This is a genomic window from Sphingobacterium sp. UBA5789, from assembly GCF_002418355.1.
In the GTDB taxonomy this organism is placed as follows: Bacteria; Bacteroidota; Bacteroidia; order Sphingobacteriales; family Sphingobacteriaceae; genus Sphingobacterium.
This window is the reverse complement of record NZ_DIDX01000001.1, coordinates 346,030-461,372: the sequence shown is the minus strand read 5'-3', so window position 1 is coordinate 461,372 and position 115,343 is coordinate 346,030. Positions and strand designations below refer to the sequence as shown.

Annotated in this window: 93 protein-coding genes (2 of these 93 only partly in view); 24 read left to right on the top strand and 69 right to left on the bottom strand. The window is 38.1% G+C overall.

The genetic code is table 11. From position 1 onward, the window contains the following. Positions 1 to 457, top strand: the final stretch of a protein-coding gene (gene hemW, locus B4B65_RS01965) for a radical SAM family heme chaperone HemW (protein ID WP_293912899.1). 677 nt of this gene lie to the left of the window's left edge; only the last 457 of its 1,134 coding nucleotides appear in the window; its start codon lies beyond the left edge, outside the window; the stop codon is at positions 455 to 457. Positions 458 to 495: 38 nt separating this feature from the next. Here hemW and B4B65_RS01960 read toward each other — a convergent pair whose 3' ends face one another. From B4B65_RS01960 to B4B65_RS01940, 5 genes are all read right to left on the bottom strand, one after another. Continuing rightward, entirely contained in the window at positions 496 to 1,815 is a 1,320-nt protein-coding gene (locus tag B4B65_RS01960) for a sensor histidine kinase (protein ID WP_293912897.1), read from the bottom strand. A 2-nt stretch (positions 1,816 to 1,817) separates the two neighbouring features. After that, on the bottom strand, positions 1,818 to 3,170 hold the full coding sequence (locus tag B4B65_RS01955) for a sigma-54-dependent transcriptional regulator (protein ID WP_293912895.1): 1,353 nt from the start codon (positions 3,168 to 3,170) through the stop codon (positions 1,818 to 1,820). Positions 3,171 to 3,235: 65 nt separating this feature from the next. After that, positions 3,236 to 4,552, bottom strand: a complete 1,317-nt coding sequence (locus tag B4B65_RS01950; RefSeq protein ID WP_293912893.1) for a TolC family protein — start codon at positions 4,550 to 4,552, stop codon at positions 3,236 to 3,238. Positions 4,553 to 4,728: 176 nt separating this feature from the next. Next, entirely contained in the window at positions 4,729 to 5,232 is a 504-nt protein-coding gene (locus tag B4B65_RS01945; RefSeq protein ID WP_293912891.1) for a GNAT family N-acetyltransferase, read from the bottom strand. Positions 5,233 to 5,237: 5 nt separating this feature from the next. Then, the gene (locus B4B65_RS01940; RefSeq protein WP_293912889.1) at positions 5,238 to 5,561 is read right to left on the bottom strand and encodes a MerR family transcriptional regulator; all 324 of its coding nucleotides are present in this window, start codon (positions 5,559 to 5,561) and stop codon (positions 5,238 to 5,240) included. A 295-nt stretch (positions 5,562 to 5,856) separates the two neighbouring features. Here B4B65_RS01940 and B4B65_RS01935 point away from each other — a divergent pair, with 295 nt between their 5' ends. The 6 genes from B4B65_RS01935 (at position 5,857) to B4B65_RS01910 (ending at position 16,751) form a co-directional block, all read left to right on the top strand. Next, positions 5,857 to 7,110 (top strand): efflux RND transporter periplasmic adaptor subunit, encoded by a 1,254-nt coding sequence (locus B4B65_RS01935; RefSeq protein ID WP_293912887.1) that lies wholly within the window; start codon positions 5,857 to 5,859, stop codon positions 7,108 to 7,110. 23 nt (positions 7,111 to 7,133) lie between these two features. Continuing rightward, positions 7,134 to 7,808, top strand: coding sequence for an ABC transporter ATP-binding protein (locus B4B65_RS01930; protein ID WP_201681294.1), 675 nt, complete (start codon positions 7,134 to 7,136; stop codon positions 7,806 to 7,808). Between the two features lie 5 nt (positions 7,809 to 7,813). Beyond that, positions 7,814 to 10,213, top strand: a complete 2,400-nt coding sequence (locus B4B65_RS01925) for an ABC transporter permease (protein ID WP_293912885.1) — start codon at positions 7,814 to 7,816, stop codon at positions 10,211 to 10,213. Between the two features lie 31 nt (positions 10,214 to 10,244). Beyond that, positions 10,245 to 12,602 carry an ABC transporter permease gene (locus B4B65_RS01920; protein WP_293912883.1) on the top strand — a complete coding sequence of 786 codons (2,358 nt, stop codon included), beginning with the start codon at positions 10,245 to 10,247 and terminating at the stop codon, positions 12,600 to 12,602. 24 nt (positions 12,603 to 12,626) lie between these two features. Then, a complete protein-coding gene (locus tag B4B65_RS01915) occupies positions 12,627 to 15,041 on the top strand; it encodes an ABC transporter permease (RefSeq protein ID WP_293912881.1) in 2,415 nt (804 codons plus the stop codon). A gap of 261 nt (positions 15,042 to 15,302) precedes the next feature. Beyond that, positions 15,303 to 16,751: a glyceraldehyde-3-phosphate dehydrogenase gene (locus tag B4B65_RS01910; RefSeq protein ID WP_293912879.1), complete on the top strand. Its 1,449-nt coding sequence runs from the start codon at positions 15,303 to 15,305 to the stop codon at positions 16,749 to 16,751. A gap of 69 nt (positions 16,752 to 16,820) precedes the next feature. Here the strand turns inward: B4B65_RS01910 and B4B65_RS01905 are convergent, their stop codons facing one another. After that, positions 16,821 to 18,062 carry a 3-deoxy-D-manno-octulosonic acid transferase gene (locus B4B65_RS01905; protein WP_293912877.1) on the bottom strand — a complete coding sequence of 414 codons (1,242 nt, stop codon included), beginning with the start codon at positions 18,060 to 18,062 and terminating at the stop codon, positions 16,821 to 16,823. A 63-nt stretch (positions 18,063 to 18,125) separates the two neighbouring features. Between B4B65_RS01905 and B4B65_RS01900 the strand changes: the two genes are divergently transcribed. Both B4B65_RS01900 and galE read left to right on the top strand, forming a co-directional pair. Further along, on the top strand, positions 18,126 to 19,118 hold the full coding sequence (locus B4B65_RS01900; protein ID WP_293912875.1) for a UDP-glucuronic acid decarboxylase family protein: 993 nt from the start codon (positions 18,126 to 18,128) through the stop codon (positions 19,116 to 19,118). Continuing rightward, positions 19,118 to 20,146: a UDP-glucose 4-epimerase GalE gene (gene galE / locus B4B65_RS01895; protein WP_201681287.1), complete on the top strand. Its 1,029-nt coding sequence runs from the start codon at positions 19,118 to 19,120 to the stop codon at positions 20,144 to 20,146. The genes B4B65_RS01900 and galE overlap by 1 nt, the downstream gene beginning before the upstream one ends. A 40-nt stretch (positions 20,147 to 20,186) precedes the next feature. On the opposite strand, the gene B4B65_RS01890 is transcribed toward galE, so the two are convergent. Both B4B65_RS01890 and B4B65_RS01885 read right to left on the bottom strand, forming a co-directional pair. Next, entirely contained in the window at positions 20,187 to 21,218 is a 1,032-nt protein-coding gene (locus tag B4B65_RS01890; RefSeq protein WP_293912873.1) for an endonuclease/exonuclease/phosphatase family protein, read from the bottom strand. Positions 21,219 to 21,313: 95 nt separating this feature from the next. Further along, positions 21,314 to 23,074 carry a tetratricopeptide repeat protein gene (locus tag B4B65_RS01885; RefSeq protein WP_293912871.1) on the bottom strand — a complete coding sequence of 587 codons (1,761 nt, stop codon included), beginning with the start codon at positions 23,072 to 23,074 and terminating at the stop codon, positions 21,314 to 21,316. A gap of 195 nt (positions 23,075 to 23,269) precedes the next feature. Here B4B65_RS01885 and B4B65_RS01880 point away from each other — a divergent pair, with 195 nt between their 5' ends. Together B4B65_RS01880 and mfd are read left to right on the top strand one after the other, a co-directional pair. Next, positions 23,270 to 23,851, top strand: a complete 582-nt coding sequence (locus B4B65_RS01880; protein ID WP_293912869.1) for a hypothetical protein — start codon at positions 23,270 to 23,272, stop codon at positions 23,849 to 23,851. A gap of 155 nt (positions 23,852 to 24,006) precedes the next feature. Beyond that, positions 24,007 to 27,345, top strand: a complete 3,339-nt coding sequence (mfd, locus tag B4B65_RS01875) for a transcription-repair coupling factor (RefSeq protein ID WP_293912867.1) — start codon at positions 24,007 to 24,009, stop codon at positions 27,343 to 27,345. A gap of 116 nt (positions 27,346 to 27,461) precedes the next feature. On the opposite strand, the gene B4B65_RS01870 is transcribed toward mfd, so the two are convergent. The 6 genes from B4B65_RS01870 to B4B65_RS01845 all read right to left on the bottom strand — a co-directional run bounded on the left by B4B65_RS01870 (position 27,462) and on the right by B4B65_RS01845 (position 35,879). Next, positions 27,462 to 29,975, bottom strand: a complete 2,514-nt coding sequence (locus B4B65_RS01870; protein WP_293912865.1) for a M14 metallopeptidase family protein — start codon at positions 29,973 to 29,975, stop codon at positions 27,462 to 27,464. Positions 29,976 to 30,275: 300 nt separating this feature from the next. Then, on the bottom strand, positions 30,276 to 31,430 hold the full coding sequence (locus B4B65_RS01865; RefSeq protein ID WP_293912863.1) for a galactokinase: 1,155 nt from the start codon (positions 31,428 to 31,430) through the stop codon (positions 30,276 to 30,278). 1 nt (position 31,431) lies between these two features. Beyond that, positions 31,432 to 32,490 carry a UDP-glucose--hexose-1-phosphate uridylyltransferase gene (locus B4B65_RS01860; protein WP_293912861.1) on the bottom strand — a complete coding sequence of 353 codons (1,059 nt, stop codon included), beginning with the start codon at positions 32,488 to 32,490 and terminating at the stop codon, positions 31,432 to 31,434. Between the two features lie 142 nt (positions 32,491 to 32,632). Beyond that, positions 32,633 to 33,910, bottom strand: coding sequence for a metallophosphoesterase (locus tag B4B65_RS01855; RefSeq protein ID WP_201681279.1), 1,278 nt, complete (start codon positions 33,908 to 33,910; stop codon positions 32,633 to 32,635). Positions 33,911 to 33,921: 11 nt separating this feature from the next. Continuing rightward, entirely contained in the window at positions 33,922 to 34,956 is a 1,035-nt protein-coding gene (hemH, locus tag B4B65_RS01850) for a ferrochelatase (protein ID WP_293912859.1), read from the bottom strand. A 74-nt stretch (positions 34,957 to 35,030) separates the two neighbouring features. Continuing rightward, positions 35,031 to 35,879, bottom strand: coding sequence for a 4-hydroxy-3-methylbut-2-enyl diphosphate reductase (locus tag B4B65_RS01845; RefSeq protein ID WP_201681277.1), 849 nt, complete (start codon positions 35,877 to 35,879; stop codon positions 35,031 to 35,033). Positions 35,880 to 36,061: 182 nt separating this feature from the next. Here B4B65_RS01845 and B4B65_RS01840 point away from each other — a divergent pair, with 182 nt between their 5' ends. Further along, entirely contained in the window at positions 36,062 to 36,481 is a 420-nt protein-coding gene (locus B4B65_RS01840) for a nucleoside-diphosphate kinase (RefSeq protein ID WP_002997935.1), read from the top strand. Positions 36,482 to 36,558: 77 nt separating this feature from the next. On the opposite strand, the gene B4B65_RS01835 is transcribed toward B4B65_RS01840, so the two are convergent. The 3 genes from B4B65_RS01835 to ruvX form a co-directional block, all read right to left on the bottom strand. Further along, positions 36,559 to 38,127 (bottom strand): calcineurin-like phosphoesterase C-terminal domain-containing protein, encoded by a 1,569-nt coding sequence (locus B4B65_RS01835; protein WP_293912852.1) that lies wholly within the window; start codon positions 38,125 to 38,127, stop codon positions 36,559 to 36,561. Between the two features lie 100 nt (positions 38,128 to 38,227). Then, on the bottom strand, positions 38,228 to 38,656 hold the full coding sequence (gene ybeY, locus B4B65_RS01830) for an rRNA maturation RNase YbeY (protein ID WP_293912850.1): 429 nt from the start codon (positions 38,654 to 38,656) through the stop codon (positions 38,228 to 38,230). 19 nt (positions 38,657 to 38,675) lie between these two features. After that, on the bottom strand, positions 38,676 to 39,092 hold the full coding sequence (gene ruvX / locus B4B65_RS01825) for a Holliday junction resolvase RuvX (protein ID WP_293912848.1): 417 nt from the start codon (positions 39,090 to 39,092) through the stop codon (positions 38,676 to 38,678). Positions 39,093 to 39,268: 176 nt separating this feature from the next. Here ruvX and def point away from each other — a divergent pair, with 176 nt between their 5' ends. The 3 genes from def to B4B65_RS01810 all read left to right on the top strand — a co-directional run bounded on the left by def (position 39,269) and on the right by B4B65_RS01810 (position 43,533). Beyond that, a complete protein-coding gene (gene def, locus B4B65_RS01820; protein ID WP_293912846.1) occupies positions 39,269 to 40,492 on the top strand; it encodes a peptide deformylase in 1,224 nt (407 codons plus the stop codon). 469 nt (positions 40,493 to 40,961) lie between these two features. Then, positions 40,962 to 42,905: an ATP-binding protein gene (locus B4B65_RS01815; RefSeq protein ID WP_293912844.1), complete on the top strand. Its 1,944-nt coding sequence runs from the start codon at positions 40,962 to 40,964 to the stop codon at positions 42,903 to 42,905. Beyond that, the gene (locus B4B65_RS01810) at positions 42,898 to 43,533 is read left to right on the top strand and encodes a response regulator transcription factor (protein WP_293912842.1); all 636 of its coding nucleotides are present in this window, start codon (positions 42,898 to 42,900) and stop codon (positions 43,531 to 43,533) included. Before B4B65_RS01815 ends, B4B65_RS01810 begins: the two co-directional genes overlap by 8 nt. A 63-nt stretch (positions 43,534 to 43,596) precedes the next feature. Here B4B65_RS01810 and B4B65_RS01805 read toward each other — a convergent pair whose 3' ends face one another. From B4B65_RS01805 to dnaG, 3 genes are all read right to left on the bottom strand, one after another. Continuing rightward, positions 43,597 to 44,631 carry a glutaminyl-peptide cyclotransferase gene (locus B4B65_RS01805; protein WP_293912840.1) on the bottom strand — a complete coding sequence of 345 codons (1,035 nt, stop codon included), beginning with the start codon at positions 44,629 to 44,631 and terminating at the stop codon, positions 43,597 to 43,599. 249 nt (positions 44,632 to 44,880) lie between these two features. Continuing rightward, a complete protein-coding gene (locus B4B65_RS01800) occupies positions 44,881 to 45,237 on the bottom strand; it encodes a YraN family protein (protein WP_293912838.1) in 357 nt (118 codons plus the stop codon). 1 nt (position 45,238) lies between these two features. Then, the gene (gene dnaG, locus B4B65_RS01795; RefSeq protein ID WP_293912836.1) at positions 45,239 to 47,224 is read right to left on the bottom strand and encodes a DNA primase; all 1,986 of its coding nucleotides are present in this window, start codon (positions 47,222 to 47,224) and stop codon (positions 45,239 to 45,241) included. 210 nt (positions 47,225 to 47,434) lie between these two features. On the opposite strand from dnaG, the gene B4B65_RS01790 reads away from it, so the two are divergent. Then, complete coding sequence (locus tag B4B65_RS01790) at positions 47,435 to 48,820, top strand: nucleotide sugar dehydrogenase (protein WP_293912834.1); 1,386 nt, start codon at positions 47,435 to 47,437, stop codon at positions 48,818 to 48,820. 45 nt (positions 48,821 to 48,865) lie between these two features. Here B4B65_RS01790 and B4B65_RS01785 read toward each other — a convergent pair whose 3' ends face one another. From B4B65_RS01785 to B4B65_RS01775, 3 genes are all read right to left on the bottom strand, one after another. Further along, positions 48,866 to 49,498, bottom strand: coding sequence for a porin family protein (locus B4B65_RS01785; RefSeq protein ID WP_293912832.1), 633 nt, complete (start codon positions 49,496 to 49,498; stop codon positions 48,866 to 48,868). A 120-nt stretch (positions 49,499 to 49,618) separates the two neighbouring features. Beyond that, entirely contained in the window at positions 49,619 to 52,036 is a 2,418-nt protein-coding gene (locus B4B65_RS01780) for a GumC family protein (RefSeq protein WP_293912830.1), read from the bottom strand. A 6-nt stretch (positions 52,037 to 52,042) separates the two neighbouring features. Further along, positions 52,043 to 52,822, bottom strand: coding sequence for a polysaccharide biosynthesis/export family protein (locus B4B65_RS01775; protein WP_293912828.1), 780 nt, complete (start codon positions 52,820 to 52,822; stop codon positions 52,043 to 52,045). Between the two features lie 481 nt (positions 52,823 to 53,303). On the opposite strand from B4B65_RS01775, the gene B4B65_RS01770 reads away from it, so the two are divergent. The 6 genes from B4B65_RS01770 (at position 53,304) to B4B65_RS01745 (ending at position 60,295) form a co-directional block, all read left to right on the top strand. Continuing rightward, positions 53,304 to 54,170 carry a helix-turn-helix domain-containing protein gene (locus B4B65_RS01770; protein ID WP_293912826.1) on the top strand — a complete coding sequence of 289 codons (867 nt, stop codon included), beginning with the start codon at positions 53,304 to 53,306 and terminating at the stop codon, positions 54,168 to 54,170. 110 nt (positions 54,171 to 54,280) lie between these two features. After that, positions 54,281 to 54,811, top strand: coding sequence for a hypothetical protein (locus B4B65_RS01765; protein ID WP_293912824.1), 531 nt, complete (start codon positions 54,281 to 54,283; stop codon positions 54,809 to 54,811). Between the two features lie 172 nt (positions 54,812 to 54,983). Beyond that, complete coding sequence (locus B4B65_RS01760) at positions 54,984 to 55,511, top strand: hypothetical protein (RefSeq protein WP_002997970.1); 528 nt, start codon at positions 54,984 to 54,986, stop codon at positions 55,509 to 55,511. Positions 55,512 to 55,597: 86 nt separating this feature from the next. Further along, entirely contained in the window at positions 55,598 to 56,407 is an 810-nt protein-coding gene (locus B4B65_RS01755; RefSeq protein ID WP_293912822.1) for a fimbrial biogenesis chaperone, read from the top strand. Continuing rightward, positions 56,391 to 57,470: a hypothetical protein gene (locus B4B65_RS01750; protein ID WP_293912820.1), complete on the top strand. Its 1,080-nt coding sequence runs from the start codon at positions 56,391 to 56,393 to the stop codon at positions 57,468 to 57,470. The genes B4B65_RS01755 and B4B65_RS01750 overlap by 17 nt, the downstream gene beginning before the upstream one ends. 59 nt (positions 57,471 to 57,529) lie before the next feature. Next, a complete protein-coding gene (locus B4B65_RS01745) occupies positions 57,530 to 60,295 on the top strand; it encodes a hypothetical protein (protein ID WP_293912818.1) in 2,766 nt (921 codons plus the stop codon). Positions 60,296 to 60,443: 148 nt separating this feature from the next. Here the strand turns inward: B4B65_RS01745 and B4B65_RS01740 are convergent, their stop codons facing one another. The 9 genes from B4B65_RS01740 to B4B65_RS01700 form a co-directional block, all read right to left on the bottom strand. Further along, positions 60,444 to 62,753: a GH92 family glycosyl hydrolase gene (locus B4B65_RS01740; RefSeq protein ID WP_293912816.1), complete on the bottom strand. Its 2,310-nt coding sequence runs from the start codon at positions 62,751 to 62,753 to the stop codon at positions 60,444 to 60,446. Positions 62,754 to 62,758: 5 nt separating this feature from the next. Further along, positions 62,759 to 63,484, bottom strand: a complete 726-nt coding sequence (locus B4B65_RS01735) for a basic secretory protein-like protein (protein WP_293912814.1) — start codon at positions 63,482 to 63,484, stop codon at positions 62,759 to 62,761. Further along, complete coding sequence (locus B4B65_RS01730; protein WP_293912812.1) at positions 63,481 to 65,835, bottom strand: GH92 family glycosyl hydrolase; 2,355 nt, start codon at positions 65,833 to 65,835, stop codon at positions 63,481 to 63,483. Before B4B65_RS01730 ends, B4B65_RS01735 begins: the two co-directional genes overlap by 4 nt. A gap of 139 nt (positions 65,836 to 65,974) precedes the next feature. After that, complete coding sequence (locus B4B65_RS01725) at positions 65,975 to 67,783, bottom strand: RagB/SusD family nutrient uptake outer membrane protein (RefSeq protein WP_293912810.1); 1,809 nt, start codon at positions 67,781 to 67,783, stop codon at positions 65,975 to 65,977. Positions 67,784 to 67,805: 22 nt separating this feature from the next. Then, positions 67,806 to 70,910 carry a SusC/RagA family TonB-linked outer membrane protein gene (locus B4B65_RS01720; protein WP_201681255.1) on the bottom strand — a complete coding sequence of 1,035 codons (3,105 nt, stop codon included), beginning with the start codon at positions 70,908 to 70,910 and terminating at the stop codon, positions 67,806 to 67,808. A 38-nt stretch (positions 70,911 to 70,948) separates the two neighbouring features. Then, entirely contained in the window at positions 70,949 to 71,509 is a 561-nt protein-coding gene (locus B4B65_RS01715) for an ATP/GTP-binding protein (RefSeq protein WP_293912808.1), read from the bottom strand. Positions 71,510 to 71,605: 96 nt separating this feature from the next. After that, the gene (locus B4B65_RS01710; protein ID WP_293912806.1) at positions 71,606 to 72,289 is read right to left on the bottom strand and encodes a response regulator transcription factor; all 684 of its coding nucleotides are present in this window, start codon (positions 72,287 to 72,289) and stop codon (positions 71,606 to 71,608) included. Positions 72,290 to 72,299: 10 nt separating this feature from the next. Further along, the gene (locus B4B65_RS01705; protein WP_293912804.1) at positions 72,300 to 73,715 is read right to left on the bottom strand and encodes a sensor histidine kinase; all 1,416 of its coding nucleotides are present in this window, start codon (positions 73,713 to 73,715) and stop codon (positions 72,300 to 72,302) included. A 130-nt stretch (positions 73,716 to 73,845) separates the two neighbouring features. Further along, positions 73,846 to 75,639, bottom strand: a complete 1,794-nt coding sequence (locus B4B65_RS01700) for a polysaccharide biosynthesis protein (RefSeq protein WP_293912802.1) — start codon at positions 75,637 to 75,639, stop codon at positions 73,846 to 73,848. Between the two features lie 549 nt (positions 75,640 to 76,188). Here B4B65_RS01700 and B4B65_RS01695 point away from each other — a divergent pair. Then, complete coding sequence (locus B4B65_RS01695; RefSeq protein ID WP_293912800.1) at positions 76,189 to 76,980, top strand: tyrosine-protein phosphatase; 792 nt, start codon at positions 76,189 to 76,191, stop codon at positions 76,978 to 76,980. A 237-nt stretch (positions 76,981 to 77,217) separates the two neighbouring features. Beyond that, positions 77,218 to 79,764: a prolyl oligopeptidase family serine peptidase gene (locus tag B4B65_RS01690; RefSeq protein WP_293912798.1), complete on the top strand. Its 2,547-nt coding sequence runs from the start codon at positions 77,218 to 77,220 to the stop codon at positions 79,762 to 79,764. Positions 79,765 to 79,987: 223 nt separating this feature from the next. Here the strand turns inward: B4B65_RS01690 and B4B65_RS01685 are convergent, their stop codons facing one another. The 37 genes from B4B65_RS01685 to B4B65_RS01505 all read right to left on the bottom strand — a co-directional run. Further along, positions 79,988 to 80,428 (bottom strand): hypothetical protein, encoded by a 441-nt coding sequence (locus B4B65_RS01685; protein WP_293912796.1) that lies wholly within the window; start codon positions 80,426 to 80,428, stop codon positions 79,988 to 79,990. Between the two features lie 139 nt (positions 80,429 to 80,567). Further along, on the bottom strand, positions 80,568 to 80,993 hold the full coding sequence (locus B4B65_RS01680) for a WxcM-like domain-containing protein (protein ID WP_293912794.1): 426 nt from the start codon (positions 80,991 to 80,993) through the stop codon (positions 80,568 to 80,570). 234 nt (positions 80,994 to 81,227) lie between these two features. Beyond that, entirely contained in the window at positions 81,228 to 82,340 is a 1,113-nt protein-coding gene (gmd, locus tag B4B65_RS01675; RefSeq protein WP_293912793.1) for a GDP-mannose 4,6-dehydratase, read from the bottom strand. 51 nt (positions 82,341 to 82,391) lie between these two features. Then, entirely contained in the window at positions 82,392 to 83,345 is a 954-nt protein-coding gene (locus tag B4B65_RS01670) for a GDP-L-fucose synthase family protein (RefSeq protein ID WP_293912792.1), read from the bottom strand. A gap of 27 nt (positions 83,346 to 83,372) precedes the next feature. Then, positions 83,373 to 84,332, bottom strand: coding sequence for an MraY family glycosyltransferase (locus B4B65_RS01665; protein WP_293912790.1), 960 nt, complete (start codon positions 84,330 to 84,332; stop codon positions 83,373 to 83,375). Between the two features lie 149 nt (positions 84,333 to 84,481). Next, on the bottom strand, positions 84,482 to 85,402 hold the full coding sequence (locus B4B65_RS01660; RefSeq protein ID WP_293912788.1) for an NAD-dependent epimerase/dehydratase family protein: 921 nt from the start codon (positions 85,400 to 85,402) through the stop codon (positions 84,482 to 84,484). A 43-nt stretch (positions 85,403 to 85,445) separates the two neighbouring features. Further along, on the bottom strand, positions 85,446 to 86,192 hold the full coding sequence (locus B4B65_RS01655) for a glycosyltransferase family 2 protein (protein ID WP_293912786.1): 747 nt from the start codon (positions 86,190 to 86,192) through the stop codon (positions 85,446 to 85,448). After that, positions 86,192 to 86,905 (bottom strand): glycosyltransferase, encoded by a 714-nt coding sequence (locus tag B4B65_RS01650; protein WP_293912784.1) that lies wholly within the window; start codon positions 86,903 to 86,905, stop codon positions 86,192 to 86,194. The genes B4B65_RS01655 and B4B65_RS01650 overlap by 1 nt, the downstream gene beginning before the upstream one ends. Then, entirely contained in the window at positions 86,874 to 88,061 is a 1,188-nt protein-coding gene (locus B4B65_RS01645; protein ID WP_293912782.1) for a hypothetical protein, read from the bottom strand. The genes B4B65_RS01650 and B4B65_RS01645 overlap by 32 nt, the downstream gene beginning before the upstream one ends. Continuing rightward, positions 88,061 to 88,903 carry a glycosyltransferase gene (locus tag B4B65_RS01640; protein WP_293912780.1) on the bottom strand — a complete coding sequence of 281 codons (843 nt, stop codon included), beginning with the start codon at positions 88,901 to 88,903 and terminating at the stop codon, positions 88,061 to 88,063. Before B4B65_RS01640 ends, B4B65_RS01645 begins: the two co-directional genes overlap by 1 nt. Next, positions 88,890 to 89,939, bottom strand: a complete 1,050-nt coding sequence (locus B4B65_RS01635; protein WP_293912778.1) for a hypothetical protein — start codon at positions 89,937 to 89,939, stop codon at positions 88,890 to 88,892. Before B4B65_RS01635 ends, B4B65_RS01640 begins: the two co-directional genes overlap by 14 nt. After that, entirely contained in the window at positions 89,940 to 91,073 is a 1,134-nt protein-coding gene (locus B4B65_RS01630; protein ID WP_293912776.1) for an NAD-dependent epimerase/dehydratase family protein, read from the bottom strand. A gap of 2 nt (positions 91,074 to 91,075) precedes the next feature. After that, entirely contained in the window at positions 91,076 to 93,307 is a 2,232-nt protein-coding gene (locus tag B4B65_RS01625; RefSeq protein WP_293912774.1) for a DUF4838 domain-containing protein, read from the bottom strand. Further along, complete coding sequence (locus B4B65_RS01620; protein ID WP_293912772.1) at positions 93,304 to 93,915, bottom strand: acyltransferase; 612 nt, start codon at positions 93,913 to 93,915, stop codon at positions 93,304 to 93,306. The genes B4B65_RS01625 and B4B65_RS01620 overlap by 4 nt, the downstream gene beginning before the upstream one ends. A gap of 4 nt (positions 93,916 to 93,919) precedes the next feature. Then, on the bottom strand, positions 93,920 to 95,338 hold the full coding sequence (locus B4B65_RS01615) for a lipopolysaccharide biosynthesis protein (protein WP_293912770.1): 1,419 nt from the start codon (positions 95,336 to 95,338) through the stop codon (positions 93,920 to 93,922). Positions 95,339 to 95,340: 2 nt separating this feature from the next. After that, on the bottom strand, positions 95,341 to 96,702 hold the full coding sequence (locus B4B65_RS01610) for a hypothetical protein (RefSeq protein WP_293912768.1): 1,362 nt from the start codon (positions 96,700 to 96,702) through the stop codon (positions 95,341 to 95,343). An 11-nt stretch (positions 96,703 to 96,713) separates the two neighbouring features. After that, a complete protein-coding gene (locus tag B4B65_RS01605; protein WP_293912766.1) occupies positions 96,714 to 97,772 on the bottom strand; it encodes a hypothetical protein in 1,059 nt (352 codons plus the stop codon). Between the two features lie 2 nt (positions 97,773 to 97,774). Continuing rightward, positions 97,775 to 99,109, bottom strand: a complete 1,335-nt coding sequence (locus B4B65_RS01600) for a hypothetical protein (RefSeq protein ID WP_293912764.1) — start codon at positions 99,107 to 99,109, stop codon at positions 97,775 to 97,777. Positions 99,110 to 99,120: 11 nt separating this feature from the next. Further along, positions 99,121 to 99,870, bottom strand: coding sequence for an SDR family oxidoreductase (locus B4B65_RS01595; protein ID WP_293912762.1), 750 nt, complete (start codon positions 99,868 to 99,870; stop codon positions 99,121 to 99,123). Beyond that, positions 99,855 to 100,772 (bottom strand): Gfo/Idh/MocA family protein, encoded by a 918-nt coding sequence (locus B4B65_RS01590; RefSeq protein ID WP_293912760.1) that lies wholly within the window; start codon positions 100,770 to 100,772, stop codon positions 99,855 to 99,857. The genes B4B65_RS01595 and B4B65_RS01590 overlap by 16 nt, the downstream gene beginning before the upstream one ends. A gap of 6 nt (positions 100,773 to 100,778) precedes the next feature. After that, positions 100,779 to 101,507, bottom strand: a complete 729-nt coding sequence (locus B4B65_RS01585) for an acylneuraminate cytidylyltransferase family protein (RefSeq protein WP_293912758.1) — start codon at positions 101,505 to 101,507, stop codon at positions 100,779 to 100,781. A gap of 6 nt (positions 101,508 to 101,513) precedes the next feature. After that, a complete protein-coding gene (locus B4B65_RS01580; RefSeq protein ID WP_293912756.1) occupies positions 101,514 to 102,566 on the bottom strand; it encodes a nucleotidyltransferase family protein in 1,053 nt (350 codons plus the stop codon). Beyond that, the gene (gene neuC, locus B4B65_RS01575) at positions 102,563 to 103,714 is read right to left on the bottom strand and encodes a UDP-N-acetylglucosamine 2-epimerase (protein ID WP_293912754.1); all 1,152 of its coding nucleotides are present in this window, start codon (positions 103,712 to 103,714) and stop codon (positions 102,563 to 102,565) included. Before neuC ends, B4B65_RS01580 begins: the two co-directional genes overlap by 4 nt. After that, a complete protein-coding gene (gene neuB, locus B4B65_RS01570; RefSeq protein ID WP_293912752.1) occupies positions 103,715 to 104,719 on the bottom strand; it encodes an N-acetylneuraminate synthase in 1,005 nt (334 codons plus the stop codon). It abuts the gene before it with no gap. Then, positions 104,716 to 105,339, bottom strand: coding sequence for an acetyltransferase (locus B4B65_RS01565; protein ID WP_293912750.1), 624 nt, complete (start codon positions 105,337 to 105,339; stop codon positions 104,716 to 104,718). The genes neuB and B4B65_RS01565 overlap by 4 nt, the downstream gene beginning before the upstream one ends. A 4-nt stretch (positions 105,340 to 105,343) precedes the next feature. Next, entirely contained in the window at positions 105,344 to 106,486 is a 1,143-nt protein-coding gene (locus tag B4B65_RS01560) for a LegC family aminotransferase (RefSeq protein ID WP_293912748.1), read from the bottom strand. A gap of 2 nt (positions 106,487 to 106,488) precedes the next feature. Continuing rightward, on the bottom strand, positions 106,489 to 107,676 hold the full coding sequence (locus tag B4B65_RS01555; protein WP_293912746.1) for a UDP-N-acetylglucosamine 4,6-dehydratase: 1,188 nt from the start codon (positions 107,674 to 107,676) through the stop codon (positions 106,489 to 106,491). A gap of 1 nt (position 107,677) precedes the next feature. Beyond that, positions 107,678 to 108,538 (bottom strand): glucose-1-phosphate thymidylyltransferase RfbA, encoded by an 861-nt coding sequence (gene rfbA, locus B4B65_RS01550; protein ID WP_293912744.1) that lies wholly within the window; start codon positions 108,536 to 108,538, stop codon positions 107,678 to 107,680. Between the two features lie 5 nt (positions 108,539 to 108,543). Then, a complete protein-coding gene (gene rfbD / locus B4B65_RS01545; protein ID WP_293912742.1) occupies positions 108,544 to 109,407 on the bottom strand; it encodes a dTDP-4-dehydrorhamnose reductase in 864 nt (287 codons plus the stop codon). Continuing rightward, positions 109,404 to 109,952, bottom strand: coding sequence for a dTDP-4-dehydrorhamnose 3,5-epimerase (gene rfbC / locus B4B65_RS01540; RefSeq protein WP_293912740.1), 549 nt, complete (start codon positions 109,950 to 109,952; stop codon positions 109,404 to 109,406). The genes rfbD and rfbC overlap by 4 nt, the downstream gene beginning before the upstream one ends. A 34-nt stretch (positions 109,953 to 109,986) precedes the next feature. Further along, positions 109,987 to 110,355, bottom strand: coding sequence for a four helix bundle protein (locus tag B4B65_RS01535; protein WP_293912738.1), 369 nt, complete (start codon positions 110,353 to 110,355; stop codon positions 109,987 to 109,989). Between the two features lie 58 nt (positions 110,356 to 110,413). Beyond that, the gene (gene rfbB / locus B4B65_RS01530) at positions 110,414 to 111,463 is read right to left on the bottom strand and encodes a dTDP-glucose 4,6-dehydratase (protein WP_293912736.1); all 1,050 of its coding nucleotides are present in this window, start codon (positions 111,461 to 111,463) and stop codon (positions 110,414 to 110,416) included. A gap of 77 nt (positions 111,464 to 111,540) precedes the next feature. Continuing rightward, complete coding sequence (locus B4B65_RS01525; protein WP_293912735.1) at positions 111,541 to 112,056, bottom strand: ArsR family transcriptional regulator; 516 nt, start codon at positions 112,054 to 112,056, stop codon at positions 111,541 to 111,543. Positions 112,057 to 112,139: 83 nt separating this feature from the next. After that, positions 112,140 to 113,138, bottom strand: a complete 999-nt coding sequence (locus tag B4B65_RS01520; protein WP_293912734.1) for a mannose-1-phosphate guanylyltransferase — start codon at positions 113,136 to 113,138, stop codon at positions 112,140 to 112,142. A 196-nt stretch (positions 113,139 to 113,334) separates the two neighbouring features. Continuing rightward, positions 113,335 to 113,688: a four helix bundle protein gene (locus B4B65_RS01515; RefSeq protein WP_293912732.1), complete on the bottom strand. Its 354-nt coding sequence runs from the start codon at positions 113,686 to 113,688 to the stop codon at positions 113,335 to 113,337. Between the two features lie 49 nt (positions 113,689 to 113,737). After that, positions 113,738 to 114,157 carry an adenylyltransferase/cytidyltransferase family protein gene (locus B4B65_RS01510; protein WP_201681217.1) on the bottom strand — a complete coding sequence of 140 codons (420 nt, stop codon included), beginning with the start codon at positions 114,155 to 114,157 and terminating at the stop codon, positions 113,738 to 113,740. A gap of 89 nt (positions 114,158 to 114,246) precedes the next feature. Beyond that, a protein-coding gene (locus B4B65_RS01505; protein WP_293912728.1) for a nucleotide sugar dehydrogenase crosses the window boundary here: on the bottom strand, positions 114,247 to 115,343 show its 3' portion. The gene runs 187 nt beyond the window's last position; the window shows 1,097 of its 1,284 coding nt (coding positions 188-1,284); the start codon falls outside the window, past its right edge — the gene reads right to left on this strand; it ends in the stop codon at positions 114,247 to 114,249.

Below are 115,343 nucleotides of genomic sequence, written 5' to 3'. Positions count from 1 at the left end.
AAACAGCGGATTTGAGCATTATGAGATATCCAACTTTGCAAAACCTGACAGATATGCCCGACATAACTCCAGCTACTGGAAAGGTGACACTTATATCGGCATTGGCCCTTCCGCCCATTCCTTTAACGGTGATAACCGATCCTGGAATATTGCCAACAATGCACTTTACATAAAAGGTATAGCTGAAAAAACACCTGTTGCTGAGGTGGAGCACCTGAGTTTCGAAAACAAAGTCAATGAATATATTATGACTTCCCTGCGCACCATGTGGGGAATGGACACTGCGAAAATCGAAGAAGCATTCGGCTCAGATACCCTTAAGCAACTCACGGATACGATCCAGCCTTTTATCACGCACGGAGAAGTCTGCCTGCAGGATGGTCATTATTATCTTACAGCAAAAGGAAAACTTATTGCAGACCATATTGCATCCGAACTTTTTCTGGAAGAAGATTAACCACTTCGTTTCACAATATCAGCGCGCTCACTTTCTTATCAAAACTGCAAAGTAAATGTACTGCCTTTACCTACTGCAGATTCTACCAGAATATTCCCCCCATGGATCAGCATGATCTGTTTACTTAATGTCAGACCTACCCCACTTCCCGTTTTACGGGTGGTAAAGAATGGAGTAAAGATATTCTCCATGAGTTCCGTATCTATACCGATTCCATTATCGCTGACGTGGATCTGCACATTTCCGCCTTTCTCTATTGCAGACATCGTGATGTATGGTTTTTCTATATCTTTTACAGCCTCCATAGCATTGAGGACAAGATTAATAAGCACTTGTTCCACCAGATTGGCATCCGCAAATAACTGAATCCGCGTAGGTTTCAATATGACATCAAATTCAATATTCTTCTGTACAAATGTAGGTTCCAGCAACTGATAAATATTTTCAAACAGATCGGACACCATGATTTCCTTCAGCTGTGGTTTATCCACTTTATTGATTGTACGGTAACTCTTCGCAAACTTCAGCAAACCCTCACTTCTGTTGCGAATAGTATCAACCCCCACACGGACATCTTCTAGTTCCTCTGCCGGCTCCAGGCGATCCAGATGCTGACTCATCGTCTCTGCCAGAGATGAAATAGGAGCAATGGAATTCATAATTTCATGCGTCAGTACACGCAATAGTTTATGCCAGGCTTTAGTCTCGGTCTCGTCAATAGCTTCGTTGACATTCTGAAAGACTACGATCTGACACCTCCCCTCCTGTGTTACCAGTTCGGAGAGTTGCATCAGCAGTTTGACTTTTCCCTTAGCAGAAGAAACCGCTTCAATATGCTGCTGTCCGGGCTGAAGGTTATTAATAATTCTGAAAAGCTCTTTATTCCGCCGTTCCAGTGAAGAGAATCGCCCCACATATGGAATATCAAACATAACTCTAAAAGCTTCATTCATCCAGATGACTTTATCTTTATCCGGATAATAAGTGAAGATAGCTGTGTCCAGCATATTCACAATCTGATTGAGATATTGATACTGCAATTCTTTTGAAACCGTAACTTCTTTAAATGCAGCATTTATCTCATTGAATGTCTCATGGATTCTGCGCTTTGTTGAGCTTGTTTTTTTTGTAATGTAATAACGTGTGAAATCGCGTTGCCTGGTAGACTGTACAAAATCCATAAATACATCATAGACATCAAATTGCGCTTTCAGCCCAGCAATAAAAGTTACAAGGGCTGTTATCCCAGCCAGAGATGCCAGCAGGTACCATCCGGATATTAGGGCAAAACAAAACGCTGCCCCCGATCCTATCAGCAATATGTAACTACAAACTATCCCCCATTTAAAGCGTGTCATAATCAAAGGCTATACTTTTCCAATCGTCTGTATAATGCCGAACGCGTAAGCCCCAGTTCTCTGGCAGCCTTGCTGATATTACCATTATACTTTTCAATTACTTTCTTGATTGTATTTCTTTCCAATGCTTCCAGATTCTGCTCGCTGCTGCCGGATACAACTGGCTGAGCCGAATTCTCTAACGGGGAGAACAGCAGGTCTTTCCCTTCCACCTTATCCGTCTCAGACATAATAACTGCACGCTCTATACTGTACTGCAGTTCTCTGACATTGCCCGGAAAGTGATAACTGTTCAACTTGTATACAGATTCATCCGAAAAGTCTTCTATAGACTTATTATATTTTTTGGCATAAATCGTCAGAAAATGTCTGGCCAGCAGCATAATATCCTCTTCTCTGTCACGCAGCGGAGGGACCTGTACCTCTACTGTATTGATCCTGTAAATCAGATCTTTCCTGAAGCGGCTTTCGTTGGCCAGCTCACGGATAGGAATATTTGTAGCACACAGCAACCGGATGTCCACATCAGCAGCATGATTACTTCCCAAAGGTGTAACCTGACGATTCTGAAGTACCGTCAATAATTTCGCTTGCTGCTGTAGGGTGATATTCCCAATCTCATCCAGAAATAATGTCCCTTCGTGAGCCAGCTCTATCCGCCCTTTCCGATCCTCACGTGCATCCGTAAATGCACCCTTTTTATGTCCGAATAATTCACTCTCAAACAGTGTATCTGTCAATGCACCCACATCTACCTTTATAAAATTCTTCTGATAACGGAGTGACTTATTATGAATCTCCCGCGCTATGACATCCTTACCTGTACCATTTTCTCCCAGAATCAGGATATTAGCATCCGTGGGTCCTATTTTGCTTATTTTATAATACAGATCCTGCATGATCTCAGACTCACCGATCAGCTGAGTCGAAGCATACGCATCCAATATTCCCTTTGCATCTGTCTTTTTTAGTTTATTTGCAGAAAGAGCTTCATCCAGACTTTTCAGTAATGTTTCATTTTGCCAGGGTTTGACAATAAAATCGGAAGCCCCATTTTTAAGAGATTTGACAGCAAGGTCTACAGCGCCGTAAGCAGTGATCATGACAACAGGTAATAGCGGATATTCTGCCCGTATCCGGGACAACCAGTATAAACCTTCATTACCGGTATTGATCGTACTTTTAAAGTTCATATCCAACAATACAGCATCCACATTTTTTTTAGCCAATATGGATAGTATTTTTTCCGGATTATGTTCTACAATCACTTCACCTACCCGAGGTTTGAGCAACAAGCGCACTGCCGTGAGCAGATCCTGATCGTCATCTACAACCAATATGGTCGACTTTTTCATATTTCAAAATAAGACTAAAAAGTAAAAGAAAAAAAACAATCCCGTAGTTTTCGCTGAACATTATCTTAAAATCCAAGTTTACCCTGGTAATAATCTAATGTATATTGCTGCAATATAGCCTGATATTGCAATACGGTAAGCTGTGATAAAGATTGTTCATATTTATTTTTTGCAATAATATAGGTCACTGAATTTATATCCCCCTCATCAAACCTGACCTGTGCAATTCTGAAAGATTCTTTATAATCCGTAACCTGGCTTTTCAATAATGCAATATTTTCAAAAGACTGTTTGTAATCAAAAACTGCTTTGCTGGTATTTTCACGAAGTTCCAGACGTTTCTGATCGTTTTCCACTTGCTGACTCCGCTGATCCAACCGAGCCAGTTTCACCTGATTACGAACTTTAAATCCGTTGAATATTGGAATATTAAGACCAAATGAAACATATTTACCCAGATTGTTGTCGATCTGACGAAGATAAGAATCATTTGAAGTTCCGGAATATTGACTGTTCAGTCCCGCCCCAAAAGTAAGTCGTGGAAAATAACCCGATTTGGCATATTTTACAGCATATTCTGCAGCCTCTGTTTTGAACTGTAGAGACTGAAAGTCGGGCAGCTTATCCTGTGCCTCCAGATACAACTGTTCTGCATCCACAGTCCATACAGCAACATCATTTGCCTGCTCTTCCAAAGGGGCCAGCTCTCCCAAATCTTTCTCCGTGACATTCATAAGTAGAGAAAGAGCGAGGCGTCTGTCAAAAAGTGTTTTCTTTAATCCGTTAATAGATGAAGATTCCGCTGCATACTGACCCTTGATATCAAAATAATCTCCCGGTGCTATAGCGCCCTGCCTGTGCAGCGTTTCTGAACGTTGCAATTGTGCCCGGGTTGTTTCTATATTGACTTCCGCCTGTTGCAGAATATCTTTTGCCGTCAGCACCTGTATATATGCTAATATGACATCTAGTTTTAATGCTATTAAAGCCCCTTCCCGATCCTTTTGATCAGCTGCCCATATTTTAGACTGTTGTCGTATATCATACAACATCCCCAAACCATCAAACAGAACCATGGAAGTTGAAACTTCCTGATTACCGGAAGTAAAACGTTTGCTGATAAACTGATTAGTGGACGGATCTATACTTTTTCCCTCATTGATACTGTGTCCCAGACGGGCATTCAATGTAGGAAGGCGCTCCTGCCAGGATCTGGTATAGCTGACAGAAGAACGTTGCTCTTTGATTTCACTCTGCTGAACAGCCAGATTATGCTGGAGAGCCTGAGAAATACAGGATTTGAGATCCCGAAGCTGACCAGAAGCAGCAAAATCTGATCCTAACAATAAAAATAATACCGAAACAATATATCTGTAATGCATAAACATGCCGTATAAGTAATGAGAATATTTAATATAATTCTCTTATACACAGCATATGCCAAAACAATAAAACATTAATAATCAATAATTTAATACCAAATCGAAATATTACAGTGTTCGTCATCGAACAAAAAGTGTCCGCTAGCGGACAGTCGTACAGCAATTTTAAAAATTCATCAAAATACCAGACTTAAAATTTCTCCCGGAAGTCCGTCAAAATCTTTAAACTCTTCTGAAACAAATCCATTATTGACCAAAATTTTTCTGGATGGAATATTCTGAGGATCAATAATAGCTGTAACCTTCCTGATTTGAGGTTCTCGTCTTGCTATGCTTAACATTTCAGTAGCCAGCTGGTTTCCAAAACCTTTTCCCCAATGAGAAGGAAGTAAAATATAACCCAGTTCCGCCTCTGAGCTATCCTGCGCTATGACTTCCATTTTGGCTAAACCCACAAACTCCTCAGTTGCAGCTGTCTTAACTTTGAAATAGCCAAAAGAAGAGTGTAAGTCGTTTATGACTAAAATTTTTTCATAATCTGCCTTTGCCTCTGAAATAGGAATAGCCCGTTCTGTAATCATAGCCATCACTTTTTCATCACGGACTAATGTATAGTACAATTGAAAATCATCCCGTTCAAATTTTTCATAAATCAACTCTATTTTCGGAAATTTTATCATATCGTTTATTTTGATTTACTTTTTAGCTTTTCGAAAGTTTCACTGATGAGTGTTATACGTTTCCTGACTTTTTCAGCAGCAGCATCCAGTGTATATCCTTCATCCATTAATTCTTTGATCAACATGATCTTTTTGATATTCTTATAGTCATACCTTCTGTTTTTTCCTTCCTCTTCTGTCAGACTTACGATGAGGTTCTTATCTTCCCAATACCGGATTTGTCTGGTTGGAATTCCGGTAATCTGAGATACTTCTCCAATACCCACGATCAGCTTATCTAAAAATTCAACGTCATAAACTGCATTTTTGTTTTTAACAGATTTACCCATTTTGTAGATTATTTTCAATTATTGTTATAAATATAATAATTTAAGAAGTTTATTTACACAAAATAAATCGTTTGATTTTACCTGAAGAATAGCACCTTATCTCCTGAAAACAGCAGAGAGAATCAGACATGTGCGCTGGCGGACAGAAACTGATCGATATCGAACACCTAAAGAAACTTTAAATATATTCAAATCGCTGAAATATAGAAAGTTATAATATTGGCATGTGGTTTACTAAAGAATATACGGGATCTCCGAGTATAAGATGATCTTATTATAATTGATAATATACTATATGGATAAAGTGATACAAAAGAAAACATGGACAAGCAAAAAACTACTTATGCTTGCAGGTATTTTCTTACTAATTTTTTTAATCGGGTTCAGTGTATATCTTATCCGCGGCAAAAGCAATCTGAATGTAAAAGCCGAACGGCTGAGTATACAGGTGATAAAAGAGGATACGTTTCAGGAGTTTATTCCTTTGAACGGTACAGTATTACCTATTAACAGTATATTTCTTGATGCATCTGTGGGCGGACGTGTCGAAGAAAAATATGTGGAGGATGGAGCATTTCTGAAAAAAGGGGATCCTATTATGCGGTTATCAAATACAGATCAGGAACTCAGTCTGGTCAATCAGGAAACATCTGTTCTCAACCTGCTCACACAATCTCAGATAGCTCAGACCAATGCACAGCAAGTATCAATCAACAACAGAAATCAACTGGCCGATGTGGAAAACGGACTTAAAGAAGCGCAGAGAATATATCAGCTGAACAAAAAATTGTTTGAGGAAAAAGCGATCGGATCTCAGGAATATCAGAAAACAGTCAATGATTATCTTTATCAGAAGGAAAGAATGGAATTAACACGTAAAATATTACAGCAGGATTCACTATCGACCAATCAAAAGGTAAAGCAAGACAGACAGATGTATGAACGTACACAGCGCGCCCTGGAGCTGATGCGAAAGAAAGTAGATGATCTGGTCGTGAGAGCACCTGTAGACGGACAACTGACTTCCTTTGATTCTGAAATCGGGCAAAGCAAGAATTCAGGAGAACGATTGGGACAGATAGATGTGCTTACCGGATTTAAAGTAAGGGCTGATGTTGATGAACATTACATTTCCAGAATATATAATGATCTGCAGGGAAGTATAAATATCAGCAACAAAGTCTATACGTTAAGAGTCAGAAAGGTATACTCTCAGGTCAACAACGGGCGCTTTCAGGTAGACATGGAGTTTGTCGGAGAAATTCCACAGGGAATACGCAGAGGGCAAACATTACAGATCAAGCTTTCCCTGAGTGATGAGACGAAAGCCCTGTTATTGTCCCGTGGCGGATTTTATCAACAAACGGGAGGTAACTGGATCTTTAAGCTGTCCGAAGACGGGAACACGGCCTACCGTACAGATATACAACTGGGAAGGCAAAATCCGGAATATTATGAAGTTCTCAAAGGATTAAAACCCGGAGATAAAGTGATTACCTCGAGTTATGAAAACTACGACAAGGTTCAGGAATTAAAAATTCAAAAGTAATTTAACACTCTAATATCTAAATAATGATTAAAATACATCAATTAAAGAAGTTTTACCGCACAGATGAGATCGAGACATTAGCCCTTAATAATGTCAGCATTCAGGTATCCGAAGGTGAATTTGTAGCTGTAATGGGTCCATCCGGTTGCGGCAAATCGACCCTGTTAAATGTACTGGGACTGATAGATGATTTTGAGGAAGGCAGCTATCTTTTCAACGAAACGGAAGTTGCAAAATTCAACGAGAGCAAGCGATCTAACCTGCGCAAACATGCTATTGGTTTTGTATTTCAAAGTTTTAATCTGATTGACGAGCTGACAGTATATGAAAATGTTGAGCTGCCATTGATATACACCAATGTCCCTGCCGCTGAAAGAAAAAAACGGGTGGAGGAAGTATTGGAAAAAGTACAGATAGCACACCGCAGAAATCATTTTCCGCAGCAACTATCAGGAGGTCAGCAGCAACGTGTGGCTGTGGCAAGAGCTGTGATCAACAATCCCAAACTTATTCTGGCCGATGAGCCGACAGGAAATTTGGACTCAAACAATGGTAATGAAGTTATGCAGCTATTGACAGAACTGAATGAAAGTGGTACTACCATTATAATGGTGACGCATAGTGAACATGATGCCAAATTTGCACATCGTGTGATCCGAATGCTGGACGGAGAAGTAATAATGGAAACGCAATTCTAAAGATCATGTTGTACACTTATTTCAAACTCGCCTGGCGAAATCTGCTCAAAAATAAAACGACTTCATTCGTTAGTATCATCAGTCTTGCTCTGGGAATATGCTGCTTCTTTTTGCTGGGAACGTATATCATCAACGAGCTGCGCTTTGATACTTTTCATAAAAACGCTGATCGCATAGTATATATGTCCTTTAGCTATAAAGCACCCTCTGAACAGAATTTTACAGAGACCGCATGGACGCCCAATGCTGCTGTCCCGGCATTTGCAGAGCAATTTCCGGAGATTGAAAAAGGTGTACGGCTCTTTCAACGGGGAAGTGAAGAACATAAAATACCTGTTCAGTACAACGGCAAAGTATTCAATGAAGATGGACTGACCTTTGCAGATGAATCTTTCTTTGATGTCTTCAGCTTTGATTTCATAAAAGGAAATCCTGCTGTAGCTCTCAGGGAGCCAAATTCTATTGTTATTACTGAATCTACAGCAAAACGCTATTTCGGAGAACAAGAAGCTCTGGGGGAAAGTCTGACGATGAATAATACACCATGGAAAGTAACCGGTATTATCAAAGATATTCCTTCCTATTCACAGATACAGTTTAATATTATTGGCCCGTACCATTCCTTACCGAGATTTAAGAATGTGTCATGGGGAGCTGCAAATGATATTTCCTACTTGCTGCTCAAGGCTCCGGATGATATTGCGGCAGTACAGTCCAAGATTGACAACTATCTGAAAGAACAGTTTGCAGAAGAAATTGCAGCAGGTTATCAGGTGAAGTTCCCTTTACAAAAATTGCTCGATGTAAGGCTGCATTCCACGGTGATGGGAGGCCCTAAACAGATCTATATTTATCTCTTGTCTGTAGTTGCTTTTTCTTTACTCCTGATTGCCTGTATCAATTTTGGAAATCTTATTATGACCAAATCCAGTGAGCGGGCTCATGAGATCGGAGTGCGAAAAGTAATCGGTGCATCCAGAAAACACATTTTTACACAATTCGTGACGGAATCCTTTTTCACTTCGTTTATTGCATTATTAGTGGGTACTATCGGGACTATTCTGCTCATTCCTGTTTTCAACAATTATACGGGTATACAGCTTAGTCTGGAGTCCTGGAAAGGTGGTTGGTTTATGCTGATTATTATTATTCTGTTTCTCGTTATTTCCTTTATTTCGGGAGGAGCACCAGCATGGATATTGTCTTCAGTCAAACCCACAGACAGTCTGAAAGGAAAGATATCGAACAGTAAAAAAGGAGCTTTATTAAGTAAGATTCTGATTATATTTCAGTTCAGTTTATCCTTACTGTTTATTATTTCGACACTTATTGTCAACGGACAGATGCGTTATCTGCAATCCAAAGACACGGGAATAGCTCGCTCAAAAGTAATTGTACTGGATGCATCTGAGCTATCGGTAACTAATTTGATATCCTTCAAGAATACGATTACTAACAATTCGAATATACAAGGAGTAACTGCATCATATGATTCTCCGGTAAACATTAATGGTGGTTACACCCTTGAAGCCGATGTCAACTCTTCAAAAAAGAGTATTAATATCACTGGTATTCCTGTTGAAAAAGATTTCTTATCGGTGTTTGATATAAAGCTGATGTCGGGAGAAAGTTTTAACGATGGTGATGTTACTCGTTCCGGCACGACAGATATAGAACCGGAATATGCCTTTATTATTAATAAAACAGCGTTAGATCAGTTAGGTCTGAAAGCTGAAGAGGCCATAGGCAAACCCGTAAATCTTAATGGAAGAAAAGGCAAAATAAAAGCCGTTTCAAATGACTTTAATTTCGCTTCTCTTCATCAGAAAATAGGCTCGATTGTACTATTTGTTGAATACAGTTGGTTTGGCAAATTAATGGTCAAATTGAAGGATACAGCACATACACAGGAAACCCTGGGATTTCTGGAAGATACCTGGAAAAAGTTCAGTAAAGACAAACCCTTTGAATATCACTATCTCGAAGAAGAATACAACGATCTTTATCGTACTGAAGCACGTACACTAAAAATCCTGACCTTGTTTTCTGTTGCTACTATTTTAGTTTCTGGTCTTGGTTTATTTGCGCTGTCATCATTAGTTATACAGAGAAGAGTCAAAGAGATCGGAATCCGTAAAATACTTGGTGCGTCTATGCTTTCAATTGTAAAATTAGTATCCTCCGAATTTTTAAAACTTGTACTGCTCTCTCTTATAATAGTCACTCCGTTTTCATGGTGGATTATGCAAAAATGGTTGCAGGGATTTGCGTACAGAACAGAGATCAAATGGGAGGTATTTCTATTTGCCGCTGTAATCGGAATTCTCGTAACAGCACTCACGGTCAGTTTTCAGGCTATCAGAATAGCAAATTCCAATCCGATCAATAGTCTGAGAGACGAATAGTACACTAAGTCATACGTCATTTATAAAAATTATGTTTCTAAATTATATTAAAACTTCTCTTCGGTTTCTCACCAGATATAAGGCTTATACCTTTATTAATGTATTTGGTCTTGCCATCGGTATTGCAGGTTTTTTATTAATAGGCCTTTGGATACATCATCAGATAAGCTATAATCACTTCCACACCCATAAAGACAGGATCTATATCGCTCAGCATATGAGAGATGTCAATGGAGAAATAAAGAGAGGCTCAGCCACTTCCGAACCTCTTGGTCCGGCCTTGCAATCAGACTATCCTGAAGTTCAATCCAGCAGCCGCATTGATAACGGTTACAGCGTTACTTTTAAAATAGGAGAAAGCCTCCTGAATCAACCTGTCACTTTTGTCGATTCTTCCTTTTTCGATATATTCAGTTTTGAAATTATCAGTGGAAGCAAAACTCCGTTTGACAAACCTGATCAGATAGCAATCACCCAAAAGACTGCGACCAAATTATTTGGAGATGAAAATCCTCTGGGACGCACCGTTTTAATGCAAAATAAATACCCTCTTACTGTAACAGCAGTTGTTAAGAACCCTCCCTCAAACAGTTCTTTCTATTTTGAAGTTCTAGCAGACTGGAACCTCAGAACAAGTCTGGGATATAATGATCAATCGACACGACCATGGACCAATAGTTATGTAAGCACGTATGTACTTCTCAAAGAGGGAACAGATCTAAATAAATTCAATGTCAAAATCCGAAATATAAGCAAAGAGCATGATCAGGCTTCCTCACTGGAGGTGATCCTTTATCCATTTATGAAAAGTTACCTCTATAACTCATTCAAAAACGGAAAGAACGACGGAGGAAGAATAGACAGCCTCTACATCATGGGGTTTATAGCTTTAACGACACTTGTCCTTGCCTGTATCAATTTTATGAACCTGAGTACAGCACGAAGCGAGAGAAGAAGAAAAGAAATCGCTATACGAAAAACTATGGGAGCTACCCGCAGGATGCTTATAGGACAATTTCTGATCGAATCTATCCTGATTGTTTTCTTCTCAACGATCATAGCCATTATATTGACTATTATACTTCTTCCTCATTATGAAAAAATTGTTGAAGAGCAATTTGTTATTCCATATACGGACCCATTGCCCTGGATACTATTAGTTATTTTTATTATAGTCACCGGTATACTGGCGGGTAGTTACCCTGCATTCTACCTTTCGTCATTGCAGACACAACGTGCTTTAAAGGGTTCCGCCTCTTCTTCCGGATTTACACCCAGAAGCGTTCTGGTCACTATCCAGTTTACCTGCTCAGTTGTATTGATCTGTTCCACACTTTTTATCATCAAACAAGTTGAATTTGCAGGACAGCGCCCTTTAAATTTTGAGAAAGATCCATTGCTGACTATATACCTTAATGAATCGGAACTGGAAAAAGCCGGACTTATCAGCAATGCCATCCTTCAGTCAGGCGCGGCGACCTCTATTACTAGGACCGGCTCTCCGATGTCAAGGACCTGGAGCAGCTCCACTGCTATCAGCTGGCCGGAACGTCCTGAGAATGACAAAACATCTATTTACAGATTTGGAGTGGATAAAGATTTCGCGAAAACTACAGGTACTACTATCATACAGGGGAGAGATATTGATATTAGCAAGTATCCTGCGGACTCCACCTCTGCCGTATTAAATGAATCTGCAGTAAAAACAATGAATCTGAAAGAGCCCTTAGGTGCTGTCATTGACGATAATTTCAAAAAGTGGACTGTGGTAGGAGTGGTGAAAGATTTTGTTATTAATTCTCCTTATCAACCGGTAGAGCCGATTGTTATTTTTGGTCCTGCTTCTTATTTAGGTATTCTCACTGTCAGGATGAATGAAAACAATTCTACCGACAGTAATATCAAATCGATAGAAAAAATATTTAAGAACTTTTCTCCTGAATATCCGCTTCAATATGAACTTGTATCCGAGCAGTACGATTCTAAATTCCGGACGGAGGAAAACTTGAGCAAGATCTTGTCATTCTTTACTCTTTTATCTCTTATTATTTCATTCCTCGGACTTATTGGACTAACTGCTTTTGAAATTGAAAGAAGGAAAAAAGAAATCGGAATACGTAAAATTCTGGGGGCCTCTAACCGCGCTATTACCGGGATTCTTTCTAAAGAATTTTTGCTGATAGCGGGTATTTCTATAGTAATCTCCTATCCTGTTACAACCTACCTCATGCAGCGCTTTCTTGACAAATTTGCATACAGAATTCCCTTATCCTGGATGGTATTTGCTATTGTAGCTATTGGGATTTTAACCATCACAGCAACGGTTGTCTCCCTGCAAACCAGACAGCTGTTACATCAAAAACTTGTAAATCATCTCAGAGACGAATAATTAATCCTATTTAACACTACAATTATGAACTGGTTATCTATTAAATTAGCATTTCGTCAACTCTGGAGACAGAAGCTGTTTACTATACTCAATGTCTTAGGCTTGGCCATCGGTATTGCCGGATGTTTTTCCATAGCCCGTATTATAGATTATGAGCTCAAATTTGATGGCAACCATCAGGATCGCGATCAAATCTACCAGATTATGTCTCACTCCCGGTTTGAGGGAGTCAGCAATAATTTCGGAGGAGTTCCCCTTCCGTTATCCTCCTATCTTGCAGATCAGCGTTCTGAAATTGAGCTGGCTGTGCCTGTATATCTGCGATATTTCTACAATGTAAATACAGAGAAAAATAATGAGGATTTCAAAACCCCTACATTGCTTATCTCCACTAACGGGTCCTATTTTGATCTGGTTGATTATAAATGGCTGGCTGGAAACAAAGAGAATGCACTGAATGCTCCAAATGAGGTGGTACTCACCGCTTCCAGAGCAGCTTACTATTTTAAAAATACTGATCCGAAACAGGTTTTAGGAAAGGTTCTCGTCTATAATGACAGTCTGTTGTATACCGTATCAGGTGTAGTTCAGGATCTGGATTATCCGTCCAGTTTTGAGGGGAAGGAATTTTTTCAGATTCCGGAAAAAGAACTCACAAACACAGATTGGACTGCCAGAAACTCTAACCATCAACTGTTTGTAAAAGTAAATTCAGAAAATAAAAAACAAAGATTACTTCAGGCTATCAACAAAAAGCTGGATGATGAAACAAAAGAATTAAAAAATAAATATAAATATGAGGGGTGGTTTGAACTGCTGCCTTTAAAGGATAAGCATTTCACTCCTTCGGCCAATAACGGCGCACATTCCATAAATAAATCCGTTCTGTATGTCTTGCTGACTATTGCTATTTTTCTGATTATACTGGCCTGCATCAATTATGTTAATCTTACAACAGCCCAATTACCCAAACGTGCAAAACAAATAGGTATTCAGAAATCTTTAGGAGCTAGTAGTTATAAAATTATGCAGATTTTCTTTACCGAAACTTTTGTGACAATAGTCTGTGCAATTGTTATAGCGATCCCGTTTTCTCTCTTTTTTAATCACAGCTTTAAAGACATTATTCCTACAGATATAGCGGATTTTCTAAGTGCTGGAGAAATTACCGGCTTTATAATCGTCTTTACAGTTGTGCTGACCCTGATCAACGGCTTATATCCGGCATGGCTGAGCACGAGGGTCAATACAGCCAAAATTCTTAAATCTTCATTAGGTGAAGGCAGAAAAAAAATCTGGCTGAGAAAGGTTCTGATTATTTTTCAGTTTACAATATCTCAGTTATTTGTTATTTGTACCATCATCATCGGACAACAATTACATTATGCTCTTAATGCCAATTTAGGTTTTGATCATGAAGCAGTGATCATTCAGGAAATTCCTCACAGACTCTCCGAAAAGGACATTACTAATCCACGGACATATGTACAGGCGCTAAAGAAACATCCTGAATTTGCTTCCGTAGCATTGGGTCACACCCCGTTCAGTACTTCTATGTGGGGCAATTCCTACTACCGCATGGTAGATACGACTAAAGTAAGGACACAGATCAACTTAAAGTTTATCGATGAGTCTTATCTGGATCTTTATAAACTCAAAATACTTGCGGGTTCAAATTTTATTGACCGCAGTGATAGTTCAAGGCACATTATTATTAATGAAAAAGCAGTTCAGAGTTATGGTTTTGATTCGCCTCAGGAAGCAATAGGACAATTGCTGAAAGATGGAGCAGATCAGGACATACGCATAATAGGAGTAGTTCATGATTTTAATCAGTTTGATTTTAGAAGCACAGTGGGACCTATCGCGTTTTATTATGGGAAGCCGGATAATTTATTAAGCATCAGCATCAAGCTTTCCAGTACCGATAAAGCAGAATGGGAATCTGCTATTAAAGTCATGGAAAAAGAATGGAAGAACAGCTATCCGGATCAGACATTTCAATACAAATTCTATGATCAGCAAATAGAAGAAATGTATGAAGAAGACAGAAGAACAGCTAAACTCATTAATATCTCCGCTACAATTACACTTTTCATCAGTTGTCTGGGATTATTCGGCCTCATCACACTGACTTCTTATCAGAGGACAAAAGAAATCGGTATACGTAAGATTCTTGGCGCAAAGAACAAACAGCTCTTTATTTTACTGACAAAAGATTTTATCTGGCTGGTGCTTATCGCATCCGTAATTGCCACTCCTATTGCGCTTTACTTTATGAAAAAATGGTTGGAAGATTTTTCATTTCGAATTTCGATAAGCCCATGGGTATTTATACTGGCAAGTATTGCAGGTATTCTTATTGCATACATTACAACCAGTATACAGGCCATAAGAGCTATAAGACGCAATCCTGCAAATAGTCTCAGGGATGAGTAAAGATCTGTTATATGTTTAGTTTAGTTAAGGCCCGTACTCCATTGGATTCGGGTCTTTTTTTGTCGGGAATATAGTAGAAAATAAGGTAAAAATTATCAAAAAACCAACAAAACAAGATATTATTAGCAAATAATAAAATAAACACCCTGAAAGCAGTTTATTTTTATCAAATATGTAATTTAAATCATTTTCAATACTATTATTTACTAGGTTTGTAGGCAATAAATAACCATATATTTTTAAACAAAACAAACCTTAATCATGTCCTCAAAAGTTCTGTTTGAACAGGAAATTTCTTCCTATACAAAAAAAACGGAAGCTGCTACAACTTTCATTAATATTATCAGCCGGCTATGGTATGAACAAGCGATTGAACTTGTACTTTTCAGAAATCAACTGATTGACAGACAAAACAGTCACATTCTTAACCTTCACCATGAAGCGACAGTCTTTGCAGAAAACAACATCAGTATCTTTGACAGCCTGGCGGTTGCTGATGCACTGCAGGATCTCCGCCTTCCTCCATCGCGTATAGATGTAGGAACACTGGCTATGGAAATGAAGAATGAAGGCATCACACCAACTGATCTTCCCGATTTTCTGATTCGTAAGCTCTGTAAAGCCCATCAGACAAAAGAGCTTACGCCAAGAGATGTTGTCCTATACGGATTCGGGAGGATAGGAAGACTTCTGGCACGCGAACTCATTGCAAAGGCCGGTTCCGGCAGGCAACTACGTCTGCGCGCAATTGTAACACGAGATCAGGTCAACGAAACCACACTCCGTAAAAGAGCTGCCTTGCTGCAACATGACTCCATACATGGTGATTTTGAAGGAACGGTAGAAATAGACAGTACAAACAAGGCTCTTATTATCAACGGACTGACAGTCTATATCTTATCAGCACAGGTACCTGAAGAAATAGATTACACAGCGTACCAAATCTCAAACGCACTTGTTATAGATAACACAGGAGCCTTTCGTAATGCAGACGAACTCAGCCGTCACCTGAAATCAAAAGGTGCAGCAAATGTATTGCTTACCGCTCCAGGCAAAGCTGTACCCAATATTGTTTACGGTATCAATCAGGATGAAATCGATGTCAGCAAGACAGCAATCTACTCTGCGGCATCCTGTACAACAAATGCGATAGCACCTGTATTATACGTCATCGAAAATACATTAGGGATAGTCAAAGGTCATATTGAAACGATCCACGCCTATACCAATGACCAGAATCTGGTAGACAATATGCACAAAAAATTCAGAAGAGGACGTGCCGCAGCACTTAACATGGTGATCACCGAGACAGGTGCGGGAATTGCGGTATCCAAGGCCATTCCTTCATTAGCAGGTAAGCTTACTTCCAATGCCATCCGCGTGCCTGTACCGAATGGATCTCTTGCTATTTTACATCTGGAAACCAAACACGCAACTGATGTAGAAACACTAAACAAATTGATCAAAGCTGCTGCACTAAAAGGTGATCTGGTAGAACAGATCAAATATGCCGTTAATGAGGAACTGGTTTCATCCGACATCGTAGGTACTTCATCTTGCTCTATTGTAGATGCTCCCGCAACTATCGTATCTGCAGATGGTCATAGTATCGTACTTTATGTATGGTATGATAACGAATACGGATACGCTCATCAGGTCATGCGCCTGTCCAGACATATTGCGGGTGTAAGAAGATTTGTTTATTATTAACAGCCGTTCATTTTGAAATTAATCCGGTAGTGAGTATTTATAATGAGATAAATACTTACTACGGATTGATCACAGTAGCTTTTTACAGATCAGGTATTTCATAATCACAGCTGTCGCACCTGCATGCTGACGCACATACTTCCGTGCTTCCTCTCCCGAAAATGTACGTTTTTCTGATTGCTGAAGCTGTGCAAAGACAGTCTGTAGCCCTGCTGCATTGGAAATCGAAAAGCCAGCGCCACATTCAATCAGATCCTTTGCTTCCTGAAACTTATGGTATTTGGGTCCAAAGATTACAGGTATTCCGTAAGTCGCAGCTTCTAATGTATTATGTATACCTGCTCCGAAACCTCCTCCGATATAAGCTACATTTCCATAGCCATATAGCGAAGATAACATTCCGATATTGTCAATAATCAATACTTGCGCACTCCGGATAACCTCAGCTGAATATGTCGTGAAACCGGAAAATCTAAGTGCTTCTGGGAATAAATCCAGAATAGATTGTATATGTTTATCATGAATCTCATGAGGAGCTACTATTATCTTCCATTCGCCATATTTGCCGGACAGATCATGCAACAATACCTCATCATCCGGCCAGGTACTCCCTGCAATCAACACCTGGTGCCCGGCAACAAATTGAGTCACTTCGGGTATATCCTTTTTCTGTAACGGTAGCTGTATTACTCTATCGAAGCGGGTGTCACCGGTTATTCCGACATTGCGAAAACCATTCTCCTTTAACAGGTGAAGGCTTTCTTCATTCTGAACAAAGAAATAAGTAACACATTCCAGAATTTTCCTGAAGAATCCGCCATAAGGCTGAAAAAAAATCTGTTCAGGTCTGAAAATCGCAGAAATCATCAGCAACGGAATCTCCCGCTGTGCCAGCTCCTGAAAGTAATAGTGCCAGTATTCGTATTTGGTAAATACCACAAATTCAGGTTGTATAAGATCTGTAAACTGTTTTGCATTCCCCGAAGTGTCTTCAGGTAAATAAAACACATAATCAGCAAGATTTGTATTTTTACGTATCTCATACCCCGATGGAGAATAAAAAGTTATGATAATTTTTTTGTCAGAATAATTTTTTTTTATTTCTTCCAAAACGGCTCTTCCCTGCTCAAATTCACCAAGCGATGCGAAGTGAAACCAAATGTGTTTTTGGCCTGTTTCAACCGTTTGACTCATTCGCATATACCAGTCCTTCCGGCCTTCAGTCCATAGTCTTGCTTTCGTATGAAAAGGTGATATCAGACGTAAAATAGTACCATAAAGTAAGATTCCCAAAGAATAGATCAGACGCATGTTCGCAAATTATTGCTTATCTTGGTCAAAGATATTAAACCCTTTCTGAATTAGCGGATAGAAGTGAAAAATAAGCATCGCAAACGTATTCTGATAACTGGAGCAGCAGGTTTCCTGGGTTCTCATCTTTGTGATCGTTTTATTCTGGAAGACTACCATGTTATCGGCATGGACAATCTGATCACAGGAGATATACGGAATATTGAGCATCTGTATAAACTGGATCATTTTGAATTTTATCACCATGATGTTTCCAAATTTGTCCATGTTCCGGGACACCTTGATTATATCCTGCATTTCGCCTCTCCTGCCAGCCCTGTGGATTACCTTCGTATACCGATTCAGACCTTAAAAGTGGGATCTTTAGGCACGCATAATTTACTCGGACTTGCCAGAGCTAAAAATGCCCGTATACTGGTTGCTTCCACTTCAGAGATCTATGGAGATCCGACAGTGAGTCCGCAATCTGAAGATTACTGGGGAAATGTCAATCCCGTGGGCCCCAGAGGAGTGTATGACGAAGCCAAGAGATTTCAGGAAGCGATGACTATGGCCTATCATAACTTCCATGAATTGCAAACCCGTATTGTACGCATTTTTAATACGTTCGGACCTCGTATGCGGCTCAATGACGGACGCGCTGTACCCGCCTTTATTGCGCAGGCGCTGAGAGGAGAAGATCTGACGGTATTCGGAGACGGACAGCAGACACGGTCATTCTGCTATGTAAGCGATCAGGTAGAAGGAATCTTCAAAACACTCCACTCCGATTGTGCAGATCCAATCAATATCGGTAATCCTGAAGAAATCACTTTACAGCAACTTGCAGAAGAGATTCTGCTGATTACAAATAGCAAAAGTAAGATTGTTTACCAGCCACTGCCTGCTGAAGATCCCAAACAGAGAAGACCGGATATCAGTAAAGCAAAAAAGATATTAAGCTGGGAACCCGTCGTATCCAGAAAACAAGGACTGGAACAAACCATAACGTATTACCGTACGTTACCGCTAACGCATTTAGAACATAAAGATTTTACATACTATAATAATAGATAATGAGCAAAATACTTGTAACAGGAGGAACCGGATATATTGGTTCGCATACTGTAGTAGAATTATTCAACGCAGGATACACACCTGTAATTATTGACAACCTTTCTAACTCCAATATCCTTATTCTGGATCAGATTGAGAAGATCACTGGCATGAGACCCGAATTTCATGAGTTTGATTTATGTGATGCAGATGCGGTATCCGAATTTGTCAAAAAGAATCCGGATATCAATGGAATCATACACTTTGCAGCTTCCAAAGCGGTGGGTGAATCGGTTGCTGATCCGTTGAAATATTACCACAACAATTTCTTCTCGCTGATCAACCTTTTGGAGACGTACCGCAATAGTCCTGTCAACTTTGTATTTTCTTCCAGCTGCACTGTATATGGTGAACCGGACATCCTGCCTGTCACAGAAAGCGCACCTGTCAAGAAAGCAACCTCCCCATATGGAAATACAAAACAGATCGCAGAAGAGATACTGGAAGAAACAGCCAAAGCATATGAAAATTACAACATTATCGCTCTACGCTATTTCAATCCTGTAGGTGCACATGCGTCTGCTTTGATCGGCGAATTGCCGATAGGAGTACCTCAAAACCTGCTTCCGTTTATCACACAGACAGCTATTGGAAAAAGAGAAAAATTAACTGTGTTTGGAGGTGATTATGACACACCTGACGGATCATGTGTCCGTGATTATATTCATGTAGTAGATCTGGCAAAAGCACATGTTGCAGCAATTAAACTTCTTGAAAAAGGAAATCCAAATGGTAAATATGATGTATTCAATGTAGGTACCGGAAATGGATATACGGTCTTAGAAGCGATCAAAGCTTTTGAAAATGTATCCGGTGAGAAGCTTAATTATGTAATCGGACCGCGTCGTGAGGGTGATATCATCAAAGTATGGGGAGACGTTACAAAATCTGCACAGCAACTGGGATGGAAAGCAGAATTAGGTATCGAAGAAATGATGTCCAGTTCATGGAACTGGGAAAAATATCTTAAAGACAACCCAATCGGGTAATAACAAAAGAGGCTGAAAAATTTTTCAGCCTCTTTTGTTATTATTTCCATTGAAAGTCTATTAACAATGCTTTATGATCCGTCGGCCATACCGCCAGCGGAAGTATAAATTTGTCTTTTGAAACTTCGGTTGCTTTCTCTCCTCTGAGGATAGATTCTTTAGGGCCGACAATAGCAGCTTTGACAGCCTTTAACCTTTGACCTGATTTATAAAAAATAAAATCAATCCTGTCCCGCTCATCGGCTGTCGCTCCCCATACCAGCTTACTGATCTCGACATCTTTATTGTAGGAAGGAAAGGTAAAGCCGGGGTGAGTAACTTCATTTGGATAGACCTTACGATACGCATCCTGAAACCCTCCTTCAGCCAGCATCTTCGTAATCGTCCAGGGAATAATCAATCCCTTATGATCATATTTATCTTTAGTCCGTGCTGTCCAGTCCAGATAAGATGGTTCGTTAAAATCGCCACCAAGAATTACCTCATGCCCCTCGCCGATTTCTTTCGCAGCATCTTCCATGAAAATCTGAATAGCTTCATCACGACTGGAGGAATTATTGTTGGCTAACACAGAGTCTGCATCTATAATAGGTGCCGCAAGTTTTGCCCATGTATCCGCATGATAACCTCGCGGCAGATAATTTGCGCCCTTTGTATATTCCAGATGTGCTGTATAGAATACGACTGTCTTTCCCTCTGAGGGTGAAACAACGGCTTTGTGTATAGTTCCTTTAAATTTATTGTCATCGCCCACACGCCCGTAAGAAGTCAACGGATAACGGCTTAACAGACCGCTGTCATCGCTAAAAAATGAATAATAGGTTAAACCTTTTTTTGCGAGTGCCTCCACTATACGTTCGTTAAATTTTGTCTGATGGTAATTACGTACTTCACTAAATGCAATCAGGTCAGGCTTTAGACGCGCAATTTCATTGGCTATAGCTTCAAAACCTCCCGGCACAACTGTTCCTTCCTGCCATATATTAAACTGAAGAACACGTAAATTTTTGGACTCTTGTCCCCATACAGTAACTGTAAAAAAGAACTGTAAAAGAAAAAATATTTTTCTCATATCAATTAATCAGGTTTGGATCTAAAGCTACTCATTTCTAACATAATTTTCTCCAAAGAACTTGTAAACAAAAGTTTATCTACAAAAATATTACGCTAACTGACTTCTGAATCTGAATTATCCCGATCAAATACAATATTGAAAAGATCGTCTGATTTTTCCCCCAGCTTCTTGCGCAGGCGCTGTCTGGATTTTTTGACAGCATCTACTGTAACACCCAGCATATTTGACATCTCCTTATGGGAAAGCCCCAGCTTCAATAATAGTATAATACGTTGATTAGACTCTGTAAGCTCCGGATAATTTTTACGTAATTGCTGAAGAAAAAAGGGATATTCTCTTTGAAAAGCAGTTTTAAAATTAGTCCAGTTTTCTTCAGTCATCAGATGGGAATCTAGCAAGGACTGCAACTGGCTCTTCTGCTGTTTCAGAGAAGGGGAAGAAGATTTACTGATCTGTTTAATCTCTTTGGTTAGTAGATCAATCTGTTCATTTTTTTCAGCCATATAACTTCGGTAAGAAGCCATAGTCTCATTTGCTTTTAATAGTCGTTGATCTGAGAGCACCTTTTCAACCTGAAGCTGAAGGATACGCTTGTCATAATTATCTTGCCGTGCTTTATTTTTTCGCTTAAAGATATTGAAGATCAATCCGATAATGACTAATAAGATAATGACGAGAACTAAATAAGTTCCCTTCTTAAATTTCTCTTTCTCATAACGCTGACGTGCCAGTTCGATATTGTGCGCATATCTTTCTTTCTGAGCCAGCCATTTGGTCTGTTTGAGGATCATATCTCCATCCGAAGTAGCCAAGGAATCATTCAAAACCTCCAATCTACGGCGTGCCATTAACTCCTGCTGTATATCTTTTTGCATCAATGCAATATCAAGCCGCAGACGTACAATTTCATATTCGGATCTCTTAAAATAAGGTTTAGCGACAGCGTACTTTTCGGCTTCACTGATCACTTTTTCAGCATCCGGGATCTGATGAGCTGCAAGATATAACTTACCTAACAATATCAATGCATACATCGTATTCTGATCACTTTGATGTTTTGTAGAGTAGACAAGATCCTGTTGCACAAAACGAATAGCCTGATCTATCTGTCCTCTTCCCTGATAGATAAGCGCCATATTTCCCATTGCCTTACCCATCCGTACTTCATCATTCACCCGGGATGCTGTATACAATGCTTTCTTAAAATACATTTCGGCACTTACGGTATCCTGTTTTTTTAACAGGTACTGGCCGATATTATCCTGAATAGCAGCACGGTCACAGAATAGAGAGGCTGCATATTTTTCCCCTCTTTTCAGATAGACAATCGACTCATCATAATCGCCGATTGTACCCAAGAAATAGCCAATACGTTTAAAAGATTCACAGGGAAATAGAATGTTTTCTGGATTTAAGGAATTGATTTGTTCAATTGCCTGCATAAATAAAGGAAGAGCTGCAGACATATCTCTGTAATTGTACAGATAATGAGCATAATTAAGTATGGCCCAGAGTTCCATATCCGGCTTTTTATTAACAGACGCTGTACGTATAGATTGCAGGTATAATTGTGTACTCTTAGGATTAATACCATCGTAAAACAATGCATAGCCATCAGCCATCAGTCCATAATAGGCAGCCCTCAGACTGGAATCCCGCCCCTTATCTGCTTGCCGGATGATGGGAAGGAGATAGGTCTTAAGCTGCGACGTATCTGCAGGAAGCGTCTGTTCTGTAGCCAGTATAGATTCAAGCTGTTGTTTACGGGTAGTAAAACTTTGTAATTTTAATTCCTGACTTTCCGCATAAAAACCAGCTATCAAAAAAGGAAAAAGCAAATACAGTAACTTCACGACATATTATTATTAGCAGGTTAATATTATAACTTTAAGGAAGATACAAATATATTATCCTTTTTTATAAATATTAGTGATTATCCTCATATTACTTATCATTTATACTAAATTCGAAAAACGAAGTATTGACAACACCTATATTATTGATAAAAAGTACAACACTTTATTTCATTTATATTTACCTTTATTAATATGTCACTACATCAAGATCCCGAACTTAAAAAAGCCGTACTCACTCTTCCGCAAAAGGAAAAAGATAAACTATTGGTCCGGCTCATCAGTAAGGACAAAATGCTGATCAAACAACTTCATTATCAACTTCTGGAAGATGAAAATGATCTGGAGGAACGGATTATCCGTTTGCGTGCACAACTTCAGCAACTCTTTGATACCGGCACCTCACAGGTAGGTGGTTCTCCTAACTTCAGCAATTTTACCGGTCTTAACAGATTAGTCAAACAAGCCAGCGGGATGGTAAATGAGCACGAAAAGGTAACTAAAGACAAAGTCAGTGAAGTAGAATTCAGAATATATATTCTCAGACGTGCAATCCAGGGATATCCGGAGCTGTTTCAGTCTTCTTATCAATCTGCTGCACACAAGCTGCATAAATATATAAGCGGCCGTCTTAAACATGTACTGACCAGATATGATAAACTACATGAGGATCTGCAGTTTGATTTCAGAGAAGATTTACAACGTATCCTTGATACTGCTAACCAAAATGCTCTTCAAAGTTATATGCGTGATCTTAATCTGCAAACTGAACTCTGAAATATGGTCTGATGATCAAATTTACTTTTTGCATTATTAGCAGATTAAAAGATTGATTCAGCATAAAAAAAATGAGTATTGCTACTAATTTTCAGGTTAAAATTTAGTCAAACACTACATTTTAAGTAACTTCGCGATGTCAAAATACTTCGCGCGTGGGAATTCAAGAAATATTAGAAAAATATGGTCAGAGTGCACAAACACAAGCGCTGACGAAAGCTATTCAGGCTAAAAATCCTAAAATTCAACTCAAAGGTCTTATCGGATCATCAGATGCGGTGGTAGCCGTGGCGTCTTATTATTTACAGGAGCGTCCTTACCTCTTTATTCTGCCCACGCATGAAGAAGCTTCATATTTTTTGAGCGATCTGGAAAGTTTGCTGGACAAACAGGTTCTTTTCTTTCCCTCTTCTTTCCGCAAAGCTTTTGATTTCACACAACTGGATGCTGCTCATGTACTGCAACGTGCCGAAACACTTAGTGCACTGAATCATGCCTCTGAACTACCTAAAATGGTGGTTACCTATCCGGAAGCCCTTGCAGAAAAAGTCATTAACAGACAAGACCTTCAGAAAAATACACTTGAAATAACACAAAACAGTAAGCTTTCCATAGAATTTATAAATGAATTCTTATCCGAATACGATTTTGAACGCGTTGACTTTGTCTACGAGCCGGGGCAGTTTGCCATTCGGGGAGGTATTGTGGACATCTTTTCATTCTCTAATGACAAGCCCTACCGGATTGAGTTCTTTGGAGATGATATAGAAAGCATACGAACGTTTGACATAGAGGATCAACTATCGGTCAGCAAGATACACACCGTGACAATTGTGCCTAATGTACAAGCTAAGTTTCTGAGCGCTCAACATATTTCATTACTGGAATATATTGATAAGGATACAGTTGTATGGGTGAAAGATATTCAGTTTTTAACAGATATCGTCAAAGAAGGGTTTAAGAAAGCCAACCAATTTTGGAAAGCACTGACAGAAAAGGAAAAAACACAAAATCCGGAATGGATCAATCCGGAATATAGCCTTAGTGATGAACGAAATCTGGGGGCTATGCTCCATGATTTTCCAATAGTTGAATTCGGAAAACAGTATTTCTACAAAGCAGATCAGACCATCACTTTTGACACCCATCCGCAGCCCTCTTTTAATAAAGATTTCAACCTGCTTCTTCATAATTTCAAAGAGAACGAAAAACAACATATTCAGAATCTTATTTTTTCAGATTCGACCAAACAGATTGAACGTATATTCACAATCATCGAAGATCTGGATAAAACAGTCACCTTTATTCCGGTACATAAAGCATTGCGGGAAGGATTCAGGGATGATGAATTGAAACTGGCCTGCTATACAGACCATCAGATTTTTGACCGCTATTACAAGTACAAGCGCAAAAAAGGATATGAGCGTACACAAGCCATTACCCTGAAGGAACTGCGGGATCTGAAACCTGGAGATTATATCACCCATATAGATCATGGAGTGGGAAAATATGCCGGTCTGGAAAAAGTAGATGTCAACGGCAAATCGCAGGAGATGATCCGTCTTGTATATGCGGACAATGACCTGCTCTATGTTAATATCAACTCCCTGAACCGGATATCAAAATATTCCGGAAAAGAGGGTACAGTTCCTAAGATGAACAAACTAGGAACGGATACTTGGGAGAAATTAAAGAAAACAACCAAACGTAAGGTAAAAGATATAGCCCGGGATCTGATCAAGCTCTATGCAAAACGTAAAGCACAGACCGGAAATGCATTTAGCCCTGATACCTATCTGCAAAATGAACTGGAGGCATCCTTTATCTATGAAGATACACCGGATCAGGAGAAAGCTACAGCCGATGTGAAACGGGATATGGAGTCTCCGCATCCTATGGATCGCCTCATCTGTGGAGATGTGGGTTTTGGTAAGACAGAAGTAGCTATCCGTGCAGCTTTCAAAGCTGTGGCAGACAGCAAGCAGGTAGCTGTACTTGTCCCTACAACCATATTAGCACTGCAACATTACCGGACTTTTACAGAGAGACTGAAAGGTCTTCCCTGCAATATTGATTATGTCAACCGTTTCAAAACAACTAAGCAGATCAAAGAAACCTTAGCAAAACTGACTGAGGGAAAAATAGACATCCTTATCGGAACCCACCGACTGGTCAGTAAAGATGTAAAATTTAAGGATCTGGGTCTGATGATCATTGACGAAGAACAGAAATTTGGTGTTTCTGTCAAGGAGAAACTCAAAGTTATGCGCGCAAATGTGGATTCGCTGACACTTACTGCGACTCCTATACCGCGCACACTTCATTTTTCGCTGATGGGAGCACGGGATCTTAGTATTATATCCACACCCCCTCCTAACAGGCAGCCGGTACAAACAGAGCTTCACGTATTCAACGAAACTCTGATTCAGGAAGCTGTCAGTTATGAACTGGATCGCGGGGGTCAGGTATTCTTTATCCACAATCGTGTTGCAGATCTGAAACAACTGGGTGCGTTGATCCAAAAGTTAGTTCCCGGAGCCCGTGTAGGTGTAGCTCATGGCCAACTGGAAGGCGATGATCTGGAAGATGTAATGCTGAAATTCATCAGCCATGAATTTGATGTACTGGTAGCTACCACTATTATTGAAGCCGGGCTTGACATCCCTAATGCCAATACCATTATGATCAATCATGCACACATGTTTGGTCTCAGCGACCTGCATCAGATGCGCGGCCGTGTAGGGCGATCCAATAAAAAAGCATTTTGCTATTTATTAAGCCCTCCTTTATCTACACTTACTTCTGAAGCATACAAGAGATTATCCGCCATTGAAGAATTTTCAGAACTGGGATCAGGATTTAATGTTGCTATGCGTGATCTGGATATAAGGGGATCAGGAAATCTGCTTGGTGCAGAGCAATCCGGTTTTATAGCAGAAATTGGCTTTGAAATGTACCATAAGATTCTGGATGAGGCTATACAGGAACTGAAAGACGATGAGTTTACAGATCTTTTTGCAGACGAAAAAGAACGTAAATATGTGTCCTTTACACAGATCGACACCGATCTGGAAGTCCTTATTCCGGACGAATATGTAACTAATATTTCGGAACGCTATAATCTGTACACTGAATTGTCCAAACTGGAGAACGAAGAGCAGCTAACAGCATTTGCCCGCTCTATGGAAGATCGTTTCGGCCCTATTCCGCGAGAGGTATTTGAATTGTTTAATACATTGCGTCTGCAATGGTATGGCAAGCAGATCGGTCTTGAAAAAATTTCTTACAAGAAAAACACACTTAAAGGCTTTTTCCTTAACAATCCGAAATCTTCTTATTTTGAATCCGATCAGTTTGGAAAAGTACTGGCTTTTGTACAAACTAACCCAACAATCTGTAATATCAAAGAGGTCAAAGGACAACTCCGTATTGCTTTTGAAAACATTTACAGCGTTAGCACAGCTCTCGATATTTTACGGGACATGAGTAAATAAGATCGGAAAGGAAATATTCAGAATAGTAATAAAGTATTAAGCGTTTGCTGTATAATGAAACAGCAAACGCTTAATTATATTAAAGAAGGAACAACCAAGATCCGTAATCCTGACTTTTACTGCGCATTACCGACAAAAAATGTCGCATTAGCCATCATCAGTTTACCATTCTCCCAGAAATTCCTGAAGATAATATCATCTGTCAGGTAAGTTACTGATCCTTTTCCGACGGATTGCACAGCAAACACAACCCCATTTTTGAGGTATTTTTGCAGTTTCTCTCCTACAAAACCACTTGTTCTGGCATTTTCTCCAATATATCCTACATTCCATCCTTTATCATTTCCAGCAAATTGATAGATTTTATCGTCTTGTTTTAAGGTATAATAGCTCTCATACCCAAACATTAGCGGATGAGAAGGATCAATCGTCAATTTGAAGATAGCACCGGCAGTATAGTTTGTCAGTGCATTCCGCTCCCTGTCCCCGTATTTAACCGTCGTTTTGGGTGTCGTTGGCAGTATGGTATCCTTCTTCACTAATTTCATCGAACTCCACGATTGGCTGCTAAGCTGATCAACCGCTGTCTGCATAGCGATTACTTTACCTCCGGCCTGAATCCACTTTGTAAACTGCTCAGATTGTGCTTTATCTTTCAGGAATGGATATTTTCCGGAAGGAAGTATCAACACATCGACTTTCGACCAGTCGGTACGGTCATAATCTCCGACATTGATCAATGTAATCGGATACTTTAATTGCCGGTCGAAATAATGCCAGATTTCCCCACTATTAATGGATGAGGTCCCCTCTCCCGTAAACATTGCGACCTTTGGAGCTTTGATCTTCACAACCGAAGGGCTACCGAAATCACGTCCTTTATCTACATAACTGGATTGCAGACTATGAATACGGATCTGATAACGATCTCCCAAAGCAGTTAGTTCACCCGCAATGGTATTTGCGAATTTCTCATTTCCTTTCTTGAGAATCACAACGGATCCGGAAGGAAAGATTTCATTGCCAATGGTAAAGGGTTCTTCGGAATACTTGATAGCATAACCTTTCTTCAACAGTTCAGAAGTAATCTGTGCGACGGCAAAGCCATTCCATTTTATTGCATAACCCATTGTTGCCGATAACTGGTTGCGAATACTATCGCTCTCATAAGACTTCCCGAGCGCAATAGCAGATTTGGAAGCATATGCTTCCAATCCATATACATATGGCATTGCCCATGCAGTGATATCGTAGGTGACTGAATCATTCAATTTTGCGTGAGGCTCAAACAGTACCCGGATCAGAGCCGCCTTGGGTTGATTCGCAGGGATCACCAGATCCTTTTCTGCGCATACAGCGCTTTCCTCTTTTGCTGTAGTATAATTATATCCTTTAAAACTTCCTTTTCCAGTATAAGTCTGAATATCGTTATTCTTCAGGAAGGTACGCAGAGCATTCAGCTTTGCAGCATATTTATCTTCATACTTAATGACATATGACTGATAAGAAGAGAGTTTCCCACTTACAGCCTGATTATAAAAATCTCTAAACTCTTTGATCAGTTTAGGTGCATTCTCAGCAGAAACCTGCACAATATTAATTCCGGAAGCATGGTGATGTATGGCACGATCTACCAGTGTCAGCGTATCCAGCTCATCGGTAACCACACCCAAACCTGCTGATCCGTTGCCTGCCTGTTCATAAGTCATACCAATAGAACCTGAATACGTCGGATACGTATCTCCATAAGAAGGATAGAACAGGTCAAATCTTTCCTTTGTAAAATACAGCCATCCTTTCTCATCGAAATAACGGGCATTGAATCGTCCTATTGTTTCCTGAAAAGCTCGTTGCCAGGGTGTGATTACCTCATGTAAGGGCTCTGCTGCAGGAGGAAAGAAGTATGGATTATTAATTCCTTGTTCGTGAAAATCAACGTGTACCTGTGGCAACCACTTATTGTAAAAAGCAACCCTTTGCTGGCTTTCCACCTGCGTCTGCCAGGCCCAGTCTCTGTTCAGGTCAAAATAATAATGATTTGGCCGACCTCCCGGCCAGGGCTCATGATGCTCACGGGCGTCTCGTCTGGCATTCAGCTGATCACCTACGACACTATTATACCAATTGACATACCGGTCAGTCCCGTCAGGATTGAGACAAGGATCAATAACGATCACTGTCTTATCCAACCATTGCTTAGCCTTTTGATTCGCCGGATTAACCAGATCATAGAGTGTCAGCATAGATGCTTCAGCAGATGATGATTCGTTACCGTGAACATTATTACTCATCCAGATAATCGGAGGAGTTTGTTCATCCGCCTGTTTTCCATCATTTAAAGAATGTGCCAGCCGCAGGTTATTCTGACGGATCTCTTCAAGACGATTTATATTCGATTCTGATGAAATAAAGGCAACATATAGAGGACGGCCTTCATTTGTCGTGCCGTATTGTTGCATGCGAACAGTTTTAGGACTCTGTTCAGCCACATGCTTATAATAACTGATTAGCTTCCAGTGTGGCGTCAGTTTGGTTCCTACAGGATATCCCAAAAATTCAGAAGGAGATTTAAGCTGTGCCCATCCGGTAACTGTACATAACAGCAAGAAAAAAAGGAGTCTTATTTTCATTTGTATATAATTTGTTTTGCAGGTGATAAAGCCATGCCTGCACGAGGCAGATGTTTGATTTTTAATTGAATTAAATGAGCTTTTTTTCTGACAACTCACACGTTATTTTATGCGTCTCACTTTCGTAAATAAAAAATCAACATGGTTTCATCTTAATAGATTGATCAATTTAGGATACAAGAATATTCTTTTAACTAAAATTGGCATTTTATTTTACTTAACCAAATTATAAGAGTAATAGTATAACAAAAAAGGCATTTCATGAATATGAAATGCCTCAAAATCTTATATTTTACTATTTTAAGCGATACGTGTTGTGCCATCTGCAGTTTCTACAATGTATGGCGTAAGCGATACGCCGAACTGCTGTTGATAAGATTCACTGATTTCTTTTATAAATTGATCTGAAAAGTCCTTTTTGATTAAATTGATAGTACATCCGCCGAAACCTCCACCCATCATGCGTGCGCCTAATACTTCAGGATATACACGGGAGGCATCTACCAGAAAGTCCAGTTCTTCACAACTCACCTGATATGCTTTACTAAGCCCTTCATGTGAAGCATAGATATGCTGCCCTAAAGAAACCAGATCCCCCTTTTCCATCGCCTGACAGGCTGCCACAACCCGGAGGTTTTCTTCTATAACGTATCTGCATTTGATATACACATCCTCATCTCTGTTCTTCACCACCTCATCCAACATCTCTACCGTAACATCTCGGAGGCTTTTTACTTCCGGATATTTTTCACGGATCCAGGAAACTCCCAGCTCACATTTTTCACGACGTTTGTTGTACTGAGAGTCTCCCAGCGAATGTTTGACATTCGTATTCAATAACAAAATCATATAGTCACCCAGCTCCAGCGGAAAATATTCATATGTCAAAGAGCGACAATCCAGTCTGAACACCTGATCTTTCTCGCTGAGAACAGAAGCGAACTGATCCATGATCCCACATTTTACACCAACATATGTATGCTCAGCAAGTTGCCCTATTCTGGCGATATCTATCCGCGAAAGATCCAGTGAAAACAATTCATTTAAAGCAAAAGCCGTGGCGCATTCTACGGCTGCTGAAGAAGAAAGGCCTGCTCCTGCAGGGACATCTCCGTCAATGAATAAATTGAAGCCTCCGACATGTAATCCCCGTTTCTGAAGTTGATCTACTACGCCCAAAATATAGTTTGGCCATTCCTTTTCAGCAGGCTGCATATCTGTTACAGATATCTGAAACAACTCCCTGAAATCTGCAGCGTAAAGATGAATTTCATTATCCTCTCTCGGTGAGACGGCTACATACACAGCTTTATTGATCGCTGCAGGCAGCACAAAACCATCATTATAATCGGTATGTTCTCCAATAATATTAATGCGTCCCGGAGATTTAACAATAATAGAACTGGGATGCTGAAAATGATTATAAAAACTATCTTGGATATTCTGGATATTCATCTTAGTTACTTTGTTGTTTATAATGGATGCCTGATAATTCTCTTAACTTTTCTGCTGCATATTCCGGAGTGATATCACGCTGAGGATTGGCGAGCAGTTCATATCCAACCATAAATTTTTTGACTGTTGCGGAGCGTAATAATGGAGGATAGAAATGCATATGCCAATGCCATTCCGGATGATCTCCACTATTGACAGGAGCCTGATGCATTCCTGCTGAATAAGGAAATGATGTCTTGAACAGGTTATCATACCGGATCGTGAGCTCTTGCAGCGTTGCAGCCAGATCCAGCTTTTCTTCTTCAGTAAAATCTGCAACAGACTGAATGTGTCTTTTACTAATAATCATGGTTTCATATGGCCAGCTTGCCCAGTAAGGCACCAACGCCACGAAATGTTGATTGTTGATGAGAATACGTTCTCTCTTCCGGAGCTCCAGTTTCAGATAGTTTTCGAGCAATGATACTCCGTTTTTCTCAAAATACAGGCGTTGTTGTTCTGTTTCCTTTTGGATTTCAACCGGAAGACTTCCCTGTGCCCATATCTGTCCATGCGGATGTGGATTGCTGCAGCCCATAATGGCTCCTTTATTTTCAAATATCTGGATATACCTGATCCATTCTTCTCGAGATAAAGTATTAAATTCGCTTTGCCATACATCTACCACAGCCTTAATTGATGATACATCCATTTCTGGTAATGTAAGATCATGCCGGGGGCTAAAACTGATCACTTTACAGATCCCTCTTTCTGTTTCAGCGACTAATAGTCCATCTTCGTCTTCCGTTCCCGCTATCGTATCCGGCAGTAAGGCAGAAAAATCATTAACAAAGACAAAGCTTTCTTTATAAGGTGGATTTATCGCTCCATCTGCACGTACATTGCCCGGACACAGATAACATTTTGGATCATAAGCAGGTCTGTTGTCAGCCGGCAAATCTTCGACCTGTCCCTGCCACGGACGTTTACTGCGATGAGGGGAAATCAAAACTTTCTCTCCTGTCAGCATATTGGTTCTGCTGTGCGGAATATCTGCAAAGGATAGGTTCAGGTTATTCATTACTTACAATTACTTTATAATTTGAGCATTACATCAATATGTAAAGTTAAATTTATAAAGCAGGTAAGTTACTATAAATTATTAAAAAAAAATAACAATCAGTCATTAAATCAGTTCAGGGAAAAACTGTCTTGAAAAATCCTTAAACGACCGGCTTTGTTCCTTTGATCAATTCAAAAATGGTAATTTCGGGTAGTATACCCACACGTCCGGGATAGCCAAGGAAGCCATAGCCAACGTTGACATAGAGTTGTTTGTTTTGCTTTTCCCTGTAAAGCCCCGCCCATTCCTTATAAATATATTTGACCGGGCTCCACTGAAAGTTTTCAGTGCGCACACCAAATTGCATACCATGTGTATGACCTGCAAACATAACATCTACATCTGTATCCAGCACTTCTGCGCGCCAGTGAGAAGGATCATGAGAAAGAAGTAACTTAACAGGTTGTTCTTCAGTACCCATAAGCGCTTTTTTGAGATCTCCCTTTTTCGGAAATCTGCCTGTCCCCCAGTTCTGAACACCTACTATAGCGATCTCTTCGTTACCAACCTTTAATGTTCTGTTTTCATCCATCAGAAGATCCCAACCCATTACTTTGTGCGTATCGATTACATCCTGCAGATTTTTTCTCTTGGCAGGTGAATCTTCCTTGCCGTAATAATAATCTCCGTAATCGTGGTTCCCTAATGTGGAAAACACACCCAGATCAGCTTTCACACGGGTGAAGATATCCTGATAATCCCGCATTTCAGAAGCCACATTATTAACCAGGTCACCAGTAAAAAAGATGGCATCAGGCTTCTCACCCAATAACATATCGATACCACCGGTCACAGCCTTTTTATTATAAAAACTCCCGGAATGTACATCTGAAATCTGTGCGATACGCATACCATGAAAGGAAGCCGGCAAATTGGGCAGATAGAGCTTTTTTCTCCGGATACGATAGTCGTATGCACCGGAAACTATCCCCCATCCTAAAGGCAGGATAGGCAACGAAGCGATAACAATACCGGATTTCATTAAAAATTCAGATCTTGAAATTCCTTTTTTAGGTGTCTCCGGTAAAGGCTTTTCTAATTCCTTGATTCGATCTTCCAGCTGCTCTTTCTTACGCGCAGGTCTCAATAATCTTGAAATCCATACGCCTCCTCTCCGGATATCATCGATCAGGATAACCAGAAAAAAGAAGAATTTGCAGGTAGCGGTCAGAAAAAATGCGACCAGTATAATCGAGCGGTAAGTAAGTGGAATATTATACTTCATACCGATAAATACTCCGGTCAAAAGCAAGATGGAATAAGCCCACCAGGCATAACCGAACCATTTCTTATGTACCAGTTTAATTTTAGTAGCCCGAAGTGCGAAAAAAATATAAAAATCTAATATAAAAAGTATGACAGCATTAATAATCAACATCGTCTATTGCTTTAATTTTTGTTATTGAGCGCCAAATTTTTTAACGCTTCTATCCATTTGGGATCATCATTCAGACTTTCAACCAGATGAACTTCCTCACCTCCCGCAGCCTTAAATTCGTGCGCATATTCTACCTGAATTTCATCGAGTGTTTCAATACAATCCGCTACAAAAGCCGGGCTGAATACCAGCAGTTTTTTTACACCCTCTTTAGCCAGACGCTGCAAGGCATCTGAAGTATAGGGCTGTATCCAGGGGGTCTTACCAAGACGTGACTGAAAACAAATTGTATAGCTCCCCTCCTGTAGTCCAAGTTTATGTATGATGGCTCTGGAAGTAGCATAACACTGTGACAGATAACAATACGGATTAACCTCGGCTTTACACGAGTCACAACCCGTATCCGGGCAGTTTAATGTACCTGTAGGATCCACTTTTCCTAACTGACGTACAGGAAGCCCATGATAACTGAACAGGAAATGATCGTACTTAGACAAATCCAATGCTTTAGCATGATCTGCAAACACATCGATCATTAACGGATCATCACAATAATTACTAACGAAACTTACTTCAGGAAAGTATTGCCACTTGCGCATTAACTCCATAACCCTGTCAATAACAGATCCGGTAGTCGCAGATGCATATTGAGGGAATAATGGAATAACCCGGATAGACTCTAAAAACATACCTTCCATCTTTTTGAGCGCCTGCTCTATAGATGGGTTCTGATAACGCATCGCCAATTCTACATGATACTCTTGTCCCAACTGTTCCTGCAGCATTTCTGCCTGCAGTACACTGTAATACATGAGTGGAGACCCTGTTTCCTTATCCCATATTGTCTTATATACTTTTGCGGATTTGGGAGCACGTGTAGGTGCAATGATTCCTTTCACCAACAACATGCGGTTGAAATAAGGAATATCAATTACGCGACCATCCATCAGAAATTCGGTCAGATACTTACGAACATCCGGAGTACTAGGAGAATCAGGAGTTCCAAGTTGAACCAGCAGAATGCCTTTGGTTGCTTTTTTAGTCATAGCCAACAAAAATAAGGATAAATAAAGGTTGAGCCGCCTTTATAAGGAGAATATGAAACTTTCATGACGGGACACTACAGTGCTTCTATGGCTTTCTGTACATCTTTCATTAACCACATCGGTGTAGAAGTCGCTCCACAGATACCGACGCTGTCATTTTCACTAAAGACACTGCTATCAATCTCATCTGTACCAGAGATAAAATAGCTATTGGGATTTGCCTTCTGACAAACATCAAACAGAACTTTTCCATTAGATGATTTTTTTCCGGACACAAACACGATTTTGTCATACTGACGAGCAAAGTCTCCCAGATCTTCGTATCTGTTTGACACCTGACGGCAGATCGTATCGTTAGCTTTGACATCATATCCACGTTTGATCAGTTCCTCTTTAATTTCGTAAAACTTATCAACGGATTTGGTTGTCTGACTATATAGGGTAAAACTGGCAGGTAAATCCACATTGTCTAATTCGGTAATATCCTGAAAAACCAATGCTTCATCATTTGTCTGTCCCTGAAGTCCAATAACCTCTGCATGGCCGTGTTTTCCAAAAATCAAAATCTTCTCCTCATCATCATGAGAGGTTTTGATTCTGTTCTGCAATTTAAGCACTACCGGGCAGGAGGCATCAATCAGTGTAATATTATTTTTGAGTGCAATTTTGTAGGTTTCCGGAGCTTCGCCATGTGCACGTATCAACACTTTTTCATGTTGAAGAGCAGGCAGATCTTCATGATTAATAATACGTAAACCTTTTGCTTTCAGTCTTGCAACCTCTTCATCATTATGTACAATATCTCCAAGACAATATAAATAACCATCCTCTTCCAGAATCTCTTCGGCCATATCTATAGCATACACTACACCGAAACAGAATCCGGAATCTTTATCTATTGTTACAGTCAGATTTTTACTCATAATACAAAACTAAGCATTACATATCATATCTGATATGCCGGATATGATAATTTACATTTGGAAAACTTTGTACAAGACTTATGTTCTGCTTATTACCTGATATTCTCATTTTTTATTTTCGAACTTACATTTCACCTTTTAGTTGCTAAATTTCATACCTTTGCAAAAATTTTAATATTGTAATGGCAACTAACAGAACTTTTACGATGATCAAACCAGATGCAGTAGCAAATGGTCACATCGGCGCGATCTTAAACGACATCATTTCAGGCGGTTTCAAAATCGTAGCATTGAAATACATTCAATTGACTAATGAATCTGCAGGAAATTTTTATGCAGTACACAAAGAACGTCCTTTTTATGGTGATTTGGTAAGCTTCATGACTTCGGGACCAATCGTTGCAGCTATCCTGGAAAAAGACAATGCTGTTGAAGATTTCCGTACACTTATCGGTGCAACCAATCCGGCTCAGGCAGCTGAAGGAACAATCCGTAACAAATACGCAAAATCTATTGATGCAAATGCAATCCACGGATCTGATTCTGATGAAAATGCTGAAATTGAAGGAAACTTCTTCTTTTCTCAATTCGAAAGATTCTAGTCTGCAGACTGAAAAGAAAATAAAAAAATCCTTCCCGGAATCGGGAAGGATTTTTTTATTAGAAATAAGTGGCTAATCTATTTAGAAGCCTCTACTTTTATTTCTTTTACTCCTATATGCGTTCTTCCAAACATATCTACAGCCTGAATTTCAATTTTGTGATTTCCGGCCTTTAGCTTTGGTAGTTTCATTTTCCACAAGTGTGTAGAAGAGATACCGTCAGAAGGTCTTCTTCCGTCCAATAATTCTTTTGCCAGATCATAGCTGCTGACGGCATACACATAAGCCGGATCAGCTTCCTCAGCATAATCCATTGCTTTCCATGTACCGTCATCAATACGATACTGTACATTATCCCCTTTACGACCAATAAAAAAATTGGCATAAATCGGGTAACGTCCGGAGTATTTCTGCGCAACAATTTCAGGCCCGTAGATAGCGATCTGATATTGCGGATCCTTGCCTGCTACTTTATAATCAAATGTATATTGGTTGCCTTTGATATTCAATACAGCATATCCCTTTGGTGTTCCGTCACGCATAGTAGATACCGGCACCCCAAGTTCATTTTTAATTCCGGAATACCAATCGCCGGATGTTGTTCCTACATTATATTCATGATGAGGCTTAGACTGCTTCCATCCGTCCTTTTGATCATAGAAATTTTGAGTCTGGAAATGGGTATGCGCAGACAACGAAAGCGTATGTGGGAAATCAGCCAACAGATCGAATAATCGTTGACGATCTGCTACACGAAATACATCATCGTGCTCCAGTAATAATGGAATATGAAATGCCAATACAATAAGTCTGTCTTTTGGTACTAGCTTGAGATCATTTTCTACAAAATCCAGTTGCTCTTTCCGGAATCCGCCCAGATAACCTTTTCCTTTTGTAGGGTGGGGATACAAGATGTCATCCAGTACTATAAAATGAGCATTACCATAATTGAAAGAATAATTATTAGGGCCAAAAGTCGCTTCAAATGATTCATCAGAAAGAGAATCAGTAGTAGCGTCATAATTCATATCATGGTTACCCATGACCTGAAACCAGGGCAATCCCATTTTGGCAATTGTTGTCTGATATGCCGGATGCAAACTCAGATCATCGCCGACTAAATCACCCAGACTGATACCGAATTTTGCAATTTGCTTATCGCCAATCTGATCAATCACACCTTTTTTGAAAAACTCCAGTTCATCCAATGTATAAGCTTGCGGATCTCCAAAAACAAAAGCAGAAAAATTTGCATCTTCTTTTGCAGGGATTAACGCAAAATCTACGGGTTTTGTTAATTTTCCCGTAGCAGCTACACCTGCATATTTACTGGCCGGACTTCCTTCTGGTTTGTGTATGTAATAAAACTGAGGGTGATTGTTAGCATTAACCGGGATACTGTAATCTGTAGGTTTGATAACAAAAATAATATTATCCTTACCCAATGGAAGTTCATACTTACCCTTAGCATCGGTCTTTACAACCTGAACACCGTTACTGACAGACACATTGGGTATGCCAGCTTCTTTCTGCTCACGCACACCATTTTTATTGGCATCAGCAAATACAGTCCCTCTCACTACATCCTGTGCATGCAGGGTTGAGAGTATAGATAAAAAAGTTAAAAATGTCGAAATTTTCTTCATAGTAGCTATTTTGCGTTTCCGCAAAAATACATTTGCTCCATAAACCCAAAATCAGCACATTGTTAAGAAAATGTGAAGAAAGACACTATAGAAAAAGCTTTTAAAAAGTCCTTTTTGACAGATATTCATCCTCCTTTTCAGTCATACGCTTTTTATCTTCCGGCTTCTTGTCATGATAGCCACAGAGGTGCAATACGCCGTGTATCACCACACGATGTAACTCGTCCCGTTCTGCAACTTTAAATTTTTCTGCATTATCCTGAATCCGTTCGATACTGATAAAAATATCGCCGGCTATCGTATCTTCTTCCTCTGAACTATCAAAAGTGACAATATCTGTAAAGGTATCGTGATTGAGATATTGTTTATTGATCTCTAACAGATATGCATCTGAAGAAAAGATAAAATTCAATTCTCCTACACGCTTAAAGCCTTCTGACTTAACCGTATCTGCAATCCATTGACGGATTTTTTGTTTTTCCTTTGGTTTGAAATCAGTATCCTCTGCAAAGAAATTAATATTCTTCATGTTGTCCTATTTTTTAATCTTATAAAAAGCTTCTGCTATCCATGTAGGACTGCAGTATTATGGTTGCGGATATCGTATCTACCAATCCTTTCTGCTGACGTTTTCCCTTTTTCATACCACTCTGAGCAATCACGGCAGAAGCCATTTTTGAGGTAAAGCGTTCATCCACCTCAGCAACCGGAATAGTGGGAAATTGCTTTTTCAGTAAGCGGATAAAACCGACTACGTGGGAGGCTGACTCCGAGTCTGAGCCGTCCATTTGTCTTGGTTTACCTACCACAAAAGTTTCTACCTCTTCTGTTTGCAGGTAATTCTTCAGGAAGTCAAAAATTTCATTAGGATGCACAGTTGTGAGAGCATTTGCCACAATCTGCAAAGGATCCGTCACTGCAATTCCTATTCGTTTCGTCCCGTAATCAAATGCCATTAACCGCATATCTGTTTGTTTTTACAAAAATACTATTCCAAAATGACAAAAAGATTAATGTCTATGCAAGTGAAAATCTATAATTTTGCTAGACTATATTAAAACAATTCAAATGAAATATCCCGATAGCACAACAAATACAGACGGGATATTCCATTTGGCTCTTAAAAAAACAAATTGCATATATGAAATTAACATTTGTGACTGCTCTGTTATGCTGGATAAGTGTGATGGCATTTGGTCAGACCTACAGTTCTACGATCAGTAAATTCAGAGCAGATCAGCAGACAGCATTGGCGAAAGAACAATTTGGCCCGCTTCGTCCGCAGGATATTGCTCATCTGCGTTATTTTGAACCCGATCAGCAATATAAAGTCACTGCTACTGTGGAAATTCTATTCAATGAACCTACTTTTCGTATGCCAACCTACGATGGTACCAGTAATGAGTATAAGAGATATGCATTGCTTCATTTTACACTTAAAGGAGAGAAAGTAACCCTTACCGCTTACCAAAGTGCTGCTTTATTTCAAAATCCTGCTTATAAAGATCATTTATTTTTACCATTTTTAGATCAGACAAATGGTAATCAGACATATGAAGGAGGCCGGTATATCGATCTGGACAGTAAAGATATTAAAAACAAGAGTGTAGAAATCGATTTCAATAAAGCATATAATCCGTATTGTGCGTATAGTAACGGATACAGATGTCCCCAACCTCCTGCAGAAAACCATTTACAACTGGCAGTAGAAGCCGGTGAAAAGAAATATCTTGGACCAAAAAATGAAAGACCTGTGAACAAAAACGCAGCAAAAGGCTTCACTGAAGCTGAGAAAAAGAAAATAAATACAGGTACTGCCTCACAAATCATGTATGTATTGCAAGTGACGGAGCCGAATGACCTGGAGATCTTAAAGGCTCCTTCTCAAGACATCAAGTATGATGATCCTTTATTAGATTTACTATCCCAACGTATGTATGCGACTGTAAATGATCCGGATCATTCGGGCGTAGGGATTGCTGCTCCACAGGTGGGGATCAATAAAAATGCAATCTGGGTACAGCGATTTGACAAAAAAGATACTCCTTTTGAATTCTATGTAAATCCGAAGATTATCTGGCGATCCAAACTTACACGTAAAGGAGCAGAAGGTTGCCTGTCCATCCCATCCAGAAAAGAGGATGTATTACGCAGCTATGCTATCCGTTTACAGTACGTAAATAAAAATGGTGATATTATTGAAGAAAATATCGAAGGGTTTACGGCTGTCATTTTTCAACATGAAGTCGATCATCTGTATGGGATATTATTTACAGACCGGTTAGAAGAGCAGGCCGATACTCCGCATGTCTCTCTGCAGGACAAAATTGAGTTTTCCATTCCTCCGAAAAGTATACTCCCTTAATTCACTGCAAACAGGCTATCCGGAAAGTTTTCGGATAGCCTGTTTGTAAAATAATATCAACACTTCTGTGGCATCACATAGTAGCCTTGTTGAGATCTCCACGCGTTTCAGTATTTGATTTCTGAAGAAGTGAGTTTCCCGAATTTTTAACTTTTTCCGATAGTACTTGCCACCTTGTCTGCTGAGTTTGAGGCTTTGGTTACTTTATCCAAAGCACAGTCTAATTTATCCAGAAAGCCTTTTTCCTGTACTGCTGTAGATCCTGAAAACAGTAAAATTTCTTACCTGCAAACAGGTAATTTTGACTCTAATAATTCCGATTTTTCTAAAAAATATATACATTAGGAACTGAGGTATATATACTTCTGCTATCAAGACATTGAATCCTATGCATATCCGGACATTTTTAACCTTCTTACTCATGTTAATGTGCTGGTTTACCGCCCGGTCCCAACAGATATTATCTCATATGGATGAGAAGAAGTTTCTGGACAGTATACAGACTGTTATTGCGAATACCAAATCGGATAGTGTAAAAGCTAATGCTTACTTTTTTATATCCGACTACTGGAGATTTAAAGACACCATACAAAGCTGGGAAGCACTCGAAAAAGGGAAACAAATAATCACAAAAGAGGGAAAATTTGACAGCAAATTCAGGTATCTGGAAGGACTCTATTACTTCTATTTGGGTCAGCATTATTACAATTGGAATAAACCTTTGGCAGCCAGCGCCTATTTAAAAAGTGAAAAGATAATGGGGGCTTACAGCCATCCGAAAGCAAATCTGCTCCGTGCTGCATGCTGGTATAATTATGCGCTTATGGTCAGGGAACAGAAGGGAGATGCTTTCGTCACAGATATCCTGCTAAATAAGTCTATTCCCTTAGCCGACAAAACTGAAGATTATGAAAAGAGGGCACATTATTATGCGCAACTCGGAGCTATAATGATGTACAGCAGACAATTTGTTAAATCGGCATCATACAATAAGAAAGCGATTGAGCTTCTCGAGAAGAAAGACCCAAAATCCCCTACCTTACTTTTGTCTTATCTAACCGGTACTGAAAATTATATACAGCTCAAGGATTTTGCAAATGCAAAAAAACTGTTGGACAAAGCCTCTTCATTGTTAAAGATATACCCTGAATCTGTCAATGCCTCCTACTATTATTATCAGGCCGGCTCCTATTATCTATACAACAAAAATTTTGACGAAGCACTAAAAAACCTGGAAAAAGGGATTGAAATTGCACAAAGAAATAATCAGTTCCAGCTCAGGGAAACGTTGAATTTCCGGAAGTATGAAGTATTGGTCGGGCAAAAAAAATATTCGGAGGCTAAACGTATATTGACGGCTTTAAGTCAACCCAACAATGTAATCCTGCAGGATCTTTCTTCGAAAAAGGAAATCTATCATCAGATGGTACGGATCAATGAATTAACAAACAATACCGAAGAGGCATTTCATTGGTTAAAAAGGTATACTCTCTTTGAAGACAGCCTTCATAACAGTGAGATGAATATCAAAATAAACGAACTGGAGACAAAGTTCAGAACTGTAGAGAAGGAGAAACAGATAGGGGAACTTAAAGCTGCAAAACGGGAAGCAGAGCTTTCCTCTCAAAACAGCAGGCTGACCAGTTGGTCGCTCTTCATTACTTGTCTGCTCTTATTGGTTGTTGCTGGTATTTCTTTTCTATATTACAGAAACAATAAAAAACTTCTGATCGAAAAAGAAAACAATCATCTACAGCAACTTAAAGATCTCCAGCTGACAGAAAAAATCCGTTATGGAAAAGCACTTATGGCCGGAGAGGAAATAGAACGACAGCGGTTGGCAAGAGATCTGCACGATGGATTAGGCGGTGCTTTGGTCGGTATAAAAATGAGTTTGTCCGGAAAAATAGCAGAAAGTACAGATCAGGATTATGTATCAGATCTTATTCCTGTGATTAAACAACTCGACAATTCCGTCTCCGAACTGCGCCATATAGCACACAATATGATGCCTGCCAATCTGATTAAATTCGGACTTGAAGTCGCCATCAAAGATCTCTGTGAAACCATACCTCATGAACAGATAAAAGTTTCGTATCAGGCCTACGGTATTCGTAAAGATATACCCGAGCAGACGCAGCTTTATATCTACCGCATTATACAGGAACTGCTGAATAATGCACTTAAACATTCAGAAGCAACAGAAATACTGATACAGTGCAGTCAGGAAGGCGAGATATTCTCTATTGCCGTGGAAGATAATGGAAAAGGATTTGAAACAGAAACTCTGGATAACGCCAAAGGTATGGGATTTACTAATATTCGAAATAGAGTGGGGTTCTTGAATGGTCATATTGACATTGAATCTTCTACAGGAGAAGGAACCACTGTAAATATTGAAGTATATGTTTGAAAAAACAATTAAGATAGCAATCGTCGATGATCATCTCATCGTTTTAGAAGGTTTAAGCAGATTGATTGAGAGCAACCCGGAATATACAATCGTTGGCACTTTCACACATGGTTATGATTTTCTGACTTTCGTCAAAACAGAGCCTGTGGATATTGTGCTCTTAGACATAAGTTTACCAGATATCAGCGGGATCGATTTATGCCTTCAAATCAAAAAAGTGGCTCCGGATGCCGCAATAATTGCTATCAGCAATCATATTGAAAGAAGTATTATTCTGCAGATGCTCGAAAACGGAGCTGTGGGCTACCTTCTCAAAAATGTTGACCTGCATGAACTGAAAAATGCACTTCATGAAGCGCTCAGTGGAAAAGTAACCTTCAGCTCTGATGTAAAAGAGATTATAGCAAGACCTCATCTGCATGATCTGATCGAACTTCCCAAACTCACAAAACGAGAAAAAGAAATTTTACAACATATTGCATTGGGAAAGACGACGACAGCAATAGCTGATGAATTGTTCCTGAGTCCCCTGACGATAGAAACACATCGTAAAAGGATGATGAGCAAATTTAAAGCAAAGAATATGGCGGCTCTCATTAAGACCGCCATGGAGCATAATCTGATTTAATAATACAACAAAGGTCTCTTTTAAAAAGAGACCTTTGTTGTTATACTGAATATCGCTGTTAATTTACCTTTCTATTAGTTTTATTTCAAAAAGCTGATTCCACTTTTTACCAGTTAAGAAAAGACGTTTTCCTGCTTTATCATAAGCGATACCATTTAATTCGTTATCAAAAGATTGACGTTCAGGATTGGTATACATTCCTACCAGATTTATTTGTCCTGTCACGGCGCCGGTTTTAGGATCGATAATAACAATTATATCTTTTTGATAGACGTTAGCGTATACCTTTCCATCTATATATTCAAGTTCATTCAGTTGCTCTACTGCTCCGTTCTCATCGTATACACCGATTGACCCTTCCTCCTTGTATGTCTCTGCATTCAGGAAGTACAATTTGTTACTTCCGTCAGATTTGATCAGGCGCTGACCATCGTTTGTGAGCCCCCAACCTTGCTTACTGTTCTCATAATTGAAAGTTCCGGTTTGATTGAAAGTAGCTTTGTCAAATATAAGCCCCATATTGTTTTCCCAGGTCAGCAACACTATTTTATTACCGAATATCGTCATCCCTTCTCCAAAATATTTAGAATCCAGGTCCAGTTTTTTTAGTACTTTCCCTGTATTGACTTCCACTTTTCTTAATGAGGAAAGACCATACCGACCTGTAGATTCATAAAAAATGCCATCGGCAAATTCCAGTCCCTGAGTAAAAGCAGAGGTGTCATGCGGAAATGTATTAATAATTTCAAATCCATACTGCTTTGCTGATTCCGGAACAATTATGACATTAGAATACGCCATATCCTCTTTTCCTTCTGCATATACTTTGGCGGTCAAATTTTTGTTTCCTAATCCGATAGTCTGAGAGTCAACAACTAAACTGCTTGTATCCTGTTTGCGACCAATTACATTTCCGTCTACAGAATAGACCACAGAGTCTAGAGTCGTAGAAGCAAAATTAAGCTTCAGATTCACTTTCTGTCCCAGAATAACTACTTTCCCGGATTCGGGAGATACAAACTCCAGTTTTCCTTTTTTTGTAAAACAACTGCTGAGCAACATTGCTCCTACGGCAAAAACGCCAATAATTTTTTTCATTTAATCCTACAATTATGAGTACAATCAACGGCTTTCTATACCGAAAATGTATCCTCTTTACTCAAAGTTACGGAAACAATATGACTTAAAATACGCTTCCGATTTGTCAATTTTAAGGATTTTTTTTGTTTCCCGGAACACAATAACATATTTTAACCAATCGACATGGTTATATGGAGATGCTGATCTAAATTTGCTCCGCAATTTGTCCGGCTGATCAGCCGGACAAACTGTATCTTGGAACACTTATTATTCACTCCAAAATGCATCCTTTATCAAATTGATATGCGAAGGATCGCCAAGATAAACAGACACAATATCAAAGCGTATATCTCCCAGATGTTCTCGCTCTTCTATACAGGCCCGGGCTGCGCGAATCAATTTTCGTTGTTTCTGTATATCTACAAAATCAGCGGGTTCACCGTGAGCAATTGAAGCTCTTGTCTTTACTTCTACAAAAACAAGAATATCACCATCATAAGCCAATATATCGACTTCCAGTTTTCCTGTCCTCCAGTTAAGGGCTAAAATCTGGTATCCTAAGGCAGCCAGATGAGACAATGCCATTTGCTCTCCCTTCTTTCCTTGTTCCAGATGTTTTGCCATATTACTTCACAATAGTATTGCCCAGAAAATCTCCTAATACACGTTCCGCCTCTTTCAGTTTCTGATATTTACTCAATAGTATTTCCAGATTTGCCTGTTCCTGCTCGGTCCTTAACTCTTCCCGGATTCTGAGCATTTCGGATTCAACTTTACGCTTTTTGATGCGATAGATCGCCTGTATCACCAGGTTTTTAAGTAATTCATATTCCTGTGTGACATATATCTTTCGCTTATCATCATTCCAGTTAGGACTTAGATTGTAAGGTGATGCAACACAGGTTATGGCCAGATCGGAAACCAGCCGGTCTTCATGTGAGAAAAACTGTTTAGCCTGAGGTATTTCAAATCTTTCAGCATATTCTTTATACACACTAAGAATATAAGCACTCGGCTTATCTTCGAATTCTACATCATCGATACTGCCCAGTAATAATGGTGCAATAGGAATATCTCCGTCTCCTTCCCAGGTTGCCAGATAATCTCCATAATTGAGCAGTATGCGAATGATTTCACGCTCCTGAAGAATCTCAGGAGTGATTTTATGTTCGGGTTCGGGAGCCGGACCTCCACGTTCTTCGTCCGTCATAAAGAAATCCGCAGGTGGCCCATCTCCCTCAGACGGAGAAAAAGGGGAGGAAGAAGCGGGCGGGTTACGCTGATTTTTCTTATCAGCATCCTTTGCCTTTTTAACCCGGATATTATTCAGTTCAGAAAGCAATACCCGTTCTTCTATATCCAGCAGGTTACTACACTGACGTATAAATACAGCTACCTTAATCTCATCCGGTATCAAAGCAATACTTTCTACAACGTCCCGTATGACATCAGCACGCTTTATGGGATCATTTTCGGCATCTTTCAGGAGGATATTTGTTTTAAAAAAAATAAAATCTTCCTGATGATCCGCTATATATTTTTTAAAGGCATCTGATCCGAATTTCTGCACATAAGAATCAGGGTCATTCCCGTCCGGAAATAAAAGAATTTTTACATTCAGTCCTTCCTCCAGCAACATATCTGTTCCCCGCAGTGATGCCTTTATTCCTGCCGTATCACCGTCATACAGGATGGTAACATTCTTTGTAAACCTGGAAATCAACCGGATCTGTCCGGATGTCAGTGAAGTACCGGACGAGGACACAACATTCTCAACACCTGCCTGATGTACAGACAATACATCTGCATATCCTTCTACCAGATAACAGTTATCCGCATCAACTATTGCCTTCTTTGCAAAGTTAAGTCCATAAAGTACATCCGATTTATGATAGATTTCACTTTCGGGAGAATTGACATACTTTGGAGCACTTTTTTCAGTTTTCAGGGTCCGGCCACCAAAGCCGATAACCCGACCTGTAAGGTTTTGTATGGGAAACATAACCCTTCCCCGGAAACGATCGTACATACTGCCGTCATCCCGTTGTATAGAGAGTCCGATTTCTTTAAGATATTCTTCCTGAAAACCTGCAGTTTTGGCCGCTTCAACAAGAGCGGTCCACTGATCCGGAGAATATCCTAGTTCAAACTTTTTTATAATATCTTCCCGGTATCCTCTTTCTTTGAAATAAGCCAGACCAATGGATTGCCCCATATCTGTCTGCCACATATTGTCCTTGAAAAATTTCCCTGCCCATTGGCTCAGTACATACAGACTTTCACGTTTGTCCTGTGCCGCCATCTGTGCCGGGCTACGCTCCTGTTCTTCTACATCTATATGATATTTATTTGCGAGATAACGGATAGCTTCCGGATAGGAATATTTCTCCAGATCCATCACAAATTTCAGCGCATCACCACCTGCCCCGCAACCAAAACATTTATAAATACCTTTAGCCACTGATACGTGAAAAGAAGGTGTCTTCTCATTATGAAAAGGACAATTTCCGATCAGAGAAGTTCCCCGCTTTTTGAGGTCTACGAAATCTCCTACGACCTCTTCAATACGGGCCGTATCCAACACTTTATCTATCGTTTCCTTTTTAATCACAGCATCTTCCTTTTATGTTAGTAAAATTAGGCAATAGGATTGAGTAGACAAAATGATTACTTGCAACAAAGTAGCAAATACTTTCGTGACTAGCAAAATATACAGATTCTGCTCAGGCCTATATATTACAGAAAAACCTTACGTTTAAGGGACTTTCCCACAGTAGATTTGCCGTTATTATTCCTTATTTTTGCATCACAATTCATAAGTATGAAAAGAAGAATTAAGAAAATATGTTGTATCGGAGCGGGTTATGTCGGAGGTCCTACGATGTCCGTTATTGCAAAACAGTGTCCGGATATTCAAATTACTGTTGTCGATGTAAACAGTAATCGTATTGAAGCCTGGAATGATGTAGATTTGGATAATCTTCCTGTTTTTGAACCGGGACTGGCTTCTATTGTAGAAGAAGCCCGCGGACGTAATCTTTTCTTTTCAACAGATGTGAATAAGGCTATAGACGAAGCAGACATGATCTTTATTTCGGTCAACACCCCTACCAAAAACTATGGAAAAGGTAAGGGAAAAGCTGCTGATCTTAAATATATCGAACTTTGCGCTCGTCAGATTGCGGAAGTAGCCACCGCAGATAAAATTGTAGTAGAAAAATCTACCCTTCCTGTACGCACTGCTGCTGCTTTAAAAAACATACTGGACAACACTGGCAACGGAGTAAACTTCCATATCCTTTCTAATCCCGAGTTTCTGGCTGAAGGTACTGCCGTACAGGATTTATTGCATCCGGATCGTGTATTAATAGGTGGCGAGAGTGAAGAGGCAATAGAAGCTTTGGCTGAAATCTATGCTACATGGGTAGATCGCAGTAAGATTATAACTACTAATTTATGGTCTTCTGAACTTTCCAAACTTACAGCCAATGCTTTCCTGGCACAACGTGTTTCTTCCATCAATTCTATCTCAGAATTGTGTGAAAAAACCGGGGCAAATGTGGATGAGGTCGCTAAAGCAATTGGTATGGACTCCAGAATTGGATCCAAATTCCTAAAGGCCTCAGTAGGTTTCGGAGGATCTTGTTTTCAAAAGGACATCCTTAATCTTGTTTATATTGCAAGAAGCTATAATTTACATGAAGTCGCTGATTATTGGGAGCAAGTCATTCTGATGAATGATCACCAGAAACGAAGATTTGCAGATCATATTATCCAAACGCTTTACAACACCGTATCCGGAAAGAAAATTGCATTTTATGGCTGGGCATTCAAAAAAGACACCAATGATACCCGCGAATCGGCGGCGATCTATGTGGCAGATTACCTTTTAAATGAAGAGGCTGAAATAGTCGTCTATGATCCAAAGGTTTCTGCAGAGAAAATATATGCCGATCTGGATTACCTCAACTCCCGTAGCCCGGATGAAAACAGACGTTTGGTAAAGGTTGTGCAAAACCCCACGGAAGCCGCTGATAAAGCTCACGCTGTGGCTATCCTGACGGAGTGGGATGAATTCAAAAACTATGATTGGGCGCAAATAAAGACCCTGATGAAAAAACCGGCCTTTGTATTTGACGGGCGAAAATTACTGAACCGTAAACAACTTGAAGAATTAGGTTTTAAATACTACGCTATCGGCGAATAAAACAACTGTCTCCTGCTCTATTGGAGTACAGGAGACAGTTGTTTTTTATAATTGAATTCCTACGCCAAGTGATAATACCCTGTTTTTGGCTGTATTGTCAATGTTACTACCATAGAGATTAGATAAGCCCAGGCCATAACCCATATTGACCAGTAAACCCTTTTCAAATTTATAATTAGCCATCAGGCTAATTCCATAATCCTGTCTTTTCATATCTTTACCATCGAACTCAAAATCAATAGTTCCGTTTTTATAAACATCACTCTGACCTTCAAACTTTTGTTTTCCCGAAAGGTTAAATCCAATATAAGGGCCGGCACCAAATTGCAACTGATCATTTCCGATCAACATCTTACCAACGATATGAAGAGGGATTTCAACTACCCAAAGTCTGGTCTTCAGGTTACCATAACTCGTTTCACTTTCGAAAAATTTATCATTATAACCTTTACCTACAAGTGAAACTCCAGGCTGAATTGAAAAATATTGTGCAACTGGCAGGTCTATAAATCCTCCGACAAAACCGGACAGGTATGTCCTTGGATTTCCTCCCTCAGCAAATTGAAAAGTAGGGAAAGCTAATCCACCTTTGACTCCGAATTCAATCTTCGATTTATATTGCGCATGTACCGCAACACTCATACAGATAAAAGCTAATATTATGCAAAGTCTTTTCATATAAAATAAAATAAGTGTTTCTCAAATATACAAGATAAACCCAGACCTTGTACCAAAAAAGAAGAGCGGAATGTCAATTTTAACATCCCGCTCTCAGCATCCTTTATAGAATAGAGTTCATTAAATTCTGTTCTTATCTTTTCCGAAGATCAGATTTTTCAAGCGCTTACGTAAAGACACTTCACCTGTATCTCCATATCCGTAGCCGTAACCATAGCCATAGCCGTAACCTCTGGCAAAATCCACATCATTAATCACTACAGCCATATTTTTCAATTTTCCTTTCTCATACAGCTCTTTTGGTACATTCAGCAAGCGCTTATCCAGATAATTGGCCCGGGCTACATAAATGGTAAGATCGGCATTATCAGCGATCAGTAGCGTATCCGTTACCAGACTCACAGGAGCTGTATCTACAAGCACATAGTCATAATGTGTTCTGCAATATTCGATCACATCATTAAAATGTCCGTTCATCAGTAATTCAGCTGGGTTAGGAGCCACATATCCGGAATAAATGACATCAAAATCGTAAGATCCGGGCTTTTTGATAATAATGTTATCAATAGGCATTTCCGGATTAATCAGGAATTGTGTGATTCCGATATTAGTATGTTGAAGATGCGATAATCCTAAATAATCCAATACCTTCGGACTACGTATATCAGCTCCGATCAATACCACACTCTTACCAGACATGGCCAGAATACGGGCAAGGTTGGTCGACACAAAGGATTTACCTTCCCCCGATGTAGTGGAAGTAATGAACATAACTGATGAGCTTCCTTTCCGATTTCCCAGCATAAAGGAAATGTTGGTTCTTAAAATCCGGAATGCTTCTGCCAGTGAACTACGGTCATTCTCTTTGATAATAGGATCCTTAGCAGACGGAACTTCTCCCAGAATAGGAGCAGATAATTTCTCTTCAATATCTTTCCTGGAATGCACCTTATTATCCATCAGAAACTTGATGTACAACACTCCAAAAGGAATTAATACTCCTAAGATCAGTGCCCCAAGCAATACAATACTCTTTTTAGGCGCAACAGGAATATCAGAACCAAATGCTTTATCAATTATTTTCAGATTATCAGGAGTAGCAGCAGCTTTGATCTCGTTCTCTTCTCTTTTCTGTAGCAAGAAGAGGTAGAGCGATTCTACGATCTGTTGCTGTCTGGAGATATCTCGGTAGCCTCTTTCCTGTTGAGGGAGATGACTCAATTTACCCTGCAGCTCTGATTTTTTGCCCTTTGCAGCATTCAGTGAAAGCTGAACGGAAGTTCTGTAATTATTTAAAGAGCGAAGCAGGTTATTATTAAGTACGCGAATATTATCATTCAGATTCTTAACTACAGGGTTTTCCGAAGTTGATGATTTTAACAAATCATCCCGCTCCAATACCATTTTATTATATTCTGCTATTGTCTTTTCTATCGAGACATCCTCTAATCCCACGTTAGTAGGCAACAATTCCGTATTATTAGACTGTATAGATTCTTTCATAAAATCCACCAGGCCTAATTGCGTCTGCTGCTCCATGACTTTTTTATCCGATTCACTCGCAGTCTGAAGATATAATTTCGCTTCAGCCTCCACATCGGTTAGTCGATTCCCTTCTTTGAATTTTTCGGCCTCCCGATCCACACCTGTAAGATCTCCAGTAATAATAGCCAGACGATCCCCTATAAATTTAGAAGTAGCACGGGTCAATTTATGCTTATCCTCTGTCAAATCTGTATTATATTGATTAATCAGTTCATCTATAATCTGCTCGGCTTTTTCTTTTGAATTAGCCGTCATGGAAAAGTTAATAATATTGGATTGAGTTTCTTTATTAGGAGATATATTAATCCCCTTAATCAGATCCAGTATCATTTTCTTTTTCGGTACGATAGTAATTCCATATGAAGTATTCTTCACCTGATCTAATTGGTTCCCATGTGGAACTAATAAAACCTCTCCAATAGTGGTTTTGATTTTTTTTCCAAAATCAAACGTACCAACTTCTTTTGTTTTAATATCCTTTAGTAAAAACTTGGTATTTGATATGACCTCAATTACAAAACTTCCATTCACAGTGTCTTTGTAATCTGGGGATTGATTCAATAACACCCATTTGAAAGGAGATTGCTGTTCTGTAATGTCTTGAGAAGTCAGACTCTCTTTAATACTGTAATTAGTAGATAAATTCAATCTATCCACCACTTTGCCTACTAATCTTCGGGACTTCAAGACATCGATCTGGTCCATTACCTGTGAGGATGTAGCGGACGAAGCGGCCATTTCAGCCAGATCAGATAGTCCGGCCAACTCTCCTTTTGCGCTCTTTTCATCCGGCAATAGGATCTTTGCATCTACAGCATATTGCTTAGGTGTATAACGCAGGTACAAAAATGCTAGAGCTAATATTACAAATACGGAAATAACAAACCATTTCCAGTAATACAGATATTGCTCAAATAAAGCTTTTAAGTTTAATTCTTCTCCTTCGCTTTCCATAGAAGCATTAGGCAGAGTATGGTTGGGTTTTGGAGTCATATAGTATTAACGTACAATAACGGATATAATGGTAATAATTAATCCCGCAATTGAGATAATGATATTTGTATTCTGGCCGTAGTTAGCATTTCTAATCTGAGAACCGTTTGGCTCTACATATACGACATCGTTTTGAGCGAGGTAATAGAAAGGTGAATTAAGTGCATCTTGTTTTGTAAGATCTATTCTATTCATAGTCTTAGTTCCATCAATCTCCCGGATGACCAATACATTATTTCGCATCCCTTTCATGGTCATATCTCCGGCCAATCCTAAGGCCTCAAATATAGTTACACGTTCATTATTCAATGTATATGTTCCGGGTTTTGCGACTTCTCCAACCACGGTTACTTTAAAATTACTATAGGTGACATTCACACCTGGATCTAATATATAAGTTTTTAATCGCTGACGGATCAGATCCATTGCTTCCAGACGTGTCAATCCCCCTAATTTAAGTTTTCCTAATACCGGAAAATCAATTTCTCCGTGATCATCTACTGTATAAGTAGGTTTAAAAGCCATATCCGTAGCAGATCCAGCATTCATCTGATAAGCATTTTGTTGATTAAAAGGCTGGGTAGCTTTTATATCTGCAGCCGAAACCGAGATCGCCAAAATATCGTTCGGCTGAATCTTGGGAATATGCTGCTGATAAATTGTACTGATCTGAGTAGAGTCAGGTTGCAGATAAATAATCTCTTTGCGCGACCCGCACGAAAATATTCCGATCAGGGAAAGAAGAAGCAGTGAAAAGAAAAAAGCTCTCGATAAATTGTTATTCATATATTCTGCTGAATAAAGATTGATATGGTATTAAAAATTTCTACAATGCTTTGGCACAGCAATAATCAGTCCAAGGCACCATTCCTATCCCAATAAACCGTAAAAATACAATTCTTTTCAACAAGCAGGTACGTTTTTTTTAAATAAATAAACAGGACTTATATATATGTATTGCTTTCAAAAATTTTAAATAACAGCACAAACACCTATATATCAAAAACATACCCAAAAATCATAAATAAACCTGAACCTAAATTTTCATTCATTTCAGTTAATATTAGGTTATAAAACAGAGTTTCGTAGAAAGTACTTCATATCCTAAATATAATCCGGATATATCTCTTCAAAACTTGCACTATCCATACGCTATAGCTATATTAGCATCCAGAATACCAGAGACATCTACCAACGTTTCGTCAGAAAAACATTTATCACGGGAAAGAGTATTGTACAGACTTTTTCTGGCTGTGGTTATATGTCAATGGAAAACTGTAACACAAGGACTATTTCTATGCCTATTGACTTCGGAATACATTTATCAGACAGTATACATCATCATCTTCCCCAGGCGTTTAACAATATCCGAAGGGATGTTTATATTATTCTATTGACTCAGGATAAGCCATACAGGTTATATATTGGAGATTCAGAAGTTGAGCTTGCACCGCACACACTCGCCTATATTAATCCAAATATAGCGACACGCTTTATTCCTCAGGGTGATGCACATATGCATGTCCTTTATTTTACAACAGACTTTTATGCTCAATCATCCAGAGACACATTTTTCTTAAGCCAAAGTCCACTCTTTAAAGAGAATATCAATTTATTTCAGTTGTCTGAGGAAGGAATTTTATATTCTACAAATCTGATTAATCTGCTATATAATATAAGAGATAAATACAAAGAGAAGATATATCAGGATCTTCTGCACAATCTGTTAGAACAGATACTGCTATTGGGGATGATCTATAATCCGCATCATATCGAATATATTCACAGCGAAAATTCTGAAGAATTTCTAAGCAGATATTTCGGGAAATTATTGGAACAACATCTTGCAACAGAGAAATCTGTCAAATTTTATGCGGATCTATTGCAGGTTAGCTCCCGTAAACTTACAGCTGCAACAAGACAGGTCCTGGGTAAAACACCAAAAGAGATTATTCTCGAACATATTACACAGGAAGCGAAGCGTAAATTAATAAACACACATAAAAGTATTAAAGAAATCGCTTATGCACTTGGATATAAGGACGAGAACAATTTCAGTTCTTTGTTTACCAAAGAAGTAGGTTGCTCTCCAAAAATATACCGCCGCCGAAATCAATACCCGCCTAAAGACTAAGATTACTTAAATTAATGATCGTACTCATTAACATATAATTTCACAAGAAATTAATCGGATATTAAAATTCGATTTGTTAAATTTACAATATCACCTATTGAGGAGGCCCTATGAAATGGTTAGTACTTCTGTTCATAATTATAAGTGTAGCAAATACAGAAACTGTGTTTGCACAAGCCCCCAGACCTGTGCAATTAAATATTATCCTTCATGAAGTACAGCACCTATCCGTCAATCCTGAACAATCTACTACTAACCTTGAATATAAAACAGTAAAAGATTATCAGGAGGGTGTTTCCAAAACACAAAACAATCACCTGACAGTACTGAGTACTACACCTTATATTATAAAAGTACAGGTCATGGAAAATGAGCAGCAGGCAGGTACTTCTGCATATGTATCCTCTCCTTCTCTTGCGCTTTTTGCACAACCTACTAATTCTACATTTCCTGTTCATACCGAGCTGCAGCAACTCAGTACTAAAGATGCTTCTTTAATCAGTAGTGACCACCCAAGTACAGGTACATATTACGATGTAATCTACAAAAGTACAGGACAACAATCTGCTATAGATTTCATCAAAAATAACGAGAAAACCACCTACTCCAACACCATTCTCTACAGCATCGAAAGTAAGTAAATATTCTTTTGTAGAGACCCGTCTACAAATATAGGTGTTACAACAGTTTTTCATATTTCTTTGTTCCTTTTTCATCTTTTTGGATCCATTATTCCATAGTAATTTTGTCATGTCAAAGAAATACAAATAGTTTATTTTCAGAGACATAGCAAATTTTAAACAACAAACGAAAATGAAAAAATTCTTATTGGCACTTGTAGTTACAGGAGCTATGGTAACAGCAGCAAAAGCACAAACAGCAGCAGTAAAAGTTAATGTTATCCTTAACCCAATACAATCTATTTCTCTTGGAGAAGGTGCTTCAAACGACGTTGTAAATTTAGAGTACAAAACGGTTGAAGATTACAAAAACGGAGTATCCAAAACAGTTAACAATCAACTATACGTTACTTCCATCGGTGGAGGTTATAAGATAAAAGCTAAATCATCCGTTAACAATCCAGTAGCGACTACTGCAGCTGAAAAAAACATTGACGGTAGCACTGTAACGGTTAAGATTGAAGGAAAAGGAACAACATATACAAACAATATCCGTGATCTTGTTGCAGGTAAAGATGCTTACCAGTCAACAGCGACCTCAGGAGAGTCATTGAATGTAACATACGCAGCTGCAGGAAACAATGCTTATGTTGACAAAGTTTTAAACAAACAAAAAACCACATACACCGTAAATGTTGTGTATGAAATCACAGCAGAGTAATCTCAGAACATTTATAAATACAAAAAACTACATCTTATTTGGTGTAGTTTTTTGTATTTTAGGGCATTCTATAAGATCCTACCACTATGAAAAATCTGCTCATTAGTATACTGCTATTGGTATCTGCGTCCTCTGTATTTGCTCAGACAGGTATTACGGTAGGCCCTCCGCGGACTTATTTTGTAGCCGGTCCCGGCCAACAGCAAACACAGCGTATTTCGATCAGCAATCCGAGTAAAGATTATACAATGGAACTAGCCGTTTCTTTTGAAGACTGGCAGTATAGTACATATGGAGATAATCAGACTTTTCCTAAGGGATCATTAGCGACATCATGTGCTGCATGGCTATCTACACCGGAGATCTACTTTTCACTGAAACCTGAAGAGACTAAAATGATCAATGTCAATATCTCCGTACCGAAGGATTATATAGCATTAGATACAGTACCTGTACGTACTGCCATGATGTTTGTGACACAGATGAACCCTAAAACCGGTGTTAACAAAGAAGGAGCAAATATTCGTATAGCCCTTCGTTCCGGAATTAAACTTTATCAAGCTTTGCCAGGTAAAAATAATGCGGATATCGAGATTGAAGGACTTAAATACAACAAAGGAGAATTACAGACGCTTGAACTTAACTTCAGCAATACAGGAAATATTTGGGCAGACGGACAAATCGCAGTGGAATTACTTAATCAGGAAAATGGAAAAAAAACGGAGTTACCTTCGTCAAATTTCTTTACCATGCCACGGGATAAGCGCATCTTCCCTATCCCTTTGCCTAAAGAACTCGAAAACGGAACCTATCTTGCTTCAGTGCTTATTAGCTATGGAGATAAAGATGCTGTAAAAATCGGAGAACTTGAATTCAATTATGAAAAATCAAATTAATTTTCAGTTCGTTCTTATCATGCTTGTTTTCTTTGGTAACATCCCATTCCAAAGTAAGGCACAGCTGCGCTTTGATGTTTACAGTATACAATATCACAATGTAACTTCTTATAACGGATATGACAGCGGAGTAGGAAGTCATACTTTTCATTTTTCATATAACGGCACAAGCATCAATATCCCAAACTGGTCTGTAACTGCCCGCGTGAAAGCTCCTATTGTTCCGGAAAGTGGGAATAATGTATCCGGCCAACCTTTTCCGGCAGATAAGATCGGATTCAGGTTTACACATGACGATGCACAGTCTGTAAATCTATCCAGCATCGGAGCTAGTACTGCCCTTATTCCTTTACAGCAAAGCAATGAGGTTTTTATGATTCGCAATTCCAAAGCGCCGATCTTTTTTCAAAGCCAATATCCCGGATATATGCAATTTCGGCTTAATTACACCCTTCAGATTGCAGGCGGAGATTATCTGGATCTCTTGAAAAATAAAGATCCCTATAATATTATTGTTTACGGACTTCCTGTCCAGTACACTGTTTATAATGAAAAAGGAGAAGCAATATTAAGCAGAGATGTCTATTACAGGATTCAGATCAATAATACCCTTACGGGAGGATCTACAGAACCGGATTACAGTATTTCCATTATGGAGAATGCTAAAAACGGAGTGTTGGAATTTATCTCCTATGCGGATTATAAGAGAGGAGTAACAGCACAATACCCGGATGGCCTCCGCATCAATTCCATCACGGACTTTGAAGTCAATATCAAGGCTTTAGATCCTGAATTTAAAAATGCAGCCAACAATACACTGGATCTTTCAGTTTTGAATATACAATTGCAGCCCTCTACCGATGCCTCCAAAACATACAGCAACCCTATACTCCCCATAAGTACTTCTGCACAAACTTATCTTATAGGGACAGCAAATAAAAGCAAGAAAAAACCACAGTATTTTAATATTCAGTACAATGCATCTTTTGATCAGCAAAAACTTTCTACCATTAAGTCCGGAGCCTACCAAACTTCTATAATATATGTTCTGACTCCAAGATAGTCAGTTGATCTGCCATGAAGCATTTTCTATTTCTCATATCGATTGTATTACTGGGCTGTATGTTTCATTCAGAAGCAAAAGCTCAGCCTCACTACGATATTCAGATTAATACTGCTTCATCGCTGCATGTAGAAGAAGGTGTGGTCCAGCTTTCTGTAGAAGTTATAAATACAGGCTCATCCATTTTCAAAGGTTCTTTAAAAGTCGATGCTCCCGTCAATCTTTCTTTATTGAGTCAGAATACAGTTGAAATTGCCGCAGGCAAAAAAAAATATCTATCCTTTAAATTCAAATGTTCCGGCTTAGCAAACCTGAAGGGCAAAGCAATACAGATAACGGCGTATCAACAGGGAAATATAGTTTCGGATCCGGTTCGAATAAAATTAGATGTTGCAGAAAAACGTGCTGTCACGCTGCACAATATGACTGATGTCCAGTTGTTACAACGTGTGGGAGATCTTATTTACGTCAAAGCACTCCTACGGAATGAAGGAACATCAGACGAAAAGATCAACTTAGTATTTTCATCTCCGGACAGAGTAGGCAGCCGTTCATTTCAAACCATTTCCATGGATTTGCCTTCAGGGAAAGATACATTGATTACGTACAGCTTTACCGTTGAAAAGTACATGATGCAATTACCACGGTACAATCTCAATATTAACGGGCTATATCCTTCCAATGATATCTTTGGTAACCTTTCCCTTGTATTTAACAATGTATCTTCTGTGCGAAATTATGACAAAATGTTTCGTCAGGATCCGGATATAAATACCTACTCACGGAATAATATAGAATGGATAGCCAACAATATAGGTGAGCTTAACAGCATGTATTATCTCCGTTCTGTGGGTGAATATGAACTTTCAAAAGCGAAGTATCTCCGATATAACCTGTACGCTACAACATATGGAAAAATAACCGAAAGACCGCAGATTACAAATACCTGGATCAACTTAGAAAAAGATAATAAAGGTATTGTCGTCGGCAATCTACAGGAAAGCTATGATATGTTTTTTTATGGTCGTGGCGTTAAATTTTATACTGCAGATTCTGCTAAAAACAATTCTTTCGAAGCTGCTGTAGCAGAGAAATCATTTGATCTGTTGGCCAATAACACCACGGATCAGGGTTATTCGGCCTATGTCCGAACTGTATTAGGCGATCAGCTTCCTGATAAAAAATACTATTCGGGAACTTTATTCTACGATCATTCGCCTTATGACAGTACGGAAAGTTTTCTGTTCAGTAATACTTTTGGTTTCTTCAAACAGGCACAAAGGGACAAAATACGACTTGATGCTGATATTGGCGTCGGGTTAACCAACCGGCTGCATCCGTTATCGGGAATGTCAGATGATTCCAGACCTTCTGCAGCTCTGGGACTACGCCTCTTCACAAGACAAAAAGGATTCACCTATTCCAGTGACAATTATATCAGTACAGCCTATTATCCCGGAAACAGAAGAGGAAGCATTCAACTCAATCAGTATATTAATCGGAAACTGGGGAATGTAAGTATTACCGCAGGATACCTTTTTAATAAATACAATCCTAAATATCTAAACAGGAACTTGTTGTTCGATATGGAGGCAATAAATTCGCGTGCGAATATAGACTTTACTATGGCAGTCAATGACCTGCTCACTTACTCTGTCCAACCGAATTATACAACTGAAAGCGGGAATAGCTTTATTAACAACAGCTACCCTACATTAAGTATTAAAAGCTGGACATTAAATAATATTTTCTATGTACGTTCCAGAAATTATAAACATACTTTTTATATATCGTTCGAAACGGGTGTGAGCCGGTTAAAAAATATAGAAAATAATGCATGGATTTACAGGGGAAATTTTTCATACAACTATGATGCGTTCAATCTGTACGGAAATTTTCAAAAAGGTAATTTCCATATTTACGATGCTCTTCCTAATTTATCCGGTGTTGATGACCAAAACTACAGAGTATCGATAAGCCCTTCTTATCAAAAACAGTTTTGGAATAAAAAAATGTCTGCTACAGTAGGAGCAATACTAAATATCAGCAGTTATTCCGGAGAGAATTATATAGGCAATGCCTCTCTGCAATATCGGGTGTTGAAGAACACCATTTTAAGCAGTTCATATTACTACTATTATCTCAACAGCAAGAGCAATTTTACAAATGGATACGGCAATATCCAGGTTGGTGTGCGACAGAACCTTCCGTCAGGTGTGTCCTCCACTCTGCAAACTAAAAATGGGGATCTTGAAGTCTTCTGTTTTTATGACAATAATAATAATGGCATTTTCGATACAGGAGACAGCAAAGCTGTTAACTATACTTTATTGATTAATGATCTGATGCTCACTACTGACAGGCAAGGACAGGTCGCCTTCAAAAATATCCCATATGGAGAATTAGCTGTTGTATTCCCTCCGAAAGAAGGTTTTCAGGCAAATAATCAAAAAATTCTGATCAACAGGAGCAAAACAAAGCTATCGGTACCACTTCAGCAAAGTGTACAAATCGAAGGTACTATTCAGCTTGCTTATGATCCGGTACGCAGTATCGCTGTTGATACCGACCTGTTGGGCTATAAAGTTTATGCAAAAGATAACTATGGCCACGTATTTGAGTCACAAACCGACACCAAAGGATCTTACTCGCTTTTATTGCCTGAAGGGGAATATATCTTCTTTATGGATGAGGCCACTTTTCCTGAAAACATCTATCTGGATCAGAACTCCTATACGATGAAGGTGACAATAGGACAGAAAACAACAGCTCCTGCATTTAACTTACAGATCAAAGCAAAAAATATACAGATAAAGCGATTTTAAAAATAAAGCGCAGTTGCCTGCGCTCTATTCCGGGATCTACTAAATGAATTAGATTCATAAATCCAGGATCACCTTATCAATCACCAATTGATTATTTTTCAGCTACAGAACCAAATAGCTGCCTGTGTTCCTCCTTTCATTACAAGATCTACCGTTTAACCGGTTTGTTACTCATTTCGAAAAGAAGTTCACCCCCATTTTTTATGCTTTCATAGGATAGTACAAAATCTTTAATCACAACACCATTAAAAGATACCTTTTTGACATATACATTGTTATCCGATTGGTTTTGTGTATTAACAACTAATGTTTTCCCATTTTCCAGATTTAACTTAGCGGATTTGACAAGAGGACTGCCAATCCAGTAATTATTATCACCGGGTGATACCGGATAGAAGCCCAATGAACTGAAAATATACCAGGCACTCATCTGACCGCAATCGTCATTACCACCTAATCCTGCCTCTCCGTTTTGATATTGATGACGGATAATCTCCCGTACGCGTTTCTGTGTTTTCCAGGGACTTTTTGTAAGATTGTAGAGGTAGGCAACATGATGAGAAGGTTCATTACCATGTACATAATTTCCGATGATACCCTCTCGTGTAATATCTTCTGTCTGTGCAAAATAGTGATCAGGAAGATGCATGGTAAACAGGGAATCCAGATACGTTTCTATCTTTTGAGTTCCGCCCATTACAGTTATCATTTCCTTTGGCTGATGTGGTACATACAGACTGTAGTTCCATGAATTACCTTCAATAAAACCCTGCCCATGCGTATCCAGAACATCAAATTTGCTTCTGAAGTTTCCTTTGGAATCTTTAGGACGCATAAAGCCTATTGACTTATCGTACAGGTTCCGCCAGGATCCGGCACGTTTCATAAACGTTTCATAAACCTCCTTATTACCCAGTTTATTAGCCAATTGAGCTATACACCAGTCATCATAAGCATATTCCAATGTATTGGATACGGAAGTTCCTGAGACATCATCCGGTACATACCCGAGGTCAATATAAGCTCCGATTCCTTCATATCTTCTGGTATTAGCCGTCTGTACACAGGCTGCTAAAGCTGCCTGAGCATCACCTTTGTACACACCTTTCATTATTGCATCTACGATCACCGATACGGAATGATATCCGCTCATGCACCAATTATCATTGGCATAATGCGACCATATGGGCAACATCTTTAATACACTTTGATCATAGTGTGCCATCATAGAGGCTACCATATCCGAATTGCGGGAAGGATTGATCAGATTCATTAAAGGATGAAATGCCCTGAATGTATCCCATAAAGAGAATGAAGTATAATTAGTGAAGCCTTCGGCTTTATGTATTTCCTGATCAAGACCTTTATATTCACCGTTGTTATCCATATAGACAGTCGGCATCAGGCTGGCATGGTACATCGCTGTATAGAAATTAACAAGATCTTCCTTATTGAGCATATCGACCTCGATTTTTGCGAGTTCCTTTTCCCACTGCTGTTGTCCTTTCTGAACAAGTTGTTCAAAATCCCAGTCCGGAGTTTCTTCGTCCATATTCGCTAAAGCATTCTTCATACTTACCGGGCTTAAAGCGACTTTCATTGTGATCTGTTCACTATTATCTGTATCAAAATCCAGATGCATACGGATATTATGTGCTGCCAGATCCGGGAAATTATCCTGTTGATTGAATTTTCTCCAGAATCCGTTATAGACCGGCTTCCCGTCCAGATAACGTGCGCCATAGTTTTTGAATGGTTTAGATGTTTTTATAGCAAAGTAAACCGTTCGTGTACGTGCCCATCCGTTAGTTTGCCGATATCCTGTAATGAGGGAATCATTATGTACTTTAACTACTGTCCATACATTCTTGCCTTCATAATTATAAATACCTGCTGTCAGATCAAGGATTAGATGTGATGCTTCCGATTTAGGAAAAGTATAGCGATGTACACCTACACGCGCAGTAGTGGTCATCTCAGCGCGGATGCCATGTTTATCCAGTAGTACACTGTAATAATTTGGTTGAGCAATTTCATTCTGATGACTGTAAGGCGAGCGGTATCCGTCCTGAGGCCGTTGTGCAGTCCCGGGATTGAGCTGTAATTTACCTTGTGTTGGCATGACTAATACATCCCCCAGATCAGAATGCCCGGTCCCACTAAAATGTGTATGACTAAAACCGACAATTGTCGGATCGTCATATTGATAGCCGGCACAATACTTATACACATCCCCATTGTATTTCCCGTTTACTGCATAAGGAATTGTATCTGTATCCGGGCTGAGCTGTACAGCTCCGAAGGGCACGGTTGCTCCCGGAAAAGTATGTCCCATTTTGGCCGTTCCAATCAATGGATTGACATATTGGATAAGGTTTTGCTGTTGTGCCTGACTAACGAATGGAATATGCGCCAAAAGAACAAGAGATAAAAAAGAGACTGTTAACTTTACATTCATAGTGATTAGTTTAATGAGGGATCAGCAGCATAGCGGTCCCAGAGCTGATCCAGATCCTGACCAGTCTGTTGCTTCCAGAAGCTGTCGTTATATTTCTTTGTTCGCATTTTCTGATCCAGTGTTTTAATAATATTCTTCTTTACTCTTCTGTCCAGCCAGTAAAAGAAACGGGCTGTAATACGATAAGAGTCTGTATATTTCTGTTTTTCATTAAAGTCAGGCAGCTTCCAGTTTGCAGAAGCATTATCAATTCCTTCTGTAAATCTCACATAGTCTGCAATGCCTTCCGTGATCCACCACGGGCCGGCACCATTTGGATACCCCTGTACAATATGCATCACTTCATGTGTCACGACGTCAATATCATTGGGATTTTTCTTAAACCATCCCGGACTATAGCGAACAATGCCTCCGGCAGTAGCTGCTACCCCATTGTAACCCGGATCGATCACAAAAGAAACCTGCTTCCGTGTATGCTTATTATATTTCTTTGCTAATTTCGGATAATTAACAAAATAAGTATCAATAAGTTTTTGTTTTAAGGCCGGATCAAAATCTGCCTGCTTGTTGATCCATATCAAAGAAAATTTCCCTTTACTGAGTGTATCTACTTCAAAAGCCTCTTTCCGGTCATCATCTGTGTGCTGCCAGTTGTTCTGTGCAAATACCGTAACATTTCCCGTTCCCATCATTAATAGCAGGCAACACCAGATTCGTTTCATTTTTTTCATTTTTTATTTTTGGTTGATTTCTTTGTTATTGTTTTCCATTCCTCACTCATTGAATACGGAGCGGCAGATGCATCTGTTCCTCTCGACAGATTAGGTGTAGTACTCATATCAAAATTCAATACTCCGCCCTGTATTAAACCTTGATGACTCAGCCAGTTTTTATTATAGGATTGTCCGTTCAACTCCAGATTATTAATATAAATATGCTGATCAGACGCATTCTTCGCAACAATCTCTACTTTATGCCCATTTTCAAAATGAAGCACAGCCTTTGGGAACAAAGGGGCACCTATTACATATTGATCAGTGGCCGGACACACCGGGTAGAATCCTAATGCTGAAAAGACATACCAGGCTGAGGTCTGGCCGTTATCCTCATCACCGCAGTATCCGTCTGGAGTAGCCCTGTACATCCGATCAAGAACCTGCCTGACCCAATATTGTGCTTTCCAGGGTTGCCCGGCATAATTATACAGATAGATCATATGCTGAATGGGCTGATTGCCATGCGCATACTGTCCCATATCGGCAATCTGCATTTCCCGGATTTCATGAATTGTCCCTCCGTAATAGCTGTCATCAAATACAGGTGGCTGTGTGAACACACTATCCAGCATCTGTATAAAAGTTGCCTTCCCCCCCATCAGATCGATGAGGCCTTTGACATCATGAAATACACTCCAGGAGTAATGCCAGCTATTTCCTTCGGTAAAGGCATCTCCCCATTTCAACGGGTTAAAAGGGGATTGAAATTTCCCGTCCTTATTTTTTCCACGCATCAGATTGGTGGATGGATCAAACAGATTACGATAATTCTGTGCACGATTTGCGTACAGATCTATTTCTTTCTGTGGCCGTTTTAATGCTTTTGCGAGTTGATAAATAGCAAAGTCATCGTAAGCATATTCCAGAGTCCGTGCTGCATTTTCATTGATTCCCACATCATACGGAACATAGCCCAGCTCATTATAATAGCCCACTCCCTTACGGCCGACTGCTGTCACCGGACCTTCATTGTTTGCTCCATGCAAAAGCGCTTCATAAAGCGTATTTATATCATATCCCCTCAATCCTTTCATATAGGCATCAGAAACGACAGAAGCCGAGTTGTTTCCAATCATAATGTCTGCATATCCGGGACTACTCCATTCCGGCAGAAAACCGCCCTCCAGATAAGCATTTTTCAATCCTTCCTGCATTTCAATATTTATAGAAGGGTACATAAGATTAAGGAACGGATACAATGCCCGGAATGTATCCCAAAATCCTGTTCCGCCATAGAGATAACCCGGCAAAACTTTTCCGTTATAAGGGCTGTAATGTATAACTTCCCCCTCCCGGGATATTTCATAGAGCTTATTCGGAAAAAATAAAGTACGGTATAAGGTCGAATAAAAGGTTCGCATCTGATCCATATTCTCTCCTTCTACTGCAATACGGCCAAGTTTCGCATTCCATATATTTCGTCCGTCAGATACCAGCTGATCAAATGACCTGTTGCCCAATTCTTCCAGATTAACCAGGGCCTGCTCTGCGCTGATAAAGGACGATGCGACTTTGACATGAACAGTTTTGGAATGATCCTTAATTTTAAATCCAACAATAGCGCCTGTCTGGTTTGCTGTTGATTTTGTTTTTCCATTGAATCTTGATTTGTCTTCCCAGGTCGAAAAATTATCAAAAGGCTGATCAAACACCAAGACAAAATAGTTTTTAAAATTTGGGAGTTTCCCTCTTGAATATCTTGATGAATATCCGATAATCATATTCTTTTCCGGAATAATTTGTACTTCAGACCCTCTGTCAAAGGCATCCAACACGACAAATGCACTATCCGTAGGCTGGAAAGTAAATCTAAACATAGCTGCCCGCTCAGTAGGTGTTATTTCTGCTTTGACATTATGATCAGCGAGATATACGGAATAATGATACGGTTTGGCTGACTCCGACTTATGAGAAAACCAGCTTGCTCTTCCTTCCTGATCAAAAACGCCCTTTCCGGTTACAGGCATAAGGGAAAATTGGCCGTAATCATTCATCCACGGAGAAGGCTGGTGTGTCTGCTTAAGCCCTCTTATTTTATCCGCAGCATATACATACTGCCATCCATCGCCATTTTTACCCGTCTGCGGAGTCCACATATTCATACCCCAGGGCAATCCTATAGCCGGATAAGTATTTCCATTGGAAAGTGATGGTTTCGAATCCGTACCCATCAAAGGGTTTACCAGATCTACGGGCTCTATTGAACGTCCATGGATCTTCTGTGCTACTGCAGGAATCGGATTTAGGCATCCAATTGTCAGAAATATGCCTATGCTTAAACCTGAAAGTTTATTCTTTATTTTCATCGGTATATATTAGTCTCGTCATCAATATATCAGAGCAGTATTCCGGCTCTGTAAGGAGATCTTGTGCTATATCGGTTTATACAAGATCTCCATTCGTAAATTATGCGTCTAGCTTTCTGCTGTTCAGGTTTAATACCTGTTACCAGCCGGTGTTTTGCACCATTTTTTCATTCTTTAAGATTTCTATATTAGGTATCGGAAAAAGGTAATCTCTTTCCTTTTTAAATACTCTTGTTTCAATGAGAGTTTTTGTATAGAAAGCATCTCCGTCTGCATTCAGATTTAATCCGTATACAGCACCTCCATCTGTGTCTTCAGCAATTTTCCATCTTCTCGTATCGAAAAATCTCACATTCTCAAACGCCAGTTCGACCTGTCTTTCCCGACGTATTGCTTCCCGCATAGCTCCCTGAGAGACCGGAACAGGAATATTAGCAGAACCATAGACAGGTACTCCGGCACGCTCCCTGATCAGATTAAGATATTTGAGAATATCCGCATTTGCCGGCTCAGATTCATTTAGTGCCTCTGCATAATCCAGGTAAATATTAGCCAATCGGATCAGAAGGGCTCCGCGGCTGTTTCCATTTGCAGACACATTCTTCCGAACGGTATATCCTGTTGGTGTTACATCTGAAGTACTTTGCGACCTTCCCGAATTACCGCTATAATTGAATTGAGAAAGTACTGCCGTGCTACTATTTGCCTGATTTAGCCAGTAACTTCCATTGTAGGTAATACCAACATAAAACCGCGGCTCTCTGTTTACATAGGCTCCGAATGTAGTTCGGGAAGCCACATCATAAGGGGCTTTAAAACTGACAAATCCATCTTTTGTATAGCCGGAAGTTTCATCCGTTATAGATTTTCCGTTATTCATAAAATAAGCATCTACAATTGTTTGAGTTGCTCCCAAAGCTCCTCCTCCCTGTGCACCGGAAGGAAATCCGACATGCTTGGGCGTACGGTCATACTGTGCATTATTACTGCTGTTGGACCGGGCAAAAATCCATTCCTGATTCCAGTCTGTTGTCATTACATTGCGACAGGACAGATATGCAGCAACAAAAGGATCTGCATTACTCACCTTATAAAGCTGATAGTAATTAGGTACAAATTCGTCAATAAAAGCTTTAGCTGCTGCTGCTGCATCTCTCCACTTTTCCGGATTTGCAGCTGCACTGAACAGCGGAGTACCGTCTGTATTTTTTACTCCGGAAAAAGCGGCATTACCATTAAACAAAGGACTGGCATTCAACAATAAAGCTTCTACTTTATAGGCCTTTACCACACCTTTTGTAATACGCCCATATTCATTGTTACTGGGTTCGTAGGGCAAATCTGTATACGCTTTATCAAGCTCTGAAACGATATAAGCTATACAATCATCAAATGGCGTACGAGCGAGCTTCAGATCGGAAATAGGCTTGTTGATATCCAATATCTCCTCTCCCAGGATCGGCACAGGCCCATAAGCTCTTACCAGATAGTAATAATACAAGGCGCGCAATGCTCTTGCTTCTGCCTTGTAAGTCGTCTTCATCAGATCGTTTACTTCTACAGGATTCGCTCCGTCTATATTTTGAATAAAGTAAGACGCATTCCGGATACCCCGGTAGTAATTGTTCCAGAAACTTTCTATCGTCCCATCGGTATTACTCCATACCGATCTGATCATATTGTTACTGTAATTAAAATCCCAGGTATATTTGGCTTCATCCGAAGATGCCGTCCACGGACCAGAATTCTGAGTAGCCACAAACCGCTGAACCATTTCATTTGGAATAACGGAATAAATATTGGCCAAAAACTTATCGGTATTAGCCTTGGACTTAAAAATATCTTCTACGGTAATGACATCATCCGGCACCTGATCCAGATACTTATTACAGCCACTAAAGCACGACATGGTCAACAGTGCAAATAAGATATATATTGATTTTTTCATGATCTTTGATTTAATAGATGAGTTAAAAACTGGCCTGAACACCTAATGTTACTGTACGGACATTCGGATATCGGGTACCGTTACTGGTATTGAGTTCAGGATCCCATAACTTAAATTTACTCCAGTACAGCAGATTGACTCCCTGAATATATATCCGGGCATTTTTCATCCCAATACTTTGAAAAGTTCCCTTTTTAAAATTATACCCCAGATCGATGGTTTTTAACCTCAGGAAATCAATGTCTTTGACCCACCATGTAGAACTGACAGCATTATTTTTATTTGCGGCATTTCCATAAGCCAACCGGGGATAGAAAGCATTGGGATTAGGGTTTTCTTCTGTCCAGCGATCTTCTGCAACAGCAAATAAGTTACTTCTCTCCGCTCCGGTACTGTTATTAAATGGAATGATACCATCTCCCGAAATCTGTCTGTCAGCACCTGAAATTCCCTGAAAAAATGCTCCTACATAAAACTGCTTATACGTGACATTGAATCCGAAACCGTAAATCGTATTCGGCACATCTCCGTTACCAATGCGTGTTACATCGTTTGCATTGATAACACCATCTCCATTCAGATCCTTGTACCGGATATCACCTACACGTTGTGCCCCCAAAGCACTCTGGTCCGCATGTTCTGCAATCTCTTTCTGAGACTGGAATAAGCCATCTGCCACATAACCAAAGCGAGACAGATAATTTACTCCCCGTCTTTCCATATAGTCGAATGGCTGTTTTGGTTGATCATTTTCTATAACCTTATCTCTATTGTGGGTGAAGGTTGCCCGCATATCCAGATAAGCCTTACCTATAGCAACAGGAGCCAGTTCCAGAGTTGCATCTATACCTTTATTATCAAGAATTCCCAAATTACCCCAGGGAGAACTGTTCAGTCCTACATAACCCGGAAGCGCACCCCGCTGCAGGAAAACGCCTGAGCGTCTTTCTTTAAAGAAGTCTACCGTCAGTGATAATTTAGATTTTAAGGTTTTGATCTCTACCCCAAGGTTCTGTTTATGAGATTCAGCCCATTGTACATTTGTTCCGTAATCTGTAATAGCCGTTCCGCCATATCCCACATTATTAGATCCATTACCGAAAGTATAACCTCCGGCATCAGTATTGACTAAAGTCAGATAGCCAAAACGTCGTACACCACTGTTAATATCCAATGCTCCGCCATCTCCGACTATACCATTGGAATAGCGTAGTTTTAAGAAATCAAAAACATCTTTTACAGGTTCATAGAATTTTTCATTAGAAACAACCCACCCGACTCCGAAAGAAGGGAAAAATCCGAATTTCATATCCGGAGCAAAGTTTTCAGAACCGTTATATCCGAAATTTCCCTCCACAAAATATTTATCGGCGAAGGAATAAGTTAGTCTTCCCGCTAATCCCTGACTTCTGAAAGGCAATGAAGAAGTTACGCTATTGGCAAATGCAAATGTTTTCTCTCTCTGATTGAACAAAAGCATAGCACTGATGGTATGATCCTCTGCAATAGTGGTATTATAGTTTAAAGATGCTTCTGTATAGAACTGTCTGTTTGCATCATTACTTTTTGAGAATGCCAGATCATCTGTTCCCTGTGATATGATATTCAATATTGGGTTTCCATTTTCATCATATGGAAACAATCTGTTGATCAGATAGGTACTTCTGTTACGGACCCGATTAATAGTATGCGAATTCCAGATATCGAAGGAATATAAAGCAGAAAATGTCAATCCCGGAACCCAAAATTTCAGATCCTGAGTCAATCTTGCATTCGTCATAATCTGATTAGAGAAGATATTCTGAAAACCTGTCTGTGTGACAAGCGCATAAGGGTTGGGCTGTGCTCCGGCACTGCTGACTCCCGGTACCAGATTACCCGGGTACATCACCGGATATAGAACCGGATTGGTCTGCATAACATTGGAAAAGGCATCCTGCGGATTTACACCCGGATAGTTGATATTTGCAACATATCCCTGCATTCCCAATTCAAATTTGGTGGTAGAAGTCCAGTTCATTGATACATTGGAGGTGAAATTGTACCGTTTAAATCTTGTCGTGGCATCATAACTCTGTAATGCATCTGTACGCAGCAAACTTTCTTCATCATAATAGGCACCTGAAACATAATAGTTAGCAAATTCAGACCCACCTCTTGCACTGAAATTGGCTCTGCGATTAGTCGATACACTTCTGAATAATTCATCCATCCAGTTTACATTAGGGTATAAATAAGGATCTGTACCCAGAATGGTATTGTTTATATAGTTATTTGAATATTCTTTCTCCAATCCTGTCGCTATCCGGGCCTCATTCCTAAGTTTCATATACGTCACTCCATCTGTTAATTCAGGTCTTTTAGTAAAGGAAGTCAGTCCCTGATTGTAGTTGAACATGAGGACAGGTTTCCCGCTCACTCCTCTTTTGGTCGTGATGAGAATTACTCCGTTTGCTCCCGCAACACCATATACAGCGGTAGCTGAAGCATCTTTTAATATGGTAAAGGATGAAATATCCTCCGGATCGAAGCTATTGATATCCCGTCCCTGAATACCATCTACCACCACTAAAGGGGAAGCATTATTTCCGGACTGATTAAAGGTCGAGATACCTCTGATCCAAAGATCAGCTCCGTCAGATCCTGGAAGACCTGTCCGCTGTACACCGATCAGTCCGGAAATCCGTCCTGCTAATGCTGCACTCAGATTAGCTATAGGTACTTTAAGATCTTCAACTTTCACGGTAGACTGAGCACCGACCAGACTGATTTTCTTTTGCTGTCCATATCCGACCACAACGACTTCATTGATACTGTTATTAATCGCTTTCAGGATAACATTAAGGTTGATAGTTGTATTGATAACGGTTCGGTAATCTTCATAACCGATATAACGAACCACTATGGTGTCCCCTCTTGCTGCAAGAATATTAAATTGCCCTGACGGATCAGTAGCAACAGTCTTTTTAGAAGCCGTATTGACGATAGTAACACCATCAAGCGGATTATTCAGTTCGTCTTTTACTGTACCGGTAATATCCAGTTCTGACTTTGTCTGGGCAAATGCAGCAGACATACAGACTGTACCGATCAGCAGCCAAAGGCTGATGAGTAACTTTCTTTTCATATTTGGTTTAGTTTAAAAATTGATTAAATAGGATTGGCCTATTCAGGCACGTTGATAACTCTCCATTCCGCAAGCTGAAACAGTCCTGTACCACCCCGGATAGCTTTCACATTCATACGGTAATAGCGGTATTTCTCTTTATTACTGATATCAAAACGTACTTTTTGATTGCGGGAAGCAAACAGATAGCCCTGTTTACTGTCTACTGATACCCATGTAGATCCGTCATTAGATCCCATCAGTTCCCAGTCTTTAGGATCACGATCCTGGGCATCATTAGCCGACGCCAGAATGTATGCACCTACAGAAATACCTCCCGGAAAAGAAAGTTGCATGTAAAGATCATCATAGTATGGATTGATCAGAAACTTGGTGTTGTAGTCCTGGTCGACTACTTTCAGAGATCCCTCATTTGCAGTTTTCCCGCCAGAGTTTTCACGGTTAACCGAAAGGTTACCATAGGCAGTGATGTCCATCTCAGGTTCCTTTTCGGATTCCAATAGGTCATATTGCCTGACTTCGGTTTTGTCGCAGCCCGTCAGACAGGCAAACAGTCCGCAAAGGACAAATGCTTGTTGAAATTTGGTTAGCTTTTTCATAAAATTAAGGTAATTGTTACACTAAAACGGATTAGCATATCGAAATTACAAAGCCTTAATTAATAAAGTTGTTAACCGGTTGTTAATGACAAAAAATCAGGACTGAGGTATACGAAAAATAAAGCCCACCTTATAGACGGTTTCTAATTGAACATAAGCAGAATGCGACAACAGTTTTCTGATACGGGACACAAATACATCCAGACTTCGGCCGAGAAAGTAATCGTTTTCTCCCCATACGGCTAGCAGGATATCTTCACGTTTGAGGACACGGTTAGGGTTCAGTGCAAAATACTTCCAGACTGCAAATTCGCGTTCGGTTAGTTTTACCTCATAATTATTCTCAAAAATCAGCATCATCTGATCCTGAATAATGCGCATATCTCCGATAGCCAGATCTGCAGATCGTCTGACCTGCTGACGATTAATAATATTGTGAATACGCCAGGAAAGTTCCTCTATATCAAACGGTTTCGTGATATAGTCATCACCCCCAAGTTTTAACCCATAGATCTTGCTTTCTTTTGTGTTTCGGGCAGTCAGAAAAATAAAACGTTGCTCAGGTTGCGTTTCCAGCAGCTGATGAACCAGATCAAATCCTGTATCATCAGGCAACTGGACATCCACAATTAGTAAATCAAAAAGTTGTTTCTGACACAGCTCTTCTGCTTCACGGCTTGTTGTCGCCAGTAATGTTTCAAATCCGGAAGTTTGCAGATACTGTTGGGTAACCAAACCCAGATCAATATCATCCTCAATAATCAGAATCTTTCCCTTCATAATTAACGTATTAACTAACTTCAACCATAGGAATAAGCAAGATAAATTCGGATCCCTCTCCGACGACCGTATCCACTTTAATATCCCAGTCATGCTGTGCTACGGTCTGTTGCACATAATACAATCCCAGTCCTACCCCGTTTTTAGCAAACTCTTGCTTACCTCTGAAAAATTTTTTAAACATATGCGTCAACGTTTCTTTATCTATCCCGTTTCCGTTATCCTTTACATGAAGTTCAATTAATTGTTCCTTCGCAGTCACCCATATGTATACATGTTTATCTTTTTGATTGTTGTACTTAACCCCGTTTTCCACCAGATTATTGAGCAATGTCGTAAACATAAATCTGTTTGTGAGAATATGAAATTGCTTTTCTTCATCTTTTGGAGAATAATCAATTTCAACCTCTTTCCCATAATTAATACGCAGGTCTGTCACACTTTCATCCAGCAGCTCATGAAGATTATAGATATCTTTTTCTACATGATGGGGGCTGAACTTACTCACATTGATAGCCTGATTGATAAGTTTGTCCAGACGACCGGTTTGTCTATCAATGATATCCAGATTGATAGTAGTCATAGCTGTGCCATCTGCAGGAATGTCTCTTCTCACGTTTTTGCTCGCCACCTGTATAGTTGCCAGCGGAGTATTAAATTCATGGGTAATATTGTTCAGAAAATCGGTTGTCATTTCATTCATTTTCTTTTGTCTAACCCAATTATTGAAGGTTAGAAAATAAATTCCGACAACAGCCAGTAAGCAACAGCCCGATAACAGAAGTAAAGGAAGAATATTTTTGAGAACCGCTAAAGTTTTACCGTCTTTATCTGCATACAGTGAAAATTCTACCCGGTTGCTATATTTCAGATGAGAAGAAATAAATAAACTGGAAACCATCTGATGGTGCTGGATCAATTTTGGATCCCCTTGAATAATAGTCATGGTATCCTGAGATAATAATGGTCCCGAGTCTAATAAATCAATGAAATTATGCCCGTCAAAAGTAACAGAAATACCTCCCAGAACCAGTGTATACTTAAAATTAGGATCAAGATTCTCTTTTTTCAATAACTCTCCAAACAGGCTATCCATTGTAGAGCCGTCCCGAAGTTTCCGGACGATCTCATCATAAATTTCAGTACCGCTTTTTTTGAATAATTCAGGATTTTTTTGATATAAACTATCCAGTGTTGACATTTTTGGCAGCAATACGGAATCAATTATAGCTTGTCCTCCCGGAAACAGCTTATCATTGATAATGGCTCTTTCATAGGCTACCTTAAGCTTACTTTTCTCCTTTTTGAAAAGGTCATTGCTTTTGATTTTATAGGTACCGGATATCAATTGATATTGCAGAATCATCAAAACAATAAAACTGGCAATAGCGATAAGTTTATAAATTCTTTCGGTATTCAGGTACATAAATCAGCGATTGGGTATTCGCAAATTTGGTAATTATATAGCAAAGAGTCCAATTTAATTTTATTACACAACTTATCTCCTCCAGATAAATCCTTCAATTGCTCTTCTTAAAGAAGGGAACGCGGACCTTTTATCCTCTGTTTATTTCTATGCTCGGTTGAATGTCCAACTGTTCGTATATCGAGTTCTGAGAGACAAATTCGGGGACAATATTTTTTAGAATTCTGACTAATTCTATTGGTTTTATAGTTCCTGAATGGCTATCCAGTATTTGCTCACAAAGCTTATCCAGCAGAACCTTTTTCTCATTCAGATCTTCACTGTTGATTTTGGCAATCATTATTTTTTCGTGATGTGTCCTGATTGTATTTTCATTATTTGCCAGCAGTTCTTCATATATCTTTTCTCCAGGGCGTAATCCCGTTATCCTGATATCAATATCTTCGGGGTAGCGGTAGCCTTTGAGCCGGATCATACGTTTAGCAAGTTCTATGATCTTTACAGACTTGCCCATATCAAAGACAAATATTTCTCCACCTTTACCCATTACTCCTGCTTCCTGAACGAGTTGGCAAGCCTCAGGAATAGTCATAAAATAGCGTGTAATATCCGGATGCGTTAATGTCAAAGGTCCGCCGGCTTCCATTTGTCTTTCAAACAAAGGAATAACAGATCCGTTTGAACCCAATACATTACCAAAACGGGTAACAATAAAGGCAGTCTTTAATTGTTGCTGACAGCTATTTACGTAAATTTCCGCAGCTCTTTTTGTCGCACCCATCACATTTGTCGGATTAATCGCTTTATCCGTAGAAACCATGACAAATTTTTTAGCGTTGTACTTAATAGCCATATCCGCCACATTCCGGGTGCCGATAACATTTGTTAAGATAGCTTCATACGGATTTTGTTCCATTAACGGAACATGCTTATAAGCCGCTGCATGAAACACGAGGTCAGGACGAAATTGTGTAAATATCTCCTCCATAAAAAGGCGGTCTCTCACATTGCCAACAATATAATGCACCCGTTCCGGATGAGTCGCAAATAGCGTTTGCTGTACATCATATATGGCCGATTCTGCCTGATCAATCAAAATTAACTGATCATAATTTTGTACCGAAATCTGCCTGGCCAGTTCGGAACCGATAGAACCTGCAGCACCTGTCACCAATATCACTTTTCCATACATCTCATGCTGTATAGCGGGATTATCCAATTTAATAACCTTTCTGCCTAAAAGATCCTCAATTTTCAATGCACGTATCTGCCGTTGATTTCCGGCATTCAGCATGGTATTAGACGGAGGCATTATTCGTATCTCCAGTTCCAGATCCTGTGCTTTTTCAGTAATACGCTCCAGTCTCTCCGGATCATTATTCTCCACAGCAATAATAATCTGCTCGATATTACACTCATGGATCAATTGCTTGTCCAGACGATCCAAGTCCAGAATTTTGAACCCAGCGAGGCGTTTACCTACTCTTGAAGGCTTGTCTTCTACAAATGCAAAGACTGAATATTTGACCCTGACGTCATCTCTCAATAATGACAAAGCCATTAACCCAGGTCTCGAAGCGCCGAAAATCAAGACATTTACTTGTTTTCTTTTTCGGAGAAAAAAGGCCTCATAAATAGTTCTGTAGAAGATACGTGCAGCGACCAGCACGACCATACTCAGAAATGCATGCATAAAGAGTACAGCGTATGACATGCGCAGGTAATCGTCCAAAATCGAGTTTTCCGGAATAAAAAAGCGGAAAACAAAATTTGCAGCCATTAATGTCAGCATCGCCACCCATATGACTTTGAATACGCTTATCGCATCCCGGATACCCGTCTGTCTGACAATTCCTCTGTATGTACCATAGCCAATAAAAAAGAAAAGATAGACCAGAATAATCAGGACACCTTTTTTCAACATTAAGTCCAGTTCAAAGCTGCCCTTAAAACTATTAATAATAAAGTTGGAGAATAAATAACAGAAAAATACAATTGAGATATCAATTAATAAAATAACCCATCTGGGATTATCCTTTCTTAATCTTCGCTTTAGGTCTGTAAGGTTCCACATATCACATTTACCGTGACTACAAATATGCAAGTATTATTCCACATTCGTATCAATTCTGATAATAACTAAATTTGGACAACTTTTTGCTATAACATAACTCAGCAGATATATACTACCGTTAAAGCGTTAAAGTTTATAAAAACGGAATGGATTTATAAGTAATATTTATTATTGCTTTACGCAAGTATATTGATTAACATATATTCAAAAATATGAAAAACAAAGACAAAATCAACATTCCGTTAATTTTAAATACATTTAAAGAAAATAAAAGTAGATACTTTGCTACATTTTCAAATTAAATAACTTATCTTTGTTATTCATAAATATTTAATTGTGTTGTAGCAATTCGGATCAATACAACGTTATGATTAATAATCGTACAGTATAAACAAGAACATGAGCCTTCTATCAAAGTTATTCCGTAAGAAAGAAAATACACTTCATCATAATGCTCTGGCATTTATGGAGGTTGATATGCACAATCATCTATTACCAGGTATTGATGACGGAAGTAAGTCAGTAGACCAATCTGTAAAACTAATTGAAGGATTACAGGAATTAGGACTAAACAAGTTTATATGCACCCCTCATATCATGGATGGTGTGTATGCCAACACCAAAGACACTATTGATGCTGCATATCAAAAACTTAAATCTACTCTTGTATCCAGAGAATCAAAAGTAGAGCTTAATTTTGCAGCGGAACATATGATTGATCAGGGGTTGGATGTCATCATAGCGGATAACAAATTGTGCGTAATGCCGAATGATTATGTACTTATAGAGATGTCCTATTTAGCAGAATCAAAGTCTTTATTTAGGACGATCATGGATATACAAGCTATGGGTTACAAACCAATATTAGCTCATCCGGAGAGATATAACTATTATCATCAGAACTTTAAGATCTTTAAACAAATCAAAGATGCAGGGTGTGCTCTTCAGCTGAATCTGCTTTCAGTGTCCAGATATTATGGCAGTAATGTAAAAACCACTGCGCTGACATTGATAAAATCGGGACTATATGATTTTATAGGAACAGATATTCATCATGAAAAACATCTGGCAGCTGTAAAAGAAGTCGCTACAAAATATCCGTTGGCAGATCTTCTAAAAACTTGCCAGCTTCGCAATCATGAACTTCTGACAAGCAGCAATCCCAGCAAAGAATTTATTGCAGTAGGCTAATCTGGAGTAGAACAATATTATGAAAGCAACCTTTGAAGTGGGTTGCTTTTTTTTGTACACAGTCTTCCTATGTGATATCTACAAATCAATTGATCAGAAAAATAGTCTGTTTATTTAAGCGCTGTATTTTCTGAGGAATTTTTCCCTTAACATATATTTGTAACGATATTATCAAATTGTTTTGGTGAAAATTTCAATTTTATATGCTATTATTACGGTGCTTAAACCTTTTTGCATATGAAAAACAATCTATTCCGCTTTAAACAGAAGCATTTCTTTCTATTCTTCTCCTTTAGTCTAATATCCTTATGTGTGAGCGCTCAAAATACGCACACCTTTACTGAAGGACTACATGTAGAGATTCCCCAGAATTATGGTCGGGAAGCACTCTATACAGATGAATTATTGTGGCAGCTTTACAGCAATAAGCTAGCTACACCTTCTGTTGGTAAGACTTTAGAATTGTCATTATCCCAAAATAAATGGATAAAAGCGACTGCAGATAGTACAGGCTTCTTTAGACCCCAACGAGGAAGTGGAGGAAATCTGCAACAGCCAAATAATCCTCCCGGACCAGGGCGGATTGCGGAACAAAATACAAATCCAAGACCTGCACAACAATACCGGGGTCCCAGACCCAGCTATTTGTACCTGACCTACAATTCATCCAAAGAGCAAACTGCAATATTGAACGTGAAGGGTAATAGTGCGGTTCTTGTAAACGGAGCCCTGCATTCTGGTGATCCATATCGGATGGGCTGGATGGACATTCCGGTACACTTAAAAAAAGGACTTAATGAATTTTATGTCCGCGGAGCATATATATCAGCCAGTCTTACTTTTCCACAGCATCCGGTACAGTTTTCTACTCAGGATCTTACTCTACCGGATATTGTGCAGGGAAAAGATAACAGCAATCTCATTGTAGGAATCGTATTGTTAAATAACAGCACTCAAAACCTATCTGATCTACAGATACAAAGTATTACAAACGGTCAGAAAGTAATCAGTGCTTTACCTGTCATTAATGGAAACAGTAGTAGAAAAGTAGCTGTACGTATTGACGGATCTGCTATTCAGAAAACAGGAGACATTACCTCTCAACTTTCTTTATTAAAGAATGGAAAAGTTATTGGTAATACCCCGATCCAGTTGAGAAGTGTAGATCAAAAAACAGCTTACAGAGTTACATTTGTAAGTAATATTGATAATAGTGTACAATATTATGCGGTCAATCCTGCTACAGGAGGAGAGAAACCTCAGGATGCACTTTTCTTCTCTGTACATGGAGCAGGAGTCGAAGCTCTTGGTCAGGCACAAGCGTATCAGGCTAAAGATTGGGGAACACTGGTGGCCCCTACAAATCGTCGTCCCCGTGGATTTAACTGGGAGGACTGGGGGCGCTTAGATGCTTTGGAGGTCTTAAGTTTGGCAAAGGCTCAACTGCAGCCTGATACGCAACGCGTCTACCTGACAGGGCACTCAATGGGGGGACACGGCACCTGGTTTTTGGGTGCTACCTATCCGGACAAGTGGGCTGCAATAGCACCATGTGCAGGGTATCCAACCCTGAAAGGTTACGGGTCTGCAGATGGATTAGTACCAGAAAAAGGACGTAATGCTCTGGAAGAAGTATTACTTAAATCGGGTAATCAGAGTGACGTCATTGCTTACGTAACGAATTACAAACCATTAGGTGTCTATATATTGCATGGGGATGCAGACCGCACTGTTTCTGTGGATTATGCAAGACAGATGCGAAATATCCTTGGTGGATTTCATCCTGACTTTAGCTATTATGAATACCCTGGCGGCTCGCATTGGTATAGCAACGAAAGTGTAGACTGGAAGCCTTTATTTGATTACTTCAAGTGGCACAAAAGAAAAACACATAACGAGGTTGATCATATCGATTTTATGACTGCTAACCCCGGAATATCTGCATCCTATTATTGGGCAACCGTTTATCAGCAACTCAATCCATTGGATTATTCCCGTATCCTCTTAGACCGCGATATGGTAAAACGAAGTATTGTAGGACAAACAACAAATGTACAGACGCTTCGTCTGGATCTGAGCGGATTTAACAAAACAGAACCGGTATCTATAACTTTAGATAGCTTAAACACTCTTGAACACCATATCACAGATTCCAAAAGTTCTTTTGTCTATCTGAAAAAAGAAGGAACATCCTGGAAAGTAATCAACGAGCCAAGCCTTGCACATAAGGGGCCTCACAGAAACGGAACATTCAAAGAAGCATTTAACAACAGGATGGTCTATGTTTACGGAACTCAGGGAACTAAAGAAGAAAATAATTGGGCTATAGAGAAGGCAAATTATGATGCAGAAGCCTGGTACTACCGGGGTAATGGGGCATTTGATATTATCGCTGACCGGGATTTTGAAGAAACCAAATATGCCGGCCGAAATATTATTCTGATTGGTAATGCAAAAACCAACAGCGCATGGAATATTTTACTGAAAGATTGTCCGGTTAAAGTGGAGACTGGCAAGGTTAATATTGGGGAGAAAAGCTATTCAGGAGATGATTTAGGTGGATATTTTTACTGGAAGAAACCGGGATCAGATGTTTTATCTGTGGGAGTTATTACCGGCACAGGAATCGCAGGAATGCGTGCAGCAACGGCTAATCAATACTTTGCCGGTGCAAGTGGCTTTCCGGATTATATGTTCTTTAAGCTGGCCATGCTGAAAGACGGAGTGGAAGGTATTGTAGATGCCGGATTTTACAACAATGAATGGAATGTAAAACCTAATTAGAAATAATAAAGAGCTGGAAATATCCAGCTCTTTGCTTTTACTTATTATTGCAATAATCACATCGGTTTATTGATTATTATATTAATGTTAATTACTTACATCTGGCATTAATCACTATTTCTTTAGCTGGTACCCTTTTATTTTTTAATTCTATTTTTTGATATCCGATTTAACAAAAATGGCCGGAGCAAATACTTTGTACTATATTAGAAGCTGGTCTTTACTATCTTAATGCCGGCAACAATTTATCCCAGATTTCCTGATACAATTTGGGATCATTACTTAATCCGTTATCTTCGTCATAAGCTGTTTTATTGTGGATATCACCTCCAAAGATCTTATCCACCTGATAAATATTCAATGTTACTAAAGCTTGATTAGAATTACCCGGCTGAATCAGAAAATTACATGTTCTCCATTCTCCCATTTTAGCTGAGAAAACCTTATTATACTTGATATAGGTTTGTACCTGTATAAAGCCTGATGACCGGTCTACAGCAGTAATCCGGTATCCGTTATTATGTAAGTATCGTATGGATTTTGTAAATGTGGAGTCTGCAGTCGCATCTACATTTTGCTGCTGAAATGTATTTATCTGTTGTGCAGAAAGGCTGAGGGATAGAAAAACAAAGAGAATAACTATAAAAATTCTGAACTGCATCATAACTTGCTGATATTGAAAGGTTATTTCATTATCAGCAAGTTATCGAAAATCATTAAGAATGGCAAACGAAGAAACTTTTATCGGGCTGAATAAAAATGTTCCAGCTTAATTCTTTCTCTGAGGAGCTACCGATTGGCATCTAACGGCTGATGTTAACAAAATAATCCAACGGATAGGTATGATCGTCAAGCTTTGCATTTTCGATACCATAGTCCGCAAAGACTAATAGCTCACTATCCGGTTCTAAAGCCCGGAAAGCAGTACCATATCCTACCGGTACATGCAATACTCTATGTTCTTCTGACTTTAAGATTTCTGTCTCTACTGCAAGATCTTTTGAAGGTGAATCCCAATTATCAATCTTAACCAGATCTACCGAAAATGCTCCGGACAATACATAAAACCAACGCTGTTCTATCCGATGCGCCCGCCAGCCTCTGATCAATTCGACATCTGCATTCTTAATAATATAAAACCGTTTGACCAATGACATATCAAAATCATTGACAAATCGGATCTGACCTCTATGGTCTTTGGCAATACCGCCAGTGATGAAGTTTATCATTTGTATTTCATATAGTAACTACAGAATTTCCCAAATGAGATTCGAGTATTTGCTATTACTTTTAGAGTATTTCATTTTTTCTTTTTAAAAAAAATTTATCCCTCTTAAAAAGAAGCTCAAAAGTATGTATCATAAAAGAGGAATGTAACAGTTTCAATATATAATTCTAATAATAGAAATAGCTGATAAGTTTAAATTTTTTCTGATACATTCCATTAGAAATTGTCTTATAGATTAACCCACAAGGTGTTCCCACTGTGAATTATAACGGTTCTTTATCAATTCCACATCAAAAGCTACCATTTCTTTGACCAAAGCCGCTAAATCATATTTCGGTTTCCACTTAAGTTGCGTCTTTGATTTCGTTGGGTCGCCAATAAGTAAATCCACTTCAGTAGGCCGATAATAATTTGAGTCAATACGAAGTACCACTTTTCCTTTATCTAATTGGAATTCCGGATTAGCACATGAAACAACTTTTGCAATCTCCTTCTCCGCCTCACCTTCAAACGACAATTCTATACCCACTTCCAAAAAAGCTAATCTAACGAAGTCACGAATTGATGTAGTAACTCCAGTTGCAATCACATAATCCTCAGGTACGTCTTGCTGAAGAATGCGCCACATAGCCTCGACATAATCTTTAGCATGGCCCCAATCTCTTAATGAATTCAAATTACCCAAATAAAGACATTCTTGCTTTCCAAGTGCAATAGCTGCAGTAGCCATTGTAATCTTGCGTGTAACAAATGTCTCACCTCGTCTAGGAGATTCATGATTAAACAAAATGCCATTACATGCAAACAAACCATAAGCTTCCCTGTAGTTCTTTGTGATCCAAAAACCGTAAATTTTTGCTACACCATATGGAGAACGAGGGTAAAATGGAGAATTTTCATCATAAAAACCTCTTTCATTCTTATTTTCCTCTAATCCTCCGTACAGTTCAGATGTAGAAGCTTGATAAATACGAGTCTTCTTCTCCAAACCTAATATCCGAACTGCCTCTAATATTCTTAGGGTTCCTATACCATCTACATTTGCGACATATTCAGGAGAATCAAATGAAACTTTTACGTGAGACATAGCACCTAAATTATAAATCTCATCTGGCTGTACTTCTTGTATAATTCTAATAAGATTTGTAGAGTCTGTTAAATCTCCATAGTGCAACTTGAAACGCACATGTTGTTCATGTTGATCGATATATAAATGATCAATTCTTTGGGTATTAAAAGATGATGCCCTTCTTTTTATACCATGGACCATATAGCCTTTCTCCAAGAGTAATTCTGCCAAATATGAACCATCCTGTCCAGTAATACCTGTAACTAATGCTGTTTTCATTTTTAAAAATATTGTAAAAAATTGAAATATAATAAACTTTACTATAGATAATCAAAGCTTAACTTCTTTGAAATCATGTTGATTATCTAAGAACCATTTGTATGTTCTATTAATACCCTCTGTTAATTCAACTCTATGTCTCCACCCTAGTTTATGCATCTTTGATATATCCATAAGCTTTCTTGGAGTTCCATCTGGCTTGGAAATATCCCAGATGATCTCTCCTTCATGGCCAACAACTCGTTGGATTATCTCAGCTAGATTTCGAATTGTTAAATCCACTCCAGTACCAACATTATAAAGATGTTCGGGAAGAACGTTATTCAATGCAAATACAACGGCCTCAGCAAGATCATCAACAAACAAAAACTCTCTCATGGGCGTTCCTGAACCCCATAGTTCAACAGGGGAATGTCCCTTTTCTTTAGCATCGTGAAACTTTCTTATCATCGCAGGGAGTACATGAGATGTATGAAGATCGAAGTTATCATTGGCACCATAAAGATTTGTAGGCATAAGACTTACATAATCTTTACTAAACTGTTTTCTGATAGCTTCACAAGCTTTAACACCTGCAATCTTTGCGATAGCATACCATTCATTGGTCGGTTCAAGACTATCTGTTAATAAATAATCCTCAATAAGTGGCTGTGGGGCATGTTTGGGATAAATACAAGATGATCCAAGAAAAATAAATTTTTCAACACCTGATTTAAGTGCTCCATCTATCAAATTGTTTTGTATTTGCATATTCTCCATAAGAAACTGATATGGATAATTGTTATTGGCGAGTATACCACCTACTCTTGCAGCAGCGTCAATAACGACCTCCGGTTTTTCTTGCTCAAAAAACCCAATAACAGCATTTTGATTACGGAGATCAAGTTCTGTGGAACTTTTACAAATCAAATTAGAATATCCCTTTATTTCAAGACTTCTTTTAATCGCTCCGCCGACCATTCCCTTGTGCCCGGCAATAAATATTTTTGTTCCGTTGATAATCATTAGATCAAATATAATTGAATATTTTGTTTAATATTTAACAAATCGTTTTATGAAGTATTTCTTTATTAAAAGGTAAACAACACTCATACTGATTAACAATGTTATTGTGACTAATAGTTGTTCAGCAATAGTACATTTTGAAAATACAATGGCTACTAAGCCAATTATAAATTGTAAGACAGCATAAGCACTAGCAACGACTAACTTATTGATCCCTCCTTCATTACTTAAATATTGATATAAGTGAGATCGATGCGCTTCGAAAATATTCTCCCGTAAATAGAGCCGGCGAATAATAGTCCATACCGAATCGAGACCGTACACAGATAAAAATAAGATATAGATAGGCTTTTTTGTTACAATTATCAGTAAACCAATAACAAACATAAGGATATATGCAATAGCCACAGATCCAACATCACCAGCAAAACATTTAGCTTTTGTACGAAAATTGAAGAAAGTAAATACCAACACTCCCATAGTAATAAAAATGAGAAAATCAGAGGCAATAAAGCTAATCTGTTGATTAACAAGCCACAGCAGTGCTATAATACTGAGACTATATGCAGCGGTAATGCCATTGATTCCATCCATAAAATTATATGCATTGATTACACCAACAGTAATAATAAACCCTATTAATAAAAAGTACCATGGCATGGTAAAGAGATCCAGTTCATAAGCCATCAAAAGTACAGAGGTAAAATGAACAACTAATCGGATCTTGTTGGATAATGTAAAGATATCATCTAAAAAAGAGATAAGAGTTATCATAGTGAGTCCAATAAAGAACCAGGGATAAGTAAAGTCAAATGCTAAAAAATATGCAAGTATAGCCACATAAAAAATGACCCCTCCTCCTCTAAGCGTCACAGTTGAATGTGAAGATCGCTGATTTGGTTTATCAATAATATTAAATCGATCAGCTACTTTAAAATAGATAATCTCTGTTGCAAACAATACAATCAGGATCAATAAATAAAACATTTATCTTTAAATTAGAAATAATAATTTAGCACACCATATGTTGATTAGGAATACTAAATAAAGTAAAAGAAATGGACAGACATATTATTTTGTAATATAAAATTCATCTTGGCTGACTGAATACTTAAATTAACAAAAATCCGACCAAATTAATCACGGTGAGAAAAAGATTTTATTGTTTTACGTAACCCTTCCTCCGTTGTATAGGGCAGTAATTCAATCTCGATAGCCTTCTTCACTTTAGCATTAGATACTACATAAGACTCCGTTAGTTTTTTTAATCTTTCGGAATTTAATGCAAGTTTAAATGTATCGCCAACTTTTGCTCCAAAGTGCATTAAAGAAGGAGAAATATGCCAGAGCCTAGGTTTCATTTTCAGCGATTCTGCAATAATCTCTACTAACAAATTGGTTGATAAGGACGTATCGTCTGCAAAATTATATATACCTGATGGCACATCATCCTTTTCTATTATCTTTTGCAATAAATAACAAAGATTGTCAATACCTAAAAACGATCGTTTGTTTTCAAATGCTGCCAGTGGCCATGGAAAGCCTTTTTCCACTATGTTATATAAAAGTGTGAGATTACCTTTATTTCCCGGACCATGTATCATACATGGACGAATAATGAAAACCCTCTTACCAAGTGGAAGCTTTTTCGATAGTAAATATTCCTCCGCCTCTAACTTTGACTTACCATAAGGGGTCTGAGGAGATGCTTCTACGTCCTCTAAGAGTTCGCCCTCTACAGTATCAGCGACTGCTTTGACGGAAGAAAAATAAAAAAAATCTTGAATATTCGTATCTAAGAATTGGTCAAAAAGTCGAATAGTCAAATCGCGATTTACTTTAAAGTACAACTCTGCGTTTGTCGTATTGGAAGTATCATGTGCCTTTCCTGCTAAATGAATAATAGCACGTGCCTTAACTAAAGAAAGACGATCTGGCCAATCTAGCATTCTTAATGACAACGCTTCTACGTTTACACCAGAGTTTAGAAAGTATGTGTTAAGATTTTGCCCTACGAAACCGGAAATACCACTGACAATTATTGAATACTGCTCCACAATAAGTAAATATATTTATACACCATAATTTAAACATTTATACCTAAACAAAAACTCTCTCGATGAGCTTATCTACAAAACGGAAATGTATGCGCAATGGGTGAAATTTTAAACCATTCGACTTTAACGCTTTTATAATTTCTTTCGATATACGTTTATAACTACTCCATCCTGAACTACTAATTCCACCAACAAGCATCCTATGCGTAATCAGTCCAGAATATTTCCATTTTATTTTGTGTATTAGAAAATATCTGATTATAAGTTCATAATCTGCTCCAATTTTGTAATCCAAAGAATAGCCTCCGTATGTGTCAAAAAGTTTTCTGTACATAAATATGGATGGATGTGGTGGCATAAAACCTTGCTTTAGTTTTGATGGCTGCCAAGTATTAGACATATATTTACGGAGAATCCGACCAGTATGATCCTCTTGTACGATATTGCCTATGATCGCATCTAAATCGGTTGAGGATCTAAATATCTTAGCTACATCAGAGACAACATCCTGATTGTAGAAAACATCGTCTGAGTTAATAATGCCTACAACATCACCCGTTGAACAAGCAATTCCCTTATTTATAGCGTCATAAAGCCCCTTATCTTTCTCTGATTTTATAATTGCAATTTTATCCGTATAGGTATTAATAATATCTAATGTACTATCCGATGAGCCACCATCAATTACAATATATTCTAAATCATCGTAAGTCTGACTTGCAACAGATTCAAGCGTATTTCGTATTGTCTTTTCGCTATTGTAGCAAACTGTAATTATAGATATCTTCATTAGAAATAATATTTTAATATTAATTTAGGAATACGAAAGATTACGCTAGTCCGAAACTTAATCTTTTGAAATAGTGAATAGGGCGATTTCTCTGCTGTAGGCGATTCATTATTACCGTGGCGTCGATATAAAATCAATTTCTCTTTCACAAATTTTGTTTTAAAGAAGAGTTCTCCTACAAAGCCAATCCAAATATCATGCATAGGTATTTGTTTAGGAAATGGCAATATTAAATGTTTAACCTTTTGATTGAATGCCATACAGCATCCTAAATATGAGTTACTTTTCAGATTCTTAAGAAGACCAGGTCCGGAATTATTCAAACTAAAAAAGGACTCAGTTACTATCTTTAAATCTCTATCAACAACTGAGCAATCGCTCACTACGACATCATATTTACTCATTAAGGGACGTAATATATCAACCTTACTATCAGTCCAAACATCATCCTGATCAGCTAAAAATATTAATGGGTTCTTTGCCTGTTGAATTGCAAATTCAAAATTTCTAATAGGGGAGCTAAATTTACGCCTTTCGTATAACTGTATTCGATCGTCAGCAAAGTTCTTAATTATTTCCACGGTTGCATCTGAAGATGAATCATCTGATATAATCACCTCATCATCAATGGCAAGTTGTGACAATATAGATTCAAGTTGTTGCTTTATAAATTCCGCCCCGTTATAGGTCGCCATGCATACCGAAATTTTCATTTTTTTTACTTTTTAAAAAACTATACGCTACTAAAACTGCAATCATCCCTGTCGAACTAATCAAAAGGGGATTTGTACCTGCGATAAATAAATAAGCCAAATAAGCCACAATCGCACTACTATATATCCGCCAATATCCATTCTTAAAAAGATACATTATTGGATATAAAAGAAGAACTAAAAAAAGTATCGTTACAGGAAAACCGAAAGTTCTTAATAAATCAAGATATGTTAGCTCCGTTTGTGGTAACATTTTAGCACTACCCCGTGAGTAGAACTCACTACCTAAACCCTGACCGTGAATTAGATAATTGGGATTTTTATCAAAAAGCTCTAAATAGGAATTGAAATGATCCCCTTTGACATCGGAAGATTCATCCTTAACGTCAAAGTTTAATTGGCTAAAGAAAGTCACTGCAGCATAAAGTAATCCCAATATATATATGATCTTAGCAAAGAAATGTTTAGAATATATTCTGTAAAAATAAAATGCTGCAATAATTAAAGCCATTAGGATATTTGCTCGGGTACCCGTCAAGAACAAAGTAAAAAACACAATTCCTGCAATAGAAATGAACTTTATTTTTTTGTGTTGTAAATATTTATCTAAAAAAAAGCAAAGACTAAAAACCAATAAGGGTGACGTTCTGTAGTAAATCATTACAATCTCTACTCCATAAAATGCTCGATATCCTATTTTAGCTACATCCTTAGCTATAACGTAGTTGTATATCGGTAAAAGAAGAGCTGGAAAAAAAGTAATAACAATGTAGATCGGCAAGGTAATACCGCATATAATCAATGCCCATTTAGACACAATAGAAAAGACATCAATCCTCATATCGTAAATGATGAAAATAAGTGAAAATATACTTATTGATTTGATAAAACCAAAAGCAAATTCATCGTTTACGAAATTGTTCTGAAGAACAGCAACAAGTATACCATAAATTGAAATAGCTAAAAAAGATACGCTAACTAGAATTAAATCTCTACGACCATATGCAGAACTATCGGTACGTAGTATCAGCCATGTTGCCCAGATCAGCATGAATATGGGCATTTTCATATGAAATATAAGATCACCCGGATCCACCACAAGCACAACAACTAGTAGTGCAAATAAGCGGATTATTACCCTTCTGAAATTTATCATTACTTTGTACCTAAATAATTTCTAGCGAAAATTTTACAAAACTCAAATGTACGATATTTTACACTAAGCTTACAAGCCCGCGCTCCTACAGTAACGAAATATGCACAATAGTCTAATTTTGTATGAGCAGATAAATATGATCCTTCACAATAAAATTTAAATCTCCTCTTAGCATTTTTGACATCTACCTCAACAATATCAGAAAGCTGATGATAGCAATAAATGTTCATCACAAAAAAGTATTCATATATCCTTTTGAATCTATCTAAAAATTCAAAATCACTAAAATATAAGCGAATACTTTCATTATATCCTCCAGACACAAAAAATGATTCAATATTTATCATGACACCACTATTGAGAATTGTTTTGCCTTTTAATTTCCAGATCCCTGGACGGGCCCTTTTCCATATAACTCCTCGCTTCAAGAAATAATTAGACGGAGAAAAGGGTACATTGCCTGAAAGCAATATCGGAGCAAAAAGTTTTATAGTAGGATGATCATTTAAAGCTTCAGCATATTTTCTCAATGTATTGCTTGGAAAATCGGTATCCTGATCTGTCAGTATTATCCATCTGGCGCCCTCATCTTTAGCTAGACGTGAACATTCATTATAAGCCTTACTTACGCCTGGATTAGTTGGATCGTGAATATAACATATTTTACACCAAGCCTTCATATTAGCTGGTAAAGATTGCCTCACAGCACTATTATCATATACATATAATATATACGCACCTCCACTTTCATAGACTGATGCAGTTAGTGTTTTATACGTCTTAGAATCTTCTAATTTACAGTTGTATAAAACTATACATATTGCAATATTATCTTTTTGCATTGCTGTTGGAAAATATTTGCGTTAACCAATTATCTAAACGAAGGTGCTCAATCGCTATAGAATTGCGTATGGGTGATCTAACAAAATTGACATCAAAACAATAATCCGGAGACTTTAAAATGGTGATCATCTCACTATCAAAAAAGTCCTCTTTTACTATATGACTATTTGTGGTTAACAACCGATGTCCATCGGAAAGTGATTCAATCGTGCGTATAGTTAAACCAACCTGACCCTCAACCGGAATATCAACAACGCATCGCGACCGAGAAAGTAAGTCTGAATACTCTTCTGTACTTAATGTTGTATGTTTTACAAATTGTCCGTCAGACATAACTGCTCGATAAAATGCACGGTAACTCTTATCAAGCGCATATTTTATGAAGTGAAAGAACCTTTTAAGCATGCCTGTTGGTTTATTATAATAGAGCCAAAAGAAATACTTGAGTCCCATTTGATCTGCTTGATCTGCAACACACTTTAAGGCATGCAATCGATTTATACTATGTAAGCCTACTCCGCCAATGAAAAGTAGATCGTATGTATATTGTTCAGTACCTAATGGCGACTGTGTCATAGTATAAAAGAGTGGCAAATATTCCACAGCTCCTGTAGCATCATCACGATCAAAGGTCAAAACCCTATCAAAGAATGAATACAAATGGCTATAATCATAAACAGCTAAGGAATCCCAAGTGTAATAAATCATAACGATTCCAGGATTATTATTTTTTATACTTTTAAGAAAGCTTTGAGTTATCGAAAATCCTCCCATTACGAATAAGTAATCGTAATGCACATTTGCAATCTCATGAAGTATACTCTCGTTATACCTCTGCTTCGCATCACCAACAAGCAATCTCTTTGCCCGAGAGACAAAAGAACTACTTATTGCCGGATCTTCTATAAAAATTTTGTTTTCATAAAATGTAATGTCTCCACCTAGTTGATGTAAAGTCTCATTAATCTGCTCGTGATATGTATAAAACACCTGCCCGATAAACAAAATCTTTTTCCCGTAAAGTATTCTCTCCATCTATTTATACAATCCTTTTGCCTTCATTTCTTCGATAGATTTCATATATGTATCAGCGGCGATATCCTGTGTCTTTACCCACTTAGTGAAGCGGCTCAAACCCTCCGAGAACGAAATTTTGGGTTCAAAACCCAATCGTTGTTTTATCTTTGAAAGATCTGCAAAATTATGCCTAATATCACCTAAACGATAATTTCCAGATATCTGAATGGGGACTTTAATACCATAAGCCTCCGTAAGACCTTCTGCAACATCTACAACTGTTGTAGCTATACCTGTCCCAACGTTGAAAACTTCATTGTTTGCTTCTGGCTTTTCAATTGCCAGAATAGTAGCTTCTACAACATCGCTTATATAAACAAAGTCTCTCGACTCCTTACCGTCTTCGAAAATATTGATTCCATTACCATTTCTAATACTAGTTGAAAATATAGATAAGATCCCTGTATAAGGATTCTTTAGTGATTGACCTGGGCCATATACATTTTGATATCGAAGAGCGACGCCTGCTTTACCTATTGAAGGACAAACGGTCATGACAAGTTGCTCTTGAACCTGTTTGGATATTCCATAAACTGATGAAGGATGGATTTTGGAATCTTCATCTGTCGCAACGACCTTGAGATTAGAAGTACCTGAATAGGTTACTTCAAAGCACCCATTATCCATATCTTCGCCAACACGATGAGATGGATATACATAACTATTTTCGTCATTTTCATATTTACCCTCCCCATATATAGATCTTGAGGAGGCCACTACTACTTTAGATACTTGATTAGGGCTGTTTGCTAAAATATCAAGCAACAAAGCTGTACCACCAACGTTCACGTCACAATAGTTTTGAATAGCATACATAGACTGTCCAGTTCCGGTCTCAGCAGCATAATGAACCACAACATCCACACCCTTTAACGCCTGTTCTAAAAGTGAACGATCACGAATGTCACCCCGATAGAATATAACTTTATCTTTTATCGAAAGAAAAAGGGAGGAATTAGTCTCCGCATCTTCTCCATGTATCTGAGGTGAAAGATTGTCTAACACAACAACATCATAACCACGATCTAATAAAGATAAGGCTAAATTTGAACCGATAAATCCGGCTCCGCCGGTGATAAGTACTTTTTTCATTTTCATTTTATAATTATTTCATCAAGGCCTAATAGTTTACGAGATTTCGCAACTACACGAACGTATCTCCCTTTAATGTCCTTACTTGTGAATGTATATGTGCTACTCTCTGCATCATGCGTTTTGTGAAGCGGGCGAATATTATACGTATTCCATTTATCATATCTCCTTCCATCTTGCGACACAAAAACCTCTATATCCGAAGGATAATACATCTTTACAATGTCCGCCTCCATAAAGTTTATTGAAACCGTATGAATTGCCATTTTAGATTGTAAATCTATTGTTATATCTAAAAGGCCATCCTGAAAGACAACCCACGAGTTATTTTCCAAATTTAAATTTGCCGATATCCCATCTAATAAGCCATTGTCTCCAGCATGGATAGAGCTTGATTTATGAACAATTGTAAATGGCTTTCGATAAGCTTTGTTCTCCTCCACCAAGATACTGGGTTTGTCATCAAAAACGAGCTTAAGACCATTAACAAAGTCACTTTTAAATACTCCATTCTCGCCCATGAACTTGGAGCCGTTTGAGTTGAGGGTATTCACCAGACTTGTCGCTGCATTATGAATTATTTTATAATCTGCAGGATCAAAACTATTGAAATTTTTAGTAAGAGCATTTAGATATTGCGTCGTCTGAACAAATTGATAGGGAGCAAGTAGAGATGCAACATGACTTCCATCACTAAACTTTTTACCATTATTTGTCAATCCTATTTTTTGCACATAATCATTGAAATTTCTTAATTTAAAAAAATTAGTAGTTAGCATTGTGGCACCATCGAACAGACCTATATTATTATAATTATGCTGTAAATCTAGACCAGTATCATATATTAGCTTCATGGCAGCGTCTGCATCTAATCCATAATACCCTTGCACAAAATCTTTGATCAATGTGTCAGTATCTAATGTAGGGTCCCATAGAAGCTTCGATACTACATACGATTTTATCTCGTCAAATGCCCCTCCTCCATAAATATTGCCTTGTACGAAAAGTCCCTTTATCCTCTTCTTCGAGAAAAACTTAATATTCTCTCCTATAGCCGTCAAGTTTTGAAGAGGGAATAAAGTATGCTTAAAATTTGATATGTAGTCCCAGATCATTATGTTGGAAGTCTTTTGCAACCACGGATCCAAAATTATATTTATATTTTGCTGCTCTAATGGGGTAACTCGATCGAAGTCTCCCGATGTACAAAACATAATCATGACATTGTCTACCGGTCGAATCCTGCGAGGAGCTTTCTGTGTCTCTCCATATGCTAAAGTAACAATAGTTTTTTCAGGAAACGCAAGAGCAATTTGATTTACAAAATTCAACAAGGAGCCTGCTTTAGATCCATTGTCTTTATCTATTTTAGAACAGCGATCACATTCACAATGTGAATCATTGTCTTCCTGTCCAACAAACCAATACTTGGAGCTAGGATTTCGCTCGATCATTACAGAAAGAGCGGTTTTAACCTGATGAACTACAGATTCATTTGAGAGACAAAGCTGTTCAGGTATTCGCTTTCCATTAATTAAAGAATAAAACTCTGGATAAGTTTTATAGAAGTTAGATGGTGGCACGAAACGAAAAAATGTATGACCCCAAGCTCCACCCCAAAGATGATTATCCTTTCCTTGAAATGCTTGTAGCTTATGAAATGATCTATATGCTGGATCTTCGGCTTCGGATGTATAAAGAAGTCTATATGAAAAATGTGGTTTGCCTATGTAAGAGATACCACTCAAATTCTGTTTATCTGTTTTTACATACCTAGTTGAACTTTCAGTTAACTTATCTACTCCTAAAAATTTATTAATAAAATCGTTAACTCCATTAGAGAGGTCTTCTGTCGTCTCAGCGACAATATAGAGATTACCAAAGTGTTCTTTCCATATAAATGCATTATTTGGTATGGTTGTTAGATGCAATTCTTTGCGCTGCTCTTCGGATAAATCAGAACTTAAAGAAATTAAGATACTTTTCCTTTCTACAGATTGCTTATTGACAATTTTAATATTTACTCCACTGACCATTTCGACAGCCGATTGCAGTAAATTTGCTATCTCTATTATTTGAGGAGTTTTTTGATTAATCACGATGTTATAATTACTCTTTCCTTGATTAAAAAGATATTGATCTTGGGAATAAGAATATAACGGTAACATAGTGAGAATAACTATAATAAATCTCGCACTAATCGTAAACACTAAGTATCCTAAATTATGTGTCATGAAAGAAAGTTCCCCTCTTTATCTGTACGTAGCCACATTTCATGTTTAAAACTATATCGTTTTACTATTCGTGCCGGAGTTCCTACTATAACACAAAAATCAGGAAAAATTCCAGACACAACAGAATTAGCTCCTACTACACAGTGTTTCCCCAAAATTGTTCCAGGAAGTATTACGGAATTATTGTATATCTTTGTTTCTGCCCCTATACGAACTGGTTTCACATTCAGATGCGCTTTTTCAATAGGAATATTTACATCTTCATAAGGATGCTCTATATCGGTGATTGTAACATTCGCTGCAATAGCCACGTAATCTCCAACAGAAATATTATCTGCGCAAGTTAAATGTAAGTTCTGCTGGATACTAACAAAGTTACCAATCGAAATTGATGGTCTGTACTTAACACCTTCATACTCCTTCACTCCCTCTATTCGACAATTCTTATAAATATAGCAATCACTGCCAATTGAAATCACATCTGGTGTTAGTTGCAACGGCAAACCTATAACATTCCGCTGTCCCATCAACTTAAATGACAATCTCAAAATAAAGTCTACATACACCTTTCTAAAGAAAAATCTTCTAACTCTAGTAAATATTTGCATTAAATTATAAATTTAAAGACTTTGTCCTAAAAATATTGGTGACTCCTCGAAAATAAACCGTAGGCACCAGAAAACTAATGAATAACAGCAATTTTATTAATACATTTAATATGTTAACTGATGGATCCCACCTTTCCAAAACAATTACCAACAATATATACAGTAACATACTTTTTAGTTCGATCTTTAAAGCGAATGGTGTAGTCATCTTGAAGAAGAGAATTACATCCATTACAAAAAACGCAAGTGCTGAGGCAAAAATTGCGACTAATACTCCCCACTTCGAAATAAAGATAATATTTATCACTATGCTAACCATGCCACCTGCAATCATAGACAGACCAATATGAGAAGTCTTCTTTTCTGCACTTAACAAACTACTGAATAGCACATTATATGCTGCAAATAATATACCGAAAATTATATAAGGAACCAAATTACTACCACTATGAAAATTTTGAGAAGTAAAAAAATAAAATATTTCTTTGCTATATATGGCTAAGAATGCTGCTAAACCATAAACTATAAACAAAAAAACATTGGATGTTTTACGAACGAAATGAGTAAAGTCTACTGTTCCAAAACGTTTAAAAATTTCCGGCTCCAAAGCTCTGTATCCACTTTGAATAACGACATTCAACGCTTGCGAGAATGTGACGGCGACATTATAAACCCCTATAATTGCTAAACTAACGTGCCTCTCAAGTATAATTCTATCAGAAAGTGACATCACTAAATATGCTAATGCTCCTGGCAATAATGGCAGTGAAAATTTAAGCCCTTCTTTTATCTGGCTGAAATTAATATTCAGAATAGCATTACGTGCAATGATTCCCCATGATAAAAAGAAATATAAACATAATGGTATAAGTTGTCCATAATAGCTACCAAGAAGACCAATGGACTCAACAACCACAAAATAATATACAAGAACAAACTGTAGGATAACTCTTGAAATACTTAGAGAAACAAAATAAACGGCCTGTTGTCTAACACGAAACAATACCATGGGAACTACAGTAAAAACCTCAAGAAAGTTAGTAATAATCGCTAAACGGAAGTAAGGGTCCCAAGGTACCTTAATTGAAAAATAAGAAATTATAGTAGGTAATGTAGTATATATTATTAAAAGGAGACCTATGTTAAAAAGTGCCATAAATAGAAATACATTACCAATTAACCGCTTTTTATCTATCTCAGTTTTGTATTCGAAATAATATCTCAAAACATAGGAATTAAGAGATAGAGTACAAAAAACATATAGGAACATCACAAACGCAGATGTATAGGATAATATTCCATAGTCTGATGTTGTGAGATATGCTGTAAAAAGGGGAAGTAACAACAAACTTATTACACGGGGAAACACTTCTCCTAGCGCATACAAGATTGTATCAGAAAACAGCTTATTACGTAAAATCATTATTATTTGTAAAGCTTAGTCAATAAATTCTTCAACTGTGATAACTGCAAAGGTTTGTAGAAATCTAACTTTTGCTCATTGCTATGTGTTAAGTCTGATAACCTAAAATCTGAAGGTGATTTAAATAAGGTAACCCCTTGTAAAGTGAAAAACTGACGAAAAAACCAGTAGTTTTGCCTTTCAAACAGATAAACATGCTTTTGTGATTGTAGTAGTTCGAATATGACAGACGAATAAATTACAATATAATGGTCAGTTTGTGCAATAAGATCACTAATACTCATCTGAGCAGGGACAACATTGATATTAACATACTTAGAAAAGAGTTCTTCATATTCACGAATAGAATCATACTGTGCCGGGTGTAGTTTATATTGAAAAGAAATACTTGGATGTAGCTTTGCTAATGATATCGTTAGTACATTAAGTTCGTCTTCATGTTCTTTAGTAGATATAATAGCCACAGCATTTCCTCCAACATGAGATCCGGAAATATTATGTATTGCTGTCCCAATCTCAACCGACTGTGTTGGAATATTATTACTCTCACTCCAAAAATTTGAATATGTAAGGAATAAATCTGGAAATATAATATCGGACCGATCATTTGGTTTTGTACCATAATGCCATACAATGTTAAATTCGATCACATCTGCATGCTGAAATTCTAATACTGGAATATCTAACTTTTGCGCAGCAAAGATTAACCCCTTCTGGAATCCATTTTGATGAAGAAAAATAGCTTTAAAACGCCCAAAACGAAAAAGAAACTTATAAAAGTAATAATGTACCTTAAATTTGAAGTAAATATTAAGCAATACATCTCGGGATACTATCTCATACCCATACGTCTCGCGCAGAGCGCATATTATGAGATCCAAATTCTTCACAGGAATATCACTAACATACTTATCCCAATAAAAGCTTCGAAAAGCTTTTAACAAATAAAAGGTGATATCTCCGACACCATTTTCACGATACTTAGGCTTGCCTGTAACAGTTTCGTATAGTAAAAACCTGTTTGAAATTAGAGGTTTAATAGACTCTAGATACGGATCATAGTACCTGCCATCTTGGTCAACAAAACGGGACACCCCGAAAAAAAAATAATCTTTTCGGAGAAGTATTTTCAATAGTGATAAAACTTGTTTAACAAACATAAACATCTTAGATGCCGCACCAACCGATGGTCTGGGTTTACTTTTAATATCTTCTTTGTATATTATATAATTCCAAACCTCTGCTCTAAAAATATCCCATAAAGGAATATCTTTATTTGAACGAATGTTGAACAGTTTGTAATCTGATTCCATCTTAAAAAATAAGTCTGGATCCTCCAAAATTCTTTCTCTATCGTCACTCATAAATCACTCTTCTATCCAATCAAATTGATTTTCCCTGACAACCAGGATGACACTATAATTTTGTTCCCAACGGATTTGATACCGATAGGATCGCATAATCTACCCTCTGCATATCCAAAAGACAACATTTTTTTTACAAAAGTTAGATCACGTGTATACCAAAACACATTTCCTTGCTGTTTGTCAAGAAAACAGTAAAATTCGGAATGGGCAACTATATCATGGGGAATAAACATCTCATCGAATATATGCCTTCTCACCATGCCAGAAGCTAAACTAACAATGATACAACTACCGAAATGTCCCCAATCAAAGATAAATAACTCGTTTCCTATTACGCGGAATCTCCAAGGCTTTTCCATGTCTTGGACACGACAAAGCAAAATATCTTCCTGCAAGTAAACGTTACCATCTGAAGCTATCCGACACAATGATCCAGCATAATAAAATCTATATATATCTTTATTAATAGTCTCTATCTGGTAATGCTGCCCCTGATCACGGGATATTGCAATCTTATTATTGTAACAACTGCTAAAGATAACATGATCACCATACCGGTCGATTTGAGTCAACATCAGACCCTGTCCGGACAAAGCAGGGATTGTTTTATCATTTATTTTAACAGAATCCTTAGACTCCAATACACACATATCTTCCCCAATTAATTCTATATCCCAAGGATAGTAGTAGGTATTACTATTAAAGAATTTTGTATCCTCAACTACGTTATCTGAACCATCTATGAATATTTGTATTAAATAGTTTAATCGTTGACATTTAAGCTTCAATTCCAACTCAGAACTATCGCTTTGAATCAGCATAAAATATCTTCTGGACATTTTCTCTGCTATTTCCTTCCACTCTGAGGTAGTTAACTCCAGATAATTGGCGTTATCACAAAGCAGTAAATAAGTCAGGAAATCAATTCTATCAGTATCTAAAGAATCACATGTATAAAAAGTTTTTGATTCTACCCATAATAGATCATCTACGATATATTTTCTATCGAGATCCTCATAGAATCTTAAACTACTTTTTTCTTTCCGAAAAAATTCTGACACCTTCATATTTAAGGTTTAAGATGTGCGATAACTTGGTTCCCGTATTTATCATTAGTCGCTACAGCAAAGCTTTCAACCTTATTTAATGGAATAGTATAGTCATCAAAGGTATAACTAAAGTCTTGTGAAGAATGGTTCAGATAGTCAAAATTGTCGTGAAAGTACTTTCCGTCTTTTGTCTTAATCGCTAAATACGGTTGTGGACCGAAAGTTTCTCCCTGAGTTACTGATATTATAAGCTGATTCCGCTCTAAAGCAATATTCCACTTAATACTATTTTGAGTCCTTTCTGTCTCATCAAATAAAATCTGTTGAAATGCAGAAAGTGTCTCGCTAAATTCAAAATCAACATCAGGAAATTGTTTAATTACGCTTGATAATAACACTCGAAAATCATCGATTTCTTTTTTCATATCTCGCCAATCATGATTTGTAATTCCTAAATAGACTCTTTCTCCATTTTTTGCTCGTTCGAATGCAACTGCAATCTCATCAAATGTGATATTCCTATGTCGAGAATTCATATTCAGAACACGTGCAACATAGCGATTCATGTCACCAGTTTTTCTCCAATCTCTATGATTAGGATGGTACATGGACCAGTCAAATGGAGCTCCTCGCCAGTCGCCAAATCTGCCATTGGTAAGATCTCTCTGCAACTTCGGTTGAAACTCTTCCTTAATAGCTTGGTTGGATGGATCAAAAGGTATCCATTGCTCAAGAAAATGATTGGAATCAAATCGCACCGTGTGAAAGCCAGCTCTGTTCACAATCGGAAACCAACTTCTCTCTATTAACCTTCTAGACAAAATTTGATGCAGTTCGTCCATGGAATTCTCATAAGAGGTAGCTGGTATATGTGCATCCTTAGAAAAAGAAATTGGATGAAAATGCCAGTGCAATTCATCACTTTGTGAATTGGGCTCTGCAATTCTTTTTTGATAATAATCAAAAATTTTCAAATATCCCAAATCTCTTCTTCGAGGATTCTCACCTGTGAATCCAACGTGATCCATGACATGCCAATTGTAGCACCAACCGTTGCCTTCAGAATCTACCATAGCCTTACGATACTCCTCTGACATAATCTCATTGAGCATCTTATCAATTTTTTCCCAATCACCTAAAAAATTAATAGTATGGGGATCGATTATTAACCTCAACTCTTCCCATAGTTCATCGGTGACCTCAATCTCACGGCTTTGCAATCTCCGAACGTTTTCCTCTGTCGCCTCAAGTTCTATCCCAGTTACAAACTTTACGCGTTTGAATAATTCGCCTAAACTTTCGTACAATGGTCCTTCTGTGTCAATATGATGACATATATATACCTTACCTTTCATTATTGTTCTTTTTATATTGCGGTCCATCCGCCATCAACCATTAAATTATGTCCTGTGATAAAAGATGCATCTTCCGAAAGCAAAAACGATATTGCTGGAGCCATCTCACTAGGATTACCAAGCCGTCTTAACGGCGATCTTTCGCTATATCGTTTTATAAATGAGGGTTGCTGATTCTTTTCATCTAATACGCCTCCTGGTGAAACGCAATTTACTCTTACATTATACGGCCCATAATAGGAAGCTAAATATCGTGTGAAGTTGATCACTCCTCCTTTGATCGCTGAATACGCAGCTGGCGAGGTCCCGTTATAATCTTGATAAAGTGTAAAATCGTTACCTACAACACCATAAATAGAGGCAATATTAACAATAGAACCAGATCTTTGTTCTTTCATAATCTCCATAACTTTTTGACAGATATAAAAGGTGGCATTTAATTGCATATTTACATTCTCAGACCAAGACTCAAAGGCAATATCTTCAAATTTATTCCCCCAATCCGCTGTTCGAGGATAAGCAAGATTAACTAAACCATCAATTCTCCCGTATCGACTCATCACCTCATTTACAGATAGGTCAATCCCATCCTTAGCAGCTATATCGGATTCTAAAAATAGTTCAGCCTCACACTCATATATTTTGATATCAATGGCCACCACCGTTGCTCCATTTAAAACTAGATGCCTTACAGATTCGCGACCAATAAGTCCACCCGCACCCGTGACCACTATTACTTTATCTTTTAATCCTGTATACATAACTCTAATACCTTATATGCTTCTTCAATCGGATTGAAAATAACCTTATTTTTCAATATTTCGTTAATAAAAAATTCCATCTGTACACGATAAGTATCTATAATTCGTTGTTCTGATGTATAGATTGGCTCATTATCATAAAAAACTGTATTGGATAGCAGATCAACTACATAGGTCCCCTCTTCTGCCACAATTTCTATAGTACGTTTTGCATCTTTACGATAATAGTTTAGAATAACTGAGACGGGGAATTCAGGATATTGCCATAGATAATTTGCATAATCATAGGCTGAAATCCCTAGAGATGATGTATTGGAGTAGAAAGATCTTGCGGATACCGGTTCACCAAACAACCAATATACATAATCTAATTCATGTATTAAATCTATATGAACACCTCCACCCATTTCTTTATTTGCGCTATACACTTTCTTGAAATCTACGCCTGGCCTCCAATCTGGTAGAAACGAACCACAATATACATTGACTTCGTTAACTCGTTTATTAGAGATTAAACTTTTTAGGTAAATAATCGAATCCAAAAATCGAAGATTGCAAGCCACATAAGAAACTACCCCACTCTTTCGTATATCCTCAATAAGCTCATTAGTAGAAGAATTCAGTCCGGAAAACAAAGGCTTCTCTACAAACAAGGGCTTCCCGTAGACACTAAAACGCTTTATATATTCAAAATGGTATTCCGTCGGATTAGCAATTAAAATAAAATCAATGTCATCTAAGTTTAGATCATCAATGCTAAACACATTAGTGACGCCTGGGAAAATAGATGCATTTTCGGAATTGCTTCGCATTGCCAAAATTTCAATAGCCGGAACTACAGCATGAAGTGCCAATATATGTTTTTTCGCTATAGATCCCAATCCGATAATGAGTACTTTCATAGATTTCTAATAATTGAAGTTAAAGTCCAGCCTCTTGTTAGTAACCAAGAAAGACATTATTTCAAAATCGATTACATGATCTAAGTCGAAACATAGATGTGGTACTTCATAAACAATACTTTTCTCCGTTATTACTGTCCGATATCCTTTTTCAAAAAAAGAACTCTTAAAAATATAGAATGAGGCATTAAGATCGAACACGCGTGGAGCAGACTGTCTGGTCATAAATTGCCCCTTCTTGCATAGGGTATAAAATCCATCGTCAGTTTCCTCTACCATATTGAAGTATGGATTGCGATTAGCTGGACTTACAGAAAAGAGATTCAACGCATGCTTATTTTGGAACAAGAGTTTTATAGCTTCGTCCAAGTCAACAATAGTACGCAAAGGTGAAGTGACATCCAAATCCATTACAAAATCATAGCGGATATTATTTTTTTGTTCCGCAAAGTTCTTAACATCGACAATAGCGTCCAATTTACCTGCGGTGTCACTTGCAAGATGCTCCGGCCGTTGATAATCCAGTTTAATTTTTGATCTTCCTAATTTATATACCACCTCTTTTATCTCAGCATTATCTGTTGAGAGATAAATATCTATGTCATATTTGTCACTTAATTGTTCTGCGATTTCGATTGTATAATCGATCAAAGGTCTCTCATTAATAGGTCTGATATTTTTGCCTGGGATACCTTTTGACCCACCTCTAGCACAAATTGTAATTAAACCTCTCATCTAAATTTATAATTTTATATGCTTTATATCTTCCTGTGCTTTTTTATAGTCTTCATGCTTCCCGATATCCAGCCAATACCCGTTGATAGGGTAAGTAATCAACTTAAGATTCATTTCTATAACTCTGTCCATTAAATCTGTTATATCAAAGAACTCATTTTTTGGTATCATATTTAAAAGACTCTTTTTTAATATATAAATACCAGCATTGGAATAGTAAGTGTATCTTGGCTTTTCTTTTAAAGAACGAACTGTATTTGATTCATTTACCTCCAAAACTGCATAGGGAACGTCTACATGATATGAGGTCGCTGCAACAGCCATATCCGCTTCAGATTCTTTAAAAGTCCTAAAGAAATCGCCAAAATCTATATTAGTCAACAAGTCTGAATTCATAATAATAATATCATCATAATTAAAATGATCTACTAAGAGAACTGACCCAATAGTACCTAAAGGCTTATCTTCACATACATATTTAATACTAATCTCCTTACTTGATCCATCACCAAAATAATTTACCAATTGATCGCCTAGATAATTTATACTTAGATGTATTGTACTTATTCCAACTTCCTTTAACCGATCTACATTATGTTCAATAATAGGTTTATCACCTACAATTAGCAAGGGTTTAGGGGTCCTTTCTGTCAATGGTCTTAAGCGCTTTCCTTCTCCACCAGCCATCAATACAGCATCTGCAGGGATTAATGTTTTACGTATTTTAAAGTCAAGTATATCAACTATTTTTTGTTCTGAATTAGTTATTGGAACAATCTTAAGTAAATCTTTCTTAAGTTTTTCTAACTTATTAAAGTCATGATCATATTCTCTTATATATATTGGATTAGGTTGTATAAAATCTACTAAACTGTTGTCAAAGCCCAATCCCTTAATAAATCCTCTACGAAGATCTCCATCAGTTAGTGAACCTAATAAAGTTTTATGATCATCTACGACAAAAAGAATGGAAGAAGGTGCTATAATATCTAATTTTATTAAAGCATCTCTTACTGATTGCCCTTTATAAATAATATGTTTTTCAACTAGAGATTTCATACAATTGTATTAAAATGTTTTTCTATAGTAATAATATTATCTATTATCACTTTTGCTATTCTATTTGCAATATTGTCTTGATAGTAAGGATTAATTACCTCCTTTAGCTCTCTGTTAAGATATTTTCTCCTAACTTCATCAAATCCTATCCTAATTCCTTCGAGAGTACATGGAACATTAAAGACACTAGCAGCCTGTACCCTCCCCCTTTGTCTATCACCAATATTCAGAGTAGCAGTATTTAGCGAAGGCGCTTCTAGTATACCACTTGAACTATTGCCCACTATTGCTGTGCATTCTTGGACTACAGATAAAAAGCGTAAAGAACCTAATGATGTAAAAGCTTTTGCTTTTACAGGATTCTTAATCACATAATTGTCTATCATCTGGTTAATAATCCTACCATCTGTATCAGCATTAGCTTTTGTAAATATAAAAAAGCTATCCTGCTGTTCGTCTATTGCATCCAGCAAAATTTGAAACTGCTCTTTTGAACTTAATTCTCCTAAAGTTTCCGGATGAAAAGTAATCTGATAATTATATTTTAAGAATTTAATCTCTAAAACCTTTTCAAGTTCTTCTTTAGTCAAAAGTTTAAGATTCCGAATATTATCTAAACCTATAGCACCAACATTAAACACTCGATTAGGATCTTCCCCCATCTGAATAATTCGATTTCTATATTCTTCGGTTGAAGCAAAATGAAGATGGCTCAACTTCGTTATTGCGTGTCTAATAGCATCGTCATAGGCCCCTTCCGTGATCTCACCTCCATGAAGATGCGCTATCGGAACCTTAAAAATTGTTGCTGCAGAAGCAATTGCCAACATCTCATAACGGTCTCCTAATATAACTAATAAATCAGGCGATAATCTAGGTAACACATCAGCCATACCGTTCATAGCAAGCCCCATTGTCTTAACAATACTGCCCGATGTATCTGACGATAATAAAATCTCTACTTTTTCATTGATTGTAAAACCATCAGCTTCAATTTGCAAATAAGTCAAGCCAAATTCAGGAGATAAATGTGCACCAGTAGCAATAATTTGTAACTCTAAGTCGGCTGACTGCTGTATTAAATCCATTAATGGTTTTAATAAACCATATTCTGCTCTTGTCGCTGTAACTACACAGATCTTTCTCATCTACAACACAATTAGTTCATCTTCGTTAAAATCCTGAATGGCAACCTTCCCGATAACATTATCCCATTCCATTGGCGAAATCCCATTGCCTGGTCTTTTGACGGTTAGGTTATCTTCCGTAAAAATTTCTCCTTTTTTTATATTCTGAGAGGCCACTAAACTTTTACGCGCTATTGCCATGTTCTTTTTCTCTGATTCACTAGGTTCTTTAATACCAGAACCTGAAATAGCTTCTTCTATATTTCGGATAGCACTAACCATAGTTTTCAACTCTATTGGTTCTAAAGAGGCAGCATGATCCGGCCCCTCCATTGTATTATCTAGTGTAAAGTGCTTTTCTATTATTTTCGCACCTAGAGCTACCGCCGCAACAGGAACTTCAATTCCTAAAGTATGGTCAGAGTACCCAATATTTACACCAAATTCATCTGCAATGCTTAACATAGCTTTTAAGTTGACATCTCTCATTGGTGTTGGATATTCGGTATTGCAATGTAAAATCGAAATATCAGATACACCTTCTTTTACAAAGATTTGAGTCGCAGCTGCGATATCTTCCATTGTGGACATACCTGTTGATAATATAACTTTTGAGAACAATTTAGCTGCCTTTCGGAGATAAGGTAAATTTGTAATTTCACCGGAAGGTATCTTGACTAAATCCAACCCAATATCTTTCAAATATTGTAAAGAATCTAAGTCAAATGCGGTAGAGAAAAACCGAACACCTTTTTCTTTGCAATAAGCAATTATTTTTTCGTGGTCTGTGTGTGATAGTTCCAACTGCTTAAGCATCTCTAATTGTGAGTCTTCACTATTACCGGTATTCGTAATCTGATAATCTGCCTTTTTCGCATTTTTAGAAACAAGCTTATCCGCTTTAAAAGTTTGGAACTTCACATAGTCAACTCCCGCTTCAGCAGCTGCATCAACCAACTTAAAAGCATTGTCTAGTGAACCATTATGATTTACCCCTGCTTCGGCTATTATTAATACTCTACTCATTGTTTTATTTTTCTAACTGGATTTCCAACCCAAGTCCCGTTATCTTCAATATCTTTAATAACCACTGATCCCGCTCCTACTACAACATTCTCTCCAATAGTTATCCCTTGTTTAATTATCGTATTTGCTCCAATAAATGTTCCTGTACCGACCGTAACACTTCCTGCTAAAACAGCTCCTGGTGCAATATGAACTGAATCACCTAACACACATTCGTGCTCTATAATAGCTCCGGTATTTATTATGCAATTTTGTCCAACTGTTGCTAACGTATTCACAACACAATTACTGGATAGGAAACTTCCTTTACCGATGTGAACAAAATCATTAATTACCGCAGCCGGATGTATAACAGTGACAACCTCTTTACCCGCGTCTATAATCCGCTCAGCCACTCGTCTGCGGATATTATTATCTCCTATTCCCAGCACAAACTTATCGATCCTATTCCAATCAAAGGATTCGCTACTCTCATCACCCAAAAATGTCAATTGATAAGGGTTATTATGCTTTATCTTAGATCGATCACAATAAAAATGAACGGGTATTCCCATTTTCCTACAAGCATCCAATACCACAAATGCATGTCCAGAATATCCTATTATTGCAACACTATCCATCTTTCTATCTTACACTACTAGGAATGTTCACAATTCGTTCTTCTAAAAACTCCGCATTGTGTTGAGCATCTCGCTGACAATGTTCATACATAGGCAGGCGATACATAAGATTCCAAATTGGCCTTGTCATTACCCCATTCTGATTTGTATGCTTTAGAAAATTTTCCCTATCCGTCTTATTATTCAATTCAACACACATTAACCAATAATTAGCTTTCGTGTCTGGAGTTTCTTTTCTGAATTTTATTCCTAAATCAGTAAACAATGCAGCATATTCATGTGCCATCTGCCTTTTATCCTCTAAGAAACTTTCTAAGACCTCCATTTGAGCACAAGCTAACGCAGCATTTAGATTCGGCATTCTAAAGTTATATCCGAGTTCATCATGGAAAAATTCATAAGGATGTGGTCGTTTAGCTGTTGTTGTTAAGTACTTGGCATGTTTTCCTAGCTCTAAATCATTGGTAATTAAAGCACCACCACCACCACAAGTAATCGTTTTATTGCCATTAAAAGAAAATCCGGATACTAATCCAAGGGTACCGGTATGTTTCTCCTTATAATAGCTACCCAAAGATTCCGCAGCATCTTCTACCAATGGAATATTCCATTTATCGCAAACCGCTAATAATTCATCTAGATGTACAGGAAAACCAAAGGTATGCATCGGCATACAAGCAGCAATGCGATGTCCGGTAGATTTATTATAACAACCATCTTCGCGAAGCTCTCCAAACTCTTCTAAAAAGGATGATAAAGCCTTTGGAGATAACCCCATAGTATCTAAATCTACATCTACAAAAATCGGCGTTGCATGATTATAAACAATGGCATTAGCTGTTGCAATAAAAGTTAACGCTTGGGTTATCACTTCATCACCAGCTTTCACACCTGCCAATCTTAAAGCTACCTGAAGAGATGCTGTACCGTTTACAACAGCTACAGCCTTTTCAGCTCCTGTATAAGTTTGCATCATTTCCTCAAACTTATCTACATAAGCTCCAACAGACGAAACAAATGTAGAATCTATAGTATCCAGAACATATTTTTTCTCATTACCTCGGAACCGCGGTTCATGAAGAGGAATAAACTTATCAGTTTTATATTGATCTCTAATAAAAGAGATTATATTATCTATATTCTGCATAATTACATTTTAGCGTCGAGATATTTCCCTGTTTCTTTATGCCCAAAGTCCGGAATCATTTGAAAAAATAAATCAACAATTTGTTCTTTGTCCCACTTTTTATTCGATTTCATATTCTGAATAGCAGATTTAAACAACTGTAGTTTATCTTCTTCAATCTTCAATTCATTCTTAATTACACCTAAATTTTCAAATCGATTCATATCAAGAGTTTCGTGTTCTGTAAAAAACTCTTCAAAATCTTTCTCGCCAGTAGTGTCACTTCCTGTAAATAGGCAAGGCCATTTCCCTTCTTGAGGTAAAGTATGGACTAACGCTCTAGCTTCATTTTCATCTGCACACAAATAAGGCTCATACCCCATTTCTTTCAAATATTTTTCGGCAATCTCTGCAAAAGTAATTAAGTGCAAATTCTCACTTAATTTAGGGAAAAAGATATCCCTATTTTCACCAAATATACAAGACATTAAACATAATTCGCCAGACTCTTTCGGGATGACGAAATAACGCTTAATATCATTAGGTGCAACAATAGGTTGCCTCTTCTCAATACGCTTATTAAATCCATGCAATAAAGAACCATCCGAAAAAGCAACATTTGCAAAACGAGCTGTAGAGATAGTAATTTCTTTACTACGGCGCATAAGAAACATTTCCATAATGCGCTTAGACGCTCCCATCATATTCACAGGATTTGCAGCCTTATCCGTAGATACGCAGAAGTATTTTTTTACCCCTTTGTCAATAGCTTGTTGCAAAGTTTTGTCTGTATTGAAGACATTGACATCGATCATACGCATCAAGGTATAGGGATCCTTTTCGCTACGTACGTGTTTTAATGCTGAAAGATTTAAAACATAGTCGTAATCACCATCTGCTTCCCAAAAAGCATCGTATTCAATAGAACCGATATCTAAAGCAAAAGTCTGAAAGTCTCCTTCGATATATCCAAAAGAACTTCTGATATCGCGAACTAGTTCTACCATATTATTCTCAGAAATATCTACAACATGTAATTTCTTAGGATTTCTTTTAAAAATCTCCTTTGTTGTTGCCTGGCCAATAGAACCGGCTCCGCCAATAACTAAGAATTTTGAATTGGAAATAATAGCTTCTAGCTCCTCTTTATGTTTTTTTATATCTTCATTAAAGAGCTCTTCCTTTCGACCTATAAGATTTAAAATATTCATATTACCTTACAATATTCAATAAATATTCACCGTATCCAGATTTTCTTAACGGTTCAGCAATCTGCAATAACTGTTCTTTATTAATATATCCCATACGATATGCTATCTCTTCAATAGCGGCAATTTTCATTCCTTGACGCTCCTCTATCACCTGAACAAACTGACCCGCCTGCATAAGCGAATTAATCGTACCAGTATCTAACCAGGCTGTACCTCTGTTAAAAACACCAACTTGTAGTTTACCTCTTCGCAAGTATTCTGCATTAATATCGGTAATCTCCAATTCTCCTCGGGGAGAGGGCTTAATGTTTTTTGCAATTTCTACAACATCATTATCATAAAAATAAAGTCCAGGAACAGCATAATTAGATTTTGGTTTTTTCGGTTTTTCTTCAATAGAAACAACTTTATTATCCTTATCAAATTCAACCACACCATACCGCTCCGGATCTGAAACCTGATAAGCAAATACCACTCCACCATTTGGATCTGCTGAATCCTGTAGTAATTTAGACATTCCTGATGCGTAAAAAATATTATCTCCCAGGATCAAAGCAACTTTATCCTTACCAATAAAATCTTCCCCCAAAATAAAAGCCTGAGCCAATCCATCAGGACTTGGTTGCTCCTTATAGGAAAACTTACATCCAATTTGAGCACCATCTCCAAGCAACTTTTGGAAATTAGGAAGATCTTGGGGAGTTGAAATAATTAATATCTCATTTATACCCGCCAACATTAACGTAGACAACGGATAATAAATCATAGGTTTATCATACACTGGCATTAACTGTTTTGAAACAGCTAATGTCAAGGGGTGTAAACGAGTACCTGAACCGCCTGCTAATATTATTCCTTTCATTTTTTTTAGTTTTCGATTTCTATATTCCTAGCAATCATCACCTTAAGGCTATCTTTCCAATTGGGAGTTTCAACCTTAAATACCTGCTTTATCTTTGATTTATCTAATAAGGAGTATCTTGGTCGTTTAGCCGGTGTAGGATACTGCGTAGTTGGAATTGGATTTATTTTACAATTTAAACCTTTAATTTCACGAATGGCTAACGCAAAATCATACCAGGATAACTTTCCTTCATTACTATAATTAAAAATACCTCCTTGCCATGTGTCAGAGTTAATAATATTTACGATTGCCTTTGCCAGATCATTTGCATAGGTCGGCGAACCAATCTGATCATTGATTACTGAAATCTCCTCCCGCTCGGACATCAAGCGAACCATAGTTTTTACAAAATTATTCCCATAAACTGAATAAACCCATGAGGTACGGATAATAATTCCATCAGGAAGCCATTTTTGGATAGCATGCTCGCCTTTCAACTTTGTCAATCCATATATATTGATAGGATCTACTGGAGCGTCCTCTTTCAAAGGGATATTGGAATTGCCGTCGAAAACATAATCTGTAGAAATGGCTATAAGCTTAGTTCCATGAATACGGCAGTATTGAGCAATTTCCGATGTTGCCAGATGATTAATCTGATCAGCTAACTCTTGTTCTGATTCCGCCTTATCTACAGCAGTATAGGCTGCTGCATGAATAATGACATCAGGTTGGTATTGTGCTAAAAGATCTTGAATGATCAATGTCTGATCTAAAGGCAAGTGTTTACGGTCTAAGAAATGACATTCCTTTTCAGCATCATTTCTTAGTATATCTTTAAGTTCAGATCCTAATTGTCCGTTTGCTCCTGTAATTACTATTCTCATATTCCAAAAATTTCCTTAAAACTGGGAGCGGCTTTGTCTTTATCAGATAACAACATTTCTTCTAAAGGAATTTGCCAGTCTACAGCCAGATCTTTATCCAGCGGATGCACACCACATTCTGATTCTTTATTATAGAAATTATCACATTTATAGAAAAAGGTTGCGGTTTCACTTAACACGACAAAACCATGTAAAAATCCTCGCGGAACAAAGAGCTGCAGATTATTCTCAGCAGATAGTCTGACTGCAACGTGTTGGCCAAACGTAGATGATCCGGCACGTACATCTACAGCAATATCAATTACCTCCCCTTCTAAAACCCGAACCAGTTTAGCTTGTGCATAATCTCCGGATTGCGCGTGCAATCCTCGCAACACCCCTCTTGTGGAATAAGACTGGTTATCCTGAACAAAATGCGTGTTAGTTCCAGTAAGATCATTAAAGGTTTTTTCATTGAAACTCTCCATAAAATAACCGCGCGAATCGCCATACTTAGCTGGCTCTAACACAAAACAACCGGAAAGTTTTGTTTCTGTAGCTTTCATATTTAATTGTTGATATAGTTATAATGATAAATGGTTAAAGGGGATTAGCATCTTTATTATTTAAACTCGTTATAAGTTTAGCAATCATATTTTTAATAAAATGTATTCGTTTAAAGATATCTTCATTCTTTTGCATAAATCCTAAGCGGACAGAAATTTCCAATTGTGTTTCGAGTTCACTTGTCGACCCTAAGGCAATATAAAGAAACCGGATAAATTCGGCTTTTCCTTTTCTTCCAGCCCCTTCAGCAATATTAGAAGGAATTGAAACTACTGATCTTTTAATCTGGCTAGTCAGACCAAACATTTCCTCTTTAGGAAAGTCTACAGTAATTTTATAAACATCCTCAACAAGTATCATACTCTCTTGCCACAGCTTTAAATCCTTATGCGAAGTAACCATAGACTTATCCCCTCTAACTTTATAACCTCTTAACCGTTTCAGTTTATAACCCTTTTAACTATCTATACTGCTCCTCATAATACTTTTGATAATCCCCAGAAGTAACATGGTCCAACCACTCCTGATTATTAAGGAACCAATCGATAGTGACAGAAAGTCCTTCTTCAAAAGTAACTGATGGCTGATAACCGAGTTCCTGATTGATCTTAGCAGCATCAATTGCATAACGGAGATCATGTCCGGGGCGATCTTTCACATAGGTAATTAACTGATTGGCAGTTCCTGCTGGGCGTCCCAATTTCTCATCCATCTGTTTACACAATTCTTTAACCAGGTCAATATTTTGCCATTCGTTAAATCCACCTACATTATAACTTTCACCATTTTTCCCTTGATGATATACGAGATCAATGGCTTTAGCATGATCAATTACAAAAAGCCAGTCGCGTGTATACTTACCATCACCATAAATAGGAAGTGGTTTATTATTTAAGATGTTATGTATACATAAGGGAATAAGCTTTTCAGGGAAATGATTAGGTCCGTAATTATTGGAACAATTGGTCAATACAATTGGTAAACCATACGTATCATGATATGCTCTTACAAAATGGTCCGATGAAGCTTTAGAAGCCGAATAAGGAGAATGTGGATCGTACTTACTTTCCTCGGTAAATAATCCGGTAGCACCGAGTGCTCCAAAAACCTCATCCGTGGAGACATGGTGGAAGCGTTTTCCCTCAAAGTTATCCTTCCATATTTCTTTAGCTGCATTCAACAAGTTAACAGTTCCGATAACATTTGTCATAACAAAAGCTGTAGGATCTGTAATAGACCGATCGACATGTGATTCTGCCGCTAAATGTATAACTCCATCCGGTTTATACTGGCGGAATATATCCAGAATTAGCGCAGCATCCGTAATATCAGCTTTAATAAATTGATAATTTGGTTTATCCTGAATATCTTTTAAATTTTCCAAATTACCCGCATAGGTCAATGCATCTAAATTGACAATATGATATTCCGGATATTTTGTAACAAATTCACGCACCACATGGGAGCCAATAAATCCGGCCCCGCCGGTAATGATAATCGTTTTGCTCATATATTTCAAGTGCTATTCTTAAAAATTTTATAAAATCATAGAATTACTAATGCAATGCAATCCTTTTTTTCAGCAATCTATTCCTGAGAACTTCTTCGGTATAAGCTAATTTTTTGTTCTTCAAAAGGTTGATTAAAATAAACTTCCACCTTTTTATCCAAACGTGAGCCTACCTTGTCCGCTAACTGCAATAAATATGCCTGATTTATTGTATTACCTAAAATAAGTACCTCAATAACTCCACTATCTAATCCTTTTGCATAATTACCAATTAAACTAACTTCCTGAATATCCCCTGATTGTTCTAATATATGATCAACAAACTGGTCAATTCCCAAAAAAGTATGAATCAAATTTTGAATGGGCTTAAATAGGGAATGTTTAGTATTAGCTCTATAAAGTATTCTGTTTTTATCTGTTTCTTTATCCAGATACCCTGCATCTGAAAGTTGATTGAGTTCTTTTCGAATTGCATTTGTTGACTCCTGAAATTCTTCTGCCAAACCTCGCAAATGGCTCTTATTACTTGCTGAAACGAAAAATTTAATCAGCAATTTAAGTCTGGTTTTTGAAGTAATTATAGATTCTAACATTGGACAAAGTAACTGAGTAACAAAAGTACTCACAATGATTTATATTAACAAATCTTTCGGGTTTAGCATTTTATTTTTGTTAGTTAGTCTATCAGTTTCGACTGATGTCTTTCCAAAGTATTATAAATCTTCTTGACATCCTGCGATTTTTCTTTCTGCAATATTAGAAAAGCATCTTTAGTATATACCAGTATAGTATTCTTTAATCCTACGAAAGCAGTATAGGTATCTGTCCCAATAGCCATATTACCATTTTCATCTACCGGATGACCCGTCTGTTTTAGATAATCATACATAGATTCAAAAGATCCCAGATCCGACCAGTTGAAATGCGTTGCTACAACGCGAATCTTCTTCGAGCGTTCCATCACTGCATAATCTATACTAATGGCAGGAACTTCCTTAGACAACTGTTCATCTAATACATTATCTTTCCGGTGTTTCCATGCTGCTAAAGCCGTAGCATATACTTTTGGTTCAAACTGCTGCAATTCCTGTAGAAAAGTATCTGCTCTGAAACAGAACATTCCTGAGTTCCACAGAAAATTTCCCCGTTCAATAAAATCTTCTGCAGTATCCTGATTTGGCTTTTCTCTAAAGGAAATAACCTGATCCTCCTGATATTCGATATAGCCATAGCCCGTTTCAGGGCGTGTAGCCTGTATACCAAAGGTGACGATATATCCTTGTGAGGCCTTTTCAATCCCCTTTTTCATCGATTCTTCATAGGCCTGTTCGCCCACAATCACGTGATCCGAAGGAGTTACGATCAGAATATCATCTGATTTAGCAGCAAAGGCAGCAAAAGCAATTGCCGCAGCTGTATTTCGGGGAGTGGATTCAACTATATCTATATATTGTATGCCATTATTTTCCATCACTTCGCGACTAAGCTGATGGTTATCTCTGTTACCAACAACAATAACCTGATCAGCCAAAGTCTGATTACGGTTGACCGTCATTTCAAACAATGAGCCTTCTTTGAAAAGACTCAGGTATTGTTTGGGATAACTCTTACGTGACAAAGGCCACAAACGACTTCCGACTCCGCCAGAGAGAATAACATGTATTATATTGCTCATTTTTATGTTGTTACTATATTATTGATAATGTTAAAAGGGTTGATAAAGTTTATATGGTTGATATGTTAACACTTTCGTTATATCTCTTGTTTATGATATTTAAAGTAAGTAACATTGACATTATTCTATTTTTGAAATATTGTTCAAAAATTTGATATAATAAAAAGCTTTTTCTAATTAGATTCCTAAACATCTTTTAACTCCTGGATTTTAGATTCTTAATCAGATTTGAAAGCATACTTTTGATAAGGCGAACCTTTGGGGTATACATATCTACATCTTTAATAAAACCCAATCTGAATGCTATTTCTAATTGCGTCTCTAATTCACTAACTGAACCTAAAGCAATATGTAAAAATCGTATATACTCAGCATTACTTTGACGACCCACACCTTCTGCAATATTAGAAGGAATGGAAATTACTGATCTCTTTATCTGGCTAGTCAATCCAAATAATTCATCTTTTGGAAAGACAGCAGTAATCTCATAGATAAGCACAACCAAATCCATTGATTCCTGCCAAACTTTAAGATCCTTATGATTCGCCATTATTAACTATTTAAACCCTCTCAACTGTATAAACTTTTCAACTATGTCACTATTTATCCGATTCTTTCTCGGCTACTACTCTTCTTAATCCGCTACTGGAAAACCGGTGTGTCCGTTTATTATAATAGATCTCAATACCCTTATCCACACAATATTGACGTCCTGTGAAATCCTTATCCCGATATTCCTCTCCGATAATCCGTATATCAATAGGCATTCCCTGGATAATATCCGCCAGATCCTGCTCACTGGTGTAAGGAACAATTTCGTCCACATAACGACAGCCCTCCAATTGAATAAAGCGCTCAACAATAGTCTGTGTCGGTTTATTTTTCTCCGGAAAGACCTCTGAAGGATCCGTATTCAATCCAACAATCAGGTAATCACAATTTCTCTTAGCTTCTTCCAGCATCATAATATGACCGGCATGAAGCAAATCAAAAACACCGAATGTAATTCCTATTTTCATATGTAAATTGTATTAGTCAAAATTAAAAATTAAAACAACACTCCTGTCAAAAAAACATAATTTGACTCCCTTCCTCTACTATAATAAAATTAAAGTCGGGCATCTACTGATTGCTTATCCCAAAACCCTTTTGCATCAAATATTACTCCATTTTCTTTGACCAGAGACCTGGGCTCAATCTGTCCAAACTGATGATGAGCAACAGCTAATACGGCTCCATCATAAAAAACAGCAGAAGGTAATTCCTTTAAAATACGGATACTATATTCCTTTTCAAACGCCTCTTCGTCTACCCAGGGATCATAGACATCTACAGTAAGTCCGAAATCCTGCAGTTCCCGGATAATATCCATTACTTTTGTATTCCGGTAATCTGCACAATTCTCCTTAAATGTAACGCCCAATATCAAGACATTGGCACCCATTAAAGCGGTTTCTCTGGAGATCATAAGCTTTATTAGCTTTTTGGCGATAAAAGTCGCTATCATATTATTCACCTGACGACCTGATAAGATTACCTGGGGATGATAGCCTAGACGCGTTGCCTTGTATGTCAGGTAATAGGGATCTACAGAAATACAATGTCCGCCGACCAATCCGGGCTTATATTTTAAAAAGTTATATTTTGTTCCGGCAGCTTCCAATACCTCATTAGTATCTATCCCCATGCGATCAAAGATCAACGCCAACTCATTTACAAAAGAAATATTGACATCTCGTTGTGCATTCTCAATAGCCTTAGAAGCCTCTGCGACTTTGATAGAAGGAGCAAGATGTGTCCCGGCTGTAATAATCTGTTTATATAACTGATCAATAAAAACGGCTATTTCAGGTGTGGAACCGGAGGTTACTTTTACAACTGAAGACAAGGTGTTTACTTTATCTCCCGGATTAATTCGTTCAGGCGAATATCCAACGAAAAAATCTCTATTAAATGTGAGTCCGGATTCTCTTTCCAAAAGAGGCACACATTCTTCTTCTGTACAGCCCGGGTAGACAGTAGATTCATAGATTACAATATCTCCTCTTTTTAATATACTTGATACAAGACGTGTAGCGGATAAAAGAGGTTGCAGATTCGGGGTATTAAAGGCATCAACTGGGGTAGGTACGGTAATAATATATACCTGCGCATTTCTTATATCCTTAAGATCACTACTGGCAGAATAACCTATAGCGAAAGATG

Coding starts and splice junctions, on each gene's coding strand:
- B4B65_RS01815 (WP_293912844.1), top strand. CDS start 40,962: ATGGATGAGAAGAAGTTTCTGGACAGTATACAGACTGTTATTGCGAAT.
- B4B65_RS01775 (WP_293912828.1), bottom strand. CDS start 52,822: ATGAATAACAATTTATCGAGAGCTTTTTTCTTTTCACTGCTTCTTCTT.
- B4B65_RS01680 (WP_293912794.1), bottom strand. CDS start 80,993: ATGATAAACTTCATCACTGGCGGTATTGCCAAAGACCATAGAGGTCAG.
- B4B65_RS01515 (WP_293912732.1), bottom strand. CDS start 113,688: ATGGCGAATCATAAGGATCTTAAAGTTTGGCAGGAATCAATGGATTTG.
- rfbA (WP_293912744.1), bottom strand. CDS start 108,538: ATGAAAGGAATAATATTAGCAGGCGGTTCAGGTACTCGTTTACACCCC.
- B4B65_RS01635 (WP_293912778.1), bottom strand. CDS start 89,939: ATGGAGAGAATACTTTACGGGAAAAAGATTTTGTTTATCGGGCAGGTG.
- B4B65_RS01765 (WP_293912824.1), top strand. CDS start 54,281: ATGAAATGGTTAGTACTTCTGTTCATAATTATAAGTGTAGCAAATACA.
- B4B65_RS01695 (WP_293912800.1), top strand. CDS start 76,189: ATGAGCCTTCTATCAAAGTTATTCCGTAAGAAAGAAAATACACTTCAT.
- B4B65_RS01725 (WP_293912810.1), bottom strand. CDS start 67,783: ATGAAAAAATCAATATATATCTTATTTGCACTGTTGACCATGTCGTGC.
- B4B65_RS01950 (WP_293912893.1), bottom strand. CDS start 4,552: ATGCATTACAGATATATTGTTTCGGTATTATTTTTATTGTTAGGATCA.
- B4B65_RS01625 (WP_293912774.1), bottom strand. CDS start 93,307: ATGACACATAATTTAGGATACTTAGTGTTTACGATTAGTGCGAGATTT.
- B4B65_RS01650 (WP_293912784.1), bottom strand. CDS start 86,905: ATGAAAATTTCGGTATGCATGGCGACCTATAACGGGGCGGAATTTATA.
- B4B65_RS01555 (WP_293912746.1), bottom strand. CDS start 107,676: ATGAATATTTTAAATCTTATAGGTCGAAAGGAAGAGCTCTTTAATGAA.
- B4B65_RS01520 (WP_293912734.1), bottom strand. CDS start 113,138: ATGAGCAATATAATACATGTTATTCTCTCTGGCGGAGTCGGAAGTCGT.
- B4B65_RS01745 (WP_293912818.1), top strand. CDS start 57,530: ATGTTTCATTCAGAAGCAAAAGCTCAGCCTCACTACGATATTCAGATT.
- def (WP_293912846.1), top strand. CDS start 39,269: ATGAAATTAACATTTGTGACTGCTCTGTTATGCTGGATAAGTGTGATG.
- B4B65_RS01590 (WP_293912760.1), bottom strand. CDS start 100,772: ATGAAAGTACTCATTATCGGATTGGGATCTATAGCGAAAAAACATATA.
- B4B65_RS01770 (WP_293912826.1), top strand. CDS start 53,304: ATGGAAAACTGTAACACAAGGACTATTTCTATGCCTATTGACTTCGGA.
- B4B65_RS01600 (WP_293912764.1), bottom strand. CDS start 99,109: ATGAAAGGTAAGGTATATATATGTCATCATATTGACACAGAAGGACCA.
- B4B65_RS01730 (WP_293912812.1), bottom strand. CDS start 65,835: ATGAAAATAAAGAATAAACTTTCAGGTTTAAGCATAGGCATATTTCTG.
- B4B65_RS01750 (WP_293912820.1), top strand. CDS start 56,391: ATGAAAAATCAAATTAATTTTCAGTTCGTTCTTATCATGCTTGTTTTC.
- B4B65_RS01705 (WP_293912804.1), bottom strand. CDS start 73,715: ATGTACCTGAATACCGAAAGAATTTATAAACTTATCGCTATTGCCAGT.
- B4B65_RS01935 (WP_293912887.1), top strand. CDS start 5,857: ATGGATAAAGTGATACAAAAGAAAACATGGACAAGCAAAAAACTACTT.
- B4B65_RS01560 (WP_293912748.1), bottom strand. CDS start 106,486: ATGCAGAATATAGATAATATAATCTCTTTTATTAGAGATCAATATAAA.
- B4B65_RS01805 (WP_293912840.1), bottom strand. CDS start 44,631: ATGAAAAAAATTATTGGCGTTTTTGCCGTAGGAGCAATGTTGCTCAGC.
- B4B65_RS01510 (WP_201681217.1), bottom strand. CDS start 114,157: ATGAAAATAGGAATTACATTCGGTGTTTTTGATTTGCTTCATGCCGGT.
- B4B65_RS01870 (WP_293912865.1), bottom strand. CDS start 29,975: ATGAAAATAAGACTCCTTTTTTTCTTGCTGTTATGTACAGTTACCGGA.
- B4B65_RS01840 (WP_002997935.1), top strand. CDS start 36,062: ATGGCAACTAACAGAACTTTTACGATGATCAAACCAGATGCAGTAGCA.
- neuB (WP_293912752.1), bottom strand. CDS start 104,719: ATGAGTAGAGTATTAATAATAGCCGAAGCAGGGGTAAATCATAATGGT.
- B4B65_RS01790 (WP_293912834.1), top strand. CDS start 47,435: ATGAAAAGAAGAATTAAGAAAATATGTTGTATCGGAGCGGGTTATGTC.
- B4B65_RS01855 (WP_201681279.1), bottom strand. CDS start 33,910: ATGTTGATTATTAATGCTGTCATACTTTTTATATTAGATTTTTATATT.
- B4B65_RS01525 (WP_293912735.1), bottom strand. CDS start 112,056: ATGTTAGAATCTATAATTACTTCAAAAACCAGACTTAAATTGCTGATT.
- B4B65_RS01845 (WP_201681277.1), bottom strand. CDS start 35,879: ATGAGTAAAAATCTGACTGTAACAATAGATAAAGATTCCGGATTCTGT.
- B4B65_RS01865 (WP_293912863.1), bottom strand. CDS start 31,430: ATGAATATCCAGAATATCCAAGATAGTTTTTATAATCATTTTCAGCAT.
- B4B65_RS01630 (WP_293912776.1), bottom strand. CDS start 91,073: ATGAAAAAAGTACTTATCACCGGCGGAGCCGGATTTATCGGTTCAAAT.
- gmd (WP_293912793.1), bottom strand. CDS start 82,340: ATGAAAACAGCATTAGTTACAGGTATTACTGGACAGGATGGTTCATAT.
- B4B65_RS01565 (WP_293912750.1), bottom strand. CDS start 105,339: ATGGATAGTGTTGCAATAATAGGATATTCTGGACATGCATTTGTGGTA.
- hemH (WP_293912859.1), bottom strand. CDS start 34,956: ATGACTAAAAAAGCAACCAAAGGCATTCTGCTGGTTCAACTTGGAACT.
- B4B65_RS01710 (WP_293912806.1), bottom strand. CDS start 72,289: ATGAAGGGAAAGATTCTGATTATTGAGGATGATATTGATCTGGGTTTG.
- B4B65_RS01755 (WP_293912822.1), top strand. CDS start 55,598: ATGAAAAATCTGCTCATTAGTATACTGCTATTGGTATCTGCGTCCTCT.
- B4B65_RS01785 (WP_293912832.1), bottom strand. CDS start 49,498: ATGAAAAGACTTTGCATAATATTAGCTTTTATCTGTATGAGTGTTGCG.
- B4B65_RS01760 (WP_002997970.1), top strand. CDS start 54,984: ATGAAAAAATTCTTATTGGCACTTGTAGTTACAGGAGCTATGGTAACA.
- B4B65_RS01800 (WP_293912838.1), bottom strand. CDS start 45,237: ATGGCAAAACATCTGGAACAAGGAAAGAAGGGAGAGCAAATGGCATTG.
- B4B65_RS01940 (WP_293912889.1), bottom strand. CDS start 5,561: ATGGGTAAATCTGTTAAAAACAAAAATGCAGTTTATGACGTTGAATTT.
- B4B65_RS01740 (WP_293912816.1), bottom strand. CDS start 62,753: ATGAATGTAAAGTTAACAGTCTCTTTTTTATCTCTTGTTCTTTTGGCG.
- B4B65_RS01595 (WP_293912762.1), bottom strand. CDS start 99,870: ATGTATACAGGATTAAAAGATAAAGTAATAGTGGTCACGGGTGCGGGT.
- rfbB (WP_293912736.1), bottom strand. CDS start 111,463: ATGAGCAAAACGATTATCATTACCGGCGGGGCCGGATTTATTGGCTCC.
- B4B65_RS01945 (WP_293912891.1), bottom strand. CDS start 5,232: ATGATAAAATTTCCGAAAATAGAGTTGATTTATGAAAAATTTGAACGG.
- B4B65_RS01835 (WP_293912852.1), bottom strand. CDS start 38,127: ATGAAGAAAATTTCGACATTTTTAACTTTTTTATCTATACTCTCAACC.
- B4B65_RS01580 (WP_293912756.1), bottom strand. CDS start 102,566: ATGAAATCTCTAGTTGAAAAACATATTATTTATAAAGGGCAATCAGTA.
- B4B65_RS01620 (WP_293912772.1), bottom strand. CDS start 93,915: ATGCAAATATTTACTAGAGTTAGAAGATTTTTCTTTAGAAAGGTGTAT.
- B4B65_RS01910 (WP_293912879.1), top strand. CDS start 15,303: ATGTCCTCAAAAGTTCTGTTTGAACAGGAAATTTCTTCCTATACAAAA.
- ruvX (WP_293912848.1), bottom strand. CDS start 39,092: ATGCGGTTAATGGCATTTGATTACGGGACGAAACGAATAGGAATTGCA.
- B4B65_RS01700 (WP_293912802.1), bottom strand. CDS start 75,639: ATGTTGAAAAAAGGTGTCCTGATTATTCTGGTCTATCTTTTCTTTTTT.
- B4B65_RS01860 (WP_293912861.1), bottom strand. CDS start 32,490: ATGAATAACCTGAACCTATCCTTTGCAGATATTCCGCACAGCAGAACC.
- neuC (WP_293912754.1), bottom strand. CDS start 103,714: ATGAGAAAGATCTGTGTAGTTACAGCGACAAGAGCAGAATATGGTTTA.
- B4B65_RS01640 (WP_293912780.1), bottom strand. CDS start 88,903: ATGCAAAAAGATAATATTGCAATATGTATAGTTTTATACAACTGTAAA.
- B4B65_RS01880 (WP_293912869.1), top strand. CDS start 23,270: ATGTCACTACATCAAGATCCCGAACTTAAAAAAGCCGTACTCACTCTT.
- rfbD (WP_293912742.1), bottom strand. CDS start 109,407: ATGAGAATAGTAATTACAGGAGCAAACGGACAATTAGGATCTGAACTT.
- B4B65_RS01925 (WP_293912885.1), top strand. CDS start 7,814: ATGTTGTACACTTATTTCAAACTCGCCTGGCGAAATCTGCTCAAAAAT.
- B4B65_RS01920 (WP_293912883.1), top strand. CDS start 10,245: ATGTTTCTAAATTATATTAAAACTTCTCTTCGGTTTCTCACCAGATAT.
- ybeY (WP_293912850.1), bottom strand. CDS start 38,656: ATGAAGAATATTAATTTCTTTGCAGAGGATACTGATTTCAAACCAAAG.
- B4B65_RS01665 (WP_293912790.1), bottom strand. CDS start 84,332: ATGTTTTATTTATTGATCCTGATTGTATTGTTTGCAACAGAGATTATC.
- B4B65_RS01715 (WP_293912808.1), bottom strand. CDS start 71,509: ATGAAAAAGCTAACCAAATTTCAACAAGCATTTGTCCTTTGCGGACTG.
- rfbC (WP_293912740.1), bottom strand. CDS start 109,952: ATGAAAGCTACAGAAACAAAACTTTCCGGTTGTTTTGTGTTAGAGCCA.
- B4B65_RS01930 (WP_201681294.1), top strand. CDS start 7,134: ATGATTAAAATACATCAATTAAAGAAGTTTTACCGCACAGATGAGATC.
- B4B65_RS01645 (WP_293912782.1), bottom strand. CDS start 88,061: ATGATAAATTTCAGAAGGGTAATAATCCGCTTATTTGCACTACTAGTT.
- B4B65_RS01810 (WP_293912842.1), top strand. CDS start 42,898: ATGTTTGAAAAAACAATTAAGATAGCAATCGTCGATGATCATCTCATC.
- B4B65_RS01655 (WP_293912786.1), bottom strand. CDS start 86,192: ATGAAGATATCTATAATTACAGTTTGCTACAATAGCGAAAAGACAATA.
- B4B65_RS01890 (WP_293912873.1), bottom strand. CDS start 21,218: ATGAGAAAAATATTTTTTCTTTTACAGTTCTTTTTTACAGTTACTGTA.
- B4B65_RS01535 (WP_293912738.1), bottom strand. CDS start 110,355: ATGGTTACTTCGCATAAGGATTTAAAGCTGTGGCAAGAGAGTATGATA.
- B4B65_RS01915 (WP_293912881.1), top strand. CDS start 12,627: ATGAACTGGTTATCTATTAAATTAGCATTTCGTCAACTCTGGAGACAG.
- B4B65_RS01610 (WP_293912768.1), bottom strand. CDS start 96,702: ATGAGTGACGATAGAGAAAGAATTTTGGAGGATCCAGACTTATTTTTT.
- B4B65_RS01955 (WP_293912895.1), bottom strand. CDS start 3,170: ATGAAAAAGTCGACCATATTGGTTGTAGATGACGATCAGGATCTGCTC.
- B4B65_RS01690 (WP_293912798.1), top strand. CDS start 77,218: ATGAAAAACAATCTATTCCGCTTTAAACAGAAGCATTTCTTTCTATTC.
- B4B65_RS01670 (WP_293912792.1), bottom strand. CDS start 83,345: ATGATTATCAACGGAACAAAAATATTTATTGCCGGGCACAAGGGAATG.
- galE (WP_201681287.1), top strand. CDS start 19,118: ATGAGCAAAATACTTGTAACAGGAGGAACCGGATATATTGGTTCGCAT.
- B4B65_RS01685 (WP_293912796.1), bottom strand. CDS start 80,428: ATGATGCAGTTCAGAATTTTTATAGTTATTCTCTTTGTTTTTCTATCC.
- B4B65_RS01960 (WP_293912897.1), bottom strand. CDS start 1,815: ATGACACGCTTTAAATGGGGGATAGTTTGTAGTTACATATTGCTGATA.
- B4B65_RS01585 (WP_293912758.1), bottom strand. CDS start 101,507: ATGAGAGGTTTAATTACAATTTGTGCTAGAGGTGGGTCAAAAGGTATC.
- B4B65_RS01780 (WP_293912830.1), bottom strand. CDS start 52,036: ATGACTCCAAAACCCAACCATACTCTGCCTAATGCTTCTATGGAAAGC.
- B4B65_RS01905 (WP_293912877.1), bottom strand. CDS start 18,062: ATGCGTCTGATCTATTCTTTGGGAATCTTACTTTATGGTACTATTTTA.
- B4B65_RS01615 (WP_293912770.1), bottom strand. CDS start 95,338: ATGATTTTACGTAATAAGCTGTTTTCTGATACAATCTTGTATGCGCTA.
- B4B65_RS01735 (WP_293912814.1), bottom strand. CDS start 63,484: ATGAAAAAAATGAAACGAATCTGGTGTTGCCTGCTATTAATGATGGGA.
- B4B65_RS01720 (WP_201681255.1), bottom strand. CDS start 70,910: ATGAAAAGAAAGTTACTCATCAGCCTTTGGCTGCTGATCGGTACAGTC.
- B4B65_RS01605 (WP_293912766.1), bottom strand. CDS start 97,772: ATGAAGGTGTCAGAATTTTTTCGGAAAGAAAAAAGTAGTTTAAGATTC.